Annotated in this window: 106 protein-coding genes and 1 tRNA gene (1 of these 107 cut by a window edge); 59 read left to right on the forward strand and 48 right to left on the reverse strand. The window is 70.5% G+C overall.

Annotation, left to right across the window (positions count from 1 at the left end):
- Positions 1–142 precede the first annotated feature (142 nt).
- Positions 143–1,192, reverse strand: a complete 1,050-nt coding sequence (locus D9R14_RS15260) for a MaoC family dehydratase (RefSeq protein ID WP_121624208.1) — start codon at positions 1,190–1,192, stop codon at positions 143–145.
- Between the two features lie 126 nt (positions 1,193–1,318).
- On the opposite strand from D9R14_RS15260, the gene D9R14_RS15265 reads away from it, so the two are divergent.
- Entirely contained in the window at positions 1,319–2,230 is a 912-nt protein-coding gene (locus D9R14_RS15265) for a cation diffusion facilitator family transporter (protein WP_170168629.1), read from the forward strand.
- 13 nt (positions 2,231–2,243) lie between these two features.
- Here the strand turns inward: D9R14_RS15265 and D9R14_RS15270 are convergent, their stop codons facing one another.
- The 4 genes from D9R14_RS15270 to D9R14_RS15285 all read right to left on the reverse strand — a co-directional run bounded on the left by D9R14_RS15270 (position 2,244) and on the right by D9R14_RS15285 (position 5,362).
- The gene (locus D9R14_RS15270) at positions 2,244–2,447 is read right to left on the reverse strand and encodes a DUF1737 domain-containing protein (protein WP_121624209.1); all 204 of its coding nucleotides are present in this window, start codon (positions 2,445–2,447) and stop codon (positions 2,244–2,246) included.
- Positions 2,448–2,464: 17 nt separating this feature from the next.
- Positions 2,465–3,181, reverse strand: coding sequence for a DJ-1/PfpI family protein (locus D9R14_RS15275; RefSeq protein WP_121624210.1), 717 nt, complete (start codon positions 3,179–3,181; stop codon positions 2,465–2,467).
- 55 nt (positions 3,182–3,236) lie between these two features.
- Positions 3,237–4,115: an HpcH/HpaI aldolase/citrate lyase family protein gene (locus tag D9R14_RS15280; RefSeq protein WP_121624211.1), complete on the reverse strand. Its 879-nt coding sequence runs from the start codon at positions 4,113–4,115 to the stop codon at positions 3,237–3,239.
- 107 nt (positions 4,116–4,222) lie between these two features.
- Entirely contained in the window at positions 4,223–5,362 is a 1,140-nt protein-coding gene (locus tag D9R14_RS15285) for an SGNH/GDSL hydrolase family protein (RefSeq protein WP_170168630.1), read from the reverse strand.
- A gap of 202 nt (positions 5,363–5,564) precedes the next feature.
- Between D9R14_RS15285 and D9R14_RS15290 the strand changes: the two genes are divergently transcribed.
- Complete coding sequence (locus D9R14_RS15290) at positions 5,565–6,305, forward strand: hypothetical protein (protein WP_147453042.1); 741 nt, start codon at positions 5,565–5,567, stop codon at positions 6,303–6,305.
- 199 nt (positions 6,306–6,504) lie between these two features.
- On the opposite strand, the gene D9R14_RS15295 is transcribed toward D9R14_RS15290, so the two are convergent.
- The 6 genes from D9R14_RS15295 to smc form a co-directional block, all read right to left on the reverse strand.
- The gene (locus D9R14_RS15295) at positions 6,505–6,996 is read right to left on the reverse strand and encodes a F0F1 ATP synthase subunit B family protein (protein WP_184759485.1); all 492 of its coding nucleotides are present in this window, start codon (positions 6,994–6,996) and stop codon (positions 6,505–6,507) included.
- Between the two features lie 11 nt (positions 6,997–7,007).
- Positions 7,008–7,625 carry a F0F1 ATP synthase subunit B gene (locus D9R14_RS15300; protein ID WP_121624214.1) on the reverse strand — a complete coding sequence of 206 codons (618 nt, stop codon included), beginning with the start codon at positions 7,623–7,625 and terminating at the stop codon, positions 7,008–7,010.
- 178 nt (positions 7,626–7,803) lie between these two features.
- Positions 7,804–8,031: a F0F1 ATP synthase subunit C gene (locus tag D9R14_RS15305; RefSeq protein WP_121624215.1), complete on the reverse strand. Its 228-nt coding sequence runs from the start codon at positions 8,029–8,031 to the stop codon at positions 7,804–7,806.
- An 84-nt stretch (positions 8,032–8,115) separates the two neighbouring features.
- On the reverse strand, positions 8,116–8,868 hold the full coding sequence (locus tag D9R14_RS15310) for a F0F1 ATP synthase subunit A (RefSeq protein ID WP_121624216.1): 753 nt from the start codon (positions 8,866–8,868) through the stop codon (positions 8,116–8,118).
- 169 nt (positions 8,869–9,037) lie between these two features.
- Positions 9,038–9,454: an AtpZ/AtpI family protein gene (locus D9R14_RS15315; RefSeq protein ID WP_121624217.1), complete on the reverse strand. Its 417-nt coding sequence runs from the start codon at positions 9,452–9,454 to the stop codon at positions 9,038–9,040.
- Between the two features lie 159 nt (positions 9,455–9,613).
- Positions 9,614–13,066: a chromosome segregation protein SMC gene (gene smc, locus D9R14_RS15320; RefSeq protein WP_121624218.1), complete on the reverse strand. Its 3,453-nt coding sequence runs from the start codon at positions 13,064–13,066 to the stop codon at positions 9,614–9,616.
- Between the two features lie 347 nt (positions 13,067–13,413).
- Between smc and trxA the strand changes: the two genes are divergently transcribed.
- Entirely contained in the window at positions 13,414–14,352 is a 939-nt protein-coding gene (gene trxA, locus D9R14_RS15325; protein WP_121624219.1) for a thioredoxin, read from the forward strand.
- Between the two features lie 54 nt (positions 14,353–14,406).
- Positions 14,407–15,081, forward strand: coding sequence for an LON peptidase substrate-binding domain-containing protein (locus tag D9R14_RS15330; RefSeq protein WP_121624220.1), 675 nt, complete (start codon positions 14,407–14,409; stop codon positions 15,079–15,081).
- Between the two features lie 251 nt (positions 15,082–15,332).
- Here D9R14_RS15330 and D9R14_RS15335 read toward each other — a convergent pair whose 3' ends face one another.
- Positions 15,333–16,694: a flavin monoamine oxidase family protein gene (locus D9R14_RS15335; RefSeq protein WP_245420825.1), complete on the reverse strand. Its 1,362-nt coding sequence runs from the start codon at positions 16,692–16,694 to the stop codon at positions 15,333–15,335.
- Between the two features lie 123 nt (positions 16,695–16,817).
- Between D9R14_RS15335 and rlmN the strand changes: the two genes are divergently transcribed.
- From rlmN to D9R14_RS15370, 7 genes are all read left to right on the forward strand, one after another.
- Positions 16,818–18,041, forward strand: coding sequence for a dual-specificity RNA methyltransferase RlmN (gene rlmN, locus D9R14_RS15340; protein WP_245420826.1), 1,224 nt, complete (start codon positions 16,818–16,820; stop codon positions 18,039–18,041).
- 28 nt (positions 18,042–18,069) lie between these two features.
- The gene (locus tag D9R14_RS15345) at positions 18,070–18,453 is read left to right on the forward strand and encodes a VOC family protein (RefSeq protein WP_121624222.1); all 384 of its coding nucleotides are present in this window, start codon (positions 18,070–18,072) and stop codon (positions 18,451–18,453) included.
- A gap of 8 nt (positions 18,454–18,461) precedes the next feature.
- Positions 18,462–19,022: a hypothetical protein gene (locus tag D9R14_RS15350; protein ID WP_121624223.1), complete on the forward strand. Its 561-nt coding sequence runs from the start codon at positions 18,462–18,464 to the stop codon at positions 19,020–19,022.
- A 77-nt stretch (positions 19,023–19,099) separates the two neighbouring features.
- Entirely contained in the window at positions 19,100–19,966 is an 867-nt protein-coding gene (locus D9R14_RS15355) for a chorismate mutase (protein WP_121624224.1), read from the forward strand.
- A gap of 29 nt (positions 19,967–19,995) precedes the next feature.
- Entirely contained in the window at positions 19,996–21,153 is a 1,158-nt protein-coding gene (gene hisC, locus D9R14_RS15360) for a histidinol-phosphate transaminase (RefSeq protein WP_121624225.1), read from the forward strand.
- Positions 21,150–22,091, forward strand: coding sequence for a prephenate/arogenate dehydrogenase family protein (locus D9R14_RS15365; RefSeq protein WP_121624226.1), 942 nt, complete (start codon positions 21,150–21,152; stop codon positions 22,089–22,091). Before hisC ends, D9R14_RS15365 begins: the two co-directional genes overlap by 4 nt.
- A 67-nt stretch (positions 22,092–22,158) precedes the next feature.
- Positions 22,159–23,580, forward strand: coding sequence for a GGDEF domain-containing protein (locus D9R14_RS15370; protein ID WP_170168632.1), 1,422 nt, complete (start codon positions 22,159–22,161; stop codon positions 23,578–23,580).
- A 22-nt stretch (positions 23,581–23,602) separates the two neighbouring features.
- Here the strand turns inward: D9R14_RS15370 and D9R14_RS15375 are convergent, their stop codons facing one another.
- From D9R14_RS15375 to D9R14_RS15420, 10 genes are all read right to left on the reverse strand, one after another.
- A complete protein-coding gene (locus tag D9R14_RS15375; protein WP_121624228.1) occupies positions 23,603–24,124 on the reverse strand; it encodes a TIGR02444 family protein in 522 nt (173 codons plus the stop codon).
- Between the two features lie 427 nt (positions 24,125–24,551).
- Positions 24,552–26,183: a benzoate-CoA ligase family protein gene (locus D9R14_RS15380; RefSeq protein WP_121624229.1), complete on the reverse strand. Its 1,632-nt coding sequence runs from the start codon at positions 26,181–26,183 to the stop codon at positions 24,552–24,554.
- Between the two features lie 59 nt (positions 26,184–26,242).
- Positions 26,243–26,851 (reverse strand): UbiX family flavin prenyltransferase, encoded by a 609-nt coding sequence (locus D9R14_RS15385; RefSeq protein WP_121624230.1) that lies wholly within the window; start codon positions 26,849–26,851, stop codon positions 26,243–26,245.
- Between the two features lie 131 nt (positions 26,852–26,982).
- The gene (locus D9R14_RS15390) at positions 26,983–28,464 is read right to left on the reverse strand and encodes a UbiD family decarboxylase (protein ID WP_170168633.1); all 1,482 of its coding nucleotides are present in this window, start codon (positions 28,462–28,464) and stop codon (positions 26,983–26,985) included.
- Positions 28,465–28,563: 99 nt separating this feature from the next.
- Positions 28,564–29,331 carry an ABC transporter permease gene (locus D9R14_RS15395; RefSeq protein WP_121624232.1) on the reverse strand — a complete coding sequence of 256 codons (768 nt, stop codon included), beginning with the start codon at positions 29,329–29,331 and terminating at the stop codon, positions 28,564–28,566.
- Positions 29,328–30,182, reverse strand: a complete 855-nt coding sequence (locus D9R14_RS15400; protein WP_121624233.1) for an ABC transporter ATP-binding protein — start codon at positions 30,180–30,182, stop codon at positions 29,328–29,330. The genes D9R14_RS15395 and D9R14_RS15400 overlap by 4 nt, the downstream gene beginning before the upstream one ends.
- A 29-nt stretch (positions 30,183–30,211) precedes the next feature.
- Positions 30,212–31,288 (reverse strand): ABC transporter substrate-binding protein, encoded by a 1,077-nt coding sequence (locus D9R14_RS15405; protein WP_210210861.1) that lies wholly within the window; start codon positions 31,286–31,288, stop codon positions 30,212–30,214.
- A 154-nt stretch (positions 31,289–31,442) separates the two neighbouring features.
- Positions 31,443–31,955: an Rrf2 family transcriptional regulator gene (locus D9R14_RS15410; protein WP_170168634.1), complete on the reverse strand. Its 513-nt coding sequence runs from the start codon at positions 31,953–31,955 to the stop codon at positions 31,443–31,445.
- 166 nt (positions 31,956–32,121) lie between these two features.
- Positions 32,122–32,577 carry an Rrf2 family transcriptional regulator gene (locus D9R14_RS15415; protein WP_121624235.1) on the reverse strand — a complete coding sequence of 152 codons (456 nt, stop codon included), beginning with the start codon at positions 32,575–32,577 and terminating at the stop codon, positions 32,122–32,124.
- A 3-nt stretch (positions 32,578–32,580) separates the two neighbouring features.
- A complete protein-coding gene (locus D9R14_RS15420; protein WP_121624236.1) occupies positions 32,581–33,066 on the reverse strand; it encodes a GNAT family N-acetyltransferase in 486 nt (161 codons plus the stop codon).
- Positions 33,067–33,204: 138 nt separating this feature from the next.
- Between D9R14_RS15420 and D9R14_RS15425 the strand changes: the two genes are divergently transcribed.
- The 7 genes from D9R14_RS15425 (at position 33,205) to D9R14_RS15455 (ending at position 41,218) form a co-directional block, all read left to right on the forward strand.
- Entirely contained in the window at positions 33,205–36,240 is a 3,036-nt protein-coding gene (locus D9R14_RS15425) for a xanthine dehydrogenase family protein molybdopterin-binding subunit (RefSeq protein WP_210313796.1), read from the forward strand.
- Positions 36,237–37,064 (forward strand): FAD binding domain-containing protein, encoded by an 828-nt coding sequence (locus D9R14_RS15430; protein WP_121624237.1) that lies wholly within the window; start codon positions 36,237–36,239, stop codon positions 37,062–37,064. The genes D9R14_RS15425 and D9R14_RS15430 overlap by 4 nt, the downstream gene beginning before the upstream one ends.
- Positions 37,052–37,567, forward strand: coding sequence for a (2Fe-2S)-binding protein (locus D9R14_RS15435; RefSeq protein ID WP_121624238.1), 516 nt, complete (start codon positions 37,052–37,054; stop codon positions 37,565–37,567). The genes D9R14_RS15430 and D9R14_RS15435 overlap by 13 nt, the downstream gene beginning before the upstream one ends.
- Positions 37,564–38,652 (forward strand): MBL fold metallo-hydrolase, encoded by a 1,089-nt coding sequence (locus D9R14_RS15440; protein ID WP_121624239.1) that lies wholly within the window; start codon positions 37,564–37,566, stop codon positions 38,650–38,652. The genes D9R14_RS15435 and D9R14_RS15440 overlap by 4 nt, the downstream gene beginning before the upstream one ends.
- A 33-nt stretch (positions 38,653–38,685) precedes the next feature.
- Positions 38,686–39,153 (forward strand): cupin domain-containing protein, encoded by a 468-nt coding sequence (locus tag D9R14_RS15445; protein ID WP_121624240.1) that lies wholly within the window; start codon positions 38,686–38,688, stop codon positions 39,151–39,153.
- A gap of 159 nt (positions 39,154–39,312) precedes the next feature.
- Positions 39,313–40,104 carry an alpha/beta fold hydrolase gene (locus D9R14_RS15450; protein WP_121624241.1) on the forward strand — a complete coding sequence of 264 codons (792 nt, stop codon included), beginning with the start codon at positions 39,313–39,315 and terminating at the stop codon, positions 40,102–40,104.
- A gap of 217 nt (positions 40,105–40,321) precedes the next feature.
- Positions 40,322–41,218, forward strand: a complete 897-nt coding sequence (locus tag D9R14_RS15455) for an alpha/beta fold hydrolase (protein WP_121624242.1) — start codon at positions 40,322–40,324, stop codon at positions 41,216–41,218.
- A 39-nt stretch (positions 41,219–41,257) separates the two neighbouring features.
- On the opposite strand, the gene D9R14_RS15460 is transcribed toward D9R14_RS15455, so the two are convergent.
- Together D9R14_RS15460 and D9R14_RS15465 are read right to left on the reverse strand one after the other, a co-directional pair.
- A complete protein-coding gene (locus D9R14_RS15460; RefSeq protein ID WP_121624243.1) occupies positions 41,258–42,043 on the reverse strand; it encodes a phytanoyl-CoA dioxygenase family protein in 786 nt (261 codons plus the stop codon).
- Positions 42,044–42,207: 164 nt separating this feature from the next.
- Complete coding sequence (locus D9R14_RS15465) at positions 42,208–43,269, reverse strand: AbrB family transcriptional regulator (RefSeq protein WP_121624244.1); 1,062 nt, start codon at positions 43,267–43,269, stop codon at positions 42,208–42,210.
- A 295-nt stretch (positions 43,270–43,564) separates the two neighbouring features.
- Here D9R14_RS15465 and cobT point away from each other — a divergent pair, with 295 nt between their 5' ends.
- On the forward strand, positions 43,565–44,596 hold the full coding sequence (gene cobT / locus D9R14_RS15470; protein WP_121624245.1) for a nicotinate-nucleotide--dimethylbenzimidazole phosphoribosyltransferase: 1,032 nt from the start codon (positions 43,565–43,567) through the stop codon (positions 44,594–44,596).
- A gap of 5 nt (positions 44,597–44,601) precedes the next feature.
- Here the strand turns inward: cobT and D9R14_RS15475 are convergent, their stop codons facing one another.
- Positions 44,602–45,636 (reverse strand): sensor histidine kinase, encoded by a 1,035-nt coding sequence (locus tag D9R14_RS15475; RefSeq protein WP_121624246.1) that lies wholly within the window; start codon positions 45,634–45,636, stop codon positions 44,602–44,604.
- Positions 45,637–45,848: 212 nt separating this feature from the next.
- Between D9R14_RS15475 and D9R14_RS15480 the strand changes: the two genes are divergently transcribed.
- Positions 45,849–46,331, forward strand: coding sequence for a thermonuclease family protein (locus tag D9R14_RS15480; protein WP_245420827.1), 483 nt, complete (start codon positions 45,849–45,851; stop codon positions 46,329–46,331).
- Positions 46,332–46,356: 25 nt separating this feature from the next.
- Here the strand turns inward: D9R14_RS15480 and D9R14_RS15485 are convergent, their stop codons facing one another.
- The 6 genes from D9R14_RS15485 to petA all read right to left on the reverse strand — a co-directional run bounded on the left by D9R14_RS15485 (position 46,357) and on the right by petA (position 52,349).
- The gene (locus D9R14_RS15485) at positions 46,357–47,508 is read right to left on the reverse strand and encodes a DegT/DnrJ/EryC1/StrS family aminotransferase (protein ID WP_121624247.1); all 1,152 of its coding nucleotides are present in this window, start codon (positions 47,506–47,508) and stop codon (positions 46,357–46,359) included.
- 27 nt (positions 47,509–47,535) lie between these two features.
- Positions 47,536–48,531 carry a Gfo/Idh/MocA family protein gene (locus tag D9R14_RS15490; RefSeq protein WP_121624248.1) on the reverse strand — a complete coding sequence of 332 codons (996 nt, stop codon included), beginning with the start codon at positions 48,529–48,531 and terminating at the stop codon, positions 47,536–47,538.
- A 402-nt stretch (positions 48,532–48,933) separates the two neighbouring features.
- Entirely contained in the window at positions 48,934–49,470 is a 537-nt protein-coding gene (locus D9R14_RS15495) for an adenine phosphoribosyltransferase (protein WP_121624249.1), read from the reverse strand.
- A 166-nt stretch (positions 49,471–49,636) separates the two neighbouring features.
- Positions 49,637–50,470: a cytochrome c1 gene (locus D9R14_RS15500; protein WP_121624250.1), complete on the reverse strand. Its 834-nt coding sequence runs from the start codon at positions 50,468–50,470 to the stop codon at positions 49,637–49,639.
- 20 nt (positions 50,471–50,490) lie between these two features.
- Entirely contained in the window at positions 50,491–51,771 is a 1,281-nt protein-coding gene (locus D9R14_RS15505; protein WP_121624251.1) for a cytochrome b, read from the reverse strand.
- 50 nt (positions 51,772–51,821) lie between these two features.
- Positions 51,822–52,349, reverse strand: coding sequence for a ubiquinol-cytochrome c reductase iron-sulfur subunit (petA, locus tag D9R14_RS15510; RefSeq protein WP_121624252.1), 528 nt, complete (start codon positions 52,347–52,349; stop codon positions 51,822–51,824).
- Positions 52,350–52,582: 233 nt separating this feature from the next.
- Between petA and D9R14_RS15515 the strand changes: the two genes are divergently transcribed.
- From D9R14_RS15515 to D9R14_RS15530, 4 genes are all read left to right on the forward strand, one after another.
- Positions 52,583–53,071 carry a tRNA (cytidine(34)-2'-O)-methyltransferase gene (locus tag D9R14_RS15515; RefSeq protein WP_121624253.1) on the forward strand — a complete coding sequence of 163 codons (489 nt, stop codon included), beginning with the start codon at positions 52,583–52,585 and terminating at the stop codon, positions 53,069–53,071.
- Positions 53,072–53,164: 93 nt separating this feature from the next.
- Complete coding sequence (locus D9R14_RS15520) at positions 53,165–54,178, forward strand: sulfotransferase family protein (protein ID WP_121624254.1); 1,014 nt, start codon at positions 53,165–53,167, stop codon at positions 54,176–54,178.
- Between the two features lie 98 nt (positions 54,179–54,276).
- Positions 54,277–55,173 carry an oxygen-dependent coproporphyrinogen oxidase gene (gene hemF / locus D9R14_RS15525; protein WP_121624255.1) on the forward strand — a complete coding sequence of 299 codons (897 nt, stop codon included), beginning with the start codon at positions 54,277–54,279 and terminating at the stop codon, positions 55,171–55,173.
- Positions 55,174–55,256: 83 nt separating this feature from the next.
- Positions 55,257–55,490, forward strand: a complete 234-nt coding sequence (locus tag D9R14_RS15530) for a YodC family protein (protein ID WP_121624256.1) — start codon at positions 55,257–55,259, stop codon at positions 55,488–55,490.
- 55 nt (positions 55,491–55,545) lie between these two features.
- On the opposite strand, the gene D9R14_RS15535 is transcribed toward D9R14_RS15530, so the two are convergent.
- The 4 genes from D9R14_RS15535 to D9R14_RS15550 are packed head-to-tail and all read right to left on the reverse strand — an operon-like array spanning position 55,546 to position 58,376.
- On the reverse strand, positions 55,546–56,754 hold the full coding sequence (locus tag D9R14_RS15535; RefSeq protein WP_121624257.1) for a CCA tRNA nucleotidyltransferase: 1,209 nt from the start codon (positions 56,752–56,754) through the stop codon (positions 55,546–55,548).
- Entirely contained in the window at positions 56,751–57,011 is a 261-nt protein-coding gene (locus D9R14_RS15540) for a DUF6111 family protein (protein ID WP_121624258.1), read from the reverse strand. Before D9R14_RS15540 ends, D9R14_RS15535 begins: the two co-directional genes overlap by 4 nt.
- A complete protein-coding gene (locus D9R14_RS15545) occupies positions 57,008–57,736 on the reverse strand; it encodes a CoA pyrophosphatase (protein ID WP_245420828.1) in 729 nt (242 codons plus the stop codon). The genes D9R14_RS15540 and D9R14_RS15545 overlap by 4 nt, the downstream gene beginning before the upstream one ends.
- A 22-nt stretch (positions 57,737–57,758) precedes the next feature.
- Positions 57,759–58,376: a DUF1285 domain-containing protein gene (locus D9R14_RS15550; protein WP_121624259.1), complete on the reverse strand. Its 618-nt coding sequence runs from the start codon at positions 58,374–58,376 to the stop codon at positions 57,759–57,761.
- A 193-nt stretch (positions 58,377–58,569) separates the two neighbouring features.
- Between D9R14_RS15550 and D9R14_RS15555 the strand changes: the two genes are divergently transcribed.
- The 6 genes from D9R14_RS15555 to D9R14_RS15580 all read left to right on the forward strand — a co-directional run bounded on the left by D9R14_RS15555 (position 58,570) and on the right by D9R14_RS15580 (position 66,263).
- Positions 58,570–59,571, forward strand: coding sequence for an AAA family ATPase (locus tag D9R14_RS15555; RefSeq protein ID WP_121624260.1), 1,002 nt, complete (start codon positions 58,570–58,572; stop codon positions 59,569–59,571).
- 13 nt (positions 59,572–59,584) lie between these two features.
- A complete protein-coding gene (locus D9R14_RS15560) occupies positions 59,585–60,517 on the forward strand; it encodes a DUF58 domain-containing protein (RefSeq protein WP_245420829.1) in 933 nt (310 codons plus the stop codon).
- Between the two features lie 58 nt (positions 60,518–60,575).
- The gene (locus tag D9R14_RS15565; RefSeq protein WP_121624261.1) at positions 60,576–63,395 is read left to right on the forward strand and encodes a DUF4159 domain-containing protein; all 2,820 of its coding nucleotides are present in this window, start codon (positions 60,576–60,578) and stop codon (positions 63,393–63,395) included.
- 25 nt (positions 63,396–63,420) lie between these two features.
- Entirely contained in the window at positions 63,421–65,487 is a 2,067-nt protein-coding gene (locus D9R14_RS15570) for a hypothetical protein (RefSeq protein WP_121624262.1), read from the forward strand.
- Between the two features lie 93 nt (positions 65,488–65,580).
- Complete coding sequence (locus D9R14_RS15575; protein WP_121624263.1) at positions 65,581–65,895, forward strand: hypothetical protein; 315 nt, start codon at positions 65,581–65,583, stop codon at positions 65,893–65,895.
- 38 nt (positions 65,896–65,933) lie between these two features.
- Positions 65,934–66,263 carry a DUF2019 domain-containing protein gene (locus tag D9R14_RS15580; RefSeq protein ID WP_245420830.1) on the forward strand — a complete coding sequence of 110 codons (330 nt, stop codon included), beginning with the start codon at positions 65,934–65,936 and terminating at the stop codon, positions 66,261–66,263.
- 93 nt (positions 66,264–66,356) lie between these two features.
- Here D9R14_RS15580 and D9R14_RS23645 read toward each other — a convergent pair whose 3' ends face one another.
- Complete coding sequence (locus tag D9R14_RS23645) at positions 66,357–66,587, reverse strand: hypothetical protein (protein ID WP_394010516.1); 231 nt, start codon at positions 66,585–66,587, stop codon at positions 66,357–66,359.
- 57 nt (positions 66,588–66,644) lie between these two features.
- Positions 66,645–66,938, reverse strand: coding sequence for a hypothetical protein (locus D9R14_RS15590; protein ID WP_121624265.1), 294 nt, complete (start codon positions 66,936–66,938; stop codon positions 66,645–66,647).
- A 174-nt stretch (positions 66,939–67,112) separates the two neighbouring features.
- Between D9R14_RS15590 and D9R14_RS15595 the strand changes: the two genes are divergently transcribed.
- Positions 67,113–67,583 (forward strand): Lrp/AsnC family transcriptional regulator, encoded by a 471-nt coding sequence (locus D9R14_RS15595; RefSeq protein WP_121624266.1) that lies wholly within the window; start codon positions 67,113–67,115, stop codon positions 67,581–67,583.
- A gap of 67 nt (positions 67,584–67,650) precedes the next feature.
- Here the strand turns inward: D9R14_RS15595 and D9R14_RS15600 are convergent, their stop codons facing one another.
- The gene (locus D9R14_RS15600; protein WP_121624267.1) at positions 67,651–68,664 is read right to left on the reverse strand and encodes a GlxA family transcriptional regulator; all 1,014 of its coding nucleotides are present in this window, start codon (positions 68,662–68,664) and stop codon (positions 67,651–67,653) included.
- Between D9R14_RS15600 and D9R14_RS15605 the strand changes: the two genes are divergently transcribed.
- The 4 genes from D9R14_RS15605 (at position 68,638) to D9R14_RS15620 (ending at position 73,348) form a co-directional block, all read left to right on the forward strand.
- Entirely contained in the window at positions 68,638–69,510 is an 873-nt protein-coding gene (locus D9R14_RS15605) for a DJ-1/PfpI family protein (RefSeq protein WP_245420832.1), read from the forward strand. The genes D9R14_RS15600 and D9R14_RS15605 overlap by 27 nt on opposite strands.
- Positions 69,486–70,583, forward strand: a complete 1,098-nt coding sequence (locus D9R14_RS15610; protein ID WP_210210862.1) for a Glu/Leu/Phe/Val family dehydrogenase — start codon at positions 69,486–69,488, stop codon at positions 70,581–70,583. The genes D9R14_RS15605 and D9R14_RS15610 overlap by 25 nt, the downstream gene beginning before the upstream one ends.
- 124 nt (positions 70,584–70,707) lie before the next feature.
- A complete protein-coding gene (locus D9R14_RS15615) occupies positions 70,708–71,967 on the forward strand; it encodes an ABC transporter substrate-binding protein (protein ID WP_245420833.1) in 1,260 nt (419 codons plus the stop codon).
- Between the two features lie 166 nt (positions 71,968–72,133).
- On the forward strand, positions 72,134–73,348 hold the full coding sequence (locus D9R14_RS15620) for an NAD(P)/FAD-dependent oxidoreductase (protein WP_121624270.1): 1,215 nt from the start codon (positions 72,134–72,136) through the stop codon (positions 73,346–73,348).
- 19 nt (positions 73,349–73,367) lie between these two features.
- Here D9R14_RS15620 and D9R14_RS15625 read toward each other — a convergent pair whose 3' ends face one another.
- Positions 73,368–74,054 carry a DJ-1/PfpI family protein gene (locus D9R14_RS15625; RefSeq protein ID WP_121624271.1) on the reverse strand — a complete coding sequence of 229 codons (687 nt, stop codon included), beginning with the start codon at positions 74,052–74,054 and terminating at the stop codon, positions 73,368–73,370.
- A gap of 93 nt (positions 74,055–74,147) precedes the next feature.
- Between D9R14_RS15625 and D9R14_RS15630 the strand changes: the two genes are divergently transcribed.
- A complete protein-coding gene (locus D9R14_RS15630; RefSeq protein WP_121624272.1) occupies positions 74,148–75,086 on the forward strand; it encodes a GlxA family transcriptional regulator in 939 nt (312 codons plus the stop codon).
- 237 nt (positions 75,087–75,323) lie between these two features.
- Here the strand turns inward: D9R14_RS15630 and D9R14_RS15635 are convergent.
- Positions 75,324–75,398, reverse strand: a tRNA-Gly gene (locus D9R14_RS15635).
- A 135-nt stretch (positions 75,399–75,533) separates the two neighbouring features.
- Here D9R14_RS15635 and D9R14_RS15640 point away from each other — a divergent pair.
- On the forward strand, positions 75,534–77,396 hold the full coding sequence (locus tag D9R14_RS15640) for an aminopeptidase P family protein (RefSeq protein ID WP_121624273.1): 1,863 nt from the start codon (positions 75,534–75,536) through the stop codon (positions 77,394–77,396).
- Between the two features lie 152 nt (positions 77,397–77,548).
- A complete protein-coding gene (locus D9R14_RS15645) occupies positions 77,549–77,701 on the forward strand; it encodes a DUF3309 family protein (protein WP_121624274.1) in 153 nt (50 codons plus the stop codon).
- 148 nt (positions 77,702–77,849) lie between these two features.
- Here D9R14_RS15645 and aptA read toward each other — a convergent pair whose 3' ends face one another.
- Positions 77,850–79,217, reverse strand: coding sequence for an omega-aminotransferase AptA (gene aptA, locus D9R14_RS15650; RefSeq protein WP_245420835.1), 1,368 nt, complete (start codon positions 79,215–79,217; stop codon positions 77,850–77,852).
- Between the two features lie 145 nt (positions 79,218–79,362).
- Here aptA and D9R14_RS15655 point away from each other — a divergent pair, with 145 nt between their 5' ends.
- The gene (locus D9R14_RS15655) at positions 79,363–81,198 is read left to right on the forward strand and encodes a tetratricopeptide repeat protein (RefSeq protein WP_121624276.1); all 1,836 of its coding nucleotides are present in this window, start codon (positions 79,363–79,365) and stop codon (positions 81,196–81,198) included.
- 269 nt (positions 81,199–81,467) lie between these two features.
- Positions 81,468–82,757 carry a sigma-54-dependent transcriptional regulator gene (locus tag D9R14_RS15660; protein WP_245420836.1) on the forward strand — a complete coding sequence of 430 codons (1,290 nt, stop codon included), beginning with the start codon at positions 81,468–81,470 and terminating at the stop codon, positions 82,755–82,757.
- A gap of 89 nt (positions 82,758–82,846) precedes the next feature.
- Here D9R14_RS15660 and hslU read toward each other — a convergent pair whose 3' ends face one another.
- From hslU to D9R14_RS15680, 4 genes are all read right to left on the reverse strand, one after another.
- On the reverse strand, positions 82,847–84,154 hold the full coding sequence (hslU, locus tag D9R14_RS15665; protein ID WP_121624278.1) for an ATP-dependent protease ATPase subunit HslU: 1,308 nt from the start codon (positions 84,152–84,154) through the stop codon (positions 82,847–82,849).
- On the reverse strand, positions 84,151–84,633 hold the full coding sequence (locus tag D9R14_RS15670) for a GNAT family N-acetyltransferase (protein WP_394010515.1): 483 nt from the start codon (positions 84,631–84,633) through the stop codon (positions 84,151–84,153). Before D9R14_RS15670 ends, hslU begins: the two co-directional genes overlap by 4 nt.
- A gap of 3 nt (positions 84,634–84,636) precedes the next feature.
- On the reverse strand, positions 84,637–85,188 hold the full coding sequence (hslV, locus tag D9R14_RS15675; protein WP_121624279.1) for an ATP-dependent protease subunit HslV: 552 nt from the start codon (positions 85,186–85,188) through the stop codon (positions 84,637–84,639).
- A gap of 96 nt (positions 85,189–85,284) precedes the next feature.
- The gene (locus tag D9R14_RS15680) at positions 85,285–86,076 is read right to left on the reverse strand and encodes an alpha/beta fold hydrolase (protein WP_121624280.1); all 792 of its coding nucleotides are present in this window, start codon (positions 86,074–86,076) and stop codon (positions 85,285–85,287) included.
- Between the two features lie 153 nt (positions 86,077–86,229).
- Here D9R14_RS15680 and hisB point away from each other — a divergent pair, with 153 nt between their 5' ends.
- The 7 genes from hisB to coaA are packed head-to-tail and all read left to right on the forward strand — an operon-like array spanning position 86,230 to position 90,832.
- Positions 86,230–86,823, forward strand: coding sequence for an imidazoleglycerol-phosphate dehydratase HisB (gene hisB, locus D9R14_RS15685; RefSeq protein WP_121624281.1), 594 nt, complete (start codon positions 86,230–86,232; stop codon positions 86,821–86,823).
- A gap of 9 nt (positions 86,824–86,832) precedes the next feature.
- Positions 86,833–87,321, forward strand: a complete 489-nt coding sequence (locus tag D9R14_RS15690) for a DUF2628 domain-containing protein (RefSeq protein WP_121624282.1) — start codon at positions 86,833–86,835, stop codon at positions 87,319–87,321.
- On the forward strand, positions 87,318–87,968 hold the full coding sequence (gene hisH, locus D9R14_RS15695; RefSeq protein ID WP_121624283.1) for an imidazole glycerol phosphate synthase subunit HisH: 651 nt from the start codon (positions 87,318–87,320) through the stop codon (positions 87,966–87,968). The genes D9R14_RS15690 and hisH overlap by 4 nt, the downstream gene beginning before the upstream one ends.
- Positions 87,965–88,693: a 1-(5-phosphoribosyl)-5-[(5-phosphoribosylamino)methylideneamino]imidazole-4-carboxamide isomerase gene (hisA, locus tag D9R14_RS15700; protein WP_121624284.1), complete on the forward strand. Its 729-nt coding sequence runs from the start codon at positions 87,965–87,967 to the stop codon at positions 88,691–88,693. Before hisH ends, hisA begins: the two co-directional genes overlap by 4 nt.
- Before the next feature lie 4 nt (positions 88,694–88,697).
- The gene (gene hisF / locus D9R14_RS15705) at positions 88,698–89,474 is read left to right on the forward strand and encodes an imidazole glycerol phosphate synthase subunit HisF (protein WP_121624285.1); all 777 of its coding nucleotides are present in this window, start codon (positions 88,698–88,700) and stop codon (positions 89,472–89,474) included.
- A 36-nt stretch (positions 89,475–89,510) separates the two neighbouring features.
- On the forward strand, positions 89,511–89,837 hold the full coding sequence (locus D9R14_RS15710) for a phosphoribosyl-ATP diphosphatase (RefSeq protein WP_121624286.1): 327 nt from the start codon (positions 89,511–89,513) through the stop codon (positions 89,835–89,837).
- Positions 89,838–89,860: 23 nt separating this feature from the next.
- Entirely contained in the window at positions 89,861–90,832 is a 972-nt protein-coding gene (gene coaA, locus D9R14_RS15715; RefSeq protein WP_121624287.1) for a type I pantothenate kinase, read from the forward strand.
- A gap of 141 nt (positions 90,833–90,973) precedes the next feature.
- On the opposite strand, the gene D9R14_RS15720 is transcribed toward coaA, so the two are convergent.
- Positions 90,974–91,384, reverse strand: coding sequence for an HIT domain-containing protein (locus D9R14_RS15720; RefSeq protein WP_121624288.1), 411 nt, complete (start codon positions 91,382–91,384; stop codon positions 90,974–90,976).
- A 360-nt stretch (positions 91,385–91,744) separates the two neighbouring features.
- Between D9R14_RS15720 and D9R14_RS15725 the strand changes: the two genes are divergently transcribed.
- The 7 genes from D9R14_RS15725 (at position 91,745) to D9R14_RS15755 (ending at position 101,798) form a co-directional block, all read left to right on the forward strand.
- Positions 91,745–93,004 (forward strand): aspartate kinase, encoded by a 1,260-nt coding sequence (locus D9R14_RS15725; RefSeq protein WP_121624289.1) that lies wholly within the window; start codon positions 91,745–91,747, stop codon positions 93,002–93,004.
- Between the two features lie 72 nt (positions 93,005–93,076).
- On the forward strand, positions 93,077–95,344 hold the full coding sequence (gene ptsP / locus D9R14_RS15730) for a phosphoenolpyruvate--protein phosphotransferase (RefSeq protein WP_121624290.1): 2,268 nt from the start codon (positions 93,077–93,079) through the stop codon (positions 95,342–95,344).
- 7 nt (positions 95,345–95,351) lie between these two features.
- On the forward strand, positions 95,352–96,428 hold the full coding sequence (gene prfA / locus D9R14_RS15735; RefSeq protein ID WP_121624291.1) for a peptide chain release factor 1: 1,077 nt from the start codon (positions 95,352–95,354) through the stop codon (positions 96,426–96,428).
- 20 nt (positions 96,429–96,448) lie between these two features.
- On the forward strand, positions 96,449–97,315 hold the full coding sequence (prmC, locus tag D9R14_RS15740) for a peptide chain release factor N(5)-glutamine methyltransferase (protein ID WP_121624292.1): 867 nt from the start codon (positions 96,449–96,451) through the stop codon (positions 97,313–97,315).
- A 568-nt stretch (positions 97,316–97,883) separates the two neighbouring features.
- Positions 97,884–98,891, forward strand: coding sequence for a DUF4167 domain-containing protein (locus D9R14_RS15745; protein WP_245420837.1), 1,008 nt, complete (start codon positions 97,884–97,886; stop codon positions 98,889–98,891).
- A 146-nt stretch (positions 98,892–99,037) separates the two neighbouring features.
- Positions 99,038–99,982, forward strand: coding sequence for an NAD(+) diphosphatase (gene nudC / locus D9R14_RS15750; protein ID WP_121624294.1), 945 nt, complete (start codon positions 99,038–99,040; stop codon positions 99,980–99,982).
- A complete protein-coding gene (locus D9R14_RS15755; RefSeq protein WP_121624295.1) occupies positions 99,975–101,798 on the forward strand; it encodes a uracil-xanthine permease family protein in 1,824 nt (607 codons plus the stop codon). The genes nudC and D9R14_RS15755 overlap by 8 nt, the downstream gene beginning before the upstream one ends.
- Positions 101,799–101,819: 21 nt before the next feature.
- On the opposite strand, the gene D9R14_RS15760 is transcribed toward D9R14_RS15755, so the two are convergent.
- The gene (locus D9R14_RS15760; protein WP_121624296.1) at positions 101,820–102,680 is read right to left on the reverse strand and encodes a prephenate dehydratase; all 861 of its coding nucleotides are present in this window, start codon (positions 102,678–102,680) and stop codon (positions 101,820–101,822) included.
- A gap of 55 nt (positions 102,681–102,735) precedes the next feature.
- Positions 102,736–103,491, reverse strand: coding sequence for a 3-deoxy-manno-octulosonate cytidylyltransferase (locus D9R14_RS15765; RefSeq protein WP_121624297.1), 756 nt, complete (start codon positions 103,489–103,491; stop codon positions 102,736–102,738).
- A gap of 232 nt (positions 103,492–103,723) precedes the next feature.
- On the opposite strand from D9R14_RS15765, the gene D9R14_RS15770 reads away from it, so the two are divergent.
- The 5 genes from D9R14_RS15770 to D9R14_RS15790 all read left to right on the forward strand — a co-directional run.
- Positions 103,724–104,299 carry a c-type cytochrome gene (locus D9R14_RS15770; protein ID WP_121624298.1) on the forward strand — a complete coding sequence of 192 codons (576 nt, stop codon included), beginning with the start codon at positions 103,724–103,726 and terminating at the stop codon, positions 104,297–104,299.
- Between the two features lie 279 nt (positions 104,300–104,578).
- Complete coding sequence (locus D9R14_RS15775; RefSeq protein WP_245420838.1) at positions 104,579–106,741, forward strand: extracellular solute-binding protein; 2,163 nt, start codon at positions 104,579–104,581, stop codon at positions 106,739–106,741.
- On the forward strand, positions 106,738–108,636 hold the full coding sequence (locus D9R14_RS15780) for an extracellular solute-binding protein (RefSeq protein ID WP_121624300.1): 1,899 nt from the start codon (positions 106,738–106,740) through the stop codon (positions 108,634–108,636). The genes D9R14_RS15775 and D9R14_RS15780 overlap by 4 nt, the downstream gene beginning before the upstream one ends.
- A gap of 80 nt (positions 108,637–108,716) precedes the next feature.
- Complete coding sequence (locus tag D9R14_RS15785) at positions 108,717–109,829, forward strand: microcin C ABC transporter permease YejB (RefSeq protein WP_121624301.1); 1,113 nt, start codon at positions 108,717–108,719, stop codon at positions 109,827–109,829.
- A gap of 1 nt (position 109,830) precedes the next feature.
- Positions 109,831–110,848 carry the 5' portion of an ABC transporter permease gene (locus D9R14_RS15790; RefSeq protein ID WP_121624302.1) on the forward strand. Its footprint extends 191 nt past the window's final position, so the window shows 1,018 of its 1,209 coding nt (coding positions 1–1,018); its start codon is at positions 109,831–109,833; its stop codon lies beyond the right edge, outside the window.

Here is a 110,848-nt window from a genome sequence, read left to right on the forward strand (position 1 = left end):
GCCGGCGGCGCGCCCCTGCCGCGCCCGGCGCCCGAGCGCGCCCGCGCCCTGAACGCGCAGCCGGGAGCGCCGGACACCGCCGCAACACCGGGCACCGCGACCCGCTGAGGGCCGGCGCAGCCCTGCTGCCCCGGCGGCCCCGTCAGTGCGGGATCAGCACCCAGTAGTCGAGGTCGAGGATGACGCTCGGGTCGTACTCGTCGCCGTCCTTGTAGGGGAAGTCGGCGCAGGGCCGGTCCTTGGTGGCGACGGTGCGCACACGCAGCGCGCCCACGTCGTCGCGGCCGGGAATGGCGGCGGTGTCGAGGATCTCGCTCCAGGCGTGCACCGTGAGGCCGGCGAACAAAGGCGCCACGTGCCGCCCGGCATTGATCGCCGCCACGTGGAAGGCGTTGCCGAGGCCGTTGAACGACAAGGCGCGGGCGATCGAGATCACGTGCCCGCCATAGATCAGGCGCCGGCCGAACCGGCCCTGGCCCTCGGTGAACTGGTTGAAGTGCACCTTGGCCGTGTTCTGGTAGAGGCGGGTGGCGATCATGTGCTCCGCCTCCTCCACCGTCATGCCGTCCACGTGGTCGATCCGCTCGCCGACCTCGTAGTCGGCGAAGCGCGCCGGGCTGCCGGAGAGGTCGAAGCGCCAGGCCTCGATGTCGAGCGCCGGCACCGCGTCGCCCAGCGCGTCGGGGGCGAGCGCCGCGGGCAGGGTCGGCACCACCGGCTCGGGCGCGGGCAAGGACGGGTCCTTCTTGCGCACCATCACCCAACGCACATAGTCGAGCACCTCGACGCCGTCCTGGTTGAAGCCGCTGGAGCGCACATAGACGACGCCGCTCTGGCCGTTGGAATTCTCGCGCACGCCGATGACCTCGGAGACCGCGGTCAGCGTGTCGCCGGGATAGACCGGGGCGAGGAAGCGCCCGCCGGCATAGCCGAGGTTCGCCACCGCGTTGAGGGAGATGTCGGGCACCGTCTTGCCGAACACCATGTGGAACACCAGCAGATCGTCGATCGGCGCGCGCGGATAGCCGAGGTCCTGGGCGAAGCTGTCCGCCGACTGCACGGCGAAGCGCGTGCCGTAGAGCGCGCTGTAAAGGCTGACGTCACCCACCGTGAGGGTGCGCGGCGTCGCATGGCGGATCACCTGGCCGACCGCGAAGTCCTCGAAGAAATTGCCGGAACTGGTCTTGGTCATCTCTCGCCCCCGGTGAAGGCACCCAATGTGGCAGAGGCCCCGCGTGCGGCGCAACAGGGGTTGACGGCGGCGCACGGCTGGGCCTTTTGGCAGCAGGGCGCAAAATGCAGCGGCGGGGGTGCGAAGGTGTCGGGATCGGCGAGCCAGAAACTGTCCTTCCAGGCGATGATCTTCACCATCGTCCTGTTCTCGCTCTACGTCGTGGCGGCGAGCTTCACCAATTCGGCGGCCATCTTCACGGACCTGCTCGCCACATCCTTCGACCTGACGGCGCTCACCGCCTGCTGGCTGGTGCTGCGCCTTTCCAGCCGGGCCAATCCGGGTCGGTTCGCCTACGGTCTCGGCAAGCTCGAAAACCTCGCCGAGATGATGATCGCGGTGCTGCAGACCATCCTGGTCATCATCGCCAGTACCCGCGCGGTGGCGCTGGTGCTTGACCCGCAGCCGGTGGAGGGCGCCGGGGCCGGCCTCGTGGTGGCGGCGCTCGCGGTCGCCGGCAACGCCTATTTCAACCGCAAGGCGCTGCGGCTCGCGCGCGAGACCAAATCCCCGGTGCTGGAGGCGCAGGCGCGGGTCCATCTGGTCTCGGCCACCGCCAGCCTGTCGGTGTTCATCGGCACCATGATCACCTCGACGTTCCACACCATCGAGTGGATCGCCTATCTCGATCCGCTGGCGTCGTTCGTGGTCATCAGCTTCATGGTCTACAACATCTGGGCCATGCTCTCGAACTCGGTCGGCTCGCTTTTGGACCAGGCGATCGGCGAGGCGGGCCAGCTGCGGATCCTGCGCGTGCTCACCAAGCACTTCAACGACTTCGACGAACTGGGCGACATCCGCACCCGCCAGCTCGGCGGCAAGATGATGGTAGAGCTGCACCTCGGATTCGAGAACGACTGGAGCGTCGAGCAGGCGCGCCAGGCGGTGGGGCGGCTCACCAAGGCGGTGAAGAAGGAATTCACCGACGCCGGCGACGAGGTCGACGTGGCGGTGGTGCTCCTGCCCGCCGGTCCCGCCGACGAGACGGCCTACGCCTGAGCGCCCTGCCCCATCAGTAGTCGGAAAGAGTGATGTCTTCCGACCATTCGCCCGGCACCTCCTTGACGATCGCCTGGCCGCAGATGACGCGGCCCTTTACGGGATCGAAGGTCAGGGTCGGCGCGCCGTGGAGCTGCCAGCCCTTGTTGAGGGCGGCCGAGACGCGCTTGCAGAAGGCGGTGTCGTCCGGGCCGGTGAGATAGCGGTAGAGCTTCATCGAGATGTCCTTCCGGTTCAGCCGGCGCGCAGCGGCACGCCGAGCCTGGCGCCGACGCGCCGGGCGGTCTCTTCGCGCTCCTGTTGAAACCTCTGGGTGCGCGCGCGGATCTGGGCGACGAGGTCCGGGTTCTCGCGGTCGCGCGGCGGGAAGGCGGGTGCCGGCTGGTACTCGATGGCGAGCGCGATGCGCCGCGCCTCCTCCTCGCCCGCCAGCTCCGCGGCGAGCCGCAGGGCGAGATCGGTGCCGGACGAGACGCCCGCGCCGGTGAAGCGGTTCCCGTCCACCACCACGCGCTCCTCCACCGGGATGGCGCCGAGGAAGACGAGCTGCGGCAGCGACAGCCAGTGGCAGGTGGCGCGGTAGCCCATGAGCAGGCCTGCCGCCCCGAGCACCAGCGAGCCGGTGCACACCGAGGTGACGTAGCGCGCCCCCGAGGCCATGCGGCGCAGGAAGGCGAGCGTCTCCTCGTCCTCCATCAGCGCCAGCTGGCCCGGGCCGCCCGGCACGAACAGCACGTCGCAGGCCGTGATGTCCTTGAACCGCGCGGTGGGCATGATCTTCAGGCCGAGGTCGTCCACCACCGGGTCCTTGGCCCGCTTCCAGACCACATCCACCTTCGCTCCCGCGACCCGCGCCAGCACCTCGTAGGGCGCCGTGAGGTCGAGCTGGGTGAAGCGCGGGAACGCCAGCATGACGATATGCAGCGGCCGGGCGGGCGGCGTATCGGCCATGGCGGGGTTCTCCTCGGTCGGGTCGCTGGTGCTCGGCGCGTGCTGGGGCGCGCCGTCAGCCCTTGGCGGTGATGGCGTCGGCGAGCGCGACGGTGCGCTTCGCCATCTCGGCATGCAGCAGTTCCACCATCCGCCCGTCGAGCGTGATGACGCCCTTGCCGGCATTCTCCGGCAGCGCGAAGGCGGCGATGATGGCGCGCGCGCGCTCCACCTCGGCGGCGGGCGGCGAGAAGGCGGCGTTGCAGGGCTCGATCTGCGAGGGGTGGATCAGCGTCTTGCCGTCCATGCCGAACTGCGCGCCCTGGGCGCACTCGGCCTTGAAGCCGTCGAGGTCCTGGAACTGGTTCCATACCCCGTCCAGCACGTCGATGCCGGACGTGCGCGCGGCCGCCACCACCAGCGAGAGCCAGGCCACCATGGGCGCGCGGCCGGGAACGAGGGCGGCGCGGGTCTCCTTGGCGAGATCGTTGGTGCCGAGCACGAACACCTGGAGCCGGGTGAGCGGGTCGCGCGCCGACAGGGCGATGGCCTTGATGTCGAGGATGGCGAGCGGGGTCTCGATCATGGCCCACACCCGCGTCGTCTCCGGCACGCCCAGCGCCTTCAGGCGCCGGCCGACGGTGACGAGCTGCTCCACCTCCTGCACCTTGGGCACCAGGATAGCGTCGGGCGCGGCGGCGGCAGCGGCGTCGAGGTCGTCCGAGCCCCAGGCGGTGTCGAGGCCGTTGATGCGGATCGCCACCTCGCGCGGGCCGAAGCCGCCGGCCTTCACCGTCTCCACCACGCGGGCGCGGGCCTCCACCTTGGCGTCGGGGGCGACCGCGTCCTCGAGGTCCAGGATCACGCCGTCCGCCGGCAGGGTGCGCGCCTTCTCCAGCGCGCGGGCATTGGAGCCGGGCATGTAAAGGACGCTGCGGCGCGGACGGATGGACATGGACGGGCCCCTCGGATCGATTGGGATCGAAGCTCGACCTTAGAGCGCGGGGCCGCGCTCGCAAAGATGCCGCAGTGCGAAAGGCGGCGGCAGGACGGGCGGGCGGTCTACTGCGCCCCGGATGGAGACGCCTCGGCCGGGGGCGGCCAGGAGAAGTCGTCCGCCCGGCCGCGCACCGGCGGCGGAGGCACGCCTTCCATCAGCGCCCGTGCCGGGGCCGAGACCTGGACCGCCGGCGGCGTGCCGCGCGCGCCCGCGGGGGGGCCGGCCAGTGCGGCGGGCCGCTCCAGCGGGCCGCCCGACATGCCGGCGGAGGGCCGGGCCGGGTCCGCCAGCATGCGGTCGAGGTCCTTCTGCACGAAGAAAGCGAGCTTGCGCCCGCCGGCGCGGGTGAAGCGGATGCCGTCATTGAGCCGCAGGCGCCGGCGCTGGCCGTCCACCGCCGGGCCGAACACGGCGAACTTGCCCTCCTCGTCCACGAAGCCTTCCCAGACGTCGGCGAACGGGAAGCCGGCGCGGGCAGCGCGCGAGCGCAGAATGTCGTTGAGGCGGCGATAGTCGTCGGACACCGTCGTGCTCTGCACCGGGGCGAGGCCGACCACGATCACGCGCGGCGCCACGGCCCGAAGGGCGGTGAGCACGTCGTCCACCCGCTTGGCATAAAGCTCCATCCAGCGGTCGGTGAGCGGCTGGACCGTCACGTCGCCGTCCTTGATGGGCTGGAGGTCGTCATTGCCCAAGGCGAGCACGGCCACGCTGGCGCGCGCCGCATTCACCGCCTCGGGAAAGCGCGGCGGCCAGTCCACCGGCGTCGGCAGGTAGCCGCTCTCGTCGGCGATGGTCTCGATCACGGCCACACGGGCCCGCTCGCTCACATAGGCGTCGGCGAGGCCCTGGGCGAGCTGGCTGGCGATGCGGTCGCCCATCACCAGGATGAACTGCGTCTGCGGCTGCTTGCGGCCCTGGGCCGCCGCGTCGGCGCTCTGGTAGACCACGCCTTCGGGCTCCGCCGGCTTCTTCGGCACCGGGGGCGGCGGCTGTTCCTGCGGCGCGAACAGGTCCCCGGGCGAGAACCAGGGGCGCGGCTTGCGCTGTCCCGGCGGCTGCACGCCGGGCGGGCAGAAGAACAGGAAGCAGCCCTGCTGGGCGATGGCCGGCGCGGACGGCGCCGTGCCAATGAGCGCCAGCACCGCGAGCGCGAGCACGCGAAGGAGCGCGCACCCGCTGAGCTGCAGAGCGCACACCACCGGGACATCCCAGGATCTGAAACGGATCCGCCACATGCTGAAGCATTGGCCCATGCGCAGGGCGGTTTCAAGGCCAGCGCGTGCAATACCGGGAGCATCTGCGGGCGCCGTGCCGAACCGCAGATGCCAGTTCGGGCATGAGGCGTCGCCCATTCGCCACGGCCTGCGGTGCGGTTTGCTCACGCGGCATGCGCGGCGACGAATGACGGGCAAACCTACCCGTCATGAAATTTCCTATTACAGTACATTAGGAATGCAGCTCTTGCCGACCGGGATGCTCGTGAACTTTCTCGCCACACTCGCGCTGCTTCTCCTGGTCTTTTTTTGGATCGGAGCATATCGGCTCGCCCGTGGCGGCAATGCCATTTCGGGGGTCTTGGTCGCGGCAGGCAGCCTTGGCTTTTTCGGCGTCGCGCTGGTTCCTGCCGCCGGCCCGTGGCTGCAGCACATTGAGCTGCCGGCAATATTCTGGGTCACCAGCATTTCCGGGCCCGCGAACAAGACTTTTACGACGACGGCACCGCTTGCCCGTATCCAGCGTTATGGAGCGGACGGTCGTTTTGAGTGCGGCTGGTTCGCGAACACTGGCGGCGGCGTCTTCGCGATCGGGTTGACTCAGGACGGCCAGATCGCCGTCGCCTCGCTGCGGACGAAGCAGGTCGAATTTTTCAACCCGGACGGTTCTCAGGCCAGCGCCCCGCGCCCCTACACAGGGACTGACGCCGCGACCGGCGGAGTGCTGCGGCCGTCCGACATCCGGGTTGAAGGCGTCTCATTCGTGGAGACGTCACCGGGAGCGCATCCGTCACCGCGGTGGACGACTCTCGCGATGGTCCCTTTCCTGGACCCGTTCATCGCCTGGCTTCTCATGGCCCTAGGCGGCTTCTGGGCGTACCGGAAACGCCGCCTCAGCCGGCAAGATGCACCATCGCCACGCCCCTGACCCGCCTAGGGTCGTCCGGCGCCGACGAGCGCGGAGCGAATCCGCGAGAGCGAGAGGCCGCCGATCCTCAAAGCCGCGCCGCCGACCTCTTCAGGTCGGCCTGCAACGCGCGAGGATGTACGAAATGGGGCGATTGAACGCTCCTTACGGACCGCCCACGACGAGGTACAGAAATAAGACCGCGCGCCGCGGCCCGGCCTCAGTTGAGCTTGGACTTGACCTCGGAGATGGCGTTCGCGACCAGCCGGGCGCCGGTCTCGCCGACGGCGCCGGCGGCCAGCAGGCCCTCGGACGCCTTGGCGGCGGCATCGGCGGCGATGGAGCGCACGTCGGCGATCGCCTGGTGCTCGGCCTGGGCGATCTTCTCCTCCGCCATCCTGGTGCGGCGGGTGACGAAGTCCTCGATCTTGGCCTTGGCGTCGGCGGCGAGGCGCTCGGCCTCGGCCTTGGCGCCGGTGATGATCGATTCGGCCTCGGCCTCGGCCTCGCGCTGCTTGCGCTTGAACTCGGCCACCAGCTTCTGCGCCTCCTCCTTGAGGCGGCGCGCCTCCTCCAGCTCGGCGGCGATGCGCGCGCCGCGCTTGTCGAGCCCGGCGGCGATGGAGCGGTGCGCGCCGGCATAGAGCACGATGCCCACGAACACCACGAAGGCGACCGCGACCCAGACTTCGGCGAGAGCCATCTCGTTCATGTCGGTGATCCTCAGGCCGCTTCGCGCTTGGACAGGACGCCGTCCACCGCCTTCTCGACGTCCGGCGCGGCGGGCGCGGTACCGATCAGGGTGGAGACGATGGAATGGGCCGCGTCCACGGCGATGCCGCGCACATGGGTCATGGCTTCCGCCTTGGTGGAGGCGATGCGCGCCTCGGCCGCGCTGAGCTTGGCGGAAAGCTCCGCCTCCAGCGCCTTGCGGTTGGCGTCCGCATCGGCGGTCAGCCGGTTGCGGGTGTCGGCGGCGATGGAATTGGCCTTGGCGCGGGCCTCGTTCAGCGCCTTTTCATAGGCCTGCTGCGCGGCCTCGCTCTCGGCGCGGTGCTTGGCCGCCTCTTCGAGATCGTCGGCGATGCGGTCGTGCCGCTCCTCAAGGATGCGGCCGATGCGCGGCAGCGCCACCTTGCTCATGAGGTAATAGAGCAGGCCGAAGGAGAGCGCGAGCCACAGGAGCTGCGAGGCGAAGGTGGTGGCGTCGAACGGCGGGAAGTGGGGCTTGCCGCCGTGGCCGCCCTCGGCCGCGAGAAGCGGAGAGGTCCACAGGCCCGCGATCACGCCCGCAAGCGCAACGCGCCGCGTCCATGTGCTCCGCGTCCATGTATGCGTCATGGAAGTCCTGGTCATGGCACGCCCGCCTGCCTCAAATGATGTCTTCGACCCCGGCCGGAAACGGACGGGATCGCATCCGGAATGCGATCGGGCGGCGGGCGCACGGCGGGGAAGTCCCCTCGCCTGCGGTCCGCCACCCCTGGCGCGGGAGGACAAGCCCTCCCGCCGCGCGGCCCGATCAGGCCACGAACAGCAGCACGAGGGCGACGACCAGCGCGAAGATGCCGAGGCCTTCCGCGAGCGCCGCGCCGATGAACGCGCGGGCGAACTGGCCGTCGGCGGCCGACGGATTGCGCAGGGCGCCGGCAAGGAAGTTGCCGAAGATGTTGCCCACGCCGATGGCCGCGAGGCCCATGCCGAGAGAGGCGAGGCCGGCACCGATGTACTTTCCGACTGCAGGATCCATTTTACTCTCCTTGAGAAACCGTCGTTGAACGTGAAGCCCGGAACGTGAAGCCCGGACGAGGCCGCTGCGGCCGCGTCCGGCCGGTCAGTGGCCGGGGTGGATGGCGTCGTTGAGGTAGATGGAGGTCAGCACCGCGAACACGTAGGCCTGCAGCACCGCCACCAGCAGCTCCAGCGCGGTCAGCGCCACGATCATGAAGAAGGGCAGCGTCGCGCCGAACCAGCCGACCACGCCGGCCGAGGCGAGGCCCACCACGAAGAAGGCGAACACCTTCAGCGCGATGTGGCCGGCCAGCATGTTGGCGAACAGACGCAGCGAGAGGCTGATGGGGCGCGAGAGGAAGGACACCACCTCGATCACCACCAGGAAGGGCAGGAGGAAGGCCGGCACGCCCGAGGGCACGAACAGATGCAGGAAGTGCGAGCCGTGCTTCATGAAGCCGTAGACGATCACGGTGCCGATCACGAGCAGCGCCAGCGCCGCGGTGACGATGAGATGGGCGGTGACCGTGAAGGTGTAGGGGACGAGGCCGACGAGGTTCGCCACCAGCACGAACATGAACAGCGAGAACACGAGGGGGAAGAACACCATGCCCTCGTTGCCGGCCGAATCACGCACCATCTTGGCGATGAATTCGTAGCTCACCTCCGCCGCCGACTGCGCCCGGCCCGGCACCAAAGTGCGCCCGCGCGTCGCGAAGGTGAGGAAGAAGAAGATGATGGCGACGATGCCGAACATGAAGACGGCAGCGTTGGTGAAGGAGAACTGGACGCTGCTGATGTTCAGCAGGTCAACGTAGCGCTTGATCTCGAACTGGTGGATCGGATCGACGACCATCCGCCTACGCCCCCTTCTCGCGGCGGCCCGAAGCCGCCAGTGCGCGGCGTTTGCCGCTCGTGTTCCGTACGCGGCCTGCGCCGCCTGTTCTTTGCGGCGCCTGCCGCCCGTTACCGCGTCCGCCGCATGTCCTTCCGGCGACCCGGTCGACGCCTCTCGGCGCCGTCTCTTACAGGGCCTTGCCGCCGTCGTGCCTGCGGCCTTCCGCCGCGCGCAGCATGTTCAGCACGCCGGCGCCGAAGCCGACCAGCGTGAACACGATCAGCCCCCAGGGCGAGATCGCGAGGAAATAGTCGATCCCGTAGCCGATGAGCGAGCCCACCAGAACGCCGGAAACGAACTCGGCGCCGAGCCGGAACGCCAGCGCGACACCCGAAGCGGAAGACGTGTTAGGCCCGCTCTTGCCCTTCGGCTCCTGCGTCCTGGCACGCACCTTCCCGAGGGAGGAATCGAGATCCTGAAGACGCTGCGACAGCTCTCCGTCACTGGGCCGGGAAGCCGGCGCCCCGCCCGCGGCGGACACGTTCCCCTCGACGGGCCGATCGTTCGCGGATCGGCCGCGGGAAGCATCACTCGGGTCGGACATGGCGCCCACTCCGGCTCAGGTGGCAGACCGCAGCCTCCCCCTTGAAACCGCGGCGCAACATAGTTGCGGCAAAAATGAGTGTCAAGGCGCGTTCCGAACGCGGTATCCCATTGAAATAACGTGAGAAAATTATGACCGCAGCAGGCAGGAGACGTTACGTCACCCCGCCTCGCGCAGGCGCTCGGCTGCCTGGAGGTCAACCGACACCAGCCGCGATACCCCGCGCTCGGCCATGGTGACGCCGAAAAGCCGGTTCTGGCGCGCCATGGTGATGGGGTTGTGGGTGATGGTGAGGAAGCGCGTGTCGGTGAGGCGCGTCATCTCGTCCAGCAGGGTGCAGAAGCGCTCCACATTGGCGTCGTCGAGCGGCGCGTCCACCTCGTCCAGCACGCAGATGGGCGCCGGATTGGTGAGGAACACGGCGAAGATCAGCGCCATGGCGGTGAGCGCCTGCTCGCCGCCGGACAGCAGCGAGAGCGTCTGCGGCTTCTTGCCCGGCGGCTTGGCGATGATGTCGAGGCCCGCCTCCAGCGGGTCCTCGGCCTCGGTCAGCACCAGTTGCGCCTCCCCGCCGCCGAACAGGGTGTCGAACAGCTTCTTGAAGTGGGCATCCACCACCGCGAACGAGGCCTGGAGGCGCTCGCGCGCCTCGCGGTTGAGGCTCTGGATCGCCCCGCGCAGGCGCTTGATGGCCTCCACCAGGTCGTCGCGCTCGGCGACCAGGGCGGTGTGCTGGCCCTCCGCCTCCTCCAGCTCCACGTCGGCGCGCAGGTTCACGGCGCCGAGGCGCTCGCGGTCGCGCTTGGCGCGCTCCAGCTTCTCCTCGATGGCGCGCGGGTCGGGCAGCGGCCCGTCGATGTCGAGCCCGGCGGCCTCGCGGGCGAGTTCGGGGGGGCCTTCCAGAGCGTCGGAAATCTCGCGCTGGACATCGTCGCGGCGCTGGCGCGCGGCCTCCAGGCGCGCCTCGGCGCGGGCCGCCTCGGCCCGGGTGCCGGAGAGCGCCTCCACCGCGTCGCGGGCGGCCTTGTCGGCGGCGGCAAGCGCGGCCTCGCCCTCCGCCAGCCGGTCGGCGGCGGCGCGGCGGGCGGCCTCGGCCTCCTCGGTGGCGGTGAGCAGCGCCCGGCGCTGGCGGATGATCTCGCCCGGCGCGTCCTCCAGCGCCTCCAGCTCCGCCTGGGCTTCCGCGCTGCGGGCCTCGATGGCGGCGAGGCGCTCGCCGGCGCCGCCGGCGCGCTTGCGCCAGGAGGATTCCTCGGCCGCCAGGGTCTCCAGCCGCCGGCGCCGGGCGGTGGTCTCGCGGCTGAGGCCGTCGAGCGCGGCCTTGGCCTCGGCCATGGCGGCGCGGCGCTCGCCGGCCTCGGCGCGGGCGCGGGCGAGGTCCGCCTCCAGAAGATGCGGCGCATCGAGCGCGGCGAGCTGGGCACTTGCCTCCTCCAGGTCCGCCTCCCCCTCCTCCTTCGCGGCGACGAGGCGCGCGCGCGCCTCGCCCAAAGCGGAAAGGCGGGCAAGGTGCTGGGCCGCCTTGCGCTCGGCGGCGGCGAGACTCTCGCGCGAGACCTCCGCCGCGCGCTGGGCGGCGCGGCGCGCCTCGCGGGCGGCGGTCTCATGCCGGGCGGCGGCGGCGAGCGCCTCCTGGCGCTCGGCCTCCGCGGCGCGCAATTCGTCGAGGGCGGCGCGGGCCTCCTCGGCCTCGGCCTCGATGTCGGCGAGGCGGTTGCGCTCGGCGAGCCGGCGCGCGGCCGCCGTGGGCGCGTCGGCGGCGGCCACCACGCCGTCCCAGCGCCACAGGTCGCCTTCGCGCGAGACGAGGCGCTGGCCGCTCTTCAAGTCGCGGGCAAGGCCCGGCCCCTCATTCCGCGGCACGATGCCCACCTGGGCCAGCCGGCGCGCCAAAGCCGGCGCGCCCGAGACGTGGCGGGACAGCGGCTCGGCGCCTGCCGGCAGCGCCGGATCGAGCGCGTCGGGCGCGGCCCCGGCCCAGCGCGCGGGGGCGGCGGGGTCCACCGGCAGATCGAGGTCGTCGCCGAGCGCGGCCCCGAGCGCCATCTCGTAGCCCTTGGCGACGGTGAGGAGGTCCGCCACCGGCGGGAAGCCGTCGCCCGACGCCATCAGCAGCTTGGAGAGCGTGCGCGCCTCGGTCTCCAGCCGGCCGAATCGCGCCTGCGCCTCCGCGAGGGCGGGGCGCAACTCCTCGGCGGCGCGGCGGGCCGCGGCATGCCCGGCCTCGGCCTCGGCGGTGGCCTCCTCCGCCTCCGCCAGAGCCTCGCGGGCGGCCTCGGCGTCGGCGCGGGCGGCCTCCAGCGCGTCGGTGCCGGCCTCGCGGCGGTGGCGCGCCTCCTCCGCCTCCACCGAAGCCCGCTCGGCGCCGTTGCGCACCAGCCGGTCGCGCAACTCGCGCACGGACTGCTCCAGGCTGGTCCGGCGGGCGCCGAGGTCGGCGAACAGCGTGGTCTTCTCCTCCAGCGCCGCCTCCGCCTCGGCCAAGGCGGCGGCGATCTCGGCCATCCGGTCGCCGGCGACCATCTCCGCTTCGGCGCTCTCTTCCTGCTCGGCGCGCAGCATCTCGCTCTCGTCGGCGAGGCGCTCCAGCACGCCGGAGGCATCGGCCGAGAGCGCCTTCTCGCGCTCCAGGTCCTGCGCCAGCTGGACGATGCGCCGCTCCAGGTCCTGGCGGCGGGCGGCGATGCGCGCCTCCTCCTTGTCCAGCTCGCCGCGGGCAAGGGTGAGGCGCTGGAGCGCGGCGGCGGCCTCGGCCTCGGCCTGGCGCAAGGGCGGCAGCTCGTGGGCGGCGATGGCCTGGAGCCGCGCCGCCTCGGCCTGGATGCGGGTGGTCTCGGCGCCGTCGCGCACGCTCGCCTCGACCGCGCGCTCGGCCTCGGCGAGGGCCTGCGTCACCTCGCGCCAGCGCAGCCACAGAAGCGTCGCCTCGCACTGGCGGATCTCGGCGGCGAGGCCCTTGTAGCGCACGGTCTGGCGCGACTGCCGCTTGAGGCTCTCCACCTGGGTGCCGAGCTGGACGATCACGTCCTCGACCCGGGCGAGGTTCTGTTCCGCCGCCTTGAGCCGCATCTCCGCCTCGTGGCGGCGGGCATGCAGGCCGGCGACGCCCGCCGCCTCCTCCAGGATGCGGCGGCGCGCATTGGGCTTGGCGCCGACGATCTCGCCGATCTGCCCCTGGCGCACCAAGGCGGGCGAGCGGGCGCCGGTGGAGGCGTCGGCGAACAGCAGGTTGACGTCGCGCGCCCGCACGTCGCGCCCGTTGATGCGGTAGGCCGAGCCGGAGCCGCGCTCGATGCGGCGCACCACCTCCAGCTGGTCCCACTCGTTGAAGCCGGCGGGGGCGGTGCGGTCGGAATTGTCGAGCTGGAGCGCCACCTCGGCCGCGTTGCGCGACGGGCGCCCCGTGGTGCCGGCGAAGATCACGTCGTCCATGTCCTGGGCGCGCATGGCCTTGTGCGAGCTTTCGCCCATGACCCAGCGCAGCGCTTCCACGAGGTTGGACTTGCCGCACCCGTTCGGGCCCACAACGCCGGTGAGGCCGGGCTCGATGATGAGGTCGGTGGGCTCGACGAAGGTCTTGAAGCCCACGAGCCGCAGGCGGTTGAACTTCATCTCGTGGGCCGCGGGCGGTTGGACGTCATCCGGTCAGTGCACTTTGGGGCAGACGTTCAGGCATGGCATGAGGTGTGCCAGCCTTTGGCGGTTGTGGTCAAACCGAGCCTGCACGCGCGGCGCGGGGCAGGCAAGGGGCAGGCAGGGCGCCGGCCTTGCGCGTCCACAGGCCGCGGGGCGCCGTCCCCCGCTTTCCGGCCCCGCCGCCGGGCGCGGCGGCCATTCTGCGGGTTCCACCCCATGGCGGAAGGCGGTAGAAGCGGCATCGGCCGATTGCGCCGGCGCGGGCGATGCCCATCTAAGGGGCGGATGCGAGCCGCGAGGTCCGGCTCTCAAGGGGTAAGGCTATGCTGTTCAACCAGACGGGCGCCCAAGGAGGCGCGACACAGGGCGCGACACAGACCGGGGCGGCGGGCGCGGAGGCGGTGACCGACACCACCACCCAGACCTTCATGGTCGACGTGATGGAGGAATCCAAGCGCCGCCCGGTCCTGGTGGATTTCTGGGCCCCCTGGTGCGGCCCCTGCAAGACCCTCGGCCCGATCATCGAGAAGGCGGTCCGCGCCACCAAGGGCAAGGTCAAGCTGGTCAAGATGAACATCGACGAGCACCCGGCCATCCCCGGCAAGCTCGGCATCCAGTCCATCCCCACCGTCTATGCGTTCGTGAACGGCCAGCCGGTGGACGGGTTCATGGGCGCGCTGCCCGAGGGGCAGGTGAACGCCTTCATCGAGCGCCTCATGGGCGGCCCGGCCGATGCCGGGCTCGACGAGGTGCTGGCCTCCGGCGAAGCGGCGCTCGCGGAGGGCGACGTGACCGCCGCCGCCGAGATCTTCGCCGCCGTGCTCGGCGAGGAGCCCGACAACCTGAAGGCGCTCACCGGCCTGGTGCGCGCCCAGGTGCAGGCCGGCGCGCTGGAGCAGGCCAAGGCGACGCTTGCCTTGGCGCCGGCGGACAAGCAGAACGACCCCCTCGTCGCCGCCGCCCGCGCGGCGCTGGAGCTGGCCGAGCAGGCGCAGTCGCTGGGCGACCTCGCGAGCCTCGCCGCCAAGGTGGACCTCGACCCGGCCGACCACGCCGCGCGCTTCGACCTCGCTCTGGCGCTCAACGCCAAGGGGCGGCGCGAGGAAGCGCTGGTGCACCTGCTCGACATCGTCAAGCGCGACCGCTCCTGGAACGAGGACGCGGCCCGCAAGCAGATCGTGCAATTGTTCGAGGCCTGGGGCCCGACCGATCCGCTCACCGTCTCCGGCCGTAAGAAGCTGTCGGCGATCCTGTTCGCCTGACCGCTTCCCGCGCACGCCCCCAGAGCGCGCGGACGTCGAAAAAGGAAGCCGAACGTGGCCGCAAAGCGGACCTATCTTTCGCCGGCGGACGTGCCGCCGGTGGTGCCGGTGTTTCCCCTGTCGGGAGCGCTGCTGCTGCCGCGCGCCGAGCTGCCGCTCAACATCTTCGAGCCGCGCTACCTCGCCATGGTGGACGACGCGCTCTCGGGGGCGCGGCTGATCGCCATGGCGCAGCCCGACCCCGGCGCGGCGCCCGGCCCGCACGGGCCGCAGGTGTTCAAGGTGGGCTGCCTCGGCCGGCTGACGCAATTCGCCGAGACCGGCGACGGGCGCTATCTCATCACCCTCACCGGCGTCGCCCGCTTCTCAATCGTGGAAGAGGTGGAGGCGCTCACCCCCTACCGCCAGTTCAAGATCGACACCGCCGCCTTCGGCGCCGACTTCGACGCCAGCGCCGGCGAGAGCGAGGTCGACCGCTCGGCGCTGCTGGCGGCGCTCGCCGCCTTCCTCGAAGCCAACAAGCTTGATGCGGACTGGGACGGCATCCAGCAGGCCGGCACCGAGATGCTGGTGAACACGCTCTCCGTCATCTCGCCTTATGGCGTGCGGGAGAAGCAGGCGCTGCTGGAGGCGCGCACCCTGCGCGAACGGGCCGAGATGCTGGTGGCCATCACCCAGATGACGCTCGCCCGCACCACGCCCGGCGACGGCGAGGGCTCGCTGCAATAGCGGCGGAGGCTCGCCACCGGACTGGGATGACGGAAGGGCGCCAGGGGGCCGTTCGCCATCTTCCCGGCGTCATGCCCTTTTCGTCGTCATGCTCTTTCCCAACGTCATCGTCGTTCCTGCCGTCATCCCCCGGCTTGTCCGGGGGATCCACCTGGCCGTCAGGCACGCGTTCCGGTGCTGAATCCCCAAGCGCGGCGCAAGCGGCGCGGTGGATGCCCCGGACAAGCGGGGGCATGACGGGGTGAGGCCCCCTACCCCGCGCGCGGGTTGGTGAGGACGCCCACCGCCTGGGCGGCCGCCCGCTCGCCCGACTGCCAGGCCCCGGCGAGCGTGCCCCACAGCGTCTCGTGCGCGTGCTCGCCGGCGAACAGGAGCCGGCCCGAGGCCACCTCGGTGAAGGCGCGGCGCAGGTTTCCCGCTCCGGGAAGGGCGCAGGAGAAGGCGCCGAGCGCGAACGGCTCCTTGGTCCAGCGCGTGGCACTCACGCGCCCCACCTTCGCCGCCGCCTGGGCGCCGAACTCCTGCGTGAGCGTCTCGCGCACGAAGGCGCGCGCCCCCTCGGGCGGGCCGCCGGCGAGGGCGAGGGCGAGCGCGCCGCCCACGTCGAAGCCGTAGAGGTCGGTGCCGCCGATGCGCGCGGCGAGCGCGGTGGAGCGGCTGGTGGCCGCCTTGAAGAACAGGCGCTCGTCCGCCTTCAGGCCCAGGGGGTTGCCGGGCAGTTCGAAGGCGATGCGGTCGAACGCGCCGAGGGTGATGCGCTCCACCGCCGTGCGGTAGCGCGGAACGAGGCCGGGCGTGATGCGCAGCAGGCCGGAGGCGATCACGCTCGGCGGCACGGCGAGGATCACCACCCGCCCGGTGAGCGTGCCGCGGCTGGTCTGCACCGAGACCTGGCGGCCGGAGAGGTCCACGGTGCGCACCTGCGTCTCCAGGCGCACCGTGAGCGGCTGGGCGAGCTTCGCCACCATGGCGCCGAGGCCCTGGCGGCAAGCCATCTCGCCCTCGCGCTCCTCGGCGCGGGAGAAGTCGACGGTGGAGACCTCCTCCAGCTCCTTGGCGCAGGTGAAGGGGCCGGTGATGAAATGGGCGCTCGGCCCGAACGCGCCGAGATCGGGCAGCACGCGCGCCGCCGGCTGGTCGCGCCCGGCATCGCCGGCGGCGATGATGGCGCGCTCGGCCCGCCGCACGGTGGCGGCGAAATCCTCGTATTCGGCGTCGTTCGCCTCCTTGCCGCCGAGATAGAGCCGCGCCGGCATGGGCACGCCGACGAGGTCGAGCCCGGCGGCACGGCCGGCCTCGGCGAGCGCCCGGCCGCCGGGCAGATGGATGCGGCTCGCCCCCATGTCGAACGGCACGCCGAAGATCTGGGTGTCGGTGCGCGCGCGCCCGCCGACCCGGTTCGAGGCCTCCAGCAACGCGTAGGAATGGCCGGCCTCGGCCACCTTGCGGGCGGCGGCGATGCCGGCCGCCCCGGCGCCGATGATGATGACCTCCACGGTGTCGGCGCCCCGCGTCTGGCCCAGCGCCCGCACGGCGCCGAGCGGTGCGGCGGCTAGGCCCGCGGCACCGGCGAGAAGGGCGCGGCGGGTGAGGGATGACGAGGTCGGAGGCACGGGCGGAGGGGTCTTCGGCTGCGGTTTCCGGGCCGCGGACGCTAGCACGGGGCGGCGCTGCGGGCGAGGCCGGGGCCGCATCCCTTATGGAAAGCCGCCACAATCGGCATTATGTGTGGCGCCATGACCGTTGCAGCCCCCATCGCCCCGTCCGCGCCGACCGACACCGGCCCCGCGCCCGCCGCCGCCCTGCCGTCCTTGGTCGGGCTCGACCGGGAGAAGCTCGGCGCGGCGCTCGCTGTCATCGACGTTCCGGAGCGCGAGCGGCGCATGCGCGTCAACCAGCTCTGGCACTGGATCTACCTGCGCGGCGCCACCGAATTTTCGGAGATGACCAACGTCTCCAAGCACCTGCGCGCGCGGCTCGAAGCCGCGTTCACGCTGGCGCGGCCCGAGATCGTGATGGAGCAGGTGTCGCAGGACGGCACGCGCAAGTGGCTGCTGCGCTTTCCCGCCGATCTGCCGGGCGAAAAGCCGCACGACATCGAGGCGGTCTATATCCCCGAGCGCGACCGCGGCACGCTGTGCGTCTCCTCGCAGGTGGGCTGCACGCTCAACTGCTCCTTCTGCCACACCGGCACACAGCGCCTGGTGCGCAACCTCACCGCCGCCGAGATCGTGGCGCAGGTGATGGTCGCCCGCGACCGGCTGGGCGACTATCCCGGCCGCGAGCGCGCGGTCGGGCCGGGCCTGCCCACCGAGGGCGACCGCCTCGTCACCAACATCGTCTTCATGGGCATGGGCGAGCCGCTCTATGCCTATGAAAGCGTGAAGGAGGCGATCGAGATCCTCGCCGACGGCGACGGCCTCGGCCTCGGCAAGAGGCGCATCACCGTGTCCACCTCCGGCGTGGTGCCGGAGATCGAGAAGCTCGGCGCCGAGGTCGGCCCCATGCTCGCCATCTCGCTGCACGCCGTGCGCGACGACCTGCGGGACGTGCTGGTGCCGATCAACAAGAAATACCCCATCAAGCAGCTCATGGAGGCCTGCCGCACCTACCCGGCCGCCTCGAATGCCAAGCGCATCACCTTCGAATATGTGATGCTGAAGGGCGTGAACGACAGCGCCGCCGACGCCAAGGCGCTGGTGAAGCTGCTGGAGGGCGTGCCGGCCAAGATCAACCTCATCCCGTTCAACCCCTGGCCCGGCACGCAATATGAGTGCTCCGACTGGGAGACCATCGAGCGCTTCTCGGACATCGTCTTCCGCGCCGGCTATGCGAGCCCGGTGCGCACGCCGCGGGGGCGCGACATCCTCGCGGCCTGCGGCCAGCTCAAGAGCGAGAGCGAGAAGCTCTCCGCCCGCGAGCGCCTCGCGCTGCGCGCAATGATGGCGCAGGAAGACTGACCGCACTCCGACCCACGGGAGAACCGCCATGCTGGACCATCTCGGACTGTCGGTGCAGGACGTGGAGCGCGCCCGCGCCTTCTACCTCGCCGCCCTCGCCCCGCTCGGCTACGGCATCGTCCTGGAGGTGAGCGCGCAGGAGACCGGCGCCACCGCCTTCGTCGGCTTCGGCGCCGGCAAGCCCGACTTCTGGATCGGCGCCAAGCCGGTGCTCTCCGGCCCGGTGCATGTCGCCTTCCGGGCGCCGAACCGCGCCGCGGTGAACGCCTTCTACACGGCGGCGCTTGCGGCCGGAGGCCGGGACAACGGCCCGCCGGGCCTGCGGACCGACTACCACCCGAACTATTACGGCGCCTTCGTCATCGATCCAGACGGCCACAATGTGGAAGCCGTCTGCCACGCGCCGGAGTGAGCGCCGCCATGGACGACCTCGCCCGCCTGCTGCTGCGCGTCCTGCTGGTGCCGCTCGGCTATCTTTCCGCTGTGATCGCCGGATCGGCGGTGATCCTGGTGGGCGAGATGCGCATCGGCACGCTCATCGACACCGCCCGGCCGGACGAGGCGGCGGCCGGAATGTTCGTCGCCATCGGCACGGCGGTGATGGTGTTCGTGCTCCTGCTCTCCGTCATGTGGATGGTGGCGGCGGTCGGCATCCTATTCTCGGAGGCCTTCGCCGTGCGCTCCTGGATGTTCCATGCGGCGAACGGCGCGGTTTCGGCCTGGATCGCGGCGCAGCTCTTCCAGCCCTCGGAGGGCGCGCCGATCATCGTCGAGGGGCCGTTCTATGTCGTCGCCGCGGGCCTCGCCGCGGGGCTCGCCTACTGGCTGGTGGCCGGCTCGTCCGCCGGCTTCTACAAGCCGATCCTGCGCTCGCCGGCCGAGCGGGCGGGCCGGCCGGCTTTGCCCCATCCGGCGCCCCCTGGCGCGCTGCCGCGCGCAGACGGGCCCCCCCGCGGGCCGGAGGGCGGGGCCCGCCCGTGAGTTCCGGGCAGCCGAAGGCGCAACTATCCTTTGCGTCCGGGCGCCGTTCCCGCTAAGCCTTCGCGCCCGAGCGTCCCATGAACCAGCCCCCACCCACCATAAGCCTGTCGGACCTGCGCGCCGAGATCGACCGCATCGACGAAGCGATGCACCGCCTCCTCATGGAGCGCAGCGAGATCATCGAGCGCCTGGTCAAGGTCAAGCGCACCGGCGGCGCCGAAGGCGGCTCCGCCTTCCGCCCCGCGCGCGAGGCCGACATGATGCGCCGCCTGGTGCAGCGCCACGGCGGGCTGCTGCCGCTCGACACGGTGGAGAGCATCTGGCGCGTCATCATCGCCACCTTCACCTACGTCCAGGCGCCCTATCAGGTGCATGCCGACATCTCCGGCGGCGAGCCGGTGATGCGCGACAGCGCCCGCTTCCATTTCGGCTTCACGGTGCCGTTCGCGCCGCACATGGGCGCCGAGGCGGCGATCGCCGCGGTTGCCGCCTCCACCGGCGACCTCGGCCTTATCGCCGCGGCCCCGGCCGCCGCTGGCGCGCCCTGGTGGCGCGCTTTGGAGGCGCCGGACGCGCCCAAGATCATCGCCCGCCTGCCGTTCGTCGAGCGGGCCGACCACCCCGCAGGCCTGCCGGTGTTCGTGGTGGCGCACCCGATCCGCGACGCGGCCGTCACCGACGTGTGCGTCCATTCCCTCCATGTGTCGGGATGGAGCGCGCGCGCCGCCCGTGCCATACCCTCCTTCGCCGAGGCCGTGGTGGCGGCGGACGCCGAGGCCGGCCCGGCCGGGCGCGAGAGCGCCGCTTTGCTCGTCAGCCTGCCGAAGGGGCGCACCGTCGCCGAGGTGATGGCGGCGCTGGCGGAGGCCGACGCGGTGGTCACGGCGTCGGTCGGCGTCGGCAGCCACGCCGCCGTGTTCAGACTGGACCAGACCGGGGCCTGACAGCGCCCCCGGATTTCGGAGTTCGCGTGATGTCCGCCGTGCGAGAGCCTTCCCCCGCCTCCCCCGCCCGCCCCGAGCCGCGGCCGGGTGTGCTCGCCATCGAGGCCTATGTGCCCGGCAAGAGCCATGCGCCGGGGGTGGAGAAGGTCTACAAGCTCTCCTCCAACGAGACCCCGATGGGTCCGAGCGCGAAGGCGGTCGCCGCCTTCCAGGAGGCCGGCCGCAGGCTCGAGGACTATCCCGACGGCGCGGCGCGCGTGCTGCGCGAGGCCATCGCCAAGGCGAACGGGCTCGACCCCGCGCGCATTATCTGCGGCGCCGGCTCCGACGAGATCCTGAACCTCGTCGCGCACGCCTATCTCGGCCCCGGCGACGAGGCGGTTTTCTGCGAGCACGGATTCCTGGTCTACCGCATCGCCACGCTGGCCGCCGGCGGCACGCCGGTGGTGGCGAAGGAGCGCAACCTCACCGCCGACGTGGACGCCATGCTCGCCTGCGTGAGCCCGCGCACCAAGGTGGTGTTCCTCGCCAATCCCAACAACCCGACCGGCACCTATCTGCCGTTCGACGAGGTGCGGCGCCTGCATGCCGGCCTGCCGCCCCATGTCCTGCTGGTGCTCGACGCGGCCTATGCGGAATATGTCCGCCGCAACGACTACGAGACCGGGCTGGAGCTGGCGCTCACGGCCGACAACGTGCTGATGGCGCGCACCTTCTCCAAGATCCACGGCCTCGCGGCGCTGCGCATCGGCTGGGCGGTGGGTCCGGCGCACGTGATCGACGCCATGAACCGCATCCGCGGCCCGTTCAACATGAACGCGCCGGCCTTGCTGGCGGGCGCCGCCGCCATCGCCGATGCGGCCCATGTGGAGAAGTCGGTGGCCCACAACGAGGCGTGGCTGCCCTGGCTGACCGCCGAGATCGAGAAGCTCGGGCTCAAGGTCACGCCCTCGGTGGCGAACTTCGTGCTGATCCACTTCCCGAAGGAAGCCGGCCGCACGGCCAAGGAAGCGGACGCCTTCCTGCTGAAGCGCGGCCTGGTGCTGCGGCAGGTGGGGGCCTATGGCCTGCCGGACAGCCTGCGCATGACGGTGGGCTCGGAGGAGGCGAACCGCCTGGCGGTGGCCGCGCTCGCCGACTTCATGGCCGGCAAGACGGCGGGCAAGACGGCGGACCCGGCGCCGTGACCCGGCCGCTGGTGGACCGCCTCGCCATCGTCGGGGCCGGGCTGATCGGCTCGTCCATCGCCCGCGCGGCGCGCGAGAACCACCTCGCCGGCACCATCGTGGTGGCCGACCGCGACCCTTCCGTCTGCGGCCGCGTGCGCGCGCTCGGCTTCGCCGACGATGTCACGCAGAGCGCGCGCGAGGCCGCGGAGGGCGCGGACATCGTCATCCTCTGCGTGCCCGTGGGCGCGACGGAGGCGGTGGCGGCCGAGGTCGGCCCGGCACTGAAGCCGGGCGCCATCATCTCGGACGTGGGCTCGGTGAAGGGCGCGGTGCTCGCCGCTTTGGCGCCGCATGTGCCGGCCCATGCTTTCCTCGTTCCCGCCCATCCGGTGGCGGGCACCGAATTCTCAGGCCCCGACGCGGGCTTCGCCACCTTGTTCGAGAACCGCTGGTGCATCGTCACCCCGCCCGAGGGCACCGATCCCGCGGCGGTGGAGCGCATCCGCATGCTGTGGCGCGCCATGGGCGCGAACGTCGAGGTGATGAGCGCCGAGCACCACGACCTGGTGCTCGCCATCACCTCCCATGTTCCGCACCTCATCGCCTACAACATCGTCGGCACGGCGGCGCACCTCGAAGAGACGCTCACCTCCGAGGTCATCAAGTTCTCGGCCGGCGGCTTCCGCGACTTCACGCGCATCGCCGCCTCCGACCCGACCATGTGGCGCGACGTGTTCCTCACCAACCGCGAGGCGGTGCTGGAGATGCTCGGCCGCTTCACCGAGGACCTTTCGGCGCTCCAGAGGGCGATCCGCTACGGCGACGGGGACGCGCTGTTCGACCACTTCACCCGGACCCGGGCGATCCGCCGCTCCATCATCGAGCAGGGCCAGGAGACGCCGGCCCCCGACTTCGGCCGGCGCGCTGTAGAGAAGCAGAAGCACGAGGAAAGCTGAGCCCGGCGGCGAGTGTCACTACCCTCCTGCCATGTTAGATTGCACGGCGACTGGGGAACGGGAGCGCATGGCGCAAGGGCATGGGGGATTGCGCCTGAAATGGGCAGCGGCTGCGATCCTGTTCGCGGTCGTGTTCGGCGCGAGCCTGTTCGGCATCCTGACGCGCACTTCGGGCTTTCTCGCCGCCTTCTGGCCAGCGAACGCGCTGCTGCTGGGACTGCTGGTGCGCTTTCCGCGCCTCGACACCGTCGGCGGATGGATCGGCGCCCTCCTGGGCTATCTTGCCGCCGATCTCCTGGCCGGCGGCGATCTGGTCAAGACCGTCTGGCTGACGGTGGCGAACCTCAGCGGCGTGGCGGTGGGCGTGACGCTGTTCGGCATGCTCAACGAGGAGGACCGCCGGCTGCGGCGCCCGCTCTCGGTGCTGTTCCTGTTCGGCATCTCCATGGGCGTCGGCGCCGCCGCGGCGGTGATCGGCGCGCCCGGAGTGCCGGCCTTCTTCGGCAAGGACCTCTATGTCGGCGCGGCGTTCTGGTTCGCCACCGAGACCACCAACGCGATCATCCTTCTGCCGGTCATCCTCACCGCACCCTGGCCGCCGCGCCTGCTGCGGCTGCGGCGGCTGGACGACCTGCGCGCCCTCGGCCAGAGGGCCGCACCGGTTGCCGCCCTCGTTGTGTCGCTGATCCTGGGGGCGCTCATCGGCGACCCGGGGGCGGCCAGCGGCGGTCCGGGGGCGCTGGCGTTTCCGGCGCCGGCCCTGCTGTGGTGCGCCCTGTCCTACTCGCTGTTCGGGACGGCGGTGCTGACCATGCTGGTCAGCATCTGGCAGCTCCTGTCGATGACCTACGGCCCGCTGGGGCCCGAGAATGCGCCGCTCGACAATGCCGCGGCGGTGGACCGCCTCGCCATCATGCTGCTGGCCCTCGGCCCGCTCACCGCCGCGAGCATCAACGCCGCCCGCAACGACCTGCTGAAGCGGCTCGAAGCGATCGCCACCTATGATTCCCTCACCGGGGCGCTCGCGCGCGCCGCCTTCCTGGAGCGGGCGAACCAGCACTTCGTCGATCCGGCGCGCGCGGCATCCGTCGCCGTGCTGATGCTCGACATCGACCGCTTCAAGCGGATCAACGACACCTATGGCCACGCCGCGGGGGACGTGGCGCTCGCGGCCGTGGCCGGCACCATCGGCAGCGCCCTCAGGGAGGGCGACCTGTTCGGCCGCATGGGCGGGGAGGAGTTCGCCATCGTCCTGCCGCGCGCCGCCGCCGACTCGGCGATGGTCGCCGAGCGGCTGCGGGCGGCGGTCGCGGCGATGGCCATTCCCATCGACGGGACGGCGTCGCTCACGCTGACGGTGAGCATCGGCGTCGCACGCCCCGCGAGGACCGCTCCGGCCGAACTCGACCGCCTTCTGGGCGCGGCCGATCGGGCGCTCTACCAGGCGAAGAACACCGGTCGCGACCGGGTCGTGTGCGTCGAAGGCTGATGCCCGCGCGGCGGCACGGGGATCAGCCCAGCGCCGCAGCCCGGCGGGCGATGAGGGCGATGGCCTCGTGCTCGGCCTCATCGGGCGTCCGGCCGGCGCTGGCGGCGACCACCGCCGCCATGGCCGCATGCGCTCGCGTCTCGGGCGTCCCGGACGCATCCGGCAGGCCGGCGGCGAGCGCCGACAGCGTGTCGAGCTCGATCAGCTCGGATTCGATCTCCACCTTCTTCAGCTTGTCGCGCAGCGCCTCGGTCACGGCAGAAGGACCGGGCGGCGGGCCGGACTTCAGGCGCTGGCGTACCGCGCGCAGCGCCTTCACCACCTCCACGTGCCAGGTCCCGACCGCTGCCTGCGCGGCGGCGAGCGCGGCCGCGTCCACGCGCGCCCCGCGCACGGCGCCGGCAAAGGCGGCGAACAGCAGCAGGTTCACGTCCACGGCGGCGCGGTCCTGCAGCACCAGGCAGGCGGGTGGCACGCCCTCGCTCGCATAGACCTTGAGCGCGAAGCGCGCGAGGTCGCTCGATCCAGGTCCGCTCTGGTCCATGGCAATCACCTCCCCTGCCGGCGCTCGGCCGCACGATGCGCCCCGCTTCCTCGCTCACCCCCGTCATGCCCCGGCTTGTCCGGGGCATCCACCCCGCCGTTTGCCCCACGCCTCGGTGCTCCAGCGCCGGAACGCCCGCTTGGCCGCCGGGTGGATCCCCCGGACAAGCCGGGGGATGACGGCGGCCTCCGGTTTTCCGGCGCCTCGTGCGGGCCGCAACGCCGGCGCTCCGGCGCCTCCGCGCCCCGCTTCCTCGCTCACCCCGTCATGCCCCGGCTTGTCCTGGGCATCCACCGCGCCGTTTGCCCCACGCCTCGGTGCTCCAGCGCCGGAACGCCCGCTTGGCCGCCGGGTGGATCCCCCGGACAAGCCGGGGGATGACGGGGCATGAGAATCGAAGGGCCTGGGCTGAAGCGAGGACTGCCCCCTACGCCCGCAGCACCTTGCGGTCCACCTTCAGCAGCGTGGTGCGCGGCAGCGCGTCGATATAGGCGAAGGCGGCGGGCACCTTGTAGCCGCCAAGGGGACGCACCTCGTCGCGCAGCCCCTGTTCGAGCTCCGGCGCGGGCGCCCGCCCGTCCTTCAGCACCACGAAGGCCTTCGGCTTCACGAGCCCGTCCTCATCCTCGAACGAAACAACCGCCGCTTCCTTCACCGCCGGATGGCGCATGAGGGCGGCCTCGATCTCCAGCGGCGAGACCCACAGGCCGCTGACCTTGAACACGTCGTTCTCGCGGCCGGCGAACCAGAAATAGCCGTCCTCGTCGAAGGTCAGGTTGTCGCCGCTGCGGGTCCAGCCGCCGATGAAGGTCTCGCGCGACTTCTCATACTTGCGCCAGTAGAAGAAGCAGGCGGTCTTGCTCCTGATCCACGCCTCGCCCGGCACGTTCGGCTCGGTGACCTCGTGCCCGTCCTCGTCCATGAGCTTGATCTCGTAGCCGAACACGGGCCGGCCCAGGCTGCCGCGCTTGAAGTCCTTCGGCCGGTTGGCGATCCACTCATAGGTCACTTCCGATGAGCCGATGGAATCGAGGATCTCGATGCCGAAACGGGCATGGAACGCCTCGAACAGATGCGGCGGGATCTTCTCCGAGGCGCTGGCGACGAAGGCGAGCGCCGGCGGCTTCGCGAAGTCGTCCTTGTCCTCGATGAAGTCGAGCAGGTTGCGCAGGATGGTGGGCACGGTGACGAGCTTCGTCACGCGCTCCTTGTCCAGGATGTCGAGCACCACGTCGGGCCGCGCCGGCTGGCGGGTGAGCACCGCGGTCGCCCCGTAATAGAGCGGGATCAGCACGCCAGGCCACAGACCATGGGTGAAGTATTTCTTGGACGAGGCGAACACCACGTCGTCGCGCGCATACTCCCAGAACGGCCCGTGCCGCTCCGGCACCACCAGGAAGTCGTGGGTGAGGTGGGTGATGCCCTTGGCCGGCCCCGTGGTGCCGCCGGAATAGAACATGTAGCACACGTCGTTGGCATGCCGCGTGGTGCCGGCGAAGGGCAGGTCCTGCCTCAGCGCCGCGAACTCCCGCACCTGCCGCCCGCCGACCTTGCCGGCGATGGCGCCCGCCTCGCCGCGCACCAGGATGCATTCCAGCGAGGACGGCAGGCGCTCGGCGATCTCCTCCAGCTTGCCCAGCTGCTCGGCGTCGATGAACAGCGCCCGCGCCCCGGTGTCGATGAGGAAATAGAGCAGGTCCTTGGCCTTGTAGAGGTCGGACACCACAGCCGGGACGAGGCCCGCATGGATGGCGCCGAGCCACATGGCCACGTATTCGGCGCTGTCGGTGCCGAACAGCAGCACCCGCTGCTCGGGCTGGAGGCCGGCATCGAGCAGGCCGCCCGCGCTGGCGCGCACCAGCGCGTCGAGGGCGCGGTAGGAGATCGCCGCGCCGTCGATGACGAGCGCGGTCTTGGCGGCGGTGACGGGGTCCGCGAGGTGCCGGCCGATCAGCGTCTCGATCGGGTCGAGCCAGTCGGGAACCTCTGGGTCACGGAACGCGCGCCAGTCGGCGCAATACAGGCGGTCCTTGGCGGACGCCGTCGGGTGGTCGAGCATCTTCTTTTGTCTCCATCGGCGCCGTGCCGATGCCTTCGTCTTCGCGGGCGCGTCGGGGTTCAGTCGCGGTTCGTCGGCGTGAGCGCGGACAGATCGAGGCTGGTGTCGGCCTCGGTCCAGCGCTTGACGATGCCGGCGTCGAAGCCGAACAGGTCGAGCGCCCGCCCGACGCTCTGGTTGATGATGTCGTCGATGGTCTTGGGCCGGTGGTAGAAGCCCGGCACCGGCGGCATGATGATCGCCCCGTTGCGCGTCGCCTGGTCCATCACCGCGATGTGGCCGGCATGGAGCGGCGTCTCGCGGAACATGACGACGAGGCGGCGCCGCTCCTTCAGCACCACGTCGGCGGCGCGCGCGATCAGGTCGCCGGAATTGCAGTGGGCGATGGAAGAGAGCGTCTTCACCGAGCAGGGCGCCACCAGCATGCCCTCGGTGCGGAACGAGCCCGAGGCGATGGAGGCGCCGATGTCCTTGTAGTTGTGCAGCACATCGGCGAGCGCCTTGAGCTGGTCCCAGGTGACGTCGGTCTCCTCCATCAGCGTGCGCTGGGCGGAGGGCGAGACCACCAGATGGGTCTCCACGTCCGGTATGGCCCGCAGCACCTGCAGCGCGCGCACGCCGTAGATGGCGCCCGAGGCGCCGGACATGGCGATGATGAGACGCTTCATACTTCAACTCCCAACCGTGCGGCGCCGTATCATGGACGGCGAGCCCGCCCCGCCGCGCGCCCTCAAGGCTGCGGCGAGACGGGCGATGATGGAGCCTGCGCCACCGGCGGGCGGCGGCGCGGGCGATGGCGTCAGAAGCCGTATTCCTTCCAGCGGCTGTTCACGAGCTCCCAGTCCTGCGGCTCGGGCATCACCGAGCGGGGATAGCGATCACCCTGGTAGTTCGCTTCCGGTTCGAAATCGAGATTGATGGTGGCATCGATCAGCACGCGGCACCACTTGCCGGTGCCGTACATGTTGGTGTCGCGGTACTTGAGGCGGGTCGAGGGGTCGAGCGCCGAGCCGAACGTGCCGGGGAAGAAGACGATGTCGTCCTCCGCCGCGTTCACGCGGTAGGCGAACGCCCAGTCGAGCGCGCCGTAGTCGTGGATGTCGATGTCCTCGTCCACCACCCAGATGTGCTTGTAGCGCAAGTGCGCGGCATTCGAGCCCCAGATGGCGCAGGCCGCCTGCTTGGCCTGGCCGCGATAGGTCTGGCGCAGCTGGATGATGAGGGTGGTCCCGTTGTTGGCCGGCGGGCAGTGCACGTCGGTCACGCCCGGCACGCCGGAGCGCTCCAGGATGTTCCAGGCGAGCGCGGCGCGCTGCACCGAGCTCATCACGGAATTCTCGTTCAGCATCTTCGGCATGGTCCCTTCGAGGGTGCCGCGGAAGATGGGGTTGTTGCGGTGGGTGATGGCCGTCACCCGCACCGTGTGCTTGAGGCACTGGTCGCCGCCGAAATAGCCCGTGTACTCGCCGAACGGGCCTTCCAGCTCGAAGGTGGAGGGATCGTTGGAGATCCAGCCCTCGATGACGATCTCGGCGCTGGCCGGCACCTTGAGCGGCACGGTCTCGCAGTCCACCAGTTCTACCGGCGCGCCGCGCAGCGCGCCCATGACGTCGTACTCGGACACGTCGGGCGGAATCGGCGAGGAGGCGCAGAACGGCAGGCAGGGCTCCCAGCCATAGATGAAGGCCACCGGCATTTCCTTGCCCTGGCCATTATACTTGGCGAAGTCCTGGCCCCAGTTCTGCGGCCGCCACAGGAGCACCGGCAGGGTGTTCTTCTGGCCGATCATGCCGCGATACATGCCGACATTGAGGCGGCCGGTCTCCGGGTCGGCGGTCACCGTGCCCTGCATGGTGTTGATGTAGCGCCCGCCGTCGAGGCGGTGCCAGCGCGGCACGGGGAACTCGAACAGGTTGATGTCGTCGCCCTTGAGGATGTTCTCCTTCACCGGGCCGGTCGCCACCGTGACGGGGGGGATGCGGCTCGCATAGGCCTTGCGGGCGGCCTTCACGAGGTCGGTGATGGGCGCGTCCGGCGGCAGGCCGAACATCATGGCGACGCGCGAATACTTCGACAGGCCGCCGGTGAACAGCTGGGTGCAGCGGCCGTCCTTGTAGTCCTTGATGTTCTTGAACAGGAGAGCGGGACCGTCACCGTTGCCGAAGGCCTTTCGGGTGATCGTTCCCAGCTCGCAATCCCAGTCCACCTCGCTGGTGATCTCCTTCAGCTCGCCGGCCTGGCGCAGGTGATCGATCCAACCCCGCAAATCACCGAATTGCATCTTGCTACTCCCTTGGGACCATGCGCGTTTATGGTTCTCTGGTGCCGGCGCGCTCCCCGGCATCATGCTTCCCGTGGCGGGCCGATGGCGGGCGTGACGTCAGCCGCGTGCGCGCTTCCAGGGAACGAGGAATTTCTCCAGCTCGTCGGTGACGAGCGACAAAGCAAAACCGATGAGGGCGATGACGACGAGGCCGACATACATGGTCTCGACGGAGAGGATCTGCCACGCGTTCCAGATCATGTAGCCGATGCCGGAATCGGCGCCGATCATCTCGGCGATGGCGATCAGGATGAGGCCCATGCCGAGTCCGAGCTTCACCCCCGCGAGGATCGGCGGCAGGGCGCCGGGAATGGCGACGGTGCGGAACAGCTGCCAGCGGCTGGCGCGGAAATTCTTCGCCACATCCATGTAGATGCGGTCGATATTGGCGACGCCGGCCTGGGCGTTGATGAGCACGGGATAGAACACGCCCATGGCCACCATGACGATCTTCGACGCCTCGCCGAGGCCGAAGATCAGCAGGATCAGCGGGAACACGGCGCTCTTGGGGATCGGATAGGTGGCCGACACGAGAGGGTCGATGGCGATGCGCACCGGGCGCGAGAGCCCGGCGGCGATGCCGAGCACCAGCGCCGGGATGCCGCCGACGATGAAGCCGGCGAACAGCCGCCACAGGCTCGCCTGGAGGTTCACCCACAGCTCGCCCGAGGCCGAGAGCGCCCACATGCGCACCAGGATGGCGGAGGGGGCGGGGAAGAAGCGGGTGTCGATCCACCCGGCCTTCGCCGCCAGCTCCCACAGCAGGAACAGCGCCAAGGGCGAGCCGAAGGCCAGCAGGCGGTCGTTCAGCGCCGCGCGGGTCATGCCTCGCCCTCCTCCTGTTCCTGGAGCTTGGCGGCCCGCACCTCCTCGCGCAGATATTCCCAGATGCGGAACACGAACGCGCCGTAGACCGGGTCGCCGCGCAGGGCCACCACGTCGCGCGGCCGGCCGAACGGGTTGTCGAGGATCGCCTTGGAACGCCCCGGATGGGCGGTCATCACCATGATGCGGTCGGAGAGGGTGACCGCCTCGTCCACCGAGTGGGTGATGAAGACGACGGTCTTCTTGGTCTCCTCCCAGATGCGCAGCAGCTCCTGGTGCAGCAGCATCTTGTTCTGCTCGTCGAGGGCCGAGAACGGCTCGTCCATGAGCAGGATGTCGGGATCGTTGGCGAAGGCGCGGCAGATGGAGACGCGCTGGCGCATGCCGCCGGAAAGCTGGTGCGGGTAGCGGTCGCGGAAGCGCCAGAGGCCGGTGGTCTCCAGCAGCGGGCGCACCCGCTCGGCGATCTCCGCCTTGGAGCGGCGGCGCATGGCGAGGCCGTAGGCGGCGTTGTCGTAGACGCTCATCCAGGGAAAGATGCTGTCGCCCTGGAACACCATGGAATTGGTGGGCCGCCCCGCATCGTTCGGCGCGATGGCGATGGTGCCCGAGGTCGGCTCTTCCAGCCCGGCGAGGATGCGCAGGAGCGTGGTCTTGCCGCAGCCGCTCGGCCCGACGATGACGAAGAACTCGCCGGGCGCGATATCGACGCTGATGCCGTCGACGGCGGCGAACGTGCCGAAGCGCTTCACCAGCCGCTCGACGCGGATCTTGGGTGGCGGCGGCGCCGCCGCCTCCAGGGACGTGGCCGCGTCCAGGGCCACGGAGAGCTGCAGTTCGGCAGCGCGCATCGGCTCGCCTCCCTTGGCCGGGGCCGGCGTCAGGTGCGCTGGCCCTTGTAGGGACCGAGCTGCTTGAGCGCATACTCCACGAACGAGCCGTCGATCACGCTCTCGACGTTCGGGTCGAAGTCGAGGAAGCCCTGCTCGCGATAGAAGGCGGCGTCCTTCTTCAGGCTGTCGACGTTGACTCCGCCATTGGGATTGATGCCGGTGGGCACGATGCGGGAGAAGATGCCCTTGTCGTCCACCTTCATGTCCTCGCCGAGGATGCGCACCACCTCCGGGCCGTTGGGGCCGGCGAAGCGGCTGTCCTTGAGCGCGTCGTTGTAGAAGTGCGCCGCCTTCACGTAGGCCAGCATGAAGCGGCGGCCGAGGTCGGCCTTCTTGGTGATGAAGTCGTCGCCGTAGAGCAGCACGGCGATCTGCTGGTTGGGGTAGAGCTCGTCGTTCCAGTAGCGCACCGCATCGCCGCGCTCCACGGCTATGGTGGCGCCGGGCTCGGGCAGGATGCAGCCGTCGATCGCCTTGTTGGCGAGCGCGGGCACGTGCTGCGGATAGCCCATATAGACGTGGCTCACGTCCTTGTAGGTGAGCCCGCCCTTCCTCAGGGCCGCGTTCAGCGTCGCGCCCGGCGAGCCGCCCGGCGCCGCCTCGGCGATCTTGAGGCCCTTGAGGTCGGCGAACGACTTCACCTGGCCGCTGTCGACCAGGTCCTTGCGCACCAGCAGCGGCATGTAGGCATAGCCGGGCGGTGAGGAGCCCTTGTCGGCGGTGATCTTGATGTTGATGCCGCGCTTGACCGCGTTGAACAGGCCGGCCGAGGAGGCGCCGACGCCGATGTCGAGCTGGCCGGCGCCGAGCGGCGCAATGATCTTGGGGCCGCCGTCGAAGGTGACGAACTCGATGGCGATGCCCTGGTCTTTGAAATAGCCGTGCTCGTTGGCGATGAAGAACACCGCGTCGGACACCACGCCGCCGGCGCGGCCCACTTTGATGGTGGTCAGTCCCTGGGCCGCGGCGGGGCTGAGGATCGAGGGCGCGGCGAGCGCTCCGACCCCTGCGGCAGCCATGGTCTTGAGATACTGGCGGCGTGAGATGGAGCTGTGCAAAGCCATCCAACATTCCTCCCGTGCGGCGTCTGTCGCGCCAAGCAGGGTGTGCCCTGCCATTGCGCGATAAGGTTTCACTATCAAATTTGGTAGTCAAGTGCGGAAATGCGCATATTTGAACGCGCCGCGCCTTCGCGGTCGGCAGGCGGCGCGGCGGCGGTCAGCCGGATGCGACGTGGGGCGCGGGTTCGGCGGCCGGCAGAGCCTCCGCTTCGAGGGTGGCCACCAGTGACTGGATCGTGATCGTGCCCAAGGCGGCCTCGCAGAGGCGGCGCGCCTCGACGATCCGCTGCGCCACCGCACGCGCCACGGCGGTTTCCGGCCCCTCGGCCGCCGCCGCGTCGGGCGACGGGAACAGGCGCATCACGTCGCCGAGCGAGAGCCGGCGCGGGTTCGCGCACAGGGCCCAGACGCCCCCGGCGCCGGGCGCCGGACGCAGGATGCCGGCGTCCTCCAGCACGGCGGCGATGCACGCAAGCTCCAGCCGCGGGATGCCGTAGCGGGCGCCGATCTCGACCAGCGGCACCCGCGCGCCGGGCCGCAAAGCGAGTTCGGCCACCAGCCAGGCAGCGGACCGCGCGCGGCTGCCGCCGAATGCCCTGTGCGCCGGACCGCCTTCGGCGGCGACCGCCGCCCCGTCCCACCCGTTCGCCGTCGCCAGCAGGGCGCCCATGCCGACCTCCTCCATTTTTAGTCTAGTAGTTCTATCGATAAACTAAACCATAAGGCAAGCCAAAGCGATCCCGCGCCCTGCGGGCTATTTCGTTAAATTCAGCAGTCTGTTAGGGACCCTGCCCGGCCGACCTGCGGCAGGACGACGCGGCAATCACTCGGCGCGATTAGCCGGCATCGGTGAGGTTGCGCCGCTTCTCGGCGGCACCGGCGCTGTTCGCCCGGGCATCGGCGCGGCGGGCATTGTTGATGATGGTCTGGATCGTCACGGAGCGCAGAGTGGCGGAGGTGATGCGGTCGATCTCGCCCAGCACCCGCGCCACCTCGCTCGCCACCGGCGTGTCGGCGCCCTGGCCGTCGGCCGGGGCGTCCTCCTCGAACAGGGCGATGATGTCGTGCAGCGTCAGGCGGTTGGCATTGCCGATGAAGGTGCAGCCCCCGGCCGGGCCGCGGGTGGAGGAGACGATGCGGGCGCGCGACAGCGTGCGCAGCACCTTCGCCAAATGGTGCTGGGAGATGCGGTATTTCGCGGCCAGTTCGCTCGCCGCAATCTGCTCGCCGGGACGCGAGGCAAGCTCGACGATGGACCAGATGGCATAGCGGGTCGCCTGGTGCAGCTTCATGGCTCAGGCGTCGCCCGGTCCGGAGGAAATGCCCATCTCCAGCTCGATGAACGGCCCGGCGGTCATGCCGTGGCTGCGGAAGAACGAGATCAGGAGATGGTCGTCGATGTGCAGCATGGTGCGCATGGTGTGGACGCCGAGGCGCCGGAAGCGCTCCTGCAAGGCATTGAAAAGCAAGGTTCCGATGCCAGCGAGCCGCACGTCCTTGCGCACGCCGATGGCGAACAGCCAGCCGCACGGCGGCGAGCCGAACTCCCAGGCGCGCACCTCGCCCACCACATAGCCGACCACCGCGCCGTCATGGCGCGCGACCATGAAGGTGCGCTGCGCGCCGGTCATCACCGGCGCGTAATAGCCGTACCAGGTTTCCGGCTTCTGGATGCCGGTGAGGTCGGAGTCGATGGCGATGATGGCGGGCAGGTCGTCGAACTGCGCCTCCTCGATCGCCACCTTCTCCTCCAGCGTGCGCAGGAGATTCGCTTCGATCATCGGTTTCCCATAAACCTTTCACTGGGCGACGGCGAGCCCACGTTCCGTAGCATATTCGTATTATGATACGAAATTACTTTACACAATCTCCGTCGCCATGTTACCCGCTGATTTCAGTCGCCGTCCCGGAGGTTTGCATTGTCCGCCCCAGCCATTCGCAGCGCGCAGGCTGAAGCGCCGTCCCGCCCGCCCCGAGCAAAGGACCGGCAGTCCTCCTCCCCTCTCGGTCAGCCGATCCCGCGCAAGGAGGACGAAGCGCTCCTGCGCGGCCGCGGCCGCTATGCCGACGACGTGCCCGCCCCCGCCGGCACGCTGCACGCTTACGTGGTGCGCTCACCCATACCCCACGGCCTGATCCGCCGCATAGATGTCTCGCGCGCCCTGGCGCTGCCGGGCGTCCACGCGGTGCTCACGGGCGAGGACGTGGCGCGCCTGTCCGATCCGTTCCTGGTGGCGCTCAAGCAGCCGATCCCGCAATGGACGCTGGCGGTGGAGCGGGTGCGCTTCGTCGGCGAGCCGGTGGCGCTGGTGCTGGCCGAGGACCGCTACATCGCCGAGGACGCCAGCGAGCTGGTGGACATCGCCTACGAGCCCCTGCCCGCCATCGTCGATCCCGAGGAGGCGGTCGCCGAGGGCGCGCCGCTGGTGCATCCCGACTGCAAGTCCAACGAGGTGTCGCGCCGCGACTTCACCTATGGCGACCCGGACAAGGCCTTCGCCGAGGCGGACAAGGTGGTGAAGCTGCGGGTGGACTATCCGCGCAACTCCTTCATGCCCATGGAATGCTTCGTGGTGGTGGCGCAGTTCCGCCCCTCCGACGGCAGCTTCGACGTGCTCGCCAACTTCCAGGGCCCGTTCAGCGCCCATCCGGTGATGGCGCGCGCGCTGCGCGTGTCGGGCGCCAAGCTGCGCCTGCGCACCCCGGCGGATTCCGGCGGCTCGTTCGGCATCAAGCTCTCGGTGTTCCCCTTCGTGGTGCTCATGGGCCTTGCCGCGCGCATCTCCGGCCGGCCGGTGAAGTGGGTGGAGGACCGCTACGAGCACCTGCTCGCGGCGAGCTCCGGCCCCAACCGCGTCACCCACATCGAGGCGGCGGTAAAGAACGACGGGCGCATCACCGCCTTGCGCATGGACCAGATGGAGGACTACGGCGCCTTCCTGCGTGCGCCCATGCCCGGCCCGCTCTACCGCATGCACGGCGCCACCACCGGCGCCTACGACGTCCCGAACCTCTACGTGGTCAACCGCGTGGTGCTCACCAACAAGGCGCCCGCCGCGCTGATCCGCGGCTTCGGCGGGCCCCAGCTCTATCTCGGTCTCGAACGCCTGGTGCAGCGCATCGCGCTCGCGCTCGACATGGACGTGCTGGACGTGATCCGGAAGAATCTCGTCCCCTCCGGCGCCTTCCCCTACCGGGCGGCGGCGGGCGCGCTCTACGATTCCGGCGACTACCCGCTGTGCGTCGACATCGCCACCGGCGAGGGGCGGCTCGAAGACCTGAAGCGCCGGCGCGACGCCGCCCGCGCCAAGGGCCGGCACTACGGCATCGGCTTCGCCGCCGTGGTCGAGCCCTCCATGTCGAACATGGGCTACCTCTCCACCATGATCCCGGCGAGCGCGCGCGAGCGCGCCGGGCCGAAGAACGGCGCGGTCTCGCTCGCCACGGTGAACGTCGACCCGCTCGGCACGGTCTCGGTCACCGCCGACCTCACGGTGCAGGGCCAGGGCCACGAGACCGTCATCTCGCAGATCGTGTGCGACCAGCTCGGCCTGAAGATGGACGACGTGGTGGTGAACCTGGAGATGGACACGGTGAAGGACCAGTGGTCCATCGCCGCCGGCACCTATTCCTGCCGCTTCTCCCCCGGCACCGCGGTGGCGGTGCACCACGCCGCCGGCGCTATCCGCGACAAGCTCGCCCGCATCGCCGCCAACCAGCTCAACGTGCTGCCGGAGGACATCGAGTTCGTCGACGGCATGATCCGCTCGAAGACCAACCCGGACAACGGCCTCGCCTTCGCCCGCGTCGCCGGCACCGCCCACTGGTCGCCGGTGATGCTGCCGGACGGCATGGCGCCGGGCCTGCGCGAGACCGCCACCTGGGCGCCGCCGGAACTGGAGCCGCCCTCCGGCGACGACCGCATCAACACGTCGCTGGCCTACGGCTTCGTGTTCGACATGTGCGGCGTCGAGATCGACCCCGACACCTGGGAGGTGCGGGTCGACCGCTACGTCTCCATGCACGACGCCGGCCGGCTGCTGAACCCGCTGATCGCGGAAGGGCAGATCCGCGGCGCCTTCGTGCAGGGCCTCGCCACGGCGCTTTACGAGGAGTTCCGCTACGACGACAAGGGCGGCTTCCTCACCGGCACGCTCGCCGACTACCTGATCCCCACCGTCACCGAGGTGCCGGAGATCGAGCTCCTGCACATCGAGAGCCCGAGCCCGTTCACCGCGCTCGGCGCTAAGGGCCTCGCCGAGGGCAATTGCATGTCGACGCCGGTGTGCATCGCCAATGCGGTGGCGGACGCGCTGGGCATCGAGCACGTGCCGCTGCCGGTCACGCCCATGCGGCTCCACGCCCTCATGGCCGGCCCCGAAAAGACCCCGCCGCGCCAGGCGAAGGCGACCTCCACCGCCGCGACCGCGGCCAAGCGCGAGGGCGCGCGCGAGCTGACCGGCTCGGGCGCCGTCACCATCGGCGCGCCGGTGGCGCAGGTGTGGCGCGCGCTGCTCGATCCGGAGAACCTGAAGGCCACCATTCCCGGCTGCCATGCGCTCGACGTGGTGGGCGAGAACGACTACCGCGCCGAGGTCTCGCTGGGCGTCGGGCCGGTGAAGGGCCGCTTCCGCGCCGAGGTGCGGCTGTCCGACCTCGATCCCGAGCGCTCGGGCCGCCTGTCCGGCGGCATCACCGGGCCGCTGGGCGACGCCTCGGGCGCCGGCATGCTGCGCCTGGAGCCCATCGAGGGCGGAACGCGCATCTCCTACGACTACGAGGTGGCCGTGGGCGGGCGCGCCGCCGCCATCGGCGGGCGCCTGCTGGACGGCGCCGCCGACCTCGTCATCCGCCAGTTCTTCGAGCGCTTCGCATCGCGCCTCGGCGCGTCCTCGGGCGCGCCGTCCGCCTCCTGGTGGAACCGCCTCACCTCCGCGCTCCGGAAGCCCCAATGAAGCCCCGTCCCTTCACCTATCTCCGCCCCGACACGGTGGCGGAGGCGGCCGAGGCCCTTTCCGAATGGAAGGAGGCCGCCCGCGTCATGGCCGGCGGGCAGACGCTGATCGCCATGCTCAACCTGCGCCTCGTGGACTGCGAGGCCATCGTCGACATCTCGCGCGTGCCGGAGCTGTCCGCCATCACCCGCACCAAGACCCATCTGGAGATCGGCGCGGCGGTGACGCAGAACCGCGTGCTGTCGCGCCCCGAGCTGGCGCAGGAGGTGCCGCTGCTCGCCAAGGCGCTGCCCTGGGTCGGCCACTTCCAGACCCGCAACAAGGGCACGGTCTGCGGCTCCATCGCCCATGCCGACCCCTCGTCCGAGCTGCCGCTCTCGCTCGCGCTCCTGGGCGGCGAGGTGGTGCTGCGCTCCACGCGCGGCACCCGCGTGCTGAAGGCGGCCGAGTTCCAGCGCGGCCTGCTCTCCACCGCCCGCGAGCCGGACGAACTGGTGACCGCCGTGCGCTTCCCGCTCGGCGCCAAAGGCGAGGGCACCGGCTTCCGCGAGGTGGCGCGGCGCCATGGCGACTTCGCCATCGTCTCGCTCGCCGCCCGCGCCCGTGCGGACGCCATCGACCTCGGCATCGGCGGCGTCGCCGACCGGCCGGCGGTGCGCACCATCCCGCGCGCCGATCTCTCCCGCCTCGACGACATCGTCGATGCGCTGGCCGCCGAGCTGGGCGGCTTCGAGGACATCCACGCCACCGCGCGCTACCGGCGCGATCTGGTGCGCCGGCTCGCCCGGCCCGTGATCGATGAGGCCCTGTCATGCTCCGCATAGCCCCCGGCGAGCGCACGCTCGTGACGTTCGAGCTGGATGGCCGCCCGGTCTCCGGCCATGTGGAGCCGCGCATGCTGCTGAGCGACTTCCTGCGCCAGGTGGCGGGCGCCACCGGCACCCATGTGGGGTGCGAGCACGGCGTGTGCGGCTGCTGCACCGTGCTGCTCGACGGCGCCGCCTCGCGCTCCTGCCTCACGCTGGCGGTGCAGGCGCACGGCCGCTCCGTCGGCACGGTGGAGGGCCTCGCCCCGGGCGAGCAGGCGCTCAACGCGCTCCAGGCCGCCTTCCGCAAGCACCACGCCTTGCAGTGCGGCTTCTGCACGCCGGGCATCCTGATGTCGTTCACCGACTTCCTGGCGCGCAATCCCGCGCCCACCGAGGACCAGGTTCGCGATACCCTGTCCGGCCACATCTGTCGCTGCACCGGCTACGCCCCCATCGTCGCCGCGGTGATGGAGGCCGCCCGCACGCTGCGCGGCGACGCCACGGAGAACGCCGCATGAGTGCCGAGACCATCGCGCCCGCAAGCGCACACACCAGCGCCCAGACCCACGCCTCGCCCGCGTTCGCGGAGATCGACCGCCCGTTCGCGCGCATCACCGAAGTGGCGGACGGCATCATCCGCTTCGACACGCCGGTGCCGTTCCGCGGCCTGCGCCAGGTCAATGTCTGGCTGATCCGCGACGGCGACGGCTGGACCCAGGTGGATTGCGGCTATGGCGAGCCGCGCGTGCAGGAGGCGCTGGAGGAGGCGTGGCGCACCGTGCTCGGCGGCAAGCCGGTGACGCGCCTCATCGTCACCCACTTCCACCCGGACCATTCCGGCAATTGCCGCTACATCTCCGAGCGCTGGAACGTGCGCCCGCACATGACCCAGCTCGAATGGATGTGCGCCAACCTCGCGGTGAAGGACAGCTTCACCGACGACATCGCCTCGCGCTCGCGCTTCTACGCCCGCAACGGCGCCGCACCGGAGAAGGTGGCGCAGTTCGACGCCGAGGTGCTGCCCTATTCCGACGGCGTGGCACTGCCGGAGGCCGCCCGCCGCATCGCCGACCGCGGCACGCTCCAGATCGGCGGCGACGACTGGCACATCCTCACCGGCGGCGGCCACTCGCCGGACCTCGCCGGCCTCTATTGCCCGAAGCGCAAGGTCTACATCTCCGGCGACCAGCTTTTGCCGAAGATCACCACCAATGTCAGCGTCTGGCAGGTGGAGCCGGAGGCCGACCCGCTGGGCGAGTTCATGGCCTCGCTCGGGCGCATGGAGGAGCGCGTCGGCGCCGACTTCCTGGTGCTGCCGTCCCACGGCGACCCGTTCCAGGGCCCGAACGACCGCATCGCCGTGCTGCGCGAGCACCACCACGCCCGCCTCGACACGGTGCGCGACGCGATCCGCGCCCACGGCGGCACGGCGTCGGCCGGCGACTGCCTCGCCGCCATGTTCTCGCGCCCGCTGGACGGCCACCAGCTCGGCTTCGCCATGGGCGAGGCCATCGCCCACCTCAATCATCTCGTCGAGCTCGGCGAGGCCGAGCGCCTCGTGGGCAATGACGGCATCACCCGCTTCCACCTTCTCAACCGCTAATCGGCGGGCAACGCCCTTTCAGGAGGAAACTTCATGAGCGACATCAAGCGCGAGGTCGTCACCATCTTCGGCAAGAACGTGGTGCTCGCCCACAAGGACAGCCCGATCGCCAATGAGGGCGTGCTGGAGAATGCGGACATCTTCCGCATGTTCAACATCTTCTCCGAGCACTTCCAGCCGTCCAACCGCAACAAGGCGGACGGCACGCCGCTGCGCCTCTACACCTCCGACAAGGTGAAGGTGGACCTCTCCAAGCGGTCGAAGGAAGACATGGGCTTCTGGCACCGCAACATCGACGCCCACGAGATCATCTTCTGCGTGAAGGGCTCCCTGAAGTGGGAGACCGAGATGGGCACCCGCATCATGAAGGAGGGCGACATGCTCTTCATCCCCAAGGGCATCGCCCACCGCTCCATGCTCGCGCCCGAGAGCGCTCCGGAGAACGTGCTCATCGAGCTGAAGATCTCCGACGACCTCACCTATGTGGGCGACAACAGCTGACCTTACTGCACCTGCCGCCATGCCCCGGCTCGTCCGGGGCCTCCACGGGGCCGGCCGCGCCCGCCGCGCGGGGCGCGGGCCGCGCCGCAGGGCGGGTTCGCCGGACACGCCGGGGAATAACGGGAAGCGGGATAAGCTGTTTCAGATAAAGAGGCCGACATGCTTGTGAAGACCAGGAACGGGACCGAGCTGAACGTCGAGATCGACGGTCCCGAGGGCGCGCCGTGGGTGACCTTCTCCCACGCGCTCGCCAACAATCTGCATCTGTGGGACGCCGTGGCGGCGAGCCTCAAGGACCGCTACCGCGTGCTGCGCTACGACCAGCGCGGCCACGGCGACAGCCCGGCGGTGCCCGGCCCCTACACCTTCCCGGAGCTTGAGGCGGACGCCATCGGCCTGCTCGACGCGCTCGGCATCGAGAAGACCCACTGGGTGGGGCTCTCCATCGGCGGCATGCTGGGCTACGGCCTCGCCATGAACCATCCGGACCGGATCATCACGCTCATCGCCTGCGACTCGCGCCCGGATGCGCCGCCGGACTATGCGGCCTATTTCCAGCACCGCATCGACCTCGCCGCCGAGGGCGGCATGGAGGCGGTGGTGGAGCCCTCCATCGAGCGCTGGTTCACGCCCGAGACGCGGGCCAAGAACCCGCCGGAGCTGGACAAGGTGCGCGCCATGATCCGCAAGGCGACCCCGGTCGGCCACGCCGGCTGCTGCGAGGCGCTGAAGACGCTCTCCTACGGCCCGCGCCTCCACGAGATCCGCGTGCCCGTGCTGGTGCTCGGCGGCGCGAAGGACAAGGGCGCCCCGCCGGCGATCCTCGCCGAGGCGGCAGCCAAGATCCCCGGCGCCGAGCATGCGGTGATCCCCGACGCCGGCCACATCACCCCGGCCGAGAACCCGCCCGCCTTCATCGCCACCGTGACGGACTATCTCGCGCGGCATTGAGCGCGCGGAGCTGAACGGAGCACGGCTGCGAAGCCCGCGCCATTCCCTCTCCCGCTTGCGGGGGAGGGCCAGGGAGGGGGCAAGCCGCCGCAAGACGTCACGCTGCTCCGCAGCGGAGACGCCTCGTTCCCCCTCCCCAACCCTCCCCCGCACGCGGGAGAGGGAGCCGGGCCGGTCCCGGCCGCAAACGCAGTTCAAGCACCCCGAAGGACACGCCATGACGACCCAAGAGCCGTTCACCCTCATCATGAGCGACGGGGCCGAGGTGGTGGGCCGCCGCGTCGGCAACCCGCACGGCGTGCGGCTGCTCATCACCCACGGCAACGGCTTCGCCATCGACGGCTACCGGGTGTTCTTCGAGCCGCTGCTGGCCGATTTCGACGTGTTCCTCTACGACATGCGCAACCACGGCAAGAGCCCGGTGGGCCGCCGCTCGGCCCATCACTACCAGCGCCTGGCGCTGGACGTGGGCGAGATCCGCGCCGAGATCGTGCGCCGCTACGGGCACAAGACCACGGTGGGCGTGTTCCACTCCTTCTCGTCCCGCGCCGCCATGAAGCACGCGGTGGAACAGGGCTGGGTGTGGGACGCGCTCGTGCTGTTCGACCCGCCGAGCGTGCCGCCGGAGGGACACACGCTGTTCGAGCCCATGCGCCAGTTCGAGGTGAAGCTGGTGCAGTGGGCCATGGAGCGGCAGGAGACCTATGCCAGCGTCGACGATCTGATCGCGAGCTTCCGCGAGGGCCGCGCCCAGGCGCGCTGGGTGGACGAAGCGCGCGTCGACATGGCCAACGCGACGCTCCGGCCCGACGGCAAGGGCGGCTTTGCCACCGTGCTGCCGCGCGAGCTGGAGGCGGCGATCTATCTCCAGGCGCTGACCCTCGACCTGTGGCCGATGGCGTCGGAGTTTCGCGGCCCCACCAAGCTGATCGCCGCCGATCCCGACATGAAGGGCACCCCGCCCACCGCCTTCTCGAACCGCGCGCTCGGCACCGAGAACGGCTTCGACTATGCCGCCGTCCCCGGCGGCGGCCACCTGCTGCAGATCGAGCAGCCGGAGGCGTCGCGCGCCATCATGCTCGCCTTCCTGAAGGAGCAGGGCATCATCGGCTGATCCGGCCCGGCGGCAGAGCCGGGCCCGACGGCGACGGCCTCAGGCGAGGCCGCAGGCGCGGCGGATGGCGCGCTGGACCGGCGAGGGCGCCTGCGCCGGATCGAACGGACCGGCGGGCAGGAGCGGCGGCTGGGCGAGGAAGCGCGGCCGCGTGCCCCGATGCGGCTGGGCGGCGTGCACCAGGAACGGGTGGCACAGATAGACCGTTCCCGCCGCGCCGGTGGCGAGCACCTGCGGGCAGTGCGCGGTCGAGGCGAAGCCGTCCGCCGCGAGCTCGGCGAGGGTCATCCCCTCCGCGCCCCGCGGCAGGAGCTGACGGGCGATGTGGGCATGCGAGCCCGCGCGCAGCCGGGTGGGGGCGTCATCCGGCCCCACGTCCGAGAACAGGAACAGCATGAGCAGCGCCCGCCCGCGGCTGACGACATTGGCGCGCCACTGCATGAAGTCGGGGTTCTCGGTGCCGAAGCTCACGTCCACGTGCCATCCGGCGTCCCTCGGATCGTCCGGCGAGGGAAAGCGGATCGCGAACGATCCGAGCCCGGCCGGCCTGACCCACCGGCCCGCACCCGCCAGCGCGTCATAGGCGCCATGGAGCCGGTCGGTGTTGGCCGCGGCGACGAAGGGCGCGCCCGCCATGAAGCCGACGCGCACCACCGGCCGCGTCCAGCCCTCGGGTGCGTCCGGCGAAAGGCCGATCTGCGCCCACAGCGCCGCGCGCGCCTGCCGCGCAAGCCCGGCATCGAAGGCTCCGTCAAGCCGCACATATCCCTGTTCGATGAAATGCTCGATCTGAGCCGCGCTCAGGCCCGAGGATAGGTGTCCCATGTCCAATATCTCCCTGCGGCCGCCGCGGTGCGGGGCCGTCATTCCCGTTGGCTGCGCATGCGCCGTGCCGGCGCCGGCCGCTCAGACGAGGGGAAAGAAGGTGGACATGAACATCATGGAACGGACCTTAGCGCCCCTCTCGCGGCGCGCCAACTCCGCCGCCTTCACCGTGCGGAAATCCGCTCATAGAGCCGGTAGAGCGGCCCGGTGAGCAGCACCACGGTGAGGATGCGCACCAATTGCCAGGCCGCCACCAGCGGCGGGGCGAGCCCCAGCGCCTCGGCGGTCAGCGACATTTCGGCGATGCCGCCCGGCGCCATGGCGAGCACGCCGGTGGGCAAGGCCACATAGTGCAGAGCGAGCGCGGCGAAGACGACGTTCGCCGCCATCAGGAGCAGGGTCGTCACCGCCGCCGCCGGCAGGAACGGCGTCGCCAGCACGTGGCGGATCTGGTCGCGCTGGAAGCGGCAGCCGAGCGCTGCGCCGATGGCGAGCTGGGCGCCGGCGGTGACGAGGAGCGGCGCATGGGTCGCCCGGGCGATGACGAGCGCCATCCCCATGCCGAGCGCGAGGCCCGCCAGCAGGAACGGGTTGAAGATCTTCAGCCGCCGCAGCCCCAGCGCCAGCGGCACGCACAGGGCGAGCCCGAGCAGCAGAAGATGCGGCTCCAGCGCCGGCAGTTCCGCCAGATGGTGGCGCTCCCCGCCGATGGCGAGTGTCATGGCGGGCGGGATGATGAGCACGATCAGCACCACGCGCAGGCTCTGGGCGAGCGAGACCAGCGTGGTGGAGGCACCGAACGTGTGGGCCAGCACCGCCATCTCGGCGAGCCCGCCCGGCATGGCCGAGAAGAAGGCCGTGCGCCGGTCGCAGCGCCCGAACAGCGCCAGCGCGCGGGCGAGGAACAAAGCGGCGAGGATCGAGGCGAAGCCCGTCGCCACCATCAGCCAGCCCAGTTCCAGGAGGCGCAGCGCCACCGGCGGGGTGAAGAACAGCCCGACCGAGAAGCCCACCGCCGCCTGCCCGCCCTGGCGGAACGCATCGTGGAGCTTCACCTCGAAGCCCGACAGGCCGAAGGCGGCGGAGACGAACAGCGCGCCCAGCAGGAACGGCAGCGGCACGTGCGCCGCCCGGAAGGCGAGGCCGCCCGCTAGGCACAGCGCGATCAGGATCGCCGTGCGCGCCCAGGCAGGAAGGCGGGAGAAGGTGGTCCGGAGGCGGGTCATGGAGCGCGGGGGAGCGGCCGGGCAGAGGAGGGAAAGCGGAGGCGGCGCGGGATGCGGCCGGGTCCCGCCAGTCTAGAGGCCGCATCCAACATGCGAAACCCCTTTCCAAATGACCCTGCGCCAGCCGGCGCCCGCCCCGCCGGTTTGCCGCGCCGGCCGATGCGCTCTAGAACGCGCAGGCCGAGAGCATTGGCCGATCGACCCGTGCTTTCTCTTTCCTGCGTTCTAGAGGGCGGTTCCCGGGGGCAGATTGAATCGATCTGTCCGGATCGCGCTCTGAAGGAGCCGCGCCCTCATGTCCGCCTCGCCGCCTGCCGCAACGGGACTGCCCTTCGACGACATCCGCGCCCTCGTCGCCTCCATGCCGGGGCCGGACGAGGCGGCGCGGGCCGCCGCCTGGGAGCGCCAGGCGCATCTCGTGAAGCCGCCCGGCGCGCTGGGCCGGCTGGAGGAGATCGCCGCCCATCTCGCCGCCTGGCAGGGCAAGGCGATGCCGCAGGTGCTGCGGCCCATGGTGGTCGTGTTCGCCGGCACCCATGGGGTGGCCGAGCGCGGCGTCTCGCCCTATCCCTCCGCGGTGACGCGGCAGATGATGGACACCTTTACCGCCGGCAAGGCCGCGGTGAACCAGATCTGCGCCACCTTCGAGGCCGGCCTGCGCGTGTTCGAGCTGGCGGTCGACCATCCCACCCCCGACATCGTCGAGGCCCCGGCCTTCGACGAACGCACCTGCGCCGGCACCATCGCCTTCGGCATGCAGGCCATCTCCGGCGGCGCGGACCTTCTGTGCCTGGGCGAGATGGGCATCGGCAACACCACGGTCGCCGCCGCGGTCTGCCACGGCCTCTATGGCGGCACGGCCGAGGATTGGGTGGGCGCCGGCACCGGCGCCGACGAAGCGGTGATGGCCCGCAAGATCGCGGCGGTGCGTGCCGCCGTGGCGCTCAACGAAGGCCAGCTTGCCGACCCGCTGGAGGTGCTGCGCCGGCTCGGCGGGCGGGAACTGGCGGCGATCGCCGGCGCCATCCTCGCCGCGCGGCACGAGAAGGTGCCCGTTGTGCTCGACGGCTATGTGGTGACGGCCGCCGCCGCCGTGCTCCACGCCATGGACCCCTCCGCCCTCGACCATTGCCTTGCCGGCCACGTCTCCGCCGAAAAGGCGCACCGCGCGCTTCTGGAGCGGCTGAGGCTGCGGCCCATCCTCGACCTCGGCATGCGGCTCGGCGAAGGCTCCGGCGCGGCTTTGGCGGTGGGCGTCATCAAGGCCGCGGTGGCGTGCCATACCGGAATGGCGACCTTCGCCGAGGCGGGCGTTTCGGAGGGGTGATCCCGTCAGGCCGCCGCGCCGGTCACGGCCGGCGGCTCCGGCGCCAGAACCCTGCCCGCCGGCAGAACGAGGCTCGCCCGCGTGCCGCCGCCGGCGCGCCGCGTCAGAGCGAGGCTGCCGCCATGGAGCGCGGCGAGGCCCTCGACGATGGCGAGTCCGAGCCCCGCGCCCCGCCCGGAGGACAGGTCCACCCGGCTCTCGCGGTGGCGTGCGTCGTCGAGCGGCAACTCGCGCTCGGCAAGGCCGCGCCCGGTGTCCTCCACGCGGATGACGGGCACGCCGTCATGAAGCCCGAAGACGAGGCGCACCTCGCCGCCCGCGGGCGTGAACTTCACCGCATTGCCCATGAGGTTGAGCAGCATCTGCTTGAGCGCCCGCTCGTCCGCCCACAGGCGCAGCGGCGCCCCATCCGCATGGAGGGACAGGCCGCGCCGCTTCGCCTCCGGCGCCATCATGGCGAGGGTCTCGCGGGCGAGCAGATCGAGCCGCACCGAGGTCTCCAGCAGCACCCTGTGGCCGCTCTCGATGCGCGCGAGGTCGAGCAGATCGTCGGCGAGCGCGAGCAGATGCCGCGCCGAGGCGAGGATGTCGCGGGCATAGCCGCCATAGGCGGGAATGCGGTGCGGGCCGAGCACCTCCTGCGCCATCATCTCGGAAAAGCCCATGACGGTGTTGAGCGGCGTGCGCAATTCGTGGCTCATCTCGGCGAGGAATCGCGACTTGGCCTCGCTCTCCGCCTCGGCGCGGCGGGACGCCGCCTCCGCCGCCGCGAGCCGGGCGGCCAGTTCCGCCTCGCGCTGCGCGGACGGGTTGCCGCCGAGCCGGCGCGCGCCATAGGCACCGACGGCGATGCCGGCGCCGAGCAGCGCGAGCGCGCCGAGCACGGCGGCACCGAGCACCGTTCCGGCGGCGATCAGCAGCGTCAGGACAAGGAAGAGGCCGGCGACGGCCAGGAATGCGGTTCCCGCCGCGGAGCGGCGCGCGGGCGCGACCGGCCCTTGCGCGGGGCCGCCGTCGGGGCGTTGCTGCGTGCCTCTCATGGGGCGGAGCCCTCCGCGGCCCGCACGGGCCGGAGCCGGCCGGCGCGGGAGCGCGCATATCCGCGATCACCGTCCGCCTGCAGGGTTAACGATGGGTTAACGGCGCCACCCGCCGGACCGTTCCTCCACCGATTGCGCTGCGCCGGCGAATCCGACCTCATGGCGCCGGCGGCGAGAGGCCGTCCCGCCCGCCCTGGAGTGCACTCCCGACCATGCGCCTGCGCCGCCTCGACGTCGTCTTCGCCGTGCTGCTGCTGGCTGGCCTCGCCGTGCTGGCGGACTGGCTGCTGAAGGAGGACATCTCCGGGACGGCCCGCGCGGCGGACGGCGATACCCTCGTGCTCGACGGCGCGCACGTGCGCCTCAAGGGCATGGATGCGCCCGAGCTGGCGCAGACCTGCACCCGCGATGGCAAGGACTGGCCGTGCGGGCGGGAGGCGAAGGCCGCGCTCGCGGCGGCGCTGAAGCGGGGCGCCGTCGCCTGCACCTTCTCCGAGCGCGACGATTACGACCGCCCGCTGGCGCAGTGCACGGTGGCCGGCGCCGATCTCGGCGCGCTCATGGTGCGGCAGGGCCTCGCCGTCGCCTTCGGCGCCTATCATGCGGAGGAGGCGGAGGCGCGGGCCGCCCGGCGCGGCCTGTGGGCCGGCAGCTTCCAGCGCCCTGCGGGCTATCGGGCTGACCATCGGCGCTGAGGCGCGCGGGGCCTCCCGCCCCGCCTTACGCGGCGAGCGCCCGGCGCACCGCGCCGACGATGCGGTCCTGCGTCGCCTCATCGAGGTCCGGATGCATGGGCAGAGAGATCACCTCCTCCGCCAGCATCTCGCACGCCGGCAGGATGGCGCCGGCGGCGGGATAGTGCTTGTAGGCAGGCTGGAGATGCATGGGCAGGCGGTAATAGACCGCGGTCGGAATGCCCTCGGCCTTCAGCGCGTCGGCGAGCGCATCGCGCCGGCCGGGGGCGAGGCGGATGGTGTATTGCGCCCACACCGAGGTGGCGCGCGCGTCCACCGCCGGCACCTGGCAGACGTCCTTGAGGAGGTCGTTGTAGCGCCGCGCCACCTTTTCGCGGGCGGCGATCTCCTCCTCGAACACCGCGAGCTTCTCCAGCAGCACCGCCGCCTGGATGGTGTCGAGCCGCGCGGTCATGCCGATGCGCACGTTCTGGTACTTGTCGATGCCCTGGCCGTGCTCGCGCAGGCTCTTCAGCACCGCCACGAGATCCGCGTCGTCGGTCAGGATCGCGCCGCCGTCGCCGTAGCAGCCGAGCGGCTTGGCCGGGAAGAAGGAGGTGGCGGTGGCATCGCCGATAGAGCCGGTGCGCCGGTTGTTCCAGGTTCCGCCGAAGCCCTGGGCGGTGTCGCACAGCACCTTCAGGCCGTGCGCCTCGGCGATGGGCAGCAGCGCGTCATAGTCCGCCGGCTGGCCGAACAGGTCCACCGGGATCACCACGCGCGGGGTGAGCCCCTGCTCGATGGCGACCGCGATCGCCTGCGTCAGGCTCTCGGGGTCCATGTTGAAGGTGTCGGCGTCGACGTCCACGAACACCGGGGTGGCGCCGAGATAGGGCACCACCTCGGCGGTGGCGCAGAAGGTGAAGGCGGGGCAGAACACCGCGTCGCCCGGCTTCACGCCCCAGGCCATGAGGATGAGCGCCAGCGCATCCGTGCCGCTGGAGCAGGAGACCGCGTATTTCGCCCCGGCGAAGGCGGCGAGCTGCTCCTCGAATTGGGTGACCTCCGGGCCGTTCACGAAGCGGCAGGACTGGAGCACGCGAGCGACCGCCGCATCGATGCGGGCGCCGATGCGCGCGCGCTGGGCGGCAAGGTCGATGAAGGCGATGGGCGCGGGCGCCGTCGCGGAAGCGGTCATGAAAATTCCTCGGAGGGACGGATGGGCTCAGCCCGCCGCGGCGCGGCGGCGCGAGGAGCGGGCGCGCGCCTCGGCGCGCTCGGCGAGGCAGGAGGTGGCGATGTCGAGGCTGGCGACGCCCTGCTCGCCGGTGACCTCGGGCGCGACGCCCGCGCGCACGGCGGAGAGGAAGTTTTCGAGCTCCGCCCGGAGCGGCTCGGCATAGGCCACCGGCAGATGCCGGGTGGAATAGGAGCCGTCCGGCCGGTAGTCGAAATGCTCGGTCACCTGGCGCGTGAGCAGGTCGCCGATCACGTACTTCTTGGCGGTCGCCACGTGCACCGTGCGCGCCTTGAAGGGCGTGAGCCAGTTGGTGTTGATGTGGGCGAGCACGCCGGAAGCGGTGCGGAACTGGAGCAGCGCGATGTCCTCGCGCTCGGCGAGCGCGGCGGAGGTCTGCGGCTGCACCTCGACGATCTCGCTGTCGGTGATCCAGCGGATCAGGTCGATGTCGTGCACCGCGAGGTCGATCACCACGCCCACATTGGACATGCGCGGCGGGAACGGGCCGACGCGGGTGAAGGCGACCGAGAGGATGTTCTCGCCGCGGATCGCGTCCTTGACCGCGCGCACCGCCGGGTTGAACCGCTCCACATGGCCGACCATGAGCGTCACGCCCTTGGCCTTGGCGGCGGCGACGATCTCGCGGCCCTCCTCGGCGGTGGAGGCGATGGGCTTCTCCACCAGCACGGCGCAGCCGGCGCCGATCACGTCGAGGGCGATGGGGTGGTGCAGGTGGGTGGGCGCCGCCACCACCACCGCGTCGAGGCCGAGGGCGAGCAGATCGGCGTGGCCGCCCACCGCCTGGCAGCCGAGGAAGCTCGCCACCCGCTGGGCCTGGGCCTGGTCGGGGTCGGCCACCGCTACCAGCTCGGCGCCGCCGATGGCGGAGAGCACGCGGGCGTGGTTGGAGCCCATGATGCCGATGCCCGTGACACCGACGCGAAGGGGGCGCGCCCGGTCGGGCGCTGCCGTGTGAGCCATGTCAGCCCTCTTAGAAATGTCAGCCCTCATAAAGCCTTGACGCGTCTGCGGGCGTCCTGCGGGCGCCGCCCGGCGCGTGGGTCGTCCGGCCGGAGGCGGGGCGGCACCCTGCTTCGACGCCCGCGGCCGGCGACCGGTGCGGGTGGCGGACATCCGCCACTCGCGCCTCCCTAGCACGGCCTTCGGGGCGGAAGCGAGGCGCCCCAAGCCTTCCGCAGGGCTCATCCATTCAAGAATTGCGTCCCCGTGTTACCGTCGCGGCCAAGCGATACCGTCTGCGGCGGGCGCATCGGCCCGTCATGCCCCGGCGCTTGCTCCGCGCGCGAGAGAGCAGGGCTCCGCCGCGCCGCCGGGGGATGACCGCATCCGCGGGACCGCCGCGCCAACGCCGGGAAAGCGCCGCTAATGCCCCGCGAACGCCACCAGGGTGCGCACGGGCACGTCCATAGCGCGGATCTTGTCGGCGCCGCCGAGGTCCGGCAGGTCGACAATGAAGCAGGCGGCCTCCACCACGGCACCGATGGAGCGCAGCAGCTTCACCGCGCCCACCGCCGTGCCGCCGGTGGCGATAAGGTCGTCCACCAGCAGCACCCGCTCGCCGGGGGCGAGCGCGTCCACGTGCATCTCCATCTCGTCCTGGCCGTATTCCAGCACATAGGCCATGCGCACGGTCTGATGCGGCAGCTTGCCCTTCTTGCGGATCGGCACGAAGCCCGCGGAAAGCTGGTGCGCCACCGCGCCGCCGAGGATAAAGCCGCGCGCCTCGATGCCCGCCACCTTGTCGATCTTCGCTCCCGCGAAGGGCTGCACCAGCTCGTCCACCGCCCGGCGGAAGGCGCGCGGGTTGCCGAGCAGGGTGGTGATGTCGCGGAACAGGATGCCGGGCTTGGGATAGTCCGGGATGGTGCGGATGGCGGCGGCGAAATCGTCGGGCGTCATGGGCGGCTTTCGTCCTCGGCACGCAGGGACAGCGCGCGGCCGCCCGATTAAACGGGAGCCGCCCGCTCCCGGCAAACCGAAACGCCCCGCGCCGCTCCCGAAAACGCCGAAGGGCCCCGCTGGGGGCCCTTCGGTCACTTCGGTCATATGGCTTCGGCCGCCCCGGTCAGTGGGCGACGTTCTTCCAGACCTTCTTCTTGGTGAAATAGAGCAGGCCGGCGAAGACGAGGAGGAAGATCATCACCTGGAAGCCGATGCGCTTGCGCGCGTCGAGGTGCGGCTCGGCGAGCCACATCAGGAACGCCGAGACGTCCTCGGAATACTGCTCCACCGTCTGCGGCGCGCCGTCGGTGTATTCCACCTGGCCGTCGCTGATCGGCTTCGGCATGGCGATCTGGTGGCCGGGGAAATAGGTGTTGTAGTGCAGGCCCGGCTGCACGTGGGCGTCCGCCGGCGGGTCCACGTAGCCGGTGAGCAGCGCGTGGATATAGTCCACGCCGTGCTCCTGGTACTGGATGAAGGCGTCGGTGATGAAGCCCGGGAAGCCCACGTGGTAGGAGCGAGCCTTGGCGATCACCGAGAGGTCCGGCGGCAGGGCGCCGCCGTTGGACGCGCGGGCGGCGTTGTCGTTGGGGAACGGCGCCGGCCAGTGGTCCGAGAGCCGGCCGGGGCGCTGGAACATGTCGCCCGCATCGTTCGGCCCGTCGGTGATCTGGTATTCGCTCGCCACCTGCTTGGCCTGGGCCTCGGTGAAGCCGGGGCCGCCCGGCTGGGCGAGGTTGCGGAAATACAGGAAGTTCGCGGAGTGGCAGGCGGCGCAGACTTCCTTGAACACCTTGAAGCCGCGCTGGAGCTGGCCCTGGTCGTACATGCCGAACGGGCCGGCGAACGACCAGGACATGCGCTCGGGGCGCGGGGTCTCGCCGCCGGCGGCGAGCGCCGGCGAGGAGGCGAGGAGCACCGCCGCGGCGGCACCGAAGAGAATGCTGCGAATGGTCATTGGCTTTCTCTCCGCGCCCGTCAGCCCCGGGTCTCGGGAGCGGATGCCCCCGTGACCACGGCCGCGCCCCCCTTGGCGCCCTTTGCCAGAACCGCTTCCGCGATGGATGCCGGCAGCGGCTTCGGTCGCTCGACGATGCCGAGCACCGGCAGGATGATGAGGAAGTGGATGAAGTAGTAGGCGGTCAGGATGCGCGAGGCGATCACGTAGCCGCCCTCCGCGGGCATCGCGCCGAGATAGCCGAGGCCCACGGCGACGATCGCGAAGATCCAGAAGAACTGCTTGAACAGCGGGCGGTACTTGGCCGAGCGCACCTTGGAGGTGTCGAGCCAGGGCAGGAAGGCGAGGATCGCGATGGCCGCGAACATGGCCACCACGCCGCCGAGCTTGTCCGGGATCGAGCGCAGGATCGCGTAGAACGGCAGGTAGTACCATTCGGGAACGATGTGCGCCGGGGTCGAGAGCGGGTTGGCCGGGATGTAGTTGTCCGAGTGGCCGAGATAGTTCGGGATGTAGAAGATGAACCACGAGAAGAAGATGATGAACACCACCATCCCGAAGATGTCCTTGATCGTGGCGTAGGGCGTGAAGGGCACGGTGTCCTTCGCCACGTTCTTCACGTCGATGCCGTCGGGATTGTTCTGGCCCACATGGTGCAGTGCCCAGATGTGGAGGCCGACCACGCCGGCGATCATGAAGGGCAGCAGGTAGTGCAGCGAGAAGAAGCGGTTGAGCGTCGGATCGCCCACCGAGTAGCCGCCCCACAGCCATTCCACGACCACCGGCCCGACCACCGGGATGGCGGAGAACAGGTTGGTGATGACGGTGGCGCCCCAGAACGACATCTGGCCCCAGGGCAGCACGTAGCCCATGAAGCCGGTGGCCATCATCAGCAGATAGATGATGACGCCGAGGATCCACAGCACCTCGCGCGGCGCCTTGTAGGAGCCGTAGTACATGCCGCGGAAGATGTGGATGTAGACCGCGATGAAGAACATCGAGGCGCCGTTGGCGTGGATGTAGCGGATCAGCCAGCCATAGCTCACGTCGCGCATGATGTGCTCGACGCGGGCGAAGGCGACCGGCGCATAGGCCACGTAGTGCATGGCGAGCACCACGCCCGAGACGATCTGAACCACCAGCATGAAGGTGAGGATCGCGCCGAAGGTCCACATGTAGTTCAGGTTCTTCGGCACCGGATAGGCGACCGCCGAAGAATGAATCAGCCCGACGATCGGCAAGCGGCTCTCGAACCACTGCGCGAGCTTGCCCTTCGGCTGATAGGTGGAATGTCCTTCCATGGGATCCAACCCTTTAAATTGATGCGGCGAGCGCCGGGCGACGGGAGGCGTCAGCCGATCATGATCTTGGTGTCGGTGGTGAAGGCGTAGGGCGGGAGCTCGAGATTGAGCGGCGCGGGCCCGACCCGGATGCGGCCGGACGTGTCGTAGGCCGAGCCGTGGCACGGGCAGAACCAGCCGTTATAGGCGCCCTGGTGGCCCAGCGGCACGCAGCCGAGATGGGTGCAGATGCCGATCACCACCAGCCACTGGTCCTTGCCCGGCTTCACGCGGGCGGAATCGGGCTGGGGGTCCTTGAGGTCGGACAGCGGGGTGTCCTGGGCCGCCTTGATCTCCGCCGGGGTGCGGTGGGAAATGAAGATCGGCTTGCCGCGCCACTGGACGGTGACGATCTGGCCCTCGGCGATGGGCGAAAGATCCACTTCGGTGGTGGAGAGCGCGAGCACCGAGGCGTCCGGCTGCATCTGGGAGACGAAAGGCCACACCATGCCGGCGACGCCGACCGCGCCCACGGCCCCTGTCGCGATGTAAAGAAAGTCCCGACGCGTCGTCGTGTCCTGCGTCTCCGTATGTGCCACGGCGCTTTCCCCGATCCTGAAATCCGCTTCCGTCCGCGCAGCGCGGCCTCAGGACAGCGCGCACAGACATGAGAGGCGGCTGAAGACACCTGTCGCCACCTTCGAGCGCCTCTAATTGCACCCTCGCCCGATCTTGTCCAGATGATGGCCGTGCGGCACGCCGTCCTGGCACGGAAATCCGCGGATACCGCCGCGCCGCGGCCCTCCCGGCGCACAGCACCCACAGGCCGCCCATGATCCTCGCCCTCTATTGCCCCGACATCGCCCAGAATGCCGGCACCACCCTGCGCACCGGGGCCTGCCTCGGCGTGCCGGTGCACATCATCGAGCCGGCCGGGTTCCCGGTGGGGGCCGCGGCCTTCCGGCGGGCCGGCATGGACTATCTCGACGCGGCCCTCCTCGTGCGCCACGCCTCGTTCGCGGCGTTCGAGGCCTCCCGGCGGGCGGAGGGGCGGCGGCTGGTGCTGTTCACCACGGCGGGCGAGACCCGCTACACCGACTTCGTCTTCGCCCCCACCGACGCGCTGCTGTTCGGCCGCGAATCGCAGGGCGTGCCGCAGGAGGTGCACGCGCTGGCGGACGCCCGCGTGACCATTCCCCTGCGGCCCGGCCTGCGCTCGCTGAACGTCGCGGTGAGCGCCGCCATGGGGCTCGGCGAGGCGCTGCGCCAGACCGGCGGATTTCCGCCGCCGGTCGGGAGCCCGGTGGCGCCGCAGGGATGACGCCATATTCCCGCCCGATCGGCCGGCATGATGAGGTGGTAATTCGATAATGGTCAGCGGCGCCCTTCGCCGTCTGGCTCACCCGAGGACGGGATGCCCATCAACCGAGACGACGTCGTGGCCGGATACCGGTTCATCCTCGGCCGCGACCCAGAGTCCGATGCCGCCATCGGCGCGCACAGCGACCTGCCCGATATCGCGACGCTGCGCCGGCGCCTCATGTCCAGCCGAGAATTCCTGGAGAGGCACGCGCTGGACCTCGATCCGCGCGACGCGACGGACGCCGATCCTGAGCGTCCGGCGGTGGTCTTCCTGCACATCCCCAAATGCGCCGGCACGAGCCTCCACATGGCGCTGATGGCGCACTTCGCCGACACCGCCTGTCCCGAGCGCCACAACGGCCTCGCCAACTGGCCGGCGGGAGCGCTGGGGCGCTGCCGGTTCTTTTCCGGCCATTTCGACTTCCCCAGCCTGAGGCTCATTCCCGGCCACAAGGTCTCGGTCGTCACCCTGCTGCGCCGGCCGGCCGAGCGTCTCGTCTCGCTCTACCGGTTCCTGCGCGCCCACCCGCCGGCGGCCGCGGCCGCCGATGGCGCGGGCGGGCGCCTCGCCGCCCTGGCGCGCCGCCTCGATCCCGTGGCGTTCTTCCGCCACGAGGCGCTGGCGCGCCACCCGGCGATCAACAATGCCATCGTGCGCCAGCTTTCCGGTCCGCTGCCGCAGAAGCGGTGGGACGCCTTGGACCCGGCCGCCGCCTATGGCGCCGCGCCGGCTGACCGGGCGCCCGAGCAGGCGCTCGCCACGGCGCAGATCAACCTCATGACCATGGCCGCGTTCGGCCTGGTGGAGCACATGGACCTGTCGGTGGCGCGCATCTTCGCCGCGCTCGGCCTTCCGGCGCCGGGCAGCATTGCCCATTTCCAGGTGACCGACCGCATTGCGCAGGAGCATCCCGCTTTGGAGGCGGTCGATCCGGTGCCGCTCGGCCCCGCGCTGGCGGAGGCGCTCGCGCCCCACACCACCCTCGACGACCGGCTCTATGCCGCGGCCGCCGCGCGGTTCGGCACCGCTGCGGCGGCGGCGCCGCGCACCGAGGCCGTGGCATAGGCGCGCCGGAAGCCCGGCATTTCAATTTCCCCCGCGCGCGCTCTACAAACGCTGGGCCCGCCCGATCCGGCGGGGACGTGTCCTTGCTGCGAGAGCCCATGCCGCCCGAGATCGACGACCGCAAAGCCCGCGCCCGCGCCTGGTTCGAGGCGCTGCAGGGCCGCATCCTCTCCGCGTTCGAGGCGCTGGAGGACGCGGCCGACCCCGCGCTCTATGCGGGCGCCCCCGGCCGCTTCGAAAAGCGGCCCTGGCAACGCACCGACCATTCCGGCGCGCCGGGCGGCGGCGGCACCATGGCGCTCATGCGCGGGCGGCTGTTCGAAAAGGTGGGGGTGCATACCTCGACCGTGTTCGGCGAGTTCGCGCCCGAATTCCGCGGCCAGATTCCCGGCGCCGCCGAGGACCCGCGCTTCTGGGCCTCCGGCATCTCGCTGATCGCCCACATGGCGAACCCGCACGTTCCGGCGGTGCACATGAACACCCGCTTCGTCGTCACCACCAAGGCGTGGTTCGGCGGCGGGGCGGACCTGACCCCGACCCTGATGGCCCGCCGCACCCAGGAGGACCCGGACACGGTGGCCTTCCACCGGGCGATGGAAGCGGCCTGCGCCGGCCACACGGTGGCGGACTATGCCCGCTTCAAGGCCTGGTGCGAGGACTATTTCTTCCTGAAGCACCGCGGCGAGGCGCGCGGCATCGGCGGCATCTTCTACGATTATCTCGACAGCGCCGCCGCCGGCACCGGCGGCTGGGAGGACGACTTCGCCTTCACCCGGCAGGTGGGCGAGAGCTTCCTCGACATCTACCCGAAGATCGTGCGCGCCAACTTCGCCACCCCCTGGGGCGAGGCCGAGCGCGAGGAGCAGCTCATCCGCCGCGGCCGCTACGTGGAATTCAACCTGCTTTACGACCGCGGCACCATCTTCGGGCTGAAGACCGGGGGCAACGTGGACTCGATCCTCTCCTCCATGCCGCCGGTGGTGAAATGGCCGTGACCGGCGCGCTGTGATCGGGCCGTCACGAAGCCCGGCTAAGCCTCGGGGACCGCGCGAAGGACGCGCGATCCGGGGAGGAAGCCATGGCGTTTGGACCGGGTGACATCGTGCAGCTCAAATCCGGCAGCCCGGCCTTGACGGTGGTCGGCGTCGAGGGCGACGAGGTGAAGGTGTTCTGGTACGCCGACGAGGTGGGCGAGTTCCGCTCCCAGACCCTCCCCGTGGTGGCGCTCGAGGCGCTCGAACTCGACGAGTTCGCGGACGAAGAGGAAGACGAGGAAGACGAGGAAGACGAAGACGCGGACCAGAAGGGCTGAAACCTGCGCGCCGCTGCCCGCAACCTGCTGCGGCCGCAGCATTGCGGGCGGCGTTTCAGGCGCCCAGCGCCTGGGCCACCAATGCGTGGATTTGCGCGGGACTTTCGGGAAAATCCGCCTTGATCCAGGACTGCTCGACCCTTTCCAGCGCCTTGCCGAGCGCCGGGCCCTTCAGCCCCCGCGCCATCAGGTCCTCCGCCTTCACCGGCAGGCGCGGCGGTATCCAATTGCGCGTCGTCGCCACCACCGCGGCCGCATCGAAACCCCATCGCGCCTCGCCGAGGAGCGCCCGGTCGAGCGCCGTCTCGGCCTCCGCCTGATAGATCAGCCGGCGCGCGGCAGCGGCATCGGCGGGACCGGGCAGCGGCGGGAACACGGCCGCGAGGCGGCGGGCTTCCGCATTGGAAAGTCTCAGCTTTTCCCGCAGGCGCTCGGCGTCGTCCGGCCCCCGCAGCGCCAGCGCCGCGAGCCGGCGCACCGCATCGGGCGGCACGCCGTGCCGCGCCTCGGCGGCGACGAGGCGGGCGAAAAGTCCGGCATCGGCGAGGCCCGCCAGCAGCGGCTGGATCAGCCCGCAATCGCTCATGACCGCCAGCGTCGGCGCCGCCCGCGGGGCCAGGAGCAGCTTCAGCAGTTCCGCCCGCACCCGCTCCCGCGACAGCCCGAGCAGCCCCGCCCGCGCCCGCACCGCCGCCCCCAGCGCCTCCCCGTCCACCGCCCCTTCGCCATAGAAGGCGTGGAACCGGAAGAGCCGCAGAACCCTCAGATAATCCTCGCGAATCCGCGCATCCGCATCGCCGATGAAGCGCACCCGGCGGCGCGCGAGATCGGCGCGGCCGTCCACCAAATCGATCACCTCGCCCTCGGCCGTGGCGTAGAGTGCATTGATGGTGAAGTCGCGCCGCTCCGCGTCATGGGTCCAGGAGCGGCCGAAGCGCACCACCGCCCGCCGCCCGTCGGTCTCGGTGTCCTCCCGCAGGGTCGTGACCTCGAAGGCGTGCTCGCCCGCGACCACCGTCACCGTGCCGTGGGCGATGCCGGTCGGCACCGCCTTGAGCCCTGCCGCCCGCGCCCGCGCGCTCACCACCTCCGGCAGCGCGGTGGTGGCGATGTCCACGTCGGAAACCTCCTGCCCCAGCAAGGCGTTGCGCACCGCCCCGCCGACCACGCGCGCCTCCTCGCCGTCGCGGTTCAGCAGCGCAAGAAGGTCGAGGAGGCCGGGCTGGCCCCAGAAGGCGGCACCGGCGAGCGGCCGGCCGGTCATTCGAAATGGCCCGGCACGAACTGCCCGTCGCGCATCTCGGCCGGCACGTAGCGCTTGCCCGCCTCGGCGCTGCGGCCGTGCTCGAACACGAACAGCCCGACCACCATCAGCGCGATCGCCGCCACCGAGCACAGCGCCAGCGCCCGCACCGACCAGTTCTCCGGCACCAGCGAGCCGCGCGTCGCCAGCATCAGCGCGCCATAGAGGACGAAGGGCGCCAGGAACAGCGCCAGCTCGATCAGGACGGATCGGATCATGGGCCGTAGACCCGCTCATAGAGGTTGCGCAGCATGCCGGCAGTGGCGCCCCAGATGAAGCGGCCCTCATAGGGCATGGCATAGAAATGCCGCAGCGTGCCACGCCATTCGCGCGCCTGCCGCTCGTGGTTGCCCGGCGTCATAAGGAAGGACAGCGGCACCTCGAACGCCTCGTCCACCTCGTGCGGATTGAGCGTGAGCGCGAAGCCGGGATCGACCAGCCCCACCACCGGCACAATCCAGAAATCGGTGCGCGAGAGATAGCCGTCGAGAAAGCCTAGCGGGCGCACCAGCGCGCTGTCGAGCCCCACCTCCTCGCGCGCCTCGCGCAAGGCGGCATCCACCTCGTCCTTGTCCTCCGGATCGACCCGGCCGCCGGGAAAGGCGATCTGGCCCGCATGGGTGGACAAATGCGCCGAGCGCAGCGTCAGGAGGATCGAGGGCTCGGGCCGGGCGATCACCGGCACCAGAACGGCGGCATGGCGTGGCGTGCGCTTCGGCGGCTCGCCGTGCCATTCGGGCGAGAGCGCATGGTCGCCGTTCACCGCCGGATAGGCGTCGAGCGTGAAGAAATCCGGCGGGGCCGGCCGAAGCCCGCGCGCGGCGCGATCCAGGAAATCCTGCAGGCTGAAGGCGCCGCCGGCGGGCGGCACGGCAGCCGCGGCCGATGCCGTGCCGGCCTCGTCCTCGGTCCGGCGCTCACCGGGCATGAAGGGTTCGCTCATCATTCCTCAAGGGCCGCATGGCTCAAAGGCCGACCGCGCTCGCGGGCAGCATGGGGTAGAACTCGCCGGACGAGGCGACCCCGAACATAGGCGTCCCGGCCTGATCGCGCACCTCTCCCAGCGCCGCGAGGTCGAAGGCCAGCGCCCGCGTCAGCCGTGCGTCGAGCCCGCGCCGCACGTGAATATAGGGGATAACCTCGCCCGCCTGCGCCCCCGGCACGAAGCGCAGGTCGTGGCCGGGACCGCAGCGCACGAGGTCGTCGAGATTGGTGCGGAACACCAGGACCGGCCCGCTTTCGCCCTCCTCCTGCGCCATGTCCACGGCGAGGAAGGGCGCGTCCTCCACCGTGATGCCGATCTTCTCGGCAGGGGTCTTGAGCACGAAGCGCGCCCCCTCGCGGGTCAGCACCGAGGCAAACAGCCGCACCAAAGCCGGCCGGCCGATCGGCGTACCGCCATAGAACCACGTGCCGTCGGCGGCGATGCGCATGTCCATGTCGCCGCAATCGGGCGGATCCCACAGCTCCACCGGGGCCGGACCCCGGCCGCCGGCCGCGCGCACCGCCGACAGCAGCGCGTCGAGCCGCCCGCCTGCGGCGGCCGGTGCGGGCGGTGGCGCGGCCTCGTCGGAACCACTCATGGGGCCTCCTCGCGATGACGTGAGTAAAGTGTCCCGCCGTCGCCTTCGCAGGGCCTCGACGCGGCGCCATCTTATCGTAAGCTCCCATTCCGGCTGGCGCGACCTTTGCAAGGCTCGAAGGCGGGGGTCATCCTCCGGGGCCTTTTCTTGCCGCTTTTGGCGGCGAGCCTGTCCGGGAGACGGAGAAGCGTAGATGTCGTCAGCCAGCGAGACGTTCGACCTCGACCAGATGATCGTCCGCAATGCGGAAGCGGCCGGCGCCCATGTGCGGGCGGCGCGGACTGCCATTTCCTCGGTCATCTTCGGCCAGGAGACGGTGGTGGAGCAGGCGCTCATCACCATTCTCGCCGGCGGCCACGCGCTGCTGGTAGGCGTGCCTGGCCTTGCCAAGACCAAGCTGGTGGAGACCATGGGCACGGTGCTCGGGCTCGATGCGAGGCGCGTTCAGTTCACCCCCGATTTGATGCCCTCCGACATCCTCGGCGCCGAGGTTCTGGAGGAAAGCGCCAGCGGCAAGCGCGCCTTCCGCTTCATCCGCGGCCCGATCTTCGCGCAATTGCTGATGGCGGACGAGATCAACCGCGCCTCGCCGCGCACCCAGTCGGCGCTGCTCCAGGCGATGCAGGAATACCACGTCACCGTCGCCGGCGAGCGCCACGACCTGCCCAAGCCCTTCCATGTGCTCGCGACCCAGAACCCGCTGGAGCAGGAAGGCACCTATCCGCTCCCCGAAGCCCAGCTCGACCGCTTCCTGATGGAGATCGACGTGGACTATCCCGACCGGGACGCCGAGCGGCGCATCCTGTTCGAGACCACCGGCGCGGAGGAGCAGAAGCCGCGCGCCGCCATGAGCGTCGAGGACCTGCTCGCCGCCCAGCGCCTGGTGCGCCGCCTGCCGGTGGGCGAGAGCGTGGTGGAGGCGATCCTGACCCTGGTGCGCTCCGCCCGTCCCTCCGCCGAAGGCCCCGAGCAGCGCTTCATCTCCTGGGGCCCCGGCCCGCGCGCCTCGCAGGCCTTGATGCTGGCGGTGCGCGCCCGCGCGCTGCTGGACGGGCGCTTCGCCCCCTCGCTGGACGACGTGGTGGCCCTGGCCGAGCCGGTCCTGAAGCACCGGATGGCGCTCACCTTCGCCGCCCGCGCGGAAGGCGAGAGCGTGGCGCGCATCGTCAAGCGCCTCACCGAACGGCTCGGGTGAGGACGCGGCGATCGTGACAGACCAGGCCCGCACTGCAGTCGAGACCGCCGCCCAGTCCGCATCGGAGCTGGTGGCCGCCATGCCCCGGCTGGTGCTGGAGGCGCGCCGCATCGCGTCCAACGTGCAGCACGGCTTGCACGGGCGGCGGCGCTCGGGCATGGGCGAGAACTTCTGGCAGTATCGCCGCTTCGTCGACGGCGAGCCCGCGGCGCGTGTCGACTGGCGCCGCTCGGCGCGCGACGACCATCTCTATGTGCGCGAGCGTGAATGGGAGGCCGCCCACACGGTGTGGATCTGGCCCGATCTCTCCGCCTCCATGAGCTATGCCACCCACAAGCTGCCGCCCAAGCGCGAGCGGGCGCTGGTCATCGCGTTCGCCCTCGCGGACCTGCTGGTGAAGGGCGGAGAGCGGGTGGGCGTGCCCGAGCTGATGCGCCCCTCCGCCAACCGCCGCATCGTCGAGCGCATGGCCGAGGCGGTGATCCTCGCGCCCGAGCTGCCGGCGAGCCTGCCGCCCGCCTTCGGCCCCTCTCCCATGTCGGAGATCGTGCTGCTCGGCGACTTCTGGAGCCCAGCTGCCGAGATCGCGGCGCGCATCCACGACCTCGCCGCCTCGGGCGCGCACGGACATGTGGTGCAGATCGTCGACCCGTCCGAGGAGACCTTCCCCTTCTCCGGCCGCATCGAGTTCGAGGAGCCGGAAGGCGGCGGACGCCTCACCGTGGGCCGCGCCGAGAGCTGGCGCGCCGAATACGACCTGAAGCTCGTCGAGCACCGCGCGCGCATCCGCGCCGCCGCCCAGCGCGCGGGCTGGACCTTCCTCGTCCACCGCACCGACCGGCCGGCGAGCGATCTGCTGCTCGCCCTCCACATGCGCATGGGTGCCGGCGGCACCGGCGCTGCGCCCGGCTTCGCGCATGGCGCGCGGACGGAGGCAGCCGAATGACGGACGCCGCCCGCCCCGCACCCCGGCCCGCGCCTGCCCGAACCGGAGGGCGCGCCTGATGTTCGGCCTGCCGCTCGCCTTCGCCTCGCCGCTCATCCTCGCCGCGCTCATCGGGCTGCCGCTGCTGTGGTACCTGCTGCGCGTGGTGCCGCCGCGCCCGCACAAGGTGGCGTTCCCGCCCACCGCGCTGCTGTTCGACATCAAGCCGAAGGAGGAGAGCGCGGCCAAGACGCCGTGGTGGCTCACCCTTCTGCGCCTGCTGCTGGCGGCGCTGGTGATCCTCGCCGCCGCGGGCCCGATCTGGAACCCGCCCGCCACCGATCCCTCCCGCAGCGGCCCGCTGGTGATGGTGATCGACCAGGGCTGGCCCGCCGCCCAGAGCTGGGCGCAGCGCAAGGCCGCCGCCGACGCCTTCATCGACGAGGCGGAGCGCGACGGGCGCGGCGTCGCCCTCATCCCCACCGGCGACGTGCCGAAGGAGCCGACTTTGCTCGCCCCCGCCGCCGCGCGCGACCGCCTGCGCTCGCTCGATCCGGTGCCCTATGCGCCGGCCCGCGCCGAGGCCTTCGCGCTCGCCGCCCGGGTGCTGGACGCGAATGCCGAGGCGGGGCTCGTCTTCCTTTCGGACGGCGTGGATCTCGGCGCCGATGCCGACCTTGCCGCCGCCATCGCGCCCCTGCGGGACCGCGCGCCGCTGGTGGTGAGCGGCGGCGTTCCCGCTTCCCTGGCGCTCGCCGCCACCGAGAATGCCGCCGACGCGCTCACCGTGAAGGTGCTGCGCCCCGCCGGCGGCCCGCCCCGCGCCGGACGCGTGGAGGCACGGGACATGCGCGGCCTCTCGCTGGGCGAGACCGCCTTCACTTTGCCCGACGGCGCCAGCGAGACCGAGGCGCGCTTCGCATTGCCGGTGGAGATTCGCAACGAGATCGCCCGGCTGGAGATCGTCGCCGAACGCTCGGCCGGCGCGGTGCAGCTTGTGGACAAGCGCTGGCGCCGCCGCACGGTCGGCATCGTCTCCGGCACCACCACCGACACCGGCCAGCCGCTGCTCGCGCCGACCTACTACCTCTCGCGCGCGCTCGGCCCCTATGCCGACCTCAAGGTGGCGGAGACCGGCTCGGCCACCGACAACATCAACACCTTCCTCGACCAGCGCCTGCCGGTGCTGATCCTCACGGACGTGGGCACCATCCCCGCCGCCACCCGCGCGCGCCTCACGCGCTTCGTGGAGGAGGGCGGCGTGCTGGTGCGCTTCGCCGGCGCGCGGCTCGCCAATGCGCAGGACGATCTCCTGCCGGTGAAGCTGCGGCGCGGCGGACGGGTGCTCGGCGGCTCGCTCTCCTGGGACACGCCCCAGCCGCTCGGCGCGGTCACCCCGGAAGGCCCGTTCCGCGACCTCAAGATCCCCTCGGACGTGACCATCAACCGCCAGGTGCTCGCCGAGCCGGACGGCCTGCTCGGAGAACGCACCTGGGCGACGCTCGCGGACGGCACGCCGCTCGTCACCGGCACCCGCATCGGCAAGGGGACGCTCGCTTTGTTCCACGTCACCGCCGACACCTCCTGGTCGAACCTTCCGCTTTCAGGCACCTTCGTGGACATGCTGCGCCAGGTCATCGCGCTCTCCGACGCCCCGCCCCCGGCCGCCGACGGCGCGCCCGCAGAGACCGGCCGCGCCGGCCTGCGCACCGAGGCGTCCAGCCTCGCCCCGGCGCGGCTGCTCGACGGCTTCGGCGCCTTCCGCCCGGCCGGGCCGACGGCGCGGGCGATCCCCGCCAACTTCGCCGGCAGCGCCAGCGCCGAGCACCCGCCCGGCTTCTACGGTCCGCCGGACGGGCTCCTGGCGATCAATGCGCTCAGGCCCGACGACCGGCCGAAGGCGCTCGACCTTTCGGCGCTCGGCGGGCGCGTGGAGCAACTCAAGGAGAGCGAGCCGCGCGACCTGCGCGGCGCGGTGCTGCTCGCCGCCATGGTGCTGCTGCTGCTCGACGCGCTGGCGGTGCTCTACCTCTCCGGCGGCCTTTCGCGCCTGCGCGGCCGCCGGCCCGCGGCCGCCGCCGGCCTCGCCCTCCTCATCGGCGCGGCGGCGCTCGGCGCCGCGCTCCTGCCGCAGACGGCGCGGGCGGACGATACCTTCGCCGTCACCGCCACGCGCCAGACCCATCTTGCCTATGTGACCACCGGCCGGAGCGACGTGGACGACATCTCCCGCGCCGGCCTCGACGGGCTGTCCGCCTATCTCGGCCAGCGCACCGCGCTCCAGCCCGGCGCGGCCATGGGCATCGACCTTGCCAAGGACGAGCTCTCCTTCTTCCCGCTGATCTACTGGCCGGTGCTCGCCGACGCGCCGGTGCCGCCGCCGGCGACGCTCGCCAAGGTGGACGCCTACATGAAGCAGGGCGGCACGGTGATCTTCGACACCCGCGACGCCATCGAGAGCACCGGCGGCCCCGGCTCGCCGCTGACGCCGGCGGCCGCCAAGCTGCGCGCCATCCTCTCCGGCCTCGACATTCCCGAGCTGGCGCCGGTGCCGCGCGAGCACGTGCTCACCAAGGCGTTCTATCTGCTGAAGGACTTCCCCGGCCGCTTCACCGGCGGCACCACCTGGGTGGAGGCGCTGCCCCAGGGCGACGAGAGCGACCGCCCGGCGCGCGCCGGCGACGGCGTCTCGCCGGTCATCATCACGTCCAACGACCTCGCTGGCGCCTGGGCCGTGGGCAAGGGCGGCGAGGCGCTGCTGCCGCTCACTCCCGGCGAGCCGCGCCAACGCGACTTCGCCTTCCGCGCCGGCGCCAACATGGTGATGTACGTGCTCACCGGCAACTACAAGGCCGACCAGGTGCACGTGCCCGCCCTCCTGGAGCGCCTCGGCCAATGAGCGCCCGCATCCCGGTTTCCGCCTCATGAGCTATGGCCTCGCCTTCTCCCCTCTGGTGCCGCTGACGCTGCTGATCGGCCTTGCCGTCGTCGCCGCGCTGCTCGCCGGACTGCTGCTGTTCTCCCGCACCCGCGGCAGCGTGCTGCGCGCGCTCGCGCTGGCGGTGGGGCTGATCGCGCTCGCCAACCCGTCCCTCACCCGCGAGGAGCGCGAGCCGCTCACCTCCGTGGTGGCGGTGGTGGTGGACGAGAGCGCCAGCCAGTCGTTCGGCGACCGCACCGCCCAGACCGAGGCCGCCCGCGCGGCGCTGAAGGAGCGGCTCGACCGGGTGCCGGGCCTGGAAGTGCGCACCATCGTCGCCGATGCGGGCGACGGCGACCAGGACGGCACGCGCCTGTTCTCCGCCCTTTCGGCCGGCCTCGCCGACGTGCCGCCCGAGCGGGTGGCCGGCGCCGTGCTGATCACCGACGGACGCGTCCACGACGTGCCGGACACCGCCGCGCAGCTCGGCTTCACGGCCCCGGTCCATGCGCTGATCTCCGGCCGCCCGGGCGAGCGCGACCGCCGCATCGCGCTGGAGAAGACACCGCGCTTCGGCATCGTCGGGCAGAACCAGTCCATCACCTTCCGCGTCACCGACGAGGGCGCCCCCGCCGGTGCCCGCGTGGGCGTGACCGTGCGGCGCGACGGCGAGGTGATCGCCCGCCCCATCGTCACCGCCGGCCAGAGCACCTCCATCGACGTGGCCGTGACCCATGCGGGCGCCAACATCGTCGAGTTCGAGGTGCCGCCGCTCGACGGCGAGCTGACCCTGGTCAACAACCGCACCGCCGTCTCGATCGACGGCGTGCGCGACAAGCTGAAGGTGCTGCTGGTCTCCGGCGAGCCGAACGCCGGCGAGCGCACCTGGCGCAACCTGCTCAAGAGCGACGCCAACGTGGACCTCGTCCACTTCACCATCCTGCGCCCGCCGGAGAAGCAGGACGGCACGCCCATCAACGAACTCTCGCTCATCGCCTTCCCGACGCGCGAGCTGTTCCAGACCAAGATCAAGGATTTCGACCTCATCATCTTCGACCGCTACGCCCAGCAGGGCGTGCTGCCGCAGGTCTATTTCGACAACATCGTGCGCTATGTGCGCGCCGGCGGCGCGGTGCTGGTGGCGGCGGGCACCGACTTCATCGACACCGGCTCGCTCGCCAACACGCCGCTGGACGAGATCCTGCCCTCCGTGCCGTCCGGCGAGCAGACGCTCGCGCCCTATCATGCGCGCCTGACCGACCCCGGCAAGCGCCACCCCGTGACGCGCGCGCTTCCCGGCTCGGAGAGCGACCCGCCCCACTGGAGCCGCTTCTTCCGGGTGATCGACACCAAGGCCCGCTCGGGCACCAGCCTGCTCGGCGCGCCGGGCGACAAGTCGGTGCTGCAGATCGACCGCGTAGGCGAGGGGCGCGTGGCGCTGCTGCTGTCCGACCACATCTGGCTGTGGGCGCGCGGCTATGAGGGCGGCGGCCCGCACATCGACCTGCTGCGGCGCCTGTCCCACTGGCTGATGAAGGAGCCGGACCTGGAGGAGGAGCGCCTCAGGCTCACCGTCCAGGGCCGCGACCTGGTGGTGGAGCGCCAGACCATGGGCGACACCGTGCCCGCCGCCACCGTCACCACGCCGTCCGGCGCGGTGCGCACCCTCACCCTCGCGCAGGCCGAGCCCGGCCTGTGGCGCGCCACCACGCCGGCCGACGAGCTGGGCCTGTGGCGCGCGGCCAACGGGCGCTTCACCGCACTCGCCAATATCGGACCGCTGAACCCGAAGGAGTTCGCCGAGGTCACCAGCACCCGCGACGTGGTGGCGCCCATCGCCGCGGCCACCGGCGGCGGGGTGTGGCGGCTCGCGGACCTCTCCGGCACGGTGCCGCGGGTGGTGCGCGTCTCCTCGGGCGAGCGCCTCGCCGGCGAGGACTGGATGGGGCTGCGTACCCGCGACGTGTCGGTGGTGCGCGGCATCGGCCTGTTCCCCCTGTTCGCGGGCCTCTCCGGCCTGCTGCTCCTGCTCGGCGCGCTCGCCGCCACCTGGGTGCGCGAGGGACGGTAGGGACACCCGTCGCGGCAGGGGATAGATCGGCGCCCGAGAGCAAGGGCGCCGATTTTTTTTGCGTGCCGAAAGGCCGCCCCTGCGTCAGGTCGTGTGCGCAGCTTCGATCCCCTCAGTTTCTGGTTGCAGAGCGCCGTTTCCACCCCCCAGCCGGGCACGGATGTGCATCATATCGTCGAGCAGAGCCCCGCCCGGGCGGACGGCTTCCCGGACGAGATGATCGAGGCGCCGGAGAACCGGGTGCGGATCTCCCGCCTCAAGCATTGGGAGATCACCAGATGGTATGCGACGCGGAACAGGGATTTCGGCGGCCAATCCCCCCGCGACTTTCTGCGCGGAAAGGACTGGCACACGCGCGTGCGCATAGGTCGAGAAAGGCTGATCAAAGAGGGAATTCTCAAGCCATGAAATCCCGCATTCCACCTAATTCAAGTGTGGAGGAGCTCGTGGAACTGTTCGTCGCGATCGCGCTCGACCAGGAAGAGGCGAATATCGACTTCGACAGCAGGCGCTTCAACAAGCTCTACGGGCAGATGGACGAGGCGAGGAAACGGCTCAAAGCCATGCCCGGCGACAAGCGCAGCGCCCTCGTGCCACTGCTTCAGCATCCCAATCTGGAAGTGCGCTTGCGGGCCGCGAAGTCCACCCTCGCGGTGGCGCCAGAGGCCGCGCGGGCCACGCTTGAGGCCCTCAGGAAAATCACCCACACGCCACAGGCCTCGGACGCCGGCATGTGTTTGCGCGCCTTGGACCAGGGCATCTGCAAACCCACGTGACGGGCGCCGCCGAAGCGCGGCGGCCTGCTGCGCGGATGCCGGCGGGATCGCTGCCGGCGGCGGTGAGATGGGCGAAGCGCCCGGCCACTTCGATCAGAGCCTTGGAGGGCAACCGCGCTGCAGGCAGGTCCCGCCGAGCCGGCCTTCGTCCACCAGAATGGTCTCGATGCCGGGCTGGCCGGCGCGGATGAGGCCGAAGGCGAGGTGGCCCGTCGCCGCCACCGAGATGTCCGGCCGCGGCAGGGCGCCGGCTTCGGGAATGTCGAGGGCGCCGAAGTCCGGCGCGTCGGCGGGCCGGCGGGCGGGCTTGGGGAGATAGAGCACCAGCCGGGGCAGATTGCGCGCGATGCCGGTCCGTACGTCCCTCGGGCGATGCGGCGATCAGCAGCGGGCGGACAGGGCAGCCGTCGGAGCGGCGGCCGGAGGCAGCGCATCGTCGCGCGGCGGGAAGGGCACCAGTTCGACGGTCTTCACGCCGACGATCTGGCCGATGCGCACGGCGATGTGCCGCGCCGCGTCCTGGCCCGTCGCCTCGTAGCTCAGATGGACCAGGAAGCCGTCGTCCCGCCGTGCGGTTTCGAGCTCTAGCATGGCCACGTCGAGCCGGTGAAGCAGGTCAAGGGCACGAATGGCCGCCTCCACGCCGTGAACCTCCAGACGGAGCCGATATGCCATGGCCACACCCTCCCCCGCGCTCATCACAGACGGCAGATGTTACCGGTATGGCCGGGAAATTTTCTCCCGTTCTTTGGTCGCGGCGGCGTATTTCCAGAATGATCATCTGGTATGCGTTAAATTCCCAAACAAGTCTTTCGACATTAGCCCTGCCCTCGGGCGAAAGGCCGATCCATGCAGAAGGTCCGGGACCTCGACGACATCGACCGCCGCATCCTGCGGGCGCTGCGCAAGCAGGCGCGCCTCACCAACAATGAACTGGCGGAGATGGTCGGGCTTTCCCCGAGCCCCTGCTGGACGCGGGCGCGCCGGCTGGAGGAAGCCGGCTTCATCGAGAACTACGTGGCAGTGCTCAACCAGGCCAAGTTGGGGCTGGGCGACACGGTCATCATCGAGGTGACGCTGGACCGGCACGACGAGGACGAGATCCAGAAGTTCGGCGAAGCCCTCGCCGAACTTCCGGAGGTGCTCGAAGCCTATCTGACCACCGGCGAGTACGATTACTTCATCAAGGTCGCGGTGGACGGCACGGCCGGCTACGAGCGGTTTCTGCGGGAGCGGCTCTACAAGGTACCCGGCATCAGGCACAGCCGGTCGTCGTTCGCGCTGAAGTGCCTGAAGCGGGAGTTTTCACCCATGCCGTGAACCGGCGGCGGCGCGGACGACCCCCGTCGCGCAGCCGGGTTTCGCAGCGGGACTGAGCCGCGGAGCATCAAAGCGGCGCGCCGGCTTCGGTGCGCGCCCCGCCGGTTTCGGCCGCGCCGAACTTTCCGCGATAGTCTTGCGGGTTCACGCCGAGCCTCCGGCGAAAGGCGCGCCGCATCCGCTCCTCGTCCACAAAGCCGCAGCGCACCGCGATCTCCTTGATGCTCTGCCGCGTTTCCTCAAGGGCGCGACGGGCCGCATCAAGCCGCAATTCCTCCACCACTTTCGCCGGTGTGCGTCCGGTCCGCGCCGCATAGAGCCGGGCGAACGTGCGCGGGCTCATGGACGCGCGCTCCGCCAGCGCCTCCACACGCAGATCCTCATCGAGATGATCGCTGATCCACCGGTGGAGGACTTCGAACCCCCCGTCGTCCGCCTCCTGCAAGGCCAAGGGCACGCTGAACTGGGTCTGTCCGCCCGCACGCTTCAGGAACACCACCAGCCGCTTGGCCACCCGGATGGCCTCCGCATGGCCCCGGTCGTCCTCGATCAAGGCGAGCGCGAGATCGATGCCGGCCGTCACTCCCGCGGAGGTCCAGATGGGACCGTCACGCTCGTAGATCGCGTCGGGGGACACTGTCAGATCCGGGAAGCGATCCTGCAGCAGCCGGCAGGCCCCCCAATGCGTGACCACCCGGCGCTGCGTGAGAAGCCCCGCCGCTGCCAGGACGAAGGTCCCCGTGCACACGGAACAGATCCGCCGGATGCTCCCGGCGTTGGCGGCCAGCCAGCCGAGCAGCCGGCTGTCTCGCGCCGCCTCGTGGACGCCCGACCCGCCCACGACCACCAACGTGTCCACGTCCGCCACGCCGCAGAGCGGGCGGCTCATCACCTCCAGCCCCGATGACGTGCGGATCAACCCGCCCTCCGCCGACGCCACCGTGAGCCGGTAGGGCGCTGTCGCGCCTTCGGAGGTCTCGCACGACAGCTCGAAACCCGCCAGCGGACCCGAGAGGTCGAGGAGCAAGGCGTTGGGGAATACGACGAAGACGACATGTCGCTGGATCAAGCCGCCCTCCATCGCTCGGCCCTGCCCTGGCAGGAAAGGAGGGTAGAATGTCGTTTCCGCCTCATCCTGTCATGCCCAAAATCATGCTGCAGCATGAAGGGGAATGACGTGAGTAAAGAAACGCTGGAAATCGGGCTTCTCTTCTTTCCCGGCATGACTCAGCTGGATGTCACCGGTCCGTTCGAAGTTCTGGCGCGCCTTCCCGGCGCCCGGATCCATCTGCTTTGGAAGTCCCTGGACCCCATCACCAGCGATGTGGGCCTCACACTGATGCCGACCACCCCGTTCGCGGAATGTCCAACCCTGGACGTTCTGTGCGTCGGCGGTGGTCCGGGACAGATGGCGCTGATGGACGACCCGGAGGTGATGGCCTTCGTGGCCGACGCCGGCGCGCGGGCGCGCTACGTCACATCCGTCTGCGCCGGGTGCTTCATCCTGGCCGGCGCCGGCCTGCTGACCGGCTACAGGTCCGCTTGCCACTGGCTGTCGCGCGACCAGCTCGCGGTGCTCGGCGCGATCCCGGTCAAGGACCGCATCGTGGTGGATCGCAACCGCATTTCGGGGGGCGGCGTCACCGCGGGAATCGACTTCGCCTTCGAGGTCGCGGCGCAATTGTGCGGCGTCGATATCGCCCGGCGCCTCCAGCTGATGCTGGAATACGATCCCAAGCCGCCGTTCGACATCACGGAAGACAACGCCCCGGCCGAGCTTCTGGCCGAAATCCGATCCGCTGCCCGCCCCATGCTGGAGGAGCGCCTGCGGTCCAGCGAGCGGGCAGCCGCGCGGCTGGCGGCCGGGCAGCCGCAATCCGATGTGGCCGGCGGCGCCGCCGGATGTTCCGCCGGAGCACCTCAATGACCCTCCGGATCAGCCGCGACGAGGACGATGGCCAGCGGATCTTCCGGTTCGCGGACCCGAGTTGCGACCTCGCGGGGGTCATCGTGGTCGATTCGCTGGCGCTCGGCCCGGCCACCGGGGGATGCCGCTTCTGGCCGTATGACGACGCAGCCGCCATGCTGTGCGACGCCCGGCGCCTGGCGCGCGGCATGAGCTACAAGAATGCGATGGCCGGCCTGCCGCTGGGCGGCGGCAAGTCGGTCATCCGGCGGCCGGAAGGATCGTTCGACCGCGCGGCCCTGTTTGCAGCCTTCGGACGGGTGCTGGATGAGATCGGCGGCGACTATCTGGCTGCCGAGGACGTGGGCACAACCCCGGCCGACATGGAAGCGGTGCGCGCGCAGACTCCGTTCGTCTTCGGTCTACCTGCCGACGGCGCACTGGCCGGCGGCGATCCCTCTCCCTGGACCGCCCTGGGCGTGTTCCTCAGCATCGGCCACATATGCGCCCGGCGGGGGATTTCGCTTTCGGACAGCCGCATCGCCGTGCAGGGGCTGGGCAATGTCGGCGCGGACCTCTGCCGGCGCCTGCACGAGGCCGGCGCCAGGCTGGTGGTCGCCGACCTCCATGCGCACGCCACGGACCGTTTGCGCGCGGACATTCCCGTGGACGTGGTGGCGCCCGAAGCGATCCACGCGGCGGACGTCGATCTCTTCGCCCCCTGCGCGCTGGGCGGCGGGCTCAACCGGACGACCATTCCCGAGATCAAGGCGCGCCTCATCGCCGGCGCGGCGAACAACCAGCTCGGCACCGGCGCGGACGCCGCGCTGCTGCACGCGCGGGGCATTCTCTACGTGCCCGACTTCGTCGCCAATGCCGGCGGCATCATCAACGTCGCGGCGGAATATCTCGGCCATGACCGGCACCACGTCGTCGATGCCGTGCACCGCATTCCGGACCGCCTGGCGGACGTGCTCGACCGGGCCGAGGCGGCCGACATTTCGCCCGCGCATGTGGCGGATGCCATGGCTCGGGACCTGATCGCGCGGGCTGCCGGCGCAATGGCAGGAAACGAGGGAAAACGGCCGTTGTAGCGGACTGTGCCTCGGCGCAGGATTTCACGAACAACCGGAGGCCGCGGGCGCCCTGCGCAATATCGCCCGCCGCCTCCAGTCGATCCAGGAAGCCGCGCAGACGGCTCACAGAGGAACAGCAGACATGACGCAGGATGAAGACATGCAGAACCGCAAACATTTCTTGCGAACCATCCGGACATCGGCGGCCGGCGCCATCGCGGCCCTCGCCTTGATGGCGACGCCTTCGTCCGCCGAGATCTCCGACGGCGTGGTCAAGATCGGCATCATCAACGACCAGTCCGGCCCCCTGTCCGATCTCTCGGGCCGGGGATCTGTGATCGCCGCCCGGCTGGCGCTGGAAGATTTCAAGAAGCTCGCGCCTGCGGTCAAGGTGGAGCTTCTGGTCGCCGATCACCAGAACAAGCCGGACGTCGGGGCGCAGGTCGTGCGCCGCTGGTTCGCCGAGGGCGTTGACATGGTGGCCGACGTCGGCAATTCGGCGGTCGCTCTCGCCATCCAGTCGCTCGGCCGCGAGAAGAACAAGCTGGTCATGTACTCGGCCGTGGGAACGGTCGATATTACCGGCAAGCAGTGCGCGCCCACGGGCCTTGCCTGGCTCCACGACAATTACAATCTGGTTGCCGGGCCGATCCGCAAGCTGGTCGGCCAGGGCCAGAACAAATGGTTCTTCATCGCCGCCGACTATGCCTTCGGACGCAACATGGTGGCGGAATCCGAACGGATACTGGGTTCGGTCGGGGGAAAATCCGTGGGTTCGGTGTTTCACCCCCTCGGCAATGCCGACTATTCCTCATTCCTGCTGCAGGCGCAAAGCTCGGGCGCCAAGGTCGTCGCGTTCGCGAATGCCGGCGAGCAGCTCGTGTCCTCGATCAAGCAATGGAACGAATTCAACATGAATGCAGGCGGCCAGACGCCGGTCGCCCTGCTCATGTTTCTCACCGACATTCACGGCATGGGCCTCCAGATGGCCAAGGGCCTGACGGGCGTGACCGCCTGGTACTGGGACTTGAACGACGACACCCGCGCATTCGCCAAGCGCTTCTATGCCCTGCACGGCGCAATGCCGACCGCCCCGCAGGCGGCGGTCTATTCGGCCGTGTTCCACTACCTGAAATCTGTGGCCGCCATCCAGTCCGACGACACCGACCTCGTGCTGGAAAAGATGCGCGCGACGCCGGTGGATGACTTCTACGCTCCGGGGGCCAAGCTCAGGGCGGACAACAAGCTCGTCCACGATTTCTACCTGGTCCAGGTGAAGGAGCCGAAGGCGCTGGACAAGCCCTGGGCCTACTACAATGTGGTGGAGAAGATCTCCGCCGATGTGGCCTATCGTCCGCTGAGCGAAAGCGACTGTCCATTGGTTGCCGGCAAGACGAAGTAGGTTGATCGCGCGGCTTCCCGAACCCACGGCATCGCGTGACGCGACCCGGTCGCGCCACGCGATGCGGAGGCAGGACGACGTGCGGATCGCGATGGCGCGAGGGTGATGGCGGAAGCGCGATCGCGCATCGTACCGCCGCCGGTCGAGCGGCTTTCGGGGAGCCATCATGGCGGAAATCGCGGTTCTCGGCGCCGGCATGGTCGGCATCGCCACGGCGCTGGCGCTGCAGGAGCAGGGGCACGACTGCATTGTCATCGATCGCTCCCCGCCGGGCTCGGAAACGAGCTACGGAAACGCCGGCATCATCCAGGCGGAAGCGGTCGAGCCCTATGCGCTGCCGATGAACCCGCTGGTGCTGTGCGGGATGGCGCTCGGCTCCGGGAATGCCCTCGACATTCATTGGCCGTCGCTTCCCGCACAGGTGCCCGCGCTCTCCCGCTACTGGCGGTCGTCTCTGCCCGATGCTCTGCGCCGGATCATCCCGCTCTGGCGCCAACTGGTGGCCGAAGCCGTGCCCGAACACGCCGCGCTCATCGAGGCCTCGGGGGCCGACGGCCTCATCCGCAGGAAAGGCTATTGGCAGGTCCACGACACGGAGAGCGGCCTCGCCGCCGCGGTTCGCGATGCGGAACGCAGGCGCGCGCAACACGGCGTCGCCTTCTCGGTTGCCGACCGAGCGGGACTTTTGCGCGCCGAACCTGCCCTGCGGCGCTCGCCGGCAGGCGCCATCCACTGGACGGCGCCCTGGACCTGCCTTTCTCCAGGGCGGCTGGTCGGCGCCTATGCGAGGCTGTTTGAGCGGCGCGGCGGGCACATCGCCCAGGCCGATGCGCGCGCCTTGGAGCGCACCGGCTTCGGCTGGCGCGTTGCAGGCTCGGACGCGGAGCTGGCGGTCGTGGCGCTCGGGCCATGGTCGCCGGAGCTGCTCCGGCCGCTCGGCTATCGCGTGCCCATGGTGCGCAAGCGCGGCTACCACCGCCACTATTCCGGAAGCCACGGCTTGAGCCGGCCCATGCTTCTGGCGGACCACTCCGTGGTGCTGTCGCCGATGAGCCAAGGCCTCAGGATCGCGACGGCGGCCGAACTGTCCGCCGCAGAGCCAAGCGTCAGTCCGCGGCAGCTTGCAAGAGGAGAGGCGGCCGCCCGTTCGCTCCTCGACCTCGGGCCGCCGGTGGAGCCGACGCCCTGGTCCGGCACCCGGCCCTGCTTGCCGGGCATGCTGCCGCTGGTCTGCCGGGCGCGGCGCCATCCGGGCCTTTGGTTCCATTTCGGGCACGGACACCAGGGCTTCACCCTGGGCCCCGCCACGGCCGCGCGGCTGGCGCGAGCCATCGACGGCGATCGGGCGGGCGTCGATGGCCTCGACCTCGGCATCGCATAGCGCGATCCTGGGGGGCGTCCTATCGCAGGCGCGCCGCGGCCGCGCGGGCCAAGCCCATCCGGCGCTCCTTGGCTGCCTTCATGCGGTCCTCCATCAGGTGGAGAACCTCGGCCGGAGCCTTGTCGGGTGAGCCCGCATTGAACGGGGGAGCGGGATCGTACTCCATGCGCAGCTGGATCGCCTCCGCCGTCCGGCGGTCGACCAATTCGGAAATCACGCTCAGGCCGAGGTCGATGCCGGCGGTGATGCCGCCGCCCGTGATGCGGTTTCCATCCATGCACACCCGCTCGCGCGAGGGTGTGACGCCGAAGATCGGCAGCACCTCGACGGCACTCCAGTGGGTCGCCGCAGTGCGGCCCGTCAACAACCCGGCCGCCGCGAGAACGAGGGAGCCGGTACAGACCGAGGTGATGAATCTTGCGCCCGCGGCCTGGGCGCGCAGGAAGTCCAGGACCTCGTCGTCGCCCATCAGTTCATCGGTGCCATAGCCGCCCGGAACGCAGAGGACGTCGCACTGGGGGCAGTCCGCGAAGGCCGTTGTGGGCATGATGGACAGCACGGTGTCGCTCTGCACCGCCTCCACGCGCTTCCACACCAGATGCACCTCGGCACCGGCAAGGCTGGAGAAGACCTGCAGCGGCCCGGTCATGTCGAGCTGCGTGATGCGGGGAAAGACGAGCAATCCGAACTTCAGGGATGAGGTCATTCTTCGGCTTTCGGGTCGGATATTGACCGGTCGAGCATGGCATGCTGCGATCCCATCTTGAATGTCAGGGTCCCCTCGTTTTCAGACACGACGATGATCGGCATAGTGATCTTCCCCGATTTCCAATTGCTGGATGCCTCAGGTCCGGCCTCGGTCTTCGAGGTGGCGCGGCGGTTCATTCCGACCGCGCCGAAGGTGCAGATGATCGCGGCGCAGCCGGGTCTGGTCCGCAGTTCCTGCGGCGTGGAGGTGCTGGCCTGCGGCCCGCGATCGGCGCACGGCATCTCCACGCTCGTCGTGGCCGGCGGACTGGGGGTCGAAGCCGCGGCCGAGTGCCGGTCCACCCTCGCCTTCGTGCGCCGCCTCGCCCGGCGCGGCGCACGGGTGGCGAGCGTGTGCTCCGGCGCCTACGTCTTGGCGGCGGCGGGCTTGCTGGATGGGCGCAAGGCCACCACCCACTGGTGCCGCACCCAGGATTTCGTCTCCCGCTATCCGAAAGTGAGGCTCGATCCCGACCGCATCTTCCTGCGCGACGGCAATGTGTGGACCTCGGCGGGCATCACCGCAGGCATCGACCTCGCGCTGGCCATCGCCGCCGAGGACCATGGGGACGCGGTCGCCAAGGACATCGCCTGCCAGCTGGTGCTGTACCATCGCCGCAGCGGGGGGCAGTCGCAATTCTCGTCGCTGCTGGAGCTCAAGACGCCGACCGGCCGCTTTGCTCCTCTGCTCACCTGGGTGCGCGAGCACCTGGAGAAACCTCTGACGGTCGAAGTCCTCGCCGACCGGGCCGGTCTCAGTCCCCGCCACTTCGCCCGCATTTTCACGGCCGAGACCGGGACGACGCCGTCAAAGGCGGTCGAGCGGCTGCGCCTTGAAGTCGCTCGGGAGCATGTCCAATCATCCGCGCAACCGATCGAGACCGTGGCCGAGGCCACCGGATTCGGCGACCCCGAGCGGATGCGCCGGGCCTTCGTGCGCGCGTTCGGGCAGCCGCCCCAGTCGCTGCGCAGGGCCGCCCGCGCCGGATAGGCACGCGGCCGAGCGCCCGGCGGACCGGCACGTCCGACGGCTCCAGACAGACGGCAGGCAGCGGCGGGAATTCGGCGCTGGGCGCGGGAGCAGCATCCCCGAATCGCACGGCCTGATGCCGGGACAGCCGTTCATCAGCGCTCCGGCACCGCTCGGAGGTGAGAGCACCGCGACTGCCGCCACCGCCTCGGGAAATGGCGAAGACGATCCAAGTCACTGATTTTGTTCGGTAAATTTTGGAGCGGGCGATGGGAATCGAACCCACGACATACAGCTTGGGAAGCTGTCGTTCTACCACTGAACTACGCCCGCCTGAACGCGCACCATAGCCAAGGCACCCCATGGCCAGCAAGAGGGCAGCGCAGCCGCCGGCCGTCGTCCGGCAGCCGCATCCACACCCTTTCGCGGGCGATTGCGGAGCGTGAGGGGCGCTCCTATGGTCGCCTCATGTCCGAGCCCCATCGCCCCGCCGCGCCTGCCGCGCATCCACGCTTCAAGGCCCTGTTCCAGAGCTTCGACGACCTCGCCGACGGCACCAGAGGCGCCGCTCGACTGGCGGCGCTGCGCGCGGAGCTCGCGCGGCTTGGGCTGGACGGCTATGTCATTCCCCGCGCCGATCCCCACCAGAACGAATACGTGCCGGAATGCGAGGAGCGGCTCGCCTTCCTCACCGGCTTCACCGGCTCGGCGGGGCTGCTGGTGGTGCTCGCCGAGGCTGCGGCCCTGTTCGTCGACGGACGCTACACGCTCCAGGCGCCGGCCCAGGTGGACACCGGCGCCTTCGAAGTGGTCCCGCTCGCGCAGACCAGCCCGGAGAAATGGATCGAGACCCATCTGCCGAAGGGCGCGAGCCTCGGCTTCGATGCCTGGCGCACCACCCTCGATGGGCGCGACAAGCTCGCCGCCGCTGTAGCCGCCGCCGGCGGAATTCTCGTGGCGGTGGAGACCGACCCGCTGGCCCCGGTGTGGACCGACCGGCCGCCGCCGCCGCACGGCGCCGTGCGCATGCTCGATCTCGCCATCGCCGGCGAAGAAACCGGCGCCAAGCTGCGCCGCGTGCGCGAGACGCTCGGCGCGGCCAAGGTCGATGGGCTCCTGGTCTCCGATCCGCACGCCGCCGCTTGGCTGTTCAACATCCGCGGCGCGGACGTCGCCCACACGCCGCTGCCGCTCGCCTGGTCCATCGTTCCGGCCGAGGGGGTCCCGCTGCTGTTCCTGGAGCGGACGAAGCTGCCGGGCGCGGTGCGGGATGCGCTGGAGGCGGTGGCCCATCTCCATCCGGTGAGCCACCTCGACGACGGGCTTGCCGCCTTCTCCCGCGGCCGACGCATGCGCATCGACCAGGCCACCTGCCCGGTGCGGCTCGCCGGCCTGATCGAGAAGGCCGGCGGCACGGTGGACAAGGGGGCCGACCCCATCGCTCTGCTCAAGGCCTCGAAGAACCCGGCCGAAATCGCCGGCATGCGCGCCGCCCATCTGCGCGACGGCGTGGCGCTCGCCCGCTTCCTCGCCTGGTTCCGCGACCGCGCCGCCGCGGGCGGACTCACCGAGATCGATGCGGTGGAGGCGCTTGAGACCTTCCGCAGGGAATGCGGGGAACTGACCGACGTCTCCTTCCCCACCATTGCGGGGGCCGGGCCGAACGGCGCCATCGTCCACTACCGGGTGACGCGCTCCACCAACCGCGAAATCCGGCCGGGCGAACTGTTCCTGCTGGATTCCGGCGCCCAGTATCCCGACGGCACCACGGACATCACCCGCACCCTGGCGGTGGGCGCCCCCACGCCGCAGATGCGCGCCCACTATACGCTGGTGCTCAAGGGCCACCTCGCCATCGCCCGCGCAGTGTTCCCGAAGGGCGTCGCCGGTGCCCAGCTCGACCCGTTCGCGCGGCAGTATCTGTGGGCGGCGGGCCTCGACTTCGACCACGGCACCGGCCATGGCGTGGGCGCCGGCCTGTCCGTGCACGAAGGACCGGCGCGCATCTCCAAGCTCGGCCACGTGCCGCTGGCGGAGGGCATGATCCTGTCCAACGAGCCGGGATACTACCGCGAAGGCGACTACGGCATCCGCATCGAGAACCTCGTGCTGGTGGAGCCGCGGGAAGTCGAGGGGGCCGAGAAGCCCTGTCTCGGCTTCTCGACGCTGACTCTGGTGCCCTACGAACGCGCGCTGATCAATCTCGCGCTCATCGACCCGGCCGAGCGCGCGCAGATCGATGCCTATCACCTGCAGGTGCGGGAGGCGCTGACGCCGTTCCTGGAGGGCGCAGCGCGCGATTACGTGGTCAGCGCCTGCCAGGTGCTTTGACGCGGAACAATATGCACCGTCCGGCGTTCATGGCGGCCTGCTCAGGAGGCGTCACGCGTCGGCCGGCTGCAACCAAATTTCTGCCACGTTCAGGAACCGCAAAGCTCATAGCGACGTTTCCCTTGCGATTTACACGGCAGGGAGCGGATTAAATGTCAACGATCCTGATCGTCATTCTCGTACTTCTTCTTGTAGGCGCGTTGCCGACTTGGGGATACAGCTCCGGCTGGGGCTATGGTCCGGGTGGCATCGTCGGCGTGTTGCTGATCATCGTCATCGTGCTGGCACTGACAGGACGTCTATGACCGCATGAAAAGGGGGCGGAAGCGCTGCGCTTCCACCCCCGTTGCGGTAGACCATCGCCCGTCCTGCCTGATCGCGGCAGGGCGGGCGTTGCGTTTGGGACGACGTCTTGATCGGCGCGCGATGCGCTAGCCGAGATGACGCCTCGCCTCACATCACCTTTTCGATCACGCGCCCGACCTTGCCGATCAGCTCGTCCACCTGCTCGTTGGAGATGATGAGCGGCGGGGTCATCACCACCGTGTCGCCGGCGGTGCGGATCATCACGCCTTCCTCGTGGAAGGCGCGCTCGATCGCCTCGTAGCCGCGCTGGCCGGGCAGGCCCTCGCGCGCCGGCAGGTCGATGCCGGCGGTGATGCCGACCGTGCGGATGTCCAGCACGCCGGGCTTGTCCTTCAGGCTCATCACCGCATCGGCCCAATAGGGCTCCAGCGCCTTCGCACGCGCGAACAGATCCTCGTCCCGGTAGAGGTCGAGGGTGGCGATCCCGGCGGCGCAGGCGAGCGGATGGGCGGAGTAGGTGTAGCCGTGGAACAGCTCCACCATATGCTCCGGCCCCTTCATGAAGGCATCGTGCACATGCTTGCGGGCGATCACGCCGCCCATCGGCACGGCGCCGGCGGTGATGCCCTTCGCGAACGTGATGAGGTCCGGCTGCACGCCGTACCGCTCGGCGGCGAAGGCGTGGCCGAGCCGGCCATAGCCGGTGATGACCTCATCGAAGATCAGCAAAATGCCGTATTTGTCGCAGATTTCCCTAAGGCGCTTCAGATAGCCCTGGGGCGCCGGGATGACGCCGGTGGAGCCGGCCATGGGTTCGACGATCACCGCGGCGATGGTCGATGGATCGTGCAGGCCGACGATGCGCTCCAGTTCGTCGGCGAAATGCGCGCCGTATTCCGGCTCGCCCTTGGTGAAGGCTTGGTTCTTGCGGTCGTAGGTGGTGGGCAGATGGTCGACACCGGTCAGCATGGTCCCGAAGGTGCGCCGGTTTGCCACCATGCCGCCGACGGAGATGCCGCCGAAGCCTACGCCGTGATAGCCGCGCTCGCGGCCGATCAGGCGGGTGCGCGAGCTGTTGCCGGTGGCATGATGGTACGCGATGGCCATCTTGAGCGCGGTATCCACCGCCTCGGAGCCGGAATTGCAGAAGAAGACGTGGTCGAGGTCGCCGGGCGCCAGCTCCGCGATGCGGCTCGCGAGCCGGAACGCGCCGGGATGACCGAACTGGAAGGTGGGGCCGAAGTCCAGTTCCCCCGCCGCCTTCTGGATGGCGGCGACGATCGGCGCGCGATTGTGGCCCGGATTGGTGCACCACAGGCCCGAGCAGCCGTCCAGGATCGCCCGGCCGTCCGGCGTGAAATAATGCATGTCCTTGGCGCTGGCGACGACCCGCGGCCGCTTCTTGAAGGCGCGGTTCGACGTGAACGGCATCCAGAACGCCTCGAGATCGTTCGGCGTCATCGGTCCGCCGGAATGCTCGCCCGCTCCGCCCAACGCCATATCGTCCAATGCCATGACACCTCTCCTTACCCGCCGGGGCTAATCGTGAACGCCCGCCGGCGCGCGGTGGGGCAAGCTAGCAGCGCCGCCGCCGCGAGGAAACCGCGCGGTGCGCAGACCCCGCCCCCTTGCCAGCATGACTGATCTGGCGGAAAACAGCATGACGATGGGGAAGATGGACCATATGGCCGCCTCTGGCGGTTCCGGATGTCCCGGCGAAGAGACCGCCGGCGGCATTCGCGCGCCGAATGCCGATGAGGTGCGCGGCGCTCTGGAGCGGGTGCTCGCTTCGGCGGAACTGTCCGCATCGCCGCGCCTGTCCGCCTTCCTGCGTCATGTTGTCGAGACATCGCTCGACGGGCGCGCCGACGAGATCAAGGGCTATACCATCGCCGTTGAGGCGCTCGGCCGCGCTTCTTCCTTCGATCCCCAGACCGATCCCATCGTCCGTGTCGAGGCGACCCGCCTCAGGCGCGCGCTGGACCATTTCTATGCCGCCGCCGGAGCCAAGGAGCCGCTGCGCATCCTGATCCCGCGCGGCAGCTATGTGCCGAACTTCACCTGGCGCGAGACCGAGGCGGCAGCGGCGCCAGCCAAACCCGAGAGCGCAAGCGAACCCGAGCCCGGCGCCCCGCCGGCACCGGGCGGCGCAACCGCGGCGCCGCGGCGCCGGGTGGCGATGGGCCTTGCGGCTGCGGCCCTGGCTTTGGCGATCATGGTCGCCGGCATCGAATGGATGTCCAGGCCGGGCGCCCCGCTGCGCGCCGACGACCAGCGCGTGATGCTTCCGGTGATGGAGGTCGCGGCTTTCGAGGCTGCCGGCGTCCAGCCGCCCGCCCGCGGCATCCTGCGCGCGTTCGAGGAGCGACTCGGCGACGCCTTGGCTCAGTTCGACTTCATCACCGTGCGCGAAGCGACACCCGCCGAGATCGCGGCGCCGATCGCCTGCGGCAGCCGCGGCCGCTCGCGCTTCGGCCTGGGCACGGTGGCGGAAGGCCATGCGGACGGAACATTCTCCCTGCTGCTGCGTGTCACCGACCGCTGCGCGGGCGTCATCCTGTGGTCCCGCGCGGTCGAGGGATTGAGGACCGACGACGACATCGCCGCCAGTGCCCGGCGCATGGTCCGCGCAGTATCCGGCGCACTCCTGGAGGCCCAGGGCGTGGTGACGTCGCGCGCGCTCTCCACCGTGCGCGCCGAGGCGCCTCAATCAGCCTATGGCTGCGTTGCGCGGGCCTTTGGGCTGCTCTCCCGCTCGGCCGGCGAAAATCCTGTCGCGGTGCGGGCATGCCTCGACGGCCTGACCCGGCAGCTGCCCGGCTTCGCCATGGGCCACGCGCTCAAGGCCATGGCCCTTCTGGACGAGGCCACCGGCGAATCGGGATATGATCCCACGCCCGGCCGCGCGGCGCAGATGCTGGCCTCGGCGGAACGCGCCGTGGAGCTTTCCCCCGCAAGCGCCTATGCGGCGCGCACCCTCGCTTTGGTCCAGGCCTTTCTCGGCGAGTATCGCGCCGCGGTGGATACCGGAACCCGCGCGCTCCAGCTCAACCCCCATGACGCGAACATCGCCGCCGGCGTCGGCATGGTCTACATCGCCGCCGGGCGCGTGGCGGAGGGCGAGGACCTGCTCGCGAACGCCGAAGCCGACGGCGCCCAGGCCGGGCCGCTCAAGGACACTTATCTCGCCCTCGCCGCCTTCCTGCGCGCCGACGAAGCCACCGCCTTGGCGCTGCTGCCCCAGCTGGAGCTGCATCCGAGCCTGGAGAACGCCCTCGCTCTGGCGCTCGCCCTCAACGCGGTGCATCGCCCCGGCGAAGAGCGCCGAGCGGTTGCCGCGCTGGCCAACGATGTCGCCGGCGGCGCCGATACCATTCGCCGCATGGTCCATCGCCTGCTGCCGGCGCCCGACCTCGCCGACCGCGCCATCGCCGCGCTCGAGGCGGCCGGCCTCGGCCAGCGCGCCGCCATGACCCAGCCGCGACAGGGCGGCTGAGGCCCAAGGCCACCGATGGGACCCGCTGCCGCTCGCGCCGAGCGCCGGCGCCGAAAGTGACGAAATCCGGCCGGATTGGTGTTTTTCCGGAGGTAGGAAAATCTTTCTTTACCTTGCTCCCGCACGATCCTCCCGACGCCTTCCTACCGTCGATCGAGGTCATGCTGCACTCCCCAGAAGCCGCCAACGCGCCGGTCCTCGTCTGTGATCCCGATCCTGCCGTCCGCCGCCTTCTGCGCGCGGCTCTCGGACGCCGGGACAGGCTGAACATGATGGAGGCGGAGGCGCTCGAATCCGCCTATGCGCTCGCGCCCCATTGCGTGTCCGCGGTGGTCGCGGTCGGCCCGGGCGGCGAGAGCGCCGTCACCCGCCTTCGCTCCGCCGGCCTGAAAGGCGCGCTCATCGCCACGCTCGGCCAGGGCTCGGTCGCAAGCGCCGTCGCCTGCATGCGCGCCGGCGCCGACGACGTGGTGCTGAAGCCGCTCCGCGCGGAGGACGTGGTCGAGCGCCTGCTCCAGGGCGAGCCGGCGCGGGTGGAGCGGCGGCGCTCCAGCCGCGAGAACGACCGCCCCGCTCCGGCCACCAGCACCACCGATTTCTGCGGCTTCCTCGGCCGCTCCCCGCCCATGCGCGGGCTCTATGAGCGGATCCAGCGCGTGGCCGCGTCCGCCGCGCCGGTGTTCGTCACCGGCGAGAGCGGCACGGGCAAGGACCTGTGCGCGCAGGCGGTGCATGCCCGCTCGCCGCGCCATGCCGGACCGTTCGTGGCCCTCAATTGCAGCGCGATCCCCCGCGAACTGATGGAAAGCGAGGTGTTCGGCCATGTGCGCGGCGCCTTTACCGGCGCCATCGCCGACCGCGCCGGTGCCGCGGAGGCCGCGGACGGGGGCACGCTGTTCCTGGACGAGATCGGCGAGATGGACCTTGCTTTGCAGGCCAAGCTGCTGCGCTTTCTCCAGGACGGCAAGGTGCGGCGCGTCGGCGAGGGGCGCGAGCGGCAGGTGGACGTGCGCATCGTCTGCGCCACCAACCGCGATCCCGTGGAGGAGGTGCGCGCCGGCCGCCTGCGGGAAGACCTGTTCTACCGTCTCCATGTGCTGGAGCTGAGCATGCCGCCCCTGCGCGAGCGCGGCGACGACGTGATGCTGCTGGCCGAGACCTTTCTCGCCCGGTTCGCCGGAGAGGAGCACCGCCCCATGCCGCGCATCGGCCCGGATGCCGCGCGGGTGCTCCAGATCCGCTCGTGGCGCGGCAATGTGCGCGAGCTGCAGAACCTCATGCGGCGCATCGTCGTGCTCGCGGATGGGCCGAACGTCCCCATCCACCTTGCGCTTGAGGGCGCCGGCGCGGACGAGATCGCCCGCTTCGGCTCCAACGCCGTGAATGTGGTGCCGCTACCGGTCGAGGCCGCCTCGGTGGAACCGTTGGCGCTCACCGAGCGCCGCGCCATCGAGCGCGCCATCGCCACGTTCGGCGGAAACGTCGCCGCCGCAGCCGCCGCGCTCGAACTCAGCCCTTCGACGCTCTACCGCAAGCGCCTCGCCTGGCAGTGCGCGTGAGCGCGGGCGGCGGCGTCCGCCGTCGCTGGAACCCGCGCCAGTCGGCTTGACTCCCAAGCGGACCGGGCATCGCGTCCTCGTTCTCGGGGCTAGAGGATGAAGCGGCTGAGGTCCGCGTTGCGGGCGAGGTCTGCGACGCGCGAGCGCACGAACGCGGCGTCCATCACCACCGTCTCGCCGGAGCGGTCGGGCGCCGAGAAGGATAAATCGTCCAGCACCCGCTCGATCACCGTCTGGAGCCGGCGGGCACCGATATTCTCGACGCTGGAATTCACCTCCACCGCCGCGTCGGCGATGGCCTCCACCGCGTCCGGCGTCACCACCAGTTCCACCCCCTCGGTCGCCATCAGCGCCACCGACTGCTTGACGAGGCTCGCCTCGGTCTCGGTGAGGATGCGCACGAAATCGGCACGGGTCAGCGCCTCCAGCTCCACGCGGATCGGCAGGCGGCCCTGAAGCTCCGGCAGGAGGTCGGACGGCTTCGACACGTGGAACGCGCCGGAGGCGATGAACAGGATGTGGTCGGTCTTCACCGGCCCGTGCTTGGTGGACACGGTCGTGCCCTCGATCAAGGGCAGCAGGTCGCGCTGCACGCCCTCGCGCGAGACGTCGGCGCCGGAGCGGCCCTCCCGGCCGGCGATCTTGTCGATCTCGTCCAGGAAGACGATGCCGTTGTTCTCCACCGCGTGGATGGCGTCCTGGACGATGGCGTCCTGGTCGATCAGCTTGTCCGCCTCCTCGGTGAGGAGCAAAGGATGGGCCTCCTTCACGGTGACACGGCGGGTCTTGGTGCGCCCGCCGAACGCCTTGCCGAGCATGTCGGAGAGCGAGATCGCACCCATCTGCGCGCCGGGCATGCCGGGGATCTCGAACATGGGCATGCCGCCGCCGCCCGCCTGGGTCTCGATCTCCACCTCCTTGTCGTCCAGCTCGCCGGAGCGCAGGCGCTTCCTGAAGGCGTCGCGGGTGGCGGGAGAGGCGGTGGCGCCCACCAGGGCGTCGAGCACGCGGCCCTCGGCGGCAAGGTGCGCCTTGGCCTGAACATCCTTGCGCTTGACCTCGCGCACCAGGCCGATGCCCACCTCCACGAGGTCGCGCACGATCTGCTCCACGTCGCGGCCCACATAGCCCACCTCGGTGAACTTGGTGGCCTCCACCTTCAGGAACGGCGCGCCGGCGAGGCGGGCGAGGCGGCGGGAGATCTCGGTCTTGCCGACGCCGGTGGGGCCGATCATGAGGATGTTCTTCGGCATCACCTCCTCGCGCAGCTTGTCGTCCAGCTGCTGGCGGCGCCAGCGGTTGCGCAGGGCGATCGCGACCGCGCGCTTGGCGGCTGCCTGGCCGACGATGTGCCGGTCGAGCTCGGAGACGATCTCGCGGGGGGAGAAGTCGGTCATGGAGTGCGTACCATCAGGAGGGCGGGACCGTCGGGGGTAACGATCTCGCGGTCAGGGGTGAAGCCGGCTTTTTCATAGGCGCGGATGGCCCTCGCATTGTCGGGGCGGGGATCGACCACGATGCGCGGCGTGCCGGCGCGTTCCAGGCCAGAGCAGAAGGCATCCATGAAGGCGGGCCCGTGGCCGCGCCCCAGCATGCCGGGATCGCCGATGAACTGGTCGAGCCCGCGCGTGCCCTCGGGCTGGGGACCGAACGCCGTGTGCCAGTCGCCCAGCCGGTAGCATTGGAGATAGGCGAAGGGCCGGCCGTCTTGGGAGACAATGAACTGCCCCATGTCGGGATGATGGAGGTCGCCGCTGACGAATTCGAACGCCTCGGCGTCGTGCCACCACGCAGCCACGTGCGGCGCCGCGAGCCACGAGGCCACCAGCGGCAGGTGCTGCGGCGTCATGCCGGCGAAGGCGTAGCGCTGCCCCACCGCTCACATCCCCCCGATGGTCTCGATGACGATGTTGCGGTTGGTGTAGACGCAGATGTCCGCGGCGATCTCCAGGGAGCGCCGGACGATCGCCTCCGGGTCCTCCTCCCGGTCGAGCAGCGCGCGGGCGGCGGCGAGCGCGAAGCCGCCGCCGGAGCCGATGCCGGCGACGCCCTGCTCCGGCTCCAGCACGTCGCCGGTGCCCGTGAGCACCAGGGAGATGGAGGCGTCGGCCACGATCATCATGGCCTCCAGGCGCCGCAGATAGCGGTCGGTGCGCCAGTCCTTGGCGAGTTCGACGGCGGCGCGCTGAAGCTGGCCGGGATACTGCTCCAGCTTGGCTTCGAGCCGCTCGAACAGCGTGAAGGCATCGGCCGTCGCCCCGGCGAAGCCGCCGATCACGTCGCCGCGCCCCAGGCGGCGCACCTTGCGGGCGTTGGACTTCAGCACCGTCTGGCCGAGCGTCACCTGCCCGTCGCCGGCGATGGCGACGCGGTTGCCCTTGCGCACCGAGACGATGGTCGTGCCGTAGATGGTATCCGGGGAATGCTGCATGAAAGGCTCCGCTCAGAGCCTTACTTATGCCCTTCCGTCCGGGACGCAACGGCCTCGATCAAACGCCCGCAGGGATGCCCGCCGTCCGGAGCCCGCTCACCGGGCGGTGAGGAACGCGCGCACGACGGTGGCGAAATTCTGCGGCGCCTCCACCATGGGACAATGGCCGCTGTCGATGATCTCGTCGATCTGCGCGCCTGGGATCGCCTCCGCCACCTCCCGCACCATGGCGGGAGAGAAGAGGCGGTCGTCATCGGTATAGATCACATAGGTCGGCGCCTTGATGTCGCCGATGCGCTTCAGCCCGTCATAGGCGACGCAGGCGTCGAGCTGCCGCAGGAAGGCGTCCTTCTCCTGGTAGAGCCCGGCGTCGAGCGACTGCTGCACGGCGGCGAACAGCGGCACCGTCTTCAGCATCCGCATGCCGATGACGAACGTGGTGAGCGCCGCGCCGAATGTCAGCTCGTTGTCGAGCTGGAGCCGCAGCTCCTTCAGCAGGCGCATGATCTCGGTGGTGTAGAGGTCATTGCGGGCGATGGTGTTGGTGAGCACCAGCCGGTCCACCTTCTCGGGCGCCATCAGCGCCAATTCCTGGGCGATCATGCCGCCCAGCGAATGGCCCATGACGTGGGCCTTCTGGAATCCGGAGGCCGCGAGCACCGCCAGCGCGTCGCCCGCCATGTCAGCCACGGCATAGGGCGCCTTCGCCCGCGCGCTCTTGCCGATGTCGCGGTTGTCGAACTCGATCAGGGTGAAGCCCGAGAGCAGCGGCCGGGTCAGCGCCCAGAACGAGCGTTCCGCCGACAGGCCGGAGATGATGAGCAGCGGCGGCCCCTCCCCGCTCACCGAATAGTCGATCGTCAGTCCGTCGCGGGTGATGGTCGGCATTCGCTCCTCCAGGTCCGGGCCTCTGCGCTCAAGCCTATGGCACAGGGCGCGCGACGGGGCGAGGGCCGGGAGCGGGCGCGTAAACCGTCATGTCTTCGCCATATGGCGTTGCAGCACCGTTGCTGCTAGAACCCGCGGCCTTGGAGGAATTCCATGCGCACGGCCCAGATCGCCCGCGAGACCAAGGAGACGAAGATCGCCCTTACCGTCGACCTCGACGGCAAGGGGCGCTCGGATATTGCCACCGGCATCGGCTTCTTCGACCACATGCTGGACCTGCTGGCGCGGCACGCCCGCTTCGACCTGACGGTGAAGGCGGACGGCGATCTCCATGTGGACTTCCACCACACCACGGAAGACGTGGGCATCGCGCTCGGCCAGGCGTTCCGCAAGGCGCTCGGCGACATGCGCGGCATCACGCGCTACGCCGACGTGCTGATGCCCATGGACGAGACGCTGACGCGCGTCGCCATCGACATTTCCGGCCGGCCGTTCCTGGTGTTCCGCACCGAGTTCCCGGCGCAGAAGATCGGCGAGTTCGACACCGAATTGGTGCGCGAGTTCTTCCAGGCCTTCGCGTCGAACGCGGGCGTGACGCTGCACGTGGAGACGCTCTACGGCATCAACGCCCACCACATCGCCGAAAGCTGCTTCAAGGGCCTCGCCCGCGTGCTGCGCCAGGCGGTGGCCATCGACCCCTCGGCGGCGGGCGAGGTGCCCTCCACCAAGGGCACCCTCGGAACCTAGGAGCCGCACATGGCCACCTGGAGCGTGCTGTCCCGCGTCGAGCCCGGCGAGAGCGCCGAGGCGTCGGCCGAGCGCGTCGCCTTCGTGCGGGAGAAATTCTCCTTCGCGGCGCTGTTCCTCGCCCCGTTCGTGCTGCTGCGCTACCGGCTGTGGCTGCCGCTGCTCGCTTATGTGGCGGTGGCAGGCCTGCTCGGCTTCGTCACCGCCATGGCCGGCATCGCCGGTCCCGTCGGCCTCGTGGTGATGGCCGGCTTCAACCTGCTGCTGGGCTTCGAACTGCCGGCGCTCCGGGTACGCAAGCTTGCGCGACGCGGCTTCGCCGAGGAGGGCGTCGTCGTGGCCCGCGACCGGGCCGAGGCGGAACGGCGCTTCTTTTCGGACTGGACCGCCCGGCAGCCGGAGCGCCCGCGCCCGGCAGCGTTCGTTCCCTCCGAGCCGCCGCGCCATGCGGGCGGCCCCGGCATCATCGGCAGCTTCCCGGGGGCCTCCGCCCCATGACCGTCGCCGTCGTCGACTACAATTCCGGCAACCTGCACTCCGCCGCCAAGGCCATCGAGCGCGCGGCGCGCGAGGCGGGACGCGAGCAGCCGGTGGTCGTGACGTCCGATCCGGAGGTGGTGCGTCGTGCCGACCGCATCGTCCTGCCGGGCGTCGGCGCCTTCGCCGACTGCCGCGCCGGCCTTGATGCGGTGCCCGGCATGGTGGAGGCCATGACCGAGGCGGTGAAGGAGAAGGGCCGCCCTTTCCTCGGCATCTGCGTCGGCCTCCAATTGCTGGCCGAGCGCGGGCTGGAGCACGGCGTCACGGACGGCCTCGGCTGGATCCGCGGCGAGGTGGACCGCATCGCCCCCGCCGATCCCGCCCTCAAGATCCCGCACATGGGCTGGAACACGCTGCAGATTTCGCGCGAGCACCCGCTCCTGGCGCAGGTGCCGTCCGGCGAAAGCGGGCTGCACGCTTATTTCGTCCATTCCTACCACCTGAAGCCGGCCGACGGCCTCGACCTCGTCGCCACCACCGACTATGGCGGCACCATCACCGCCGTGGTGGCGAAGGACAACGTGGCCGGCACCCAGTTCCATCCCGAGAAGAGCCAGACCCTCGGCCTCGCGCTCCTCGCCAATTTCCTGAAGTGGTATCCGTGATCCTGTATCCCGCCATCGACCTGAAGGACGGCCTCGCCGTGCGCCTGGAGCAGGGCGACATGGCGCGCGCGACCGTGTTCAACCGCGATCCCGCCGCCCAGGCCGCCGAGTTCGAAACCCTCGGCTTCCGCTATCTGCACCTCGTAGACCTCGACGGCGCCTTCGCTGGCAAGCCGGTGAACGCGGCGGCGGTGGAGCGGATTCTGGAGACCGTCTCCATTCCGGTGCAGCTTGGCGGCGGCATCCGCGACCTCGCGACCGTCGAGGCCTGGCTGGAGAAGGGCGTCACCCGCGTCATCCTCGGCACCGCGGCGGTGCGCGACCCGGACTTCGTGAAGGCGGCCGCCAAGGCCCATCCCGGCCGGGTGGCGGTGGGCCTCGACGCCCGCGACGGCTTCGTGGCGGTGGAAGGCTGGGCGGAGACCTCCAAGCTCTCGGCGGTGGAGATCGCCAAGCGCTTCGAGGATGCCGGCGTGTCCGCCATCATCTACACCGACATCGCCCGCGACGGCCTGCTGAAGGGCCTCAACATCGACGCCACCGTGGCGCTCGCCGAGGCGGTAGCGCTGCCGGTGATCGCCTCGGGCGGGCTCGCCTCGATCGCGGACATCGAGGCGCTGCTGGAGCCCGCCGCCGCCAAGGTCGCCGGCGCGATCACTGGACGGGCGCTCTATGACGGCCGGCTCGATGCCCGCGAGGCGCTGGCTCTGGTGGCGGGACGGTAGGGCCATGCTGAAAGTCCGCGTCATCCCCTGCCTCGACGTCAAGGACGGCCGCGTGGTCAAGGGCGTCCAGTTCGTCGACCTGCGCGATGCCGGCGACCCGGTGGAGGCCGCGCGCGCCTATGACGCCGCCGGCGCCGACGAGCTGACCTTCCTCGACATCACCGCCAGCCACGAGAACCGCGGCACCATTCTCGACGTGGTGCGCCGCACCGCCGAGCAGTGCTTCATGCCGCTCACCGTGGGCGGCGGCGTGCGCACCGTGGACGACGTGCGCACCCTGCTGCATGCGGGGGCGGACAAGGTCTCCATCAACACCGCCGCGGTCACCCGCCGCGCCTTCGTGGGCGAGGCGGCGGAGAAGTTCGGCGAGCAGTGCATCGTGGTCGCCATCGACGCCAAGAAGGTCTCGGCTGAGGGCGAGGAAGACCGCTGGGAGATCTTCACCCATGGCGGGCGCACCCCCACCGGCATCGACGCCATCCAGTATGCCCGCGAAGTCGTGGACCTCGGCGCCGGGGAGATCCTGCTCACCTCCATGGACCGGGACGGCACCGGCAAGGGCTTCGACTGTGCGCTCACCCGCGCGGTGTCGGACGCGGTGCATGTGCCGGTGATTGCCTCTGGCGGCGTGGGCACGCTGGATCATCTGGTGGACGGCATCCGCGATGGCGGCGCCTCGGCGGTGCTCGCGGCCTCGATCTTCCATTTCGGCACCTTCACGGTGCGCGAGGCCAAGGAGCACCTCAAGGAGGCCGGCTTGCCGGTGCGCCTTGATGTGTGAGTGCTGCCCCGTCTTTTCCCGCCCAGCGAGGATCGCATGAGCGCGCCCTTCACCCTCGCCGATTTGGAGCGGATCATCGCCGCGCGCGCCGCGGCCGACGCCGGAAGCTCCTACACCCGCTCCCTGCTGGACAAGGGCGTCGCCAAGTGCGCCCAGAAGCTCGGCGAGGAGGCGGTGGAGACGGTGATCGCGGCGCTCAGCGCCCCCGACGAGGGGCTGATCGCCGAAAGCGCCGATCTCATCTACCATCTGCTTGTGGTCCTCGCCGCGCGCGGCGTGACGCTTTCTCAGGTCGAGGCCGAGCTTGCCCGCCGTACCGGGCAATCCGGCCTCGCCGAGAAGGCCGCGCGCAAGCCGGACTGAGACGGGACACGGGCCTCTTCCTCATGGACCAGCGCATGGATCCCGCCCTTTCGCCCTACCGCACCTTCTCCCGCGAGGAATGGGCGGCGCTGCGCCGCGACACGCCGCTCACGCTGCGTCCGGAGGAGATCCAGCGCCTCCAGGGCCTCGGCGTCCACCTCTCCATCAAGGAGGTGGAGGAGATCTACCTGCCGCTCTCGCGGCTGCTCTCGCTCTATGTGGGCGCGACGCAGAAGCTGTTCCGCGCCATGAGCCACTTCCTCGACCAGCGCGAGAACGAGGCCAACGGCGAGGGCAAGGTGCCCTACATCATCGGCGTCGCCGGATCGGTGGCGGTGGGCAAGTCCACCACCGCCCGCGTGCTCCAGGCGCTGCTCGCGCGCTGGCCCAATACGCCGAAGGTGGGTCTCGTGACCACCGACGGCTTCCTCCTGCCCAATGCGGTGCTCGACCGCGAGGGCCTGATGGAGAAGAAGGGCTTTCCCGAGAGCTACGACCTGCCGCTGCTGCTGCGCTTCCTCACCGACATCAAGGCCGGCCGCCGGCCGGTGCGCGCGCCGCTCTACTCGCATTTCTTCTATGACGTGATGCCGGACCAGACGGTAGAGGTGGAGCGGCCCGACATCCTCATCGTCGAGGGGCTGAACGTGCTCCAGACCACCCGCCCGCCCAAGGACGGCAAGGCGATCCCGTTCGTCTCCGACTTCTTCGATTTCTCGGTCTATATCGACGCCGACGAGGACGTGATCGAGCGCTGGTACGTGGAGCGGTTCATGCGGCTCAGGGAGACCGCGTTCAAGGACCCGCTCTCTTACTTCCACCGCTACTCGAAGCTCACCCAGGACGAGGCGAACGCCACCGCCCTCGCCATCTGGCGGCGGACCAATTTGCCGAACCTGGTCGAGAACATCCTGCCCACCCGCCAGCGCGCCGATTTGATCCTGCGCAAGGCCGGCGACCACGAGGTGGCCGAGGTGAGCCTCAGGCGGCTCTGAGAGGCGGTGGCCTCGTCCCGGAATGGGACGCGGGGGCCGGCGCGTTCCGAACGACGGGGGAACGAACCCTGAGCGAATCGCGGCTTCGGCTGGCTTCACCCTTTGTCCCGTCCGGTCGGACAAACGGAACCGCCGCGGCGCTCAGGACGCGAGCGCGGATCGCAGCGTCGCAAGCCGCTCCGCCATCGCCTCCGGCGCCAGGGGCTCGCGCGCTCCGAAGCCGAACACCGGTCCCGGCCAGGCCGGGTCGCCCGGATCGCGGCCCATGACGTGCACATGGAGCTGGCGGACCATGTTGCCCAGCGCTGCCACATTGAGCTTGGCGCAGCCGGAGGCCGCCTTCACCGCCGCGCCGACGGCCGCGATCTCCTCCATCAGGACGGCCCGCTCGGGTGCCGGAATATCGAAAATCTCCATAAGTCCGTCTCGGCGCGGGATCAGCACCAGCCAGACGAAGCGCGCGTCGTCCACGAGGCGGACCTGACACAGGGGAAGCTCGGCCACCACCGGACCGTCGGCCTCAAGGCGCGGATCGAGCTGGAAGGACGTCATGGGCCATGCCTCGGCGTGACGGGAGGGCGGATCACCGGCTTGATCGGCGATCGCGCCCGGCCGATCAAGCCCCGGCCACGGGAGCCCACAGGCGGCGGCGCGACACCCGATTGCGCCGGCCGGGTTGCCCCACGGCCCCGTTGCGGCTAGGAAGCGCGCGAAACGCCGCGCGAACCGTCGAACCCGCGCGGCAGGGCCAAAGGGATGCACCGCTCCGCCAGCACGAGGATCGAGGACACCGGCGCCGCTCGCGGCGCCTTGTCCATGCGCCGGCGAAAATGACGCCCGCGCCGCAGGCGCCCCGCGTCCTTTCCTGAGCAATCCCTTGATTCCCAATTTCAGTAGAGAAAGGCACGAGCCATGGCTCGGCTGGTGATGAAGTTCGGCGGCACCTCGGTCGCCAACCTGGAGCGCATCCGCAACGTGGCGCGCCACGTGAAGCGCGAGGTGGAGGCCGGATACCAGGTGGCGGTGGTGGTCTCGGCCATGTCCGGCAAGACCAACGAGCTGGTGGGCTGGTGCAAGGAGGCCGCGCCGCTCTATGACGCGCGCGAATACGACGCGGTGGTCGCTTCCGGCGAGCAGGTGACGAGCGGACTGCTCGCCATCGCGCTGCAGGAGATGGGCGTTCCGGCCCGCTCCTGGCAGGGCTGGCAGATCCCTATCCTCACGGACGACGCCCACGGCTCGGCCCGCATCCTGGAGATCGACGGCGCGGTGCTCGGCGCCGCGGTGGATAGCGGCGAGGTGGCGGTCATCGCCGGTTTCCAGGGCATGCACGGCGCCTCCGGCCGCATCACCACGCTGGGGCGCGGCGGCTCGGACACGAGCGCGGTGGCGGTGGCGGCGGCGCTGGGCGCCGAGCGGTGCGACATCTATACCGACGTGGACGGCGTCTACACCACCGACCCGCGCGTGGTGCCGAAGGCGCGCCGCCTCGACCGCATCGCGTTCGAGGAGATGCTGGAGATGGCCTCGCTCGGGGCCAAGGTGCTCCAGGTGCGCTCGGTGGAACTTGCCATGGTGCACAATGTGCGCACGTTCGTGCGCTCCAGCCTGGTCGACCCCGGCGCGCCCGAGATGGCGCACGTCGAGACCGCGGGCACGCTCATCTGCGACGAGGAGGAGATCGTGGCAAACCAGATGGAATCGCAGGTGGTCACCGGCATCGCCTTCGCCAAGGACGAGGCCCAGGTCTCCATCCGCCGGGTGGCCGACAAGCCCGGCATCGCCGCCGCCGTGTTCGGCCCGCTGGCCGAGGCCCACATCAATGTGGACATGATCGTCCAGAACGTCTCGGCGGACGGCTTCACCGACATCACCTTCACCGTGCCCTCCGCCGATTTCGAGCGCGCCAAGGCGGTGCTGGAGGGCGCCCGGGCGCAGGTCGGCTACCAGGCGCTCGAAGGGGCGATGGAGGTCACCAAGGTGTCGGTGATCGGCATCGGCATGCGTTCCCATGCCGGCGTCGCGGCCAAGGCGTTCGAGGCGCTGGCGGGCAAGGGCATCAACATCCGGGCCATCACCACGTCCGAGATCAAGATCTCGATCCTGATCGATGCGGCCTATACCGAGCTTGCGGTGCGGACTCTCCATTCGCTATACGGGCTCGATAGCTGAGAGCGGGCAGGCGGGGGCGCGCCGTTCACTGAAATCCCCGCGGGTTCCCCGCCAACCTTGAGGATGCGGCCGATGCGTGGCGCGCTCGGCGGCCCCCGCGTGCTGCTCCGCCGCCTCCGCGAGGTGATGGCGGAGCCGGTCAGCGCGCAGGACCGCCTCGACAAGATCGTTGTGCTCATCGCCGCCAACATGGTCGCGGAGGTGTGCTCGGTCTACGTGCTGCGCGTCGATCAGACCCTGGAGCTGTACGCCACCGAAGGCCTGAACCGGGACGCGGTTCATCTCACCGTCATGCGGGTGGATGAGGGCCTCGTCGGCCACGTGGCGCGCGAGGCCGAATCGCTGGCGCTGTCCGACGCCCAGGGGCATCCCGAGTTCGCCTACCGTCCGGAGACGGGCGAAGAGATCTACAATTCCTTCCTCGGCGTGCCGATCCTGCGCGGCGGCAACACGCTGGGCGTTCTGGTGGTGCAGAACCGGGCGCGCCGCACCTATACGGAAGAGGAGATCGAGGCGCTCCAGACCACCGCCATGGTGCTGGCGGAGATGATCGCCTCGGGCGAGCTCACCGCTTTGGCCAAGCCCGGCGCCGAGCCGGCCATCCGCCGTCCGGTGCACCTGAAGGGCGTGCCGCTCGCCGACGGCCTCGGGCTCGGCTACGTGGTGCTGCACGAGCCGCGCATCAAGGTGACCAACGTCATCGCCGACGACGTGGTGAAGGAGAGCGAGCGGCTCGACGCCGCCATCGGCAAGCTGCGCCACGCCATCGACGCCATGCTGGAGGACGACGGCCTGTCCAAGGCCGGCGAGCACCGCGACATCCTCGAAGCCTACCGCATGTTCGCCCATGACCGGGGCTGGATGCACAGGATGCGCGAGGCCGTGCTCTCGGGCCTCACCGCGGAAGGCGCGGTGGAGCGCGTCCAGTCGGACACCCGCGCCCGCATGATGCGCGCCTCCGACCCCTATCTGCGCGAGCGCCTGCACGACCTCGACGATCTCGCCAACCGCCTGCTGCGCGAGCTGACCGGCCGCGGCCACGGCACCGAGCGCGAGGCGCTGCCCGAGAACGCCATCCTCGTCGCCCGCAACATGAGCCCGGCGGCCCTGCTGGACTATGACCGCGCGCGCATCCGCGGCCTGGTGCTGGAAGAGGGCGGCACCACAAGCCACGTCACCATCGTCGCCCGCGCGCTCGGCATCGCCGCCGTGGGGCAGGTGGAGAACGCGGCCGGCCTCGCCGATCCGGGCGATCCCATGATCGTCGACGGGCAGGCCGGCGAGGTGCATCTGCGCCCGCCCGGCGACGTGGAGGAGGCCTATGCCGAGAAGGTGCGCTACCGCGCCCGCCGGCAGGCCCAGTATGCCGCGCTGCGCACCCGCCCCTCCGTGACCAAGGACGGGGTGCATGTGGACCTGCACCTCAATGCCGGCCTGCTGGTGGACCTGCCCCACATCGCCGAGACCGGCGCCGCGGGCATCGGGCTGTTCAGAACCGAACTCCAGTTCATGATCGCCTCCACCTTCCCGCGCATATCGGAGCAGCTGAAGCTCTATCGCGCGGTCCTGGACGCGGCGGGCGAGCGGCCGGTGACCTTCCGCACCCTGGACATCGGGGGCGACAAGGTGCTGCCCTACATGCGGGCGATCGAGGAGGAGAACCCGGCGCTCGGCTGGCGCGCCATCCGCCTCGGTCTCGACCGTCCCGGCCTGCTGCGCTCCCAGGTGCGCGCGCTGCTGCGCGCCGGCGCCGGGCGCGAGCTGCGGGTGATGTTCCCCATGGTGGCGGCGGTGGAGGAATTCGACCTCGCCCGCGCCATCGTCGAGCGCGAGCTGACCCATCTGCGCCGGCACGGCCACGGCCTGCCCGACCGGGTCTTCGTCGGCGCCATGGTGGAGGTGCCCTCGCTGCTGTTCCAGCTGGACGAGATGCTGGCGCGGGCCGACTTCCTCTCCGTCGGCTCGAACGACCTGGTGCAGTTCCTCTACGCCGCCGACCGCTCCAACATGCGCGTCGCCGACCGGTTCGACCCGCTCTCGGCGCCGGCGCTGCGCGCCTTCCGGATGGTGGCGGAGGCGGGCGCTCGCCATGGCAAGCCCATCACCCTGTGCGGCGAGCTGGCCTCGCGGCCCCTGGAGGCGGTGGCGCTCGCCGCGCTCGGCTATCGCTCGCTCTCGGTCTCCCCGGCCTCCATCGGGCCGGTGAAGGCGACGCTGCTGGAGCTGGACGTGGCTGCGGCGCGCAAGGTGCTGCTGCCTCTGCTCGACGACCGCACCGGCACGGTCGACATCCGCGCCACGCTCAGGGCGTTCGCCCTGGCGAGCGGGCTCGCGCTATAAGCAGCCGATGAACACCCTGCCGCTTGCGAAGCTGGACCAGCTTGTCGCGCGCCATGCCGAGATCGAGGCCATCCTCTCGCAGGGCGCGCAGGGCGACGACATCGCGCGCCTCGGCCGCGAGTTTTCCGACCTCTCCCCGGTGGTGGCGCAGGTCAAGGCGCTGAAGGCCGCCGAGCGCGACCTCGCCGATGCCCGGGAACTGACCGCCGAAGGCGATCCGGACATGCGCGCCCTCGCCGAGGGCGAGGTGGCGCGCCTTGAGGACCGCATCGAGGAGCTGACGCGCGAGGTGCGCCTCGCGCTGCTGCCCAAGGACGCCATGGACGAGCGCGGCATCATCCTGGAGGTGCGCGCCGGCACCGGCGGCGACGAGGCCGCCTTGTTCGCCGGCGACCTCTTCCGCATGTATGCGCGCTATGCCGCCGAGCGCGCATGGAGCGTCGAGGTGCTGTCGGAGAGCGAGGGCACCATGGGCGGCTTCAAGGAGATCGTCGCCGCCGTCCACGGGCGCGGCGCCTATGCCCGCCTCAAGTTCGAGAGCGGCGTGCACCGGGTGCAGCGCGTCCCCGCGACCGAGGCGGGCGGGCGCATCCACACCTCGGCCGCCACCGTCGCGGTGCTGCCGGAGGCGGAGGAGGTGGACCTCGAGGTGGACGAAGGCGACCTCAGGATCGACGTGTTCCGTGCCCAGGGCGCGGGCGGCCAGCACGTCAACAAGACCGAGAGCGCGGTGCGGATCACCCATCTGCCCACCAACACCGTGGTGGTGGTGCAGGACGAGCGCTCCCAGCACCGCAACAAGGCGCGCGCCATGGCGGTGCTGCGCGCCCGCCTGCTGGACGAGGAGCGCCAGCGCCAGGAGGCCGGCCGCGCCGCCGAGCGCAAGGGCCAGGTGGGCTCCGGCGACCGCTCCGAGCGCATCCGCACCTATAATTTCCCGCAGGGGCGGGTGACCGACCACCGCATCAACCTCACCCTATACAGGCTGGAGGAGGTGATCGCCGGCACCGCGCTCGACGAGATCGTCGACGCGCTCGTCACCGAGCACCAGGCGGCCCTTATGGCCGCCGCGGACGAGGCGTGACGCGGAAGGAGCCGCGCGCCATGGGCGCAGACGACGCCATCACCCTCGCCGCGCTCCGGCGCGCCGTGGCGGCCCGCCTGAAGGCGGGCGGAATCGATGCCGCCGACACCGAGGCGCGGCTCATTGTCGGCGCGGCCTCGGGGCTCGATCCCACCGGGCTGCTGGCCCACGGCAGCGAAGCCGCGACGCCGCGCACGCAGGCCGGCGCCGAAGACCTCCTCGCCCGCAGGCTCGCCGGCGAACCGGTCGCGCGGCTCATCGGGCGGCGGGAATTCTGGAGCCTCGACTTCGCGCTTTCCCCCGACACGCTGGTGCCGCGTCCCGATACGGAGACCGTGGTGGAGGCGGCGCTCGCTCTGGTGGCCGACCGCGCCGCCACCCTGCGCGTGCTCGATCTCGGCACCGGTTCCGGCGCCATCCTCGCGGCGCTGCTGACGGAACTGCCGAACGCCTTCGGCATCGGGGTGGACCTCAGCGCCGGTGCCGCCCGCGCCGCTTGCGACAATCTGGCGCGGCTGGGCCTCGCCGACCGTTCGGCGGTGGCCGTCGGGCATTGGGGCGGGGCGCTCAGCGGCGGCTTCGACCTCCTGGTCTCCAATCCGCCGTACATTCCCACCGGTGACCTCGCCGGGCTCGACACCGAAGTGCGTGTTCACGATCCTGCACTTGCCCTCGACGGCGGCCAGGACGGGCTTGACGCCTACCGCGCCATTGCCCGGCAGGCGGGGGGCCTGCTGACGTCGGGCGGTATTTTGGTGGTTGAGCTCGGCATCGGCCAGGAACCGGCCGTGGCACAGCTTCTGCGCGAGGCCGGCCTTACGGTCGCCGGCCCCGCGCGCGCCGACCTCGCCGGCATCCCGCGCGCCCTCGCTGCGCGCAAACCGTGAGCCAGCCCATATTTGGGCGAAATCGGGGCGCGGGCCCCCCGGGAAAAAAACGCTTGGATCGGGCGAGGGAACTGGCTAGTGTCCCTGTCAGGAATCGAGCCGAGGCACCTGCCTAGAGGGGCGGTGCGGGCTTCCGAAATCTCATCGGGGATGTTTCGGACGCCATGGAGGATCGTAGCCGATGGCGCGCGGATGCTGCGCCCGGATAATCTTCTCGCGGAGCGATCGTTTCACCGGGTAAGACGCGCTCCGGCATGAGGCCGTGACGCGGTTTGTCAGATTGCGCGACCGCGCCGGGGAGGCGCGGATCGGGGCTCGATGATCGGACGGATCCTGAACTCTTAAGGGCACTTCACCATGCTCACCGGCGCGGGCGCCATCTGGCGCAGGACCGCGCGCACACCATCCGTGTTTTCGGTTCGGCGCCGCGCGGCCGCGACGCGAACCGACAGGCCTCAAAACCCAAGGCCGCATCGCCCCGAGATTCGCACGCGATCCGGCGCAGGCGGCGAAATGAACGCCGAGCGAGTAGAGAACGATCACGATGAGAAATGGTCAGCAGAAGCGCATGCGCGGCCGTAACAACAATAATAACAACAACCGGCGCGGATCCAATCCGCTCACGCGTGTCTACGAGTCCAACGGGCCCGACGTGAAGGTGCGGGGCACCGCCCACCACATCGCGGAGAAGTACCAGCAGCTTGCGCGCGACGCCCAGTCCTCCGGCGACCCGGTGGCGGCGGAGAACTATCTCCAGCACGCCGAGCACTATCTGCGCCTCATCGCCTCGCTCCAGGGCCAGTTCGGACCCCAGCCCGGCTTCGGCCGCGAGGAGGACGGCGACGACGAGGACATGGACGACGTCTCGGCGCTCGATGCGCCGCAGCCCTTTGCGCAGCGCGGCGGCGACCAGCAGCCCTACCAGCGCGAGGGTCGCGACAATCGCGAAGGCCGTGACAACCGCGAGGGCCGCGACAACCGCGAGGGGCGCGACAACCGCGAAGGGCGCGACAACCGCGAAGGGCGTCAGCCGCGCGAGGGACGCAACGGCTTCCGCCGCAACCGCGACGACGAGGGCGGCGAGGCCTATCAGCCGCGCGAGGCGCGCGACAACCGCGAGCCGCGCGAGAGCCGGGAAGCGCGCGAACCGCGCGAGAACCGGGAAGTCCGTGAGCCGCGCGAGGGACGTGAACCGCGCGAAGCCCGCGAGCCGCGCGAGAACCGGGAATTCCGCAGCCCGCGGCCGCCGCGCGGCGAGGACGACGCGCCCCGCCCGGTGCGCGCGCCCCGCGAGCCGGCCCGTGACGAGGAAGAGCAGATCATCGGCCTGCCCTCCTTCATCACCGGCGGCGCCAGCATCGCCAAGGACGCGCCGAAGGAGCCGGCCAAGGAGCCGGTCGAGCGCGAGGCTGCCCCTGAGGAAGCGGTCGATGCCGGTGACGGCGAGGCCCGTCTCGGCCGCCGCCGCCGTCGCTATCGCTCGCGCGCCGATCGCGCCGAGGGCGGGGAAGAGGGCGGCACCGAGCCGGTGTCCGCCGAAGGCTCCGACGCACAGCAGCCGCTGTTCAACGATTGAGGCGCGGCGCCGGACGGCGCTCTCCTCCCGACACGAAAAGGCCCCGGCGACGGGGCCTTTTCTTTGCGCCGCCGCCCGCCTTGCCTCGCGCCATGAGCCGTGCGACCGTCGCCGTCCCCACCCCTGGAATACCGGCTCCCGTATCCATGTCTCTTGTCCGGTCTGCCGCCCGCCCCGACCTCGGGCCTTGGCCTGCCCTCGGCTATGTGGGAAGCCCGCTCGACCGTGCGGCGCACTTGCGGCCCCAGGGCGACGACCTCGCGCGGGCGCCCGAGGCGCGCGCCTATCTCCTGGGCGGGGAACTGGTGGCCCTCAAGGGCGATGACGAGGACGCGGACCCGCTGTTCAGCGCCGCCGAGGCCGCGGCGTGGGCGCGCGGCGCCCCGATGTTCCTCGGCCTTGAGGATGGCGCCCCGCGCGCCGCCTTCCCGTTCGATCCTGCCCGCCGAGAGGAGATGGAAGCCGCCGGCCTCCTCGTCACCGACCTGCGCTCCATTGCCGTCCGCGGCCTGGTCGGGCCGGAGCATCTCGGCCCCATCGCCTGCGGCAAGGCGCTGCTCGGCTGGCACCGGCGGCACGGCTTCTGCGCCAATTGCGGGGGCGCCACCACCATCATCGAGGGCGGCTGGCGGCGCGACTGCCCCTCCTGCGGGGCCCAGCATTTCCCGCGCACCGACCCGGTGGTCATCATGCTCACGGCGCGGGGCGACGAGTGCCTTCTCGGCCGCCAGCCCCAGTTCGCGCCGGGCATGTGGTCCTGCCTCGCCGGCTTCGTCGAGCCCGGCGAGAGCATCGAGGAGGCGGTGCGGCGCGAGACGCTGGAGGAGGCCGGCATCACCACCGGCCGCGTCACCTACCACACCTGCCAGCCCTGGCCGTTCCCCATGTCGCTGATGATCGGCTGCATGGCCGAGGCGACGTCGCGCGACATCACCATCGATTCGAACGAGCTTGAGGCCGCGCGCTGGTTCGGCAAGGACGAGGTGGCGCAAATGCTCGCGCGCACGCACCCGGACGGGCTGTTCGCACCGCCCCCGGTGGCCATCGCGCACCACCTCATCCGCGCCTTCCTGGAGGGTGCGCGTGCCTGACGCGCATCAGGCAGACGCGGCCGGCAGCCGCCACCCGCGCGGACAGCAGCGCCGACCATTCGTCCGGCGCCTCGTTGCCCTGGTGTTCGATGATCCCGGCGCCGGCCCGCGCATCCACCGGCGCCCGGCGAGCCTCGTCTATGGGCTGAACGACAAGGTTCCGGTGCCCTCGCTGGTGCCGCTGGCGCTCCAGCACGCCATGCTGGCGCTCACCTTCCTGATCTATCCGGTGCTTGCCGCCACCGAGGCCGGGCTCTCGGCGCGCGAGACCTCGGCGATGCTCTCCGCCTGCGCCATGTCCATGGGGCTCGCCACCATCCTGCAGTGCGCGCGCACGCGCTTCGGCTCGGGCTATCTGGCGGTCCATATCCCCTCTCCGGGCGCCATTCCTCTGGCCGTGCAGGCGCTCTCTCTGGGCGGCATGGGCCTGCTGGCCGCCACCACCTTCCTGGTCGGGGTGTGCCAGCTCGGCATGGCCCGCCTGGTGCGGCCGCTGCGCGTGCTGCTGCCGCCGGAGGTGTGCGGCGTCGCCGTCACCATGCTCGGGGTCTCGCTCGCCGGGCCGGCTCTGCGGCGCGCGCTCGGCATGGAGGGGGCGGCGGTGACGCCGTCGGAGAACGCGCTGCTGGTGAGCCTCACCACCCTGTGCCTGATCGTCGGCGTGGCGGTGTTCATGCCGAAGCGGGTGAAGCTGTTCGCGGTGTTCGTGGGTGCCTGCGCCGGCTGGGCGCTCGCCGGCGCGCTCGGCGCCGCGCCGGCGGGCTCGGCCGACCGCATCGCGGCCGCCGCCTGGATGGCGCTGCCGGAGGTCCACCTGCCCGCGCTGCGGCTCGACGCCTCGCTGTTTCCCCTGGTCGCGCTGCTGGTGGTGATGAACCTCGTGGACGTGCTCTCGGTGACGGTGTCGCTGGAGAAGATGAACGACGCCGACTGGCGCCGGGCCGACATGCGCGCGGCCCAGCGCGCGGTGACCGCCTGCGGCATCGGCAACATGCTGAACGGCCTGTCCTCCGGCTTCCAGGCGGGGCTGTCCTCCTCCTCGGTGGGCCTCGCCTTCGCCACCCAGGCCACGGCGCGGGTGATCGGCATCGTGGCCGGCGGCCTGATCTTTGCCACCGCCTTCTTCCCCAAGGCGATCGTCGCCCTGACCCTGATCCCCTCGCCGGTGATCGGCGGCATCCTGCTCTACACCTCGGCCTATCTGGTGGTGGCGGGCATGGACCTCATCACGTCGCGCCGCCTGTCGGAACGGCGCGTGTTCGTGGTGGGGCTCTCGGTGCTGGCGGGCCTGTCCATCGTGTTCCTGCCTCTGCGCGACCAGTTGCCGGACGTGCTGAAGCCGCTGTTCTCCACGCCGCTCACGGTGGGGGCGTGCTCAGCCATCGCGCTGAACCTCTTGTTCCGCATCGGCATCGCCAAGGACGCGGCCCTGCGCCTCGATCCGAGCGCCGGCGCGTTCGTGGCGATGCGGGACTTCCTCGAACGCCAGGGGGACCTGTGGGGTGCGCGGCGCGACGTGGTGGCCGCCGCCATTCCCATCGCCGCCCAGGCGCTGGAAATTATCGCCGATTCCGGCATCGGCGGCAGCGAAGTGGAGGTGCGCGCCCGCTTCGACGAGACCCATCTCGACGTCGAGGTGCTCTATGAGGGCGAGGTGATGGAGGCGCCGAAGGAGCGCCCCTCGCCCGAGGCGCTGTTCGGCGACGCCAAGGAGGTGGCCGCGTTCGGCGCCTACATGCTGAAGCAGCTGGGCGAGCACGTGAAGTTCGGGCGGGCGGGCGATCGCGCCCGCATCACCCTTCGCTTCGATCACTGAGCGGCTGAGCGGCCGACGGCCTCAGAACGCCTCGTCGCCGGCGGTCAGCCCGGCGCGGAACGGGCTCGCCGCATAGACGCCGAGGATGCGCATCTCGCGCGAGAAGAAGGCCAGTTCCTCCAGCGCCAGCTTCACCGAACGATCGTCCGGGTGGCCGTCCACGTCGGCATAGAACTGGGTCGCCGTGAAGTGCCCGTCCATCTGGTAGGATTCGAGCTTGGTCATGTTCACGCCGTTGGTGGCGAAGCCGCCCAGCGCCTTGTAGAGCGCGGCCGGCACGTTGCGCACCCGGAACACGAAGGTGGTCACCACCGGGCCGTTGCCCGACGGCGCCCATTCCCCTTCGCGCGAAAGGATGACGAAGCGGGTGGTGTTGTGCGCCTCGTCCTCGATGTTCTCGGCCAGGATGTCCAGGCCGTAGATCTCCGCCGCAAGGCGCGAGGCGATGGCGGCGCGGGCGGGGTCGGCGGCCTCGGCGATCTCGCGCGCCGAGCCGGCGGTGTCGGCGCCGATCACCGGGGTGAGCTTCAATTCCCGGATCGCCCGGCGGCACTGGCCGAGCGCCATCACGTGGCTCTGCACGCTCTTGAGGGTGGCGAGGCTCGCCCCCCTGACCGCCATGAGCTGGTGCGAGAGCGGCAGGAAGAACTCGCCGATGATGTTGAGCGAGGAATGCGGCATCAGGTGATGGATGTCGGCGACCCGGCCCGCCACCGAGTTCTCGATCGGGATCATGGCGAGGTCCGCCGTTCCGTTCTCCACCAGCGCGAACGCGTCCTCGAACGTGGCGCAGGGCACCACCTCGTGGTCGGGAAACGCCTCGCGGCAGGCGATGTGGGAGTTGGCTCCCGGCTCGCCCTGGAAGGTGATGCGGCGGCTCATGACGTCTGGTCCTCGTAACACGCTGACGATCGGCGCGCCGGGGCGCGGCAGCGCCTTATCCTCCCGCCGCCGCCTCCTGTGCAAGCAGGAGACGCGCGCGCTCCAGATGCTCGGGCGTGTCGACGCCGAGCGGCACCGCCTCCACCACCGCCACGTCGATGCGCATGCCGGCCTCCAGCGCGCGCAGCTGCTCCAGCTTCTCGCGCCGCTCCAGCGGCGAGGGCGGCAGCGCCACGAAGCGCGCCAGCGCGGCCCGGCGATAGGCGTAGAGGCCGATGTGATGGTAGAGCGGCCCCGCGCCGAACGGCGCCGTGGCGCGGGTGAAATAGAGCGCGCGCAGCAGGCCGTCCGCGCCGGGCGAGCCCACCACCTTCACCACGTTGGGGTCGGTGCGCTCCTCGTCCCGCGCGATTTCGGCGGCGAGGGTCGCGATGTCCACGGCGGGGTCCGCCAAAGGGATGAGCGCGCTGCGGATGGTCTGCGGCGCGATGGTGGGCAGGTCGCCCTGGACGTTGACGACGATCTCCACCTCGCCGGCGGGATCGAGCCGCCCGAGCGCCTCGAAGATGCGGTCGGAGCCCGAGGGGTGGTCGGCGCGGGTCATCACCGCCTCGAAGCCGGCGGCACGCACCGCCGCGGCGATCTCGTCCGCGTCGGTGGCCACCGCCACCCGGCCGATGCCGGCTGCGACCGCACGCCGCGCCACCTCGACGATCATGGGCCGCCCGCCCACGTCCGCCAACGGCTTGCCCGGCAGGCGGCTCGCCGCCATCCGCGCGGGAATGAGCACCAGGACGCGGGGCGGCAGCATGGCTTCGAGCCTCTTGGAAGCGCGCGGAAAAGCCGCGCGGAAAGCGGCATTGGGGCGCGCCTTATACGGGTTGCGCCCTCCCGGTCAAAGTGCTTAGTGTCCCAGCCGGTGCGTGGAAAGGGCTGCGCGCCGGCTTAACGATATGCCATGCGGCATGCCGCGCCACCGGGCGGCGGCGGGTCCGCGCGATCACCCGGCCTCGACGCGGCCGGCACCGAGGGGCGAAGCGCCGATGGACAGTTTTGAATTGAACAAGATCGCAGGTGCGGTTCTGGGAACGCTGACGCTGACCCTCGGCCTCGGCATCGTCTCAGAGATCCTGTTCACGCCGCATGCGCCCGCGAAGCCCGGCTTCGACATCGTGGTCAATGAAAGCCCCGGCGCCGCCGAGGCGCCCAAGGCGGCGGCCATTCCGATCGAGCAGCTGTTCGCCACCGCTTCGGTGGAAAAGGGCGCGAACGTCGCCAAGAAGTGCGCCGCCTGCCACAATTTCGCGGAAGGCGCCGGCGCCAAGGTCGGCCCGGATCTCTATGGCATCGTCGACCGGCCGGTGGCAGGCGTCGCGGGCTTCGCCTATTCGGCCGCGATGAAGGCCCATGGCGGCAACTGGACGCCCCAGGCGCTCAACACGTTCCTGACCAATCCCAAGGCCGACATCCCCGGCACCGCCATGGCGTTCGCCGGCATCGCCAAGGAAACCGAGCGGGCGGACCTCATCGCCTATCTGAACTCGCTCTCGCACAGCCCCAAGCCGCTGCCGACCGCCGCCGCCGCGCCGGCCGCCGCTCCCGAGACCAAGCCCAACTGACACGGCGCGGCCGCCGGGCAGGGTTCCGGCGGCGCCAGCGGGCCGAACGGCGCCGCTTTCACGCAGTTGTCACTTTCAGGCAGAGTGCGGGCCGGCCCCCTGGGGACCGGCCTTTTTCTTGGCTTTGCGCCGGCTGGCGATGATCCGGCCGGCCGGATCATCGCCCTTCCCCGGTGCCGCGGCCGGCAAACCTTGCCAAGACGTCATGTTTCCGCCGTCGCCGCAGACGTCATAATCGGCTATCCCGGTCCTTCCCTGAGGACTCCCGCGGAGTTGCCGATGCCCGTTCTGCCCGATCGCCTGTCCCGACCGGCACTGACATCCCTCCTGGCGGCCGCTGCCCTCGCCGTGGCGTGCGCGGTGGGGCCTGCGGGAGACGCTTGGGCGCAGCAGGAGCCGGCGTCGGCGGCCCAGGCCCCGCAGGCGGAGACCGGGACGGCACCGAAGACGGAGGCAGCGCCCCAGACGACGGACGCCGAACCGAAGACCGAGAGCGCCCCGAATGCGGCGCCCGGTGCCGAGGTCGCTCCCACAGCCGCTCCCGTCCCCGCCGCCCCCGCGCCGACGTTCCGCCATGCGGTCTCGCTGATGGGCACGCCGAAGTATCCGGCCGGCTTCGCGCATTTCGACTACGTCAATCCGCAGGCGCCCAAGGGCGGCCAGGTGCGCCTCGCCGAGGACGGCACGTTCGACAGTTTCAACATCATCGTCCCGCGCGGCACGCCGGCGGCGGGCATGGGCTACATCTACGACACGCTCATGGCCTCCTCTTCCGACGAGGTGGCGAGCGAGTACGGGCTGATCGCCGACGGCGTCGCCTTTCCCGACGACTTCTCCTCTGTCACCTACCGCATCAATCCAAGCGCGCGCTGGCACGACGGCACGCCGATCACGCCCGACGACGTGCTGTTCTCGTTCGAGGCGCTGACCAAGAACAATCCCAGCCAGCGCTTCTACTACAGCCACGTCAGCAAGGCCGAGAAGACCGGCGACCGGGAGGTGACCTTCACCTTCGACCAGGCGGGCAACCGCGAACTGCCGCAGATCGTCGGCCAGCTCATGGTCCTGCCGAAGCACTGGTGGACCGGCACGGATGCCAACGGCAAGCCGCGCGACATCGCCCAGGGCACGCTCGAACCGCCGCTCGGCTCCGGCGCCTACAAGATCAAGTCCTTCGCCCCCGGCCGCACCATCACGTACGAGCGGGTGAAGGACTATTGGGCCCAGAAGCTGAACGTCAACGTGGGCAAGAACAACATCGACGAAATCCGCTATGAATATTTCCGGGACGACACCGTGATGTTGGAGGCCTTCAAGGCCGACCAGTACGACTTCCGCCAGGAAAGCTCGGCCAAGAACTGGGCCACCGCCTATGACTTTCCCGCCGTGCGCGACGGCCGCGTGGTGCTGGAGAAGTTCGAGGAGCGCGCCCGCGGCGTGATGCAGGCCTTCATCCCGAACCTGCGCCGCGACAAGTTCAAGGACCCGCGGGTGCGCCGCGCCCTAAACTACGCGCTCGACTTCGAGGGCATGAACCGGACCTTGTTCTTCGACCAGTATATCCGCGTGAACTCGTTCTTCTCCGGCACCGAGCTCGCCTCCTCCGGCCTGCCGCAGGGCCGCGAGCTGGACATCCTCAACAGCGTGAAGGACAAGCTGCCGCCGGAGGTTTTCACCACGCCCTACACCAATCCCGTCAACGACGGCGACGAGGCGCGGCGCAACAACCTGCGCGAGGCGGTGCGGCTGCTCAAGGAGGCCGGCTGGAGCGTGCGCGACGAGGTGGACCCCGAGAACCCGCCGGGCTTCTTCGAGCGCGTCCTGATCTTCGTCGGCGCGTCGCGGCCCGTGACCCACAAGGTGCTACGCAACGCGGCGGGCGAGCCCTTCACGCTCGAAATCCTGCTCCAGAGCCCGGCCATGGAGCGCGTCGCGGTGTTCTACCAGCCGGCGCTGCAGCGGCTCGGCATCAAGGTGAGCATCCGCCTCGTGGATTCCTCGCAATACATCAACCGCATCCGCGCCCGCGACTTCGACATGATCGTCGCCGGCTGGGGCCAGTCGCTCTCGCCGGGCAACGAGCAGCGCTCGTTCTTCGGCTCGGAAAGTGCCGACCGCGAGGGCTCGCAGAACTATGCCGGCATCAAGAACCCCGCCGTCGACGCGCTGATCGACAAGGTGATCTACGCCACCGACCGCGAGGACCTCCTCGCCGCCACCCGCGCCCTCGACCGGGCGCTGCTGTGGAACGAGTACGTCATCCCGGCCTGGACGCTGAACTACAGCCGCACCGCGCGCTGGAACCGCTTCGGGCACCCCACCCCGCTGCCGACCTATTCCTTCGCCTTCCCCGAGGTCTGGTGGTTCGATCCGGCGCTCGGCGCCAAGGCGGCCGCCAAGCCCTCGGCCACGCCCTCCGCCACGCCGGGAGCCGCCCAATGAGCCTCAGCCGCCGCGCGCTGCTCCGCCTGTCCGCCCTCGGTGCCGCCCCGCTGCTGCTGCCCGGCGCGGCGCGGGCCCAGGCCGCGAGCGAGGGTGCGGCAAGCGCGGCCGCGGAGGGCGGCGCCAGCGCGAAGGCGGTGGAGCGGCACGGCCTTTCGTTCTTCGGCGACCTGAAATATCCCGCCGACTTCAAGCATTTCGCCTATGTGAACCCGGATGCGCCGAAGGGCGGGCCGTTCTCCCAGATCGGCTCTACCTTCATGTACAATCAGGCGCCGAACACCTTCGACACGCTGAACCCCTACAACCAGCGCGGCAACGGCGCCCAGGGCATCGAGCTGATCTATGACAGCCTGCTCACCGCCGCAGGCGACGAGAAGAGCGCGATGTATCCGCGCCTCGCCAGCTCCGTGGCGATCGAGGACGACGGGCTCACCTACCGCTTCCGCCTGAACCCGAAGGCCCGCTTCCACGACGGCTCGCCGCTCGCCGCGGACGACGTGGTGGCCACCTTCGCCGCCATGAAGGCCGACGCCTACGAGACCATCCGCATGGCGCTGCGCGACGTGACCGCCGTGGAAGCGGACGGCCCGCATACGGTGGTGATGCGCTTCAAGCCCGGGCGGGCGCGCGACGTGCCGCTCACGGCGGCCGGCCTGCCGATCTTCTCCAAGGCCTTCCTCGCCACCCATCCGTTCAACCAGTCCTCGCTCGATCTGCCGCTGGGCTCCGGACCCTATCGGCTGATGCGCTTCGAACAGGGCCGGTTCCTGGAATACGAGCGCGTCGCCGACTATTGGGGCCGCGACCTGCCCGCCCTGCGGGGACGCTACAATTTCGGCACCGTGCGCTACGAATATTTCCGCGACCGCAATGCCGGCATGGAAGGCTTCAAGGCCCGCGCCTACCTGTTCCGCGAGGAGTTCACTGCCCGCGAATGGGCCACCGCCTACGACTTCCCCGCGGTGCGCGAGGGCAAGGTGAAGGTGGAGACCATGCCCGACGACACGTTCTCGGGCGTGCAGGGCTGGTTCCTCAACACGCGGCGCACCAAGTTCCACGACCGCCGGGTGCGCGAGGCGGTGAACCTGCTGTTCGACTTCGAGTGGACTGGCAAGAACGTGATGTACGACGCCTACAAGCGCACGGTCTCCTACTTCCAGAATTCGCCCATGATGGCGCAGGGGGTGCCCTCGCCCGCCGAACTGAAGGTGCTGGAGCCGTTCCGCGACAAGGTGCCGGAGGAGGTGTTCGGCGAGCCGTGGGTGCCGCCGGTGTCCGACGGCTCGGGCGAGGACCGCAACCTGCGCCGCCAGGCCGCCCAGCTCCTGAAGGAGGCGGGCTACACCATCCAGCAGGGCCGCCTGGTGGACCAGAAGGGCGAGGTGCTCGCCATCGAGTTCCTCGACAACGAGGGCGCCATGGAGCGCCACCATGCGCGCTTCATCGCCCACCTCAAGAAGGCCGGCATCGAAGCCACCTACCGCGTGGTGGATGCGGCGCAATACCAGCTCAGGCTCCAGAACTTCGACTTCGACGTGGTGGTGAAGCGCTATTCCATGGCGCCCTATCCCGGCGACGAGCTGCGCGCCTACTTCTCCACCGAGGCGGCCCGCGCCCGCGGCTCCTACAACCTCGCCGGCATCGCCGACCCGGTGGTGGACGCGCTCATCTCGCGCGCGCTGGCGGCGGAGAATGCCGACGACCTCGTCATCACCTGCCGCTGCCTCGACCGGGTGCTGCGCTCGGGCCGCTACTGGATCCCGCAATGGCATTCGGCGGTCCACCGCATCGCCTTCTGGGACGTGTTCGAGCGTCCGCCGGCGAAGCCAGCCTTCGAGCGCGGGGTCATCGACACCTGGTGGAGCCGCACGCCGGACGCGAAGGCCGGATGAGCGCCGTGCGGGAGCGGCGCGGAAACGGTTGACGCCGGCGTCGGCCGCGGCCACCGTCGCGCATCGGATCGGGAGAGGGAATGCTCGCTTACATCATCCGCCGCATCGCGCTCATGGTGCCGACCATCCTCGGCATCATGCTGGTCTCCTTCGTGGTGGTGCAGTTCGCGCCGGGGGGCCCGGTAGAGCGGGTGATCGCCCAGCTCACCGGGGACGACGTCTCCGCCACCCAGCGCGTGTCCGGCGGCGGCGGCGACTTCGCCGGGCGCACCGCCGCCCCGGGCGCGGGCGCCTCTGACGCGCTCTCCTCCAAGTATCGCGGCGCCCAGGGCCTCGACCCGGCCTTCATCAAGGAGCTGGAGGCGCAGTTCGGCTTCGACAAGCCGGCGCACGAGCGCTTCCTGAAGATGATCACCAGCTACGCCACGTTCGACTTCGGGCGCTCCTATTTCCGCGACATCTCGGTGATCGACCTCATCATCGAGAAGCTGCCCGTCTCCATCTCCCTCGGACTGTGGATGACGCTCATCACCTATGCCATCTCGATCCCGCTCGGCATTGCCAAGGCCATGCGCGACGGCTCGCGCTTCGACGTGTGGACCTCGGCCATCGTGATCGTGGGCTACGCCATCCCGTCCTTCCTGTTCGCCATCCTGCTGATCGTCCTGTTCGCCGGCGGCTCCTTCTTCGACCTGTTCCCGCTCAGGGGCCTCACCTCGGAGAATTTCTGGCAGATGAGCTGGCCCGAGCGCATCGCCGACTATCTGTGGCACCTGGCGCTGCCGCTCATCGCCATGGCCACCGGCGCATTCGCCACCATGACGCTGCTCACCAAGAACTCGTTCATGGAGGAGATCCGCAAGCAGTACGTGATGACCGCGCGCATGAAGGGGCTGACCGAGAGCCGCGTGCTCTATGGCCACGTGTTCCGCAACGCGATGCTGATCGTCATCGCCGGCTTCCCGGCGGCCTTCGTGTCCGCCTTCTTCGCCGGCGCGCTGCTGATCGAGACCATCTTCTCGCTCGACGGGCTCGGACTACTCGGCTTCGAGAGCGTGCTCAACCGCGACTATCCCGTGGTGTTCGCCACCCTCTACATGTTCTCGCTCGCCGGCCTGGTGGTGGGGCTGATCTCCGACCTCACCTACATGCTGGTGGACCCGCGCATCGACTTCGAGACGCGGGAGGTCTGACATGGATGCCGTGCCCGTCCTCCAGCCCGGTGAACCGACGGACGTTCCCGCCGCCCGCGACCAGCCCCACGGGGCGCTCCAGCCGCCCGGCGCGGAGCGCCGGCGCGGGCGCTTCTCGCTGTCCCCGCTCAACCGGCGGCGGCTCACCATCTTCCGCCAGTCCGGGCGGGGCTACTGGTCGTTCGTCCTCTTCATGGTGCTGTTCGTCGGCAGCCTGTTCGCCGAGTTCATCGCCAACGACAAGCCGATCCTCGTCTCCTATGACGGGGCCTATTACTTCCCGGTGGTGAAGTCCTATCCGGAGACCGCCTTCGGCGGCGACTTCGAGACCGAGGCGGACTACCGCGATCCCTACCTCAAGAAGCTGATCGCCGAGAAGGGCGGCTGGATGGTCTGGCCGCTCATCCGCTATTCCTATTCCACCCACAATCTCGACCTTCCCACCCCGGCCCCCTCGCCGCCCACCTGGATGCTCACCGAGGCGCAGTGCAAGGCGGTGGCGGAGAAGAAGGGCGTGAACGGCTGCGCCGGGCTCGAATGGAACTGGCTCGGCACCGACGACCAGGGCCGCGACGTGGTGGCCCGCCTGATCTATGGCTTCCGCATCTCGGTGCTGTTCGGGCTCGCGCTCACCATCGTCTCGTCGGTGATCGGCGTCATGGCGGGGGCGGTGCAGGGCTATTTCGGCGGCTGGGTGGACCTGATCTTCCAGCGCGTGATCGAGATCTGGACCGCCATCCCCTCGCTCTATCTGCTGCTCATCATCTCCTCGGTGCTGGTGCCGGGCTTCTGGGTGCTGCTCGGCATCCTGCTCCTGTTCTCCTGGGTGTCGCTGGTGGGGCTGGTGCGCGCCGAGTTCCTGCGGGTGCGCAATTTCGAGTACGTGCAGGCGGCCCGCGCGCTCGGCGTGTCGAACCTCACCATCATGACGCGGCACCTCCTGCCCAACGCCATGGTGGCGACGCTCACCATGCTGCCCTTCATCCTATCCTCGTCGGTGATGACGCTGACGGCGCTCG

Origin of the sequence: Xanthobacter tagetidis (genome assembly GCF_003667445.1) — a bacterium.
GTDB classification, from domain to species: Bacteria; Pseudomonadota; Alphaproteobacteria; order Rhizobiales; family Xanthobacteraceae; genus Xanthobacter; species Xanthobacter tagetidis.

What these genes read in the sequence shown, in the direction of transcription:
- D9R14_RS15260 (WP_121624208.1), bottom strand. Translation starts at nt 1,192, where the DNA reads ATGACCAAGACCAGTTCCGGCAATTTCTTCGAGGACTTCGCGGTCGGC.
- D9R14_RS15270 (WP_121624209.1), bottom strand. Translation starts at nt 2,447, where the DNA reads ATGAAGCTCTACCGCTATCTCACCGGCCCGGACGACACCGCCTTCTGC.
- D9R14_RS15275 (WP_121624210.1), bottom strand. Translation starts at nt 3,181, where the DNA reads ATGGCCGATACGCCGCCCGCCCGGCCGCTGCATATCGTCATGCTGGCG.
- D9R14_RS15280 (WP_121624211.1), bottom strand. Translation starts at nt 4,115, where the DNA reads ATGTCCATCCGTCCGCGCCGCAGCGTCCTTTACATGCCCGGCTCCAAT.
- D9R14_RS15290 (WP_147453042.1), top strand. Translation starts at nt 5,565, where the DNA reads ATGACGGGCAAACCTACCCGTCATGAAATTTCCTATTACAGTACATTA.
- D9R14_RS15295 (WP_184759485.1), bottom strand. Translation starts at nt 6,996, where the DNA reads ATGAACGAGATGGCTCTCGCCGAAGTCTGGGTCGCGGTCGCCTTCGTG.
- D9R14_RS15300 (WP_121624214.1), bottom strand. Translation starts at nt 7,625, where the DNA reads ATGACGCATACATGGACGCGGAGCACATGGACGCGGCGCGTTGCGCTT.
- D9R14_RS15305 (WP_121624215.1), bottom strand. Translation starts at nt 8,031, where the DNA reads ATGGATCCTGCAGTCGGAAAGTACATCGGTGCCGGCCTCGCCTCTCTC.
- D9R14_RS15310 (WP_121624216.1), bottom strand. Translation starts at nt 8,868, where the DNA reads ATGGTCGTCGATCCGATCCACCAGTTCGAGATCAAGCGCTACGTTGAC.
- D9R14_RS15315 (WP_121624217.1), bottom strand. Translation starts at nt 9,454, where the DNA reads ATGTCCGACCCGAGTGATGCTTCCCGCGGCCGATCCGCGAACGATCGG.
- smc (WP_121624218.1), bottom strand. Translation starts at nt 13,066, where the DNA reads ATGAAGTTCAACCGCCTGCGGCTCGTGGGCTTCAAGACCTTCGTCGAG.
- trxA (WP_121624219.1), top strand. Translation starts at nt 13,414, where the DNA reads ATGCTGTTCAACCAGACGGGCGCCCAAGGAGGCGCGACACAGGGCGCG.
- rlmN (WP_245420826.1), top strand. Translation starts at nt 16,818, where the DNA reads ATGACCGTTGCAGCCCCCATCGCCCCGTCCGCGCCGACCGACACCGGC.
- D9R14_RS15345 (WP_121624222.1), top strand. Translation starts at nt 18,070, where the DNA reads ATGCTGGACCATCTCGGACTGTCGGTGCAGGACGTGGAGCGCGCCCGC.
- D9R14_RS15350 (WP_121624223.1), top strand. Translation starts at nt 18,462, where the DNA reads ATGGACGACCTCGCCCGCCTGCTGCTGCGCGTCCTGCTGGTGCCGCTC.
- D9R14_RS15355 (WP_121624224.1), top strand. Translation starts at nt 19,100, where the DNA reads ATGAACCAGCCCCCACCCACCATAAGCCTGTCGGACCTGCGCGCCGAG.
- hisC (WP_121624225.1), top strand. Translation starts at nt 19,996, where the DNA reads ATGTCCGCCGTGCGAGAGCCTTCCCCCGCCTCCCCCGCCCGCCCCGAG.
- D9R14_RS15370 (WP_170168632.1), top strand. Translation starts at nt 22,159, where the DNA reads ATGGCGCAAGGGCATGGGGGATTGCGCCTGAAATGGGCAGCGGCTGCG.
- D9R14_RS15375 (WP_121624228.1), bottom strand. Translation starts at nt 24,124, where the DNA reads ATGGACCAGAGCGGACCTGGATCGAGCGACCTCGCGCGCTTCGCGCTC.
- D9R14_RS15380 (WP_121624229.1), bottom strand. Translation starts at nt 26,183, where the DNA reads ATGCTCGACCACCCGACGGCGTCCGCCAAGGACCGCCTGTATTGCGCC.
- D9R14_RS15385 (WP_121624230.1), bottom strand. Translation starts at nt 26,851, where the DNA reads ATGAAGCGTCTCATCATCGCCATGTCCGGCGCCTCGGGCGCCATCTAC.
- D9R14_RS15390 (WP_170168633.1), bottom strand. Translation starts at nt 28,464, where the DNA reads ATGCAATTCGGTGATTTGCGGGGTTGGATCGATCACCTGCGCCAGGCC.
- D9R14_RS15395 (WP_121624232.1), bottom strand. Translation starts at nt 29,331, where the DNA reads ATGACCCGCGCGGCGCTGAACGACCGCCTGCTGGCCTTCGGCTCGCCC.
- D9R14_RS15400 (WP_121624233.1), bottom strand. Translation starts at nt 30,182, where the DNA reads ATGCGCGCTGCCGAACTGCAGCTCTCCGTGGCCCTGGACGCGGCCACG.
- D9R14_RS15405 (WP_210210861.1), bottom strand. Translation starts at nt 31,288, where the DNA reads ATGGCTTTGCACAGCTCCATCTCACGCCGCCAGTATCTCAAGACCATG.
- D9R14_RS15410 (WP_170168634.1), bottom strand. Translation starts at nt 31,955, where the DNA reads ATGGGCGCCCTGCTGGCGACGGCGAACGGGTGGGACGGGGCGGCGGTC.
- D9R14_RS15415 (WP_121624235.1), bottom strand. Translation starts at nt 32,577, where the DNA reads ATGAAGCTGCACCAGGCGACCCGCTATGCCATCTGGTCCATCGTCGAG.
- D9R14_RS15420 (WP_121624236.1), bottom strand. Translation starts at nt 33,066, where the DNA reads ATGATCGAAGCGAATCTCCTGCGCACGCTGGAGGAGAAGGTGGCGATC.
- D9R14_RS15430 (WP_121624237.1), top strand. Translation starts at nt 36,237, where the DNA reads ATGAAGCCCCGTCCCTTCACCTATCTCCGCCCCGACACGGTGGCGGAG.
- D9R14_RS15435 (WP_121624238.1), top strand. Translation starts at nt 37,052, where the DNA reads ATGCTCCGCATAGCCCCCGGCGAGCGCACGCTCGTGACGTTCGAGCTG.
- D9R14_RS15440 (WP_121624239.1), top strand. Translation starts at nt 37,564, where the DNA reads ATGAGTGCCGAGACCATCGCGCCCGCAAGCGCACACACCAGCGCCCAG.
- D9R14_RS15445 (WP_121624240.1), top strand. Translation starts at nt 38,686, where the DNA reads ATGAGCGACATCAAGCGCGAGGTCGTCACCATCTTCGGCAAGAACGTG.
- D9R14_RS15450 (WP_121624241.1), top strand. Translation starts at nt 39,313, where the DNA reads ATGCTTGTGAAGACCAGGAACGGGACCGAGCTGAACGTCGAGATCGAC.
- D9R14_RS15455 (WP_121624242.1), top strand. Translation starts at nt 40,322, where the DNA reads ATGACGACCCAAGAGCCGTTCACCCTCATCATGAGCGACGGGGCCGAG.
- D9R14_RS15460 (WP_121624243.1), bottom strand. Translation starts at nt 42,043, where the DNA reads ATGGGACACCTATCCTCGGGCCTGAGCGCGGCTCAGATCGAGCATTTC.
- D9R14_RS15465 (WP_121624244.1), bottom strand. Translation starts at nt 43,269, where the DNA reads ATGACCCGCCTCCGGACCACCTTCTCCCGCCTTCCTGCCTGGGCGCGC.
- cobT (WP_121624245.1), top strand. Translation starts at nt 43,565, where the DNA reads ATGTCCGCCTCGCCGCCTGCCGCAACGGGACTGCCCTTCGACGACATC.
- D9R14_RS15475 (WP_121624246.1), bottom strand. Translation starts at nt 45,636, where the DNA reads ATGAGAGGCACGCAGCAACGCCCCGACGGCGGCCCCGCGCAAGGGCCG.
- D9R14_RS15480 (WP_245420827.1), top strand. Translation starts at nt 45,849, where the DNA reads ATGCGCCTGCGCCGCCTCGACGTCGTCTTCGCCGTGCTGCTGCTGGCT.
- D9R14_RS15485 (WP_121624247.1), bottom strand. Translation starts at nt 47,508, where the DNA reads ATGACCGCTTCCGCGACGGCGCCCGCGCCCATCGCCTTCATCGACCTT.
- D9R14_RS15490 (WP_121624248.1), bottom strand. Translation starts at nt 48,531, where the DNA reads ATGGCTCACACGGCAGCGCCCGACCGGGCGCGCCCCCTTCGCGTCGGT.
- D9R14_RS15495 (WP_121624249.1), bottom strand. Translation starts at nt 49,470, where the DNA reads ATGACGCCCGACGATTTCGCCGCCGCCATCCGCACCATCCCGGACTAT.
- D9R14_RS15500 (WP_121624250.1), bottom strand. Translation starts at nt 50,470, where the DNA reads ATGACCATTCGCAGCATTCTCTTCGGTGCCGCCGCGGCGGTGCTCCTC.
- D9R14_RS15505 (WP_121624251.1), bottom strand. Translation starts at nt 51,771, where the DNA reads ATGGAAGGACATTCCACCTATCAGCCGAAGGGCAAGCTCGCGCAGTGG.
- D9R14_RS15515 (WP_121624253.1), top strand. Translation starts at nt 52,583, where the DNA reads ATGATCCTCGCCCTCTATTGCCCCGACATCGCCCAGAATGCCGGCACC.
- D9R14_RS15520 (WP_121624254.1), top strand. Translation starts at nt 53,165, where the DNA reads ATGCCCATCAACCGAGACGACGTCGTGGCCGGATACCGGTTCATCCTC.
- hemF (WP_121624255.1), top strand. Translation starts at nt 54,277, where the DNA reads ATGCCGCCCGAGATCGACGACCGCAAAGCCCGCGCCCGCGCCTGGTTC.
- D9R14_RS15530 (WP_121624256.1), top strand. Translation starts at nt 55,257, where the DNA reads ATGGCGTTTGGACCGGGTGACATCGTGCAGCTCAAATCCGGCAGCCCG.
- D9R14_RS15535 (WP_121624257.1), bottom strand. Translation starts at nt 56,754, where the DNA reads ATGACCGGCCGGCCGCTCGCCGGTGCCGCCTTCTGGGGCCAGCCCGGC.
- D9R14_RS15540 (WP_121624258.1), bottom strand. Translation starts at nt 57,011, where the DNA reads ATGATCCGATCCGTCCTGATCGAGCTGGCGCTGTTCCTGGCGCCCTTC.
- D9R14_RS15545 (WP_245420828.1), bottom strand. Translation starts at nt 57,736, where the DNA reads ATGAGCGAACCCTTCATGCCCGGTGAGCGCCGGACCGAGGACGAGGCC.
- D9R14_RS15550 (WP_121624259.1), bottom strand. Translation starts at nt 58,376, where the DNA reads ATGAGTGGTTCCGACGAGGCCGCGCCACCGCCCGCACCGGCCGCCGCA.
- D9R14_RS15555 (WP_121624260.1), top strand. Translation starts at nt 58,570, where the DNA reads ATGTCGTCAGCCAGCGAGACGTTCGACCTCGACCAGATGATCGTCCGC.
- D9R14_RS15565 (WP_121624261.1), top strand. Translation starts at nt 60,576, where the DNA reads ATGTTCGGCCTGCCGCTCGCCTTCGCCTCGCCGCTCATCCTCGCCGCG.
- D9R14_RS15570 (WP_121624262.1), top strand. Translation starts at nt 63,421, where the DNA reads ATGAGCTATGGCCTCGCCTTCTCCCCTCTGGTGCCGCTGACGCTGCTG.
- D9R14_RS15590 (WP_121624265.1), bottom strand. Translation starts at nt 66,938, where the DNA reads ATGGCATATCGGCTCCGTCTGGAGGTTCACGGCGTGGAGGCGGCCATT.
- D9R14_RS15595 (WP_121624266.1), top strand. Translation starts at nt 67,113, where the DNA reads ATGCAGAAGGTCCGGGACCTCGACGACATCGACCGCCGCATCCTGCGG.
- D9R14_RS15605 (WP_245420832.1), top strand. Translation starts at nt 68,638, where the DNA reads ATGTCGCTGGATCAAGCCGCCCTCCATCGCTCGGCCCTGCCCTGGCAG.
- D9R14_RS15600 (WP_121624267.1), bottom strand. Translation starts at nt 68,664, where the DNA reads ATGGAGGGCGGCTTGATCCAGCGACATGTCGTCTTCGTCGTATTCCCC.
- D9R14_RS15610 (WP_210210862.1), top strand. Translation starts at nt 69,486, where the DNA reads ATGTTCCGCCGGAGCACCTCAATGACCCTCCGGATCAGCCGCGACGAG.
- D9R14_RS15615 (WP_245420833.1), top strand. Translation starts at nt 70,708, where the DNA reads ATGACGCAGGATGAAGACATGCAGAACCGCAAACATTTCTTGCGAACC.
- D9R14_RS15620 (WP_121624270.1), top strand. Translation starts at nt 72,134, where the DNA reads ATGGCGGAAATCGCGGTTCTCGGCGCCGGCATGGTCGGCATCGCCACG.
- D9R14_RS15625 (WP_121624271.1), bottom strand. Translation starts at nt 74,054, where the DNA reads ATGACCTCATCCCTGAAGTTCGGATTGCTCGTCTTTCCCCGCATCACG.
- D9R14_RS15630 (WP_121624272.1), top strand. Translation starts at nt 74,148, where the DNA reads ATGATCGGCATAGTGATCTTCCCCGATTTCCAATTGCTGGATGCCTCA.
- D9R14_RS15640 (WP_121624273.1), top strand. Translation starts at nt 75,534, where the DNA reads ATGTCCGAGCCCCATCGCCCCGCCGCGCCTGCCGCGCATCCACGCTTC.
- D9R14_RS15645 (WP_121624274.1), top strand. Translation starts at nt 77,549, where the DNA reads ATGTCAACGATCCTGATCGTCATTCTCGTACTTCTTCTTGTAGGCGCG.
- aptA (WP_245420835.1), bottom strand. Translation starts at nt 79,217, where the DNA reads ATGGCATTGGACGATATGGCGTTGGGCGGAGCGGGCGAGCATTCCGGC.
- D9R14_RS15655 (WP_121624276.1), top strand. Translation starts at nt 79,363, where the DNA reads ATGACGATGGGGAAGATGGACCATATGGCCGCCTCTGGCGGTTCCGGA.
- D9R14_RS15660 (WP_245420836.1), top strand. Translation starts at nt 81,468, where the DNA reads ATGATGGAGGCGGAGGCGCTCGAATCCGCCTATGCGCTCGCGCCCCAT.
- hslU (WP_121624278.1), bottom strand. Translation starts at nt 84,154, where the DNA reads ATGACCGACTTCTCCCCCCGCGAGATCGTCTCCGAGCTCGACCGGCAC.
- hslV (WP_121624279.1), bottom strand. Translation starts at nt 85,188, where the DNA reads ATGCAGCATTCCCCGGATACCATCTACGGCACGACCATCGTCTCGGTG.
- D9R14_RS15680 (WP_121624280.1), bottom strand. Translation starts at nt 86,076, where the DNA reads ATGCCGACCATCACCCGCGACGGACTGACGATCGACTATTCGGTGAGC.
- hisB (WP_121624281.1), top strand. Translation starts at nt 86,230, where the DNA reads ATGCGCACGGCCCAGATCGCCCGCGAGACCAAGGAGACGAAGATCGCC.
- D9R14_RS15690 (WP_121624282.1), top strand. Translation starts at nt 86,833, where the DNA reads ATGGCCACCTGGAGCGTGCTGTCCCGCGTCGAGCCCGGCGAGAGCGCC.
- hisH (WP_121624283.1), top strand. Translation starts at nt 87,318, where the DNA reads ATGACCGTCGCCGTCGTCGACTACAATTCCGGCAACCTGCACTCCGCC.
- hisF (WP_121624285.1), top strand. Translation starts at nt 88,698, where the DNA reads ATGCTGAAAGTCCGCGTCATCCCCTGCCTCGACGTCAAGGACGGCCGC.
- D9R14_RS15710 (WP_121624286.1), top strand. Translation starts at nt 89,511, where the DNA reads ATGAGCGCGCCCTTCACCCTCGCCGATTTGGAGCGGATCATCGCCGCG.
- coaA (WP_121624287.1), top strand. Translation starts at nt 89,861, where the DNA reads ATGGACCAGCGCATGGATCCCGCCCTTTCGCCCTACCGCACCTTCTCC.
- D9R14_RS15720 (WP_121624288.1), bottom strand. Translation starts at nt 91,384, where the DNA reads ATGACGTCCTTCCAGCTCGATCCGCGCCTTGAGGCCGACGGTCCGGTG.
- D9R14_RS15725 (WP_121624289.1), top strand. Translation starts at nt 91,745, where the DNA reads ATGGCTCGGCTGGTGATGAAGTTCGGCGGCACCTCGGTCGCCAACCTG.
- ptsP (WP_121624290.1), top strand. Translation starts at nt 93,077, where the DNA reads ATGCGTGGCGCGCTCGGCGGCCCCCGCGTGCTGCTCCGCCGCCTCCGC.
- prfA (WP_121624291.1), top strand. Translation starts at nt 95,352, where the DNA reads ATGAACACCCTGCCGCTTGCGAAGCTGGACCAGCTTGTCGCGCGCCAT.
- prmC (WP_121624292.1), top strand. Translation starts at nt 96,449, where the DNA reads ATGGGCGCAGACGACGCCATCACCCTCGCCGCGCTCCGGCGCGCCGTG.
- D9R14_RS15745 (WP_245420837.1), top strand. Translation starts at nt 97,884, where the DNA reads ATGCGCGGCCGTAACAACAATAATAACAACAACCGGCGCGGATCCAAT.
- nudC (WP_121624294.1), top strand. Translation starts at nt 99,038, where the DNA reads ATGTCTCTTGTCCGGTCTGCCGCCCGCCCCGACCTCGGGCCTTGGCCT.
- D9R14_RS15760 (WP_121624296.1), bottom strand. Translation starts at nt 102,680, where the DNA reads ATGAGCCGCCGCATCACCTTCCAGGGCGAGCCGGGAGCCAACTCCCAC.
- D9R14_RS15765 (WP_121624297.1), bottom strand. Translation starts at nt 103,491, where the DNA reads ATGCTGCCGCCCCGCGTCCTGGTGCTCATTCCCGCGCGGATGGCGGCG.
- D9R14_RS15770 (WP_121624298.1), top strand. Translation starts at nt 103,724, where the DNA reads ATGGACAGTTTTGAATTGAACAAGATCGCAGGTGCGGTTCTGGGAACG.
- D9R14_RS15775 (WP_245420838.1), top strand. Translation starts at nt 104,579, where the DNA reads ATGCCCGTTCTGCCCGATCGCCTGTCCCGACCGGCACTGACATCCCTC.
- D9R14_RS15780 (WP_121624300.1), top strand. Translation starts at nt 106,738, where the DNA reads ATGAGCCTCAGCCGCCGCGCGCTGCTCCGCCTGTCCGCCCTCGGTGCC.
- D9R14_RS15785 (WP_121624301.1), top strand. Translation starts at nt 108,717, where the DNA reads ATGCTCGCTTACATCATCCGCCGCATCGCGCTCATGGTGCCGACCATC.